The 113,577-nt window shown below is 71.6% G+C and carries 99 protein-coding genes, 1 tRNA gene and 2 pseudogenes (1 of these 102 only partly in view); 58 read left to right on the forward strand and 44 right to left on the reverse strand.

Annotated features, from left to right (window positions below):
* Nucleotides 1–194 precede the first annotated feature (194 nt).
* Entirely contained in the window at nt 195–1,241 is a 1,047-nt protein-coding gene (gene ligD, locus AAD528_RS06580) for a non-homologous end-joining DNA ligase (RefSeq protein WP_345751269.1), read from the forward strand.
* Nucleotide 1,242: 1 nt separating this feature from the next.
* Here the strand turns inward: ligD and AAD528_RS06585 are convergent, their stop codons facing one another.
* Entirely contained in the window at nt 1,243–1,779 is a 537-nt protein-coding gene (locus AAD528_RS06585) for an ATP-dependent zinc protease family protein (protein WP_345751270.1), read from the reverse strand.
* Between the two features lie 34 nt (nt 1,780–1,813).
* On the opposite strand from AAD528_RS06585, the gene AAD528_RS06590 reads away from it, so the two are divergent.
* On the forward strand, nt 1,814–3,007 hold the full coding sequence (locus AAD528_RS06590; RefSeq protein ID WP_345751271.1) for a RimK family alpha-L-glutamate ligase: 1,194 nt from the start codon (nt 1,814–1,816) through the stop codon (nt 3,005–3,007).
* Here AAD528_RS06590 and AAD528_RS06595 read toward each other — a convergent pair whose 3' ends face one another.
* The 3 genes from AAD528_RS06595 to AAD528_RS06605 all read right to left on the reverse strand — a co-directional run bounded on the left by AAD528_RS06595 (nt 3,008) and on the right by AAD528_RS06605 (nt 6,915).
* Complete coding sequence (locus AAD528_RS06595; RefSeq protein ID WP_345751272.1) at nt 3,008–4,045, reverse strand: ATP-dependent DNA ligase; 1,038 nt, start codon at nt 4,043–4,045, stop codon at nt 3,008–3,010.
* A gap of 26 nt (nt 4,046–4,071) precedes the next feature.
* The gene (locus AAD528_RS06600) at nt 4,072–5,523 is read right to left on the reverse strand and encodes a phytoene desaturase family protein (protein WP_345751273.1); all 1,452 of its coding nucleotides are present in this window, start codon (nt 5,521–5,523) and stop codon (nt 4,072–4,074) included.
* A 147-nt stretch (nt 5,524–5,670) separates the two neighbouring features.
* Complete coding sequence (locus AAD528_RS06605) at nt 5,671–6,915, reverse strand: acyl-CoA dehydrogenase family protein (protein WP_345751274.1); 1,245 nt, start codon at nt 6,913–6,915, stop codon at nt 5,671–5,673.
* A gap of 124 nt (nt 6,916–7,039) precedes the next feature.
* Here AAD528_RS06605 and AAD528_RS06610 point away from each other — a divergent pair, with 124 nt between their 5' ends.
* From AAD528_RS06610 to sucD, 3 genes are all read left to right on the forward strand, one after another.
* On the forward strand, nt 7,040–7,198 hold the full coding sequence (locus tag AAD528_RS06610; protein ID WP_345751275.1) for a hypothetical protein: 159 nt from the start codon (nt 7,040–7,042) through the stop codon (nt 7,196–7,198).
* A 199-nt stretch (nt 7,199–7,397) separates the two neighbouring features.
* Complete coding sequence (gene sucC, locus AAD528_RS06615) at nt 7,398–8,564, forward strand: ADP-forming succinate--CoA ligase subunit beta (protein WP_345751276.1); 1,167 nt, start codon at nt 7,398–7,400, stop codon at nt 8,562–8,564.
* 31 nt (nt 8,565–8,595) lie between these two features.
* Nucleotides 8,596–9,498: a succinate--CoA ligase subunit alpha gene (gene sucD, locus AAD528_RS06620; protein WP_345751277.1), complete on the forward strand. Its 903-nt coding sequence runs from the start codon at nt 8,596–8,598 to the stop codon at nt 9,496–9,498.
* A gap of 220 nt (nt 9,499–9,718) precedes the next feature.
* On the opposite strand, the gene AAD528_RS06625 is transcribed toward sucD, so the two are convergent.
* From AAD528_RS06625 to AAD528_RS06660, 8 genes are all read right to left on the reverse strand, one after another.
* Entirely contained in the window at nt 9,719–10,213 is a 495-nt protein-coding gene (locus AAD528_RS06625) for a hypothetical protein (protein WP_345751278.1), read from the reverse strand.
* 19 nt (nt 10,214–10,232) lie between these two features.
* On the reverse strand, nt 10,233–10,892 hold the full coding sequence (locus tag AAD528_RS06630; protein WP_345751279.1) for a hypothetical protein: 660 nt from the start codon (nt 10,890–10,892) through the stop codon (nt 10,233–10,235).
* Nucleotides 10,889–11,524 carry a hypothetical protein gene (locus AAD528_RS06635; RefSeq protein WP_345751280.1) on the reverse strand — a complete coding sequence of 212 codons (636 nt, stop codon included), beginning with the start codon at nt 11,522–11,524 and terminating at the stop codon, nt 10,889–10,891. The genes AAD528_RS06630 and AAD528_RS06635 overlap by 4 nt, the downstream gene beginning before the upstream one ends.
* On the reverse strand, nt 11,524–12,099 hold the full coding sequence (locus AAD528_RS06640; protein ID WP_345751281.1) for an ABC transporter ATP-binding protein: 576 nt from the start codon (nt 12,097–12,099) through the stop codon (nt 11,524–11,526). The genes AAD528_RS06635 and AAD528_RS06640 overlap by 1 nt, the downstream gene beginning before the upstream one ends.
* Nucleotides 12,100–12,257: 158 nt before the next feature.
* On the reverse strand, nt 12,258–13,379 hold the full coding sequence (locus AAD528_RS06645; protein WP_345751282.1) for a FecCD family ABC transporter permease: 1,122 nt from the start codon (nt 13,377–13,379) through the stop codon (nt 12,258–12,260).
* A complete protein-coding gene (locus tag AAD528_RS06650) occupies nt 13,363–14,481 on the reverse strand; it encodes an ABC transporter substrate-binding protein (RefSeq protein ID WP_345751283.1) in 1,119 nt (372 codons plus the stop codon). The genes AAD528_RS06645 and AAD528_RS06650 overlap by 17 nt, the downstream gene beginning before the upstream one ends.
* Before the next feature lie 127 nt (nt 14,482–14,608).
* The gene (locus AAD528_RS06655; protein WP_345751284.1) at nt 14,609–16,060 is read right to left on the reverse strand and encodes an NCS2 family permease; all 1,452 of its coding nucleotides are present in this window, start codon (nt 16,058–16,060) and stop codon (nt 14,609–14,611) included.
* 70 nt (nt 16,061–16,130) lie between these two features.
* Entirely contained in the window at nt 16,131–17,498 is a 1,368-nt protein-coding gene (locus tag AAD528_RS06660) for an aminotransferase-like domain-containing protein (RefSeq protein WP_345751285.1), read from the reverse strand.
* Between the two features lie 101 nt (nt 17,499–17,599).
* Here AAD528_RS06660 and AAD528_RS06665 point away from each other — a divergent pair, with 101 nt between their 5' ends.
* The 9 genes from AAD528_RS06665 (at nt 17,600) to AAD528_RS06705 (ending at nt 26,993) form a co-directional block, all read left to right on the forward strand.
* Nucleotides 17,600–18,448: a nitrilase-related carbon-nitrogen hydrolase gene (locus AAD528_RS06665; protein WP_345751286.1), complete on the forward strand. Its 849-nt coding sequence runs from the start codon at nt 17,600–17,602 to the stop codon at nt 18,446–18,448.
* Between the two features lie 58 nt (nt 18,449–18,506).
* Entirely contained in the window at nt 18,507–19,943 is a 1,437-nt protein-coding gene (gene hydA / locus AAD528_RS06670; protein ID WP_345751287.1) for a dihydropyrimidinase, read from the forward strand.
* A gap of 99 nt (nt 19,944–20,042) precedes the next feature.
* Entirely contained in the window at nt 20,043–21,059 is a 1,017-nt protein-coding gene (locus tag AAD528_RS06675) for a TIGR03842 family LLM class F420-dependent oxidoreductase (protein ID WP_345751288.1), read from the forward strand.
* Nucleotides 21,056–21,952 carry an ABC transporter permease gene (locus AAD528_RS06680; RefSeq protein WP_345751289.1) on the forward strand — a complete coding sequence of 299 codons (897 nt, stop codon included), beginning with the start codon at nt 21,056–21,058 and terminating at the stop codon, nt 21,950–21,952. Before AAD528_RS06675 ends, AAD528_RS06680 begins: the two co-directional genes overlap by 4 nt.
* A complete protein-coding gene (locus tag AAD528_RS06685; RefSeq protein WP_345751290.1) occupies nt 21,952–22,776 on the forward strand; it encodes an ABC transporter ATP-binding protein in 825 nt (274 codons plus the stop codon). Before AAD528_RS06680 ends, AAD528_RS06685 begins: the two co-directional genes overlap by 1 nt.
* Entirely contained in the window at nt 22,776–23,597 is an 822-nt protein-coding gene (locus tag AAD528_RS06690) for an ABC transporter permease (RefSeq protein ID WP_345751291.1), read from the forward strand. The genes AAD528_RS06685 and AAD528_RS06690 overlap by 1 nt, the downstream gene beginning before the upstream one ends.
* Nucleotides 23,598–23,671: 74 nt before the next feature.
* Nucleotides 23,672–24,835 carry an ABC transporter substrate-binding protein gene (locus tag AAD528_RS06695; RefSeq protein ID WP_345751292.1) on the forward strand — a complete coding sequence of 388 codons (1,164 nt, stop codon included), beginning with the start codon at nt 23,672–23,674 and terminating at the stop codon, nt 24,833–24,835.
* Between the two features lie 71 nt (nt 24,836–24,906).
* Nucleotides 24,907–26,220: an aspartate aminotransferase family protein gene (locus tag AAD528_RS06700; protein ID WP_345751628.1), complete on the forward strand. Its 1,314-nt coding sequence runs from the start codon at nt 24,907–24,909 to the stop codon at nt 26,218–26,220.
* Nucleotides 26,221–26,237: 17 nt separating this feature from the next.
* A complete protein-coding gene (locus AAD528_RS06705; protein WP_345751293.1) occupies nt 26,238–26,993 on the forward strand; it encodes an SDR family oxidoreductase in 756 nt (251 codons plus the stop codon).
* Between the two features lie 8 nt (nt 26,994–27,001).
* On the opposite strand, the gene AAD528_RS06710 is transcribed toward AAD528_RS06705, so the two are convergent.
* A complete protein-coding gene (locus AAD528_RS06710) occupies nt 27,002–27,442 on the reverse strand; it encodes a nitroreductase family deazaflavin-dependent oxidoreductase (RefSeq protein WP_345751294.1) in 441 nt (146 codons plus the stop codon).
* A gap of 47 nt (nt 27,443–27,489) precedes the next feature.
* On the opposite strand from AAD528_RS06710, the gene AAD528_RS06715 reads away from it, so the two are divergent.
* The 15 genes from AAD528_RS06715 to AAD528_RS06785 all read left to right on the forward strand — a co-directional run bounded on the left by AAD528_RS06715 (nt 27,490) and on the right by AAD528_RS06785 (nt 46,135).
* Nucleotides 27,490–27,930 (forward strand): nitroreductase family deazaflavin-dependent oxidoreductase, encoded by a 441-nt coding sequence (locus AAD528_RS06715; RefSeq protein WP_345751295.1) that lies wholly within the window; start codon nt 27,490–27,492, stop codon nt 27,928–27,930.
* Between the two features lie 146 nt (nt 27,931–28,076).
* Entirely contained in the window at nt 28,077–29,378 is a 1,302-nt protein-coding gene (locus AAD528_RS06720) for a cell division protein PerM (RefSeq protein WP_345751296.1), read from the forward strand.
* Between the two features lie 4 nt (nt 29,379–29,382).
* Entirely contained in the window at nt 29,383–29,970 is a 588-nt protein-coding gene (gene purN, locus AAD528_RS06725; RefSeq protein ID WP_345751297.1) for a phosphoribosylglycinamide formyltransferase, read from the forward strand.
* 57 nt (nt 29,971–30,027) lie between these two features.
* Nucleotides 30,028–31,638 carry a bifunctional phosphoribosylaminoimidazolecarboxamide formyltransferase/IMP cyclohydrolase gene (purH, locus tag AAD528_RS06730; protein ID WP_345751298.1) on the forward strand — a complete coding sequence of 537 codons (1,611 nt, stop codon included), beginning with the start codon at nt 30,028–30,030 and terminating at the stop codon, nt 31,636–31,638.
* 365 nt (nt 31,639–32,003) lie between these two features.
* Nucleotides 32,004–33,041, forward strand: a complete 1,038-nt coding sequence (locus AAD528_RS06735) for a LacI family DNA-binding transcriptional regulator (protein ID WP_345751299.1) — start codon at nt 32,004–32,006, stop codon at nt 33,039–33,041.
* A 28-nt stretch (nt 33,042–33,069) separates the two neighbouring features.
* Nucleotides 33,070–34,365, forward strand: coding sequence for an extracellular solute-binding protein (locus AAD528_RS06740; RefSeq protein WP_345751300.1), 1,296 nt, complete (start codon nt 33,070–33,072; stop codon nt 34,363–34,365).
* A 1-nt stretch (nt 34,366) separates the two neighbouring features.
* Nucleotides 34,367–35,323: a carbohydrate ABC transporter permease gene (locus AAD528_RS06745; protein ID WP_345751301.1), complete on the forward strand. Its 957-nt coding sequence runs from the start codon at nt 34,367–34,369 to the stop codon at nt 35,321–35,323.
* Complete coding sequence (locus AAD528_RS06750; protein ID WP_345751302.1) at nt 35,320–36,159, forward strand: carbohydrate ABC transporter permease; 840 nt, start codon at nt 35,320–35,322, stop codon at nt 36,157–36,159. Before AAD528_RS06745 ends, AAD528_RS06750 begins: the two co-directional genes overlap by 4 nt.
* Nucleotides 36,160–36,161: 2 nt before the next feature.
* Nucleotides 36,162–37,220, forward strand: a complete 1,059-nt coding sequence (locus AAD528_RS06755) for a glycoside hydrolase family 130 protein (protein ID WP_345751303.1) — start codon at nt 36,162–36,164, stop codon at nt 37,218–37,220.
* A 50-nt stretch (nt 37,221–37,270) separates the two neighbouring features.
* Nucleotides 37,271–39,256, forward strand: coding sequence for a hypothetical protein (locus tag AAD528_RS06760; RefSeq protein ID WP_345751304.1), 1,986 nt, complete (start codon nt 37,271–37,273; stop codon nt 39,254–39,256).
* Between the two features lie 51 nt (nt 39,257–39,307).
* A complete protein-coding gene (locus tag AAD528_RS06765) occupies nt 39,308–40,084 on the forward strand; it encodes an endonuclease/exonuclease/phosphatase family protein (RefSeq protein WP_345751305.1) in 777 nt (258 codons plus the stop codon).
* Between the two features lie 232 nt (nt 40,085–40,316).
* Nucleotides 40,317–41,867: an AlkA N-terminal domain-containing protein gene (locus AAD528_RS06770; protein WP_345751306.1), complete on the forward strand. Its 1,551-nt coding sequence runs from the start codon at nt 40,317–40,319 to the stop codon at nt 41,865–41,867.
* A complete protein-coding gene (locus tag AAD528_RS06775) occupies nt 41,864–42,364 on the forward strand; it encodes a methylated-DNA--[protein]-cysteine S-methyltransferase (protein WP_345751307.1) in 501 nt (166 codons plus the stop codon). The genes AAD528_RS06770 and AAD528_RS06775 overlap by 4 nt, the downstream gene beginning before the upstream one ends.
* Nucleotides 42,365–42,458: 94 nt before the next feature.
* Complete coding sequence (locus AAD528_RS06780; RefSeq protein ID WP_345751308.1) at nt 42,459–44,324, forward strand: ABC transporter ATP-binding protein; 1,866 nt, start codon at nt 42,459–42,461, stop codon at nt 44,322–44,324.
* Nucleotides 44,321–46,135: an ABC transporter ATP-binding protein gene (locus AAD528_RS06785; RefSeq protein ID WP_345751309.1), complete on the forward strand. Its 1,815-nt coding sequence runs from the start codon at nt 44,321–44,323 to the stop codon at nt 46,133–46,135. Before AAD528_RS06780 ends, AAD528_RS06785 begins: the two co-directional genes overlap by 4 nt.
* A gap of 139 nt (nt 46,136–46,274) precedes the next feature.
* Here AAD528_RS06785 and AAD528_RS06790 read toward each other — a convergent pair whose 3' ends face one another.
* From AAD528_RS06790 to AAD528_RS06800, 3 genes are all read right to left on the reverse strand, one after another.
* Nucleotides 46,275–46,724 carry a GNAT family N-acetyltransferase gene (locus tag AAD528_RS06790; protein WP_345751310.1) on the reverse strand — a complete coding sequence of 150 codons (450 nt, stop codon included), beginning with the start codon at nt 46,722–46,724 and terminating at the stop codon, nt 46,275–46,277.
* Nucleotides 46,725–46,825: 101 nt separating this feature from the next.
* A complete protein-coding gene (locus tag AAD528_RS06795) occupies nt 46,826–48,343 on the reverse strand; it encodes a L,D-transpeptidase family protein (RefSeq protein WP_345751311.1) in 1,518 nt (505 codons plus the stop codon).
* A 161-nt stretch (nt 48,344–48,504) separates the two neighbouring features.
* Nucleotides 48,505–49,881, reverse strand: a complete 1,377-nt coding sequence (locus tag AAD528_RS06800; protein WP_345751312.1) for a beta-N-acetylhexosaminidase — start codon at nt 49,879–49,881, stop codon at nt 48,505–48,507.
* Nucleotides 49,882–49,981: 100 nt separating this feature from the next.
* Here AAD528_RS06800 and AAD528_RS06805 point away from each other — a divergent pair, with 100 nt between their 5' ends.
* From AAD528_RS06805 to nagB, 6 genes are all read left to right on the forward strand, one after another.
* Complete coding sequence (locus AAD528_RS06805; protein WP_345751313.1) at nt 49,982–51,124, forward strand: ROK family transcriptional regulator; 1,143 nt, start codon at nt 49,982–49,984, stop codon at nt 51,122–51,124.
* 61 nt (nt 51,125–51,185) lie between these two features.
* Complete coding sequence (locus AAD528_RS06810) at nt 51,186–52,463, forward strand: extracellular solute-binding protein (protein WP_345751314.1); 1,278 nt, start codon at nt 51,186–51,188, stop codon at nt 52,461–52,463.
* Between the two features lie 4 nt (nt 52,464–52,467).
* Nucleotides 52,468–53,427, forward strand: a complete 960-nt coding sequence (locus AAD528_RS06815) for a carbohydrate ABC transporter permease (RefSeq protein WP_345751315.1) — start codon at nt 52,468–52,470, stop codon at nt 53,425–53,427.
* A gap of 113 nt (nt 53,428–53,540) precedes the next feature.
* Nucleotides 53,541–54,371 carry a carbohydrate ABC transporter permease gene (locus AAD528_RS06820; protein WP_375339595.1) on the forward strand — a complete coding sequence of 277 codons (831 nt, stop codon included), beginning with the start codon at nt 53,541–53,543 and terminating at the stop codon, nt 54,369–54,371.
* Nucleotides 54,368–55,324 carry an ROK family protein gene (locus AAD528_RS06825; protein WP_345751317.1) on the forward strand — a complete coding sequence of 319 codons (957 nt, stop codon included), beginning with the start codon at nt 54,368–54,370 and terminating at the stop codon, nt 55,322–55,324. Before AAD528_RS06820 ends, AAD528_RS06825 begins: the two co-directional genes overlap by 4 nt.
* Nucleotides 55,317–56,096, forward strand: a complete 780-nt coding sequence (gene nagB / locus AAD528_RS06830) for a glucosamine-6-phosphate deaminase (RefSeq protein WP_345751318.1) — start codon at nt 55,317–55,319, stop codon at nt 56,094–56,096. The genes AAD528_RS06825 and nagB overlap by 8 nt, the downstream gene beginning before the upstream one ends.
* Before the next feature lie 4 nt (nt 56,097–56,100).
* On the opposite strand, the gene AAD528_RS06835 is transcribed toward nagB, so the two are convergent.
* The 3 genes from AAD528_RS06835 to AAD528_RS06845 all read right to left on the reverse strand — a co-directional run bounded on the left by AAD528_RS06835 (nt 56,101) and on the right by AAD528_RS06845 (nt 59,004).
* Nucleotides 56,101–57,459: an FAD-binding oxidoreductase gene (locus AAD528_RS06835; RefSeq protein WP_345751319.1), complete on the reverse strand. Its 1,359-nt coding sequence runs from the start codon at nt 57,457–57,459 to the stop codon at nt 56,101–56,103.
* Nucleotides 57,460–57,462: 3 nt separating this feature from the next.
* Nucleotides 57,463–57,825 carry a YrdB family protein gene (locus AAD528_RS06840; protein ID WP_345751320.1) on the reverse strand — a complete coding sequence of 121 codons (363 nt, stop codon included), beginning with the start codon at nt 57,823–57,825 and terminating at the stop codon, nt 57,463–57,465.
* A gap of 78 nt (nt 57,826–57,903) precedes the next feature.
* Nucleotides 57,904–59,004: a hypothetical protein gene (locus tag AAD528_RS06845; RefSeq protein ID WP_345751321.1), complete on the reverse strand. Its 1,101-nt coding sequence runs from the start codon at nt 59,002–59,004 to the stop codon at nt 57,904–57,906.
* 256 nt (nt 59,005–59,260) lie between these two features.
* On the opposite strand from AAD528_RS06845, the gene AAD528_RS06850 reads away from it, so the two are divergent.
* The gene (locus AAD528_RS06850) at nt 59,261–59,581 is read left to right on the forward strand and encodes a hypothetical protein (protein ID WP_345751322.1); all 321 of its coding nucleotides are present in this window, start codon (nt 59,261–59,263) and stop codon (nt 59,579–59,581) included.
* Entirely contained in the window at nt 59,578–61,038 is a 1,461-nt protein-coding gene (locus AAD528_RS06855; protein WP_345751323.1) for an FAD-dependent oxidoreductase, read from the forward strand. The genes AAD528_RS06850 and AAD528_RS06855 overlap by 4 nt, the downstream gene beginning before the upstream one ends.
* A gap of 161 nt (nt 61,039–61,199) precedes the next feature.
* Here the strand turns inward: AAD528_RS06855 and AAD528_RS06860 are convergent, their stop codons facing one another.
* From AAD528_RS06860 to AAD528_RS06905, 10 genes are all read right to left on the reverse strand, one after another.
* Nucleotides 61,200–62,147, reverse strand: a complete 948-nt coding sequence (locus AAD528_RS06860) for a hypothetical protein (RefSeq protein WP_345751324.1) — start codon at nt 62,145–62,147, stop codon at nt 61,200–61,202.
* A 4-nt stretch (nt 62,148–62,151) separates the two neighbouring features.
* Nucleotides 62,152–63,252 (reverse strand): PD-(D/E)XK nuclease family protein, encoded by a 1,101-nt coding sequence (locus AAD528_RS06865; protein WP_345751325.1) that lies wholly within the window; start codon nt 63,250–63,252, stop codon nt 62,152–62,154.
* A gap of 179 nt (nt 63,253–63,431) precedes the next feature.
* On the reverse strand, nt 63,432–64,508 hold the full coding sequence (locus AAD528_RS06870; RefSeq protein ID WP_345751326.1) for an endonuclease NucS domain-containing protein: 1,077 nt from the start codon (nt 64,506–64,508) through the stop codon (nt 63,432–63,434).
* 79 nt (nt 64,509–64,587) lie between these two features.
* Entirely contained in the window at nt 64,588–64,761 is a 174-nt protein-coding gene (locus AAD528_RS06875; RefSeq protein ID WP_345751327.1) for a hypothetical protein, read from the reverse strand.
* A gap of 206 nt (nt 64,762–64,967) precedes the next feature.
* Nucleotides 64,968–65,642, reverse strand: coding sequence for a response regulator (locus tag AAD528_RS06880; RefSeq protein WP_345751328.1), 675 nt, complete (start codon nt 65,640–65,642; stop codon nt 64,968–64,970).
* Entirely contained in the window at nt 65,639–68,176 is a 2,538-nt protein-coding gene (locus AAD528_RS06885; RefSeq protein WP_345751329.1) for a DUF4118 domain-containing protein, read from the reverse strand. Before AAD528_RS06885 ends, AAD528_RS06880 begins: the two co-directional genes overlap by 4 nt.
* Nucleotides 68,177–68,235: 59 nt before the next feature.
* Nucleotides 68,236–68,853, reverse strand: coding sequence for a potassium-transporting ATPase subunit KdpC (gene kdpC, locus AAD528_RS06890; protein ID WP_345751330.1), 618 nt, complete (start codon nt 68,851–68,853; stop codon nt 68,236–68,238).
* A gap of 17 nt (nt 68,854–68,870) precedes the next feature.
* Nucleotides 68,871–71,039 (reverse strand): potassium-transporting ATPase subunit KdpB, encoded by a 2,169-nt coding sequence (gene kdpB, locus AAD528_RS06895; RefSeq protein WP_345751331.1) that lies wholly within the window; start codon nt 71,037–71,039, stop codon nt 68,871–68,873.
* Between the two features lie 3 nt (nt 71,040–71,042).
* Complete coding sequence (kdpA, locus tag AAD528_RS06900; RefSeq protein WP_345751332.1) at nt 71,043–72,725, reverse strand: potassium-transporting ATPase subunit KdpA; 1,683 nt, start codon at nt 72,723–72,725, stop codon at nt 71,043–71,045.
* Nucleotides 72,725–72,811, reverse strand: coding sequence for a potassium-transporting ATPase subunit F (locus AAD528_RS06905; RefSeq protein WP_375339596.1), 87 nt, complete (start codon nt 72,809–72,811; stop codon nt 72,725–72,727). The genes kdpA and AAD528_RS06905 overlap by 1 nt, the downstream gene beginning before the upstream one ends.
* A gap of 380 nt (nt 72,812–73,191) precedes the next feature.
* Between AAD528_RS06905 and AAD528_RS06910 the strand changes: the two genes are divergently transcribed.
* Together AAD528_RS06910 and AAD528_RS06915 are read left to right on the forward strand one after the other, a co-directional pair.
* On the forward strand, nt 73,192–74,655 hold the full coding sequence (locus AAD528_RS06910; protein WP_345751334.1) for a 4-hydroxyphenylacetate 3-hydroxylase N-terminal domain-containing protein: 1,464 nt from the start codon (nt 73,192–73,194) through the stop codon (nt 74,653–74,655).
* Nucleotides 74,656–74,658: 3 nt separating this feature from the next.
* Nucleotides 74,659–76,044, forward strand: a complete 1,386-nt coding sequence (locus AAD528_RS06915) for an MmgE/PrpD family protein (protein WP_345751335.1) — start codon at nt 74,659–74,661, stop codon at nt 76,042–76,044.
* A 101-nt stretch (nt 76,045–76,145) separates the two neighbouring features.
* Here AAD528_RS06915 and AAD528_RS06920 read toward each other — a convergent pair whose 3' ends face one another.
* Entirely contained in the window at nt 76,146–77,390 is a 1,245-nt protein-coding gene (locus tag AAD528_RS06920; protein WP_345751336.1) for a flavin reductase, read from the reverse strand.
* Nucleotides 77,391–77,645: 255 nt separating this feature from the next.
* Between AAD528_RS06920 and AAD528_RS06925 the strand changes: the two genes are divergently transcribed.
* The 6 genes from AAD528_RS06925 to AAD528_RS06950 all read left to right on the forward strand — a co-directional run bounded on the left by AAD528_RS06925 (nt 77,646) and on the right by AAD528_RS06950 (nt 84,437).
* On the forward strand, nt 77,646–78,965 hold the full coding sequence (locus AAD528_RS06925) for an NtaA/DmoA family FMN-dependent monooxygenase (protein ID WP_345751337.1): 1,320 nt from the start codon (nt 77,646–77,648) through the stop codon (nt 78,963–78,965).
* Between the two features lie 207 nt (nt 78,966–79,172).
* Nucleotides 79,173–80,201: an ABC transporter substrate-binding protein gene (locus AAD528_RS06930; RefSeq protein ID WP_345751338.1), complete on the forward strand. Its 1,029-nt coding sequence runs from the start codon at nt 79,173–79,175 to the stop codon at nt 80,199–80,201.
* 99 nt (nt 80,202–80,300) lie between these two features.
* The gene (locus AAD528_RS06935; protein ID WP_345751339.1) at nt 80,301–81,092 is read left to right on the forward strand and encodes an ABC transporter permease; all 792 of its coding nucleotides are present in this window, start codon (nt 80,301–80,303) and stop codon (nt 81,090–81,092) included.
* A complete protein-coding gene (locus AAD528_RS06940; RefSeq protein ID WP_345751340.1) occupies nt 81,085–81,960 on the forward strand; it encodes an ABC transporter permease in 876 nt (291 codons plus the stop codon). Before AAD528_RS06935 ends, AAD528_RS06940 begins: the two co-directional genes overlap by 8 nt.
* A 44-nt stretch (nt 81,961–82,004) precedes the next feature.
* On the forward strand, nt 82,005–82,817 hold the full coding sequence (locus AAD528_RS06945; protein WP_345751341.1) for an ABC transporter ATP-binding protein: 813 nt from the start codon (nt 82,005–82,007) through the stop codon (nt 82,815–82,817).
* Nucleotides 82,818–83,018: 201 nt separating this feature from the next.
* Complete coding sequence (locus AAD528_RS06950) at nt 83,019–84,437, forward strand: MFS transporter (RefSeq protein WP_345751342.1); 1,419 nt, start codon at nt 83,019–83,021, stop codon at nt 84,435–84,437.
* A 3-nt stretch (nt 84,438–84,440) separates the two neighbouring features.
* Here AAD528_RS06950 and AAD528_RS06955 read toward each other — a convergent pair whose 3' ends face one another.
* Both AAD528_RS06955 and AAD528_RS06960 read right to left on the reverse strand, forming a co-directional pair.
* Complete coding sequence (locus AAD528_RS06955; RefSeq protein WP_345751343.1) at nt 84,441–85,331, reverse strand: VOC family protein; 891 nt, start codon at nt 85,329–85,331, stop codon at nt 84,441–84,443.
* Between the two features lie 113 nt (nt 85,332–85,444).
* Nucleotides 85,445–86,131, reverse strand: a complete 687-nt coding sequence (locus tag AAD528_RS06960) for a GntR family transcriptional regulator (protein WP_345751344.1) — start codon at nt 86,129–86,131, stop codon at nt 85,445–85,447.
* 184 nt (nt 86,132–86,315) lie between these two features.
* Here AAD528_RS06960 and AAD528_RS06965 point away from each other — a divergent pair, with 184 nt between their 5' ends.
* The 5 genes and pseudogenes from AAD528_RS06965 to AAD528_RS06980 all read left to right on the forward strand — a co-directional run bounded on the left by AAD528_RS06965 (nt 86,316) and on the right by AAD528_RS06980 (nt 92,176).
* Entirely contained in the window at nt 86,316–87,161 is an 846-nt protein-coding gene (locus AAD528_RS06965) for a fumarylacetoacetate hydrolase family protein (protein ID WP_345751345.1), read from the forward strand.
* Nucleotides 87,162–87,171: 10 nt separating this feature from the next.
* A pseudogene (locus tag AAD528_RS15535) lies at nt 87,172–88,176 on the forward strand (FAD-dependent monooxygenase); the annotation flags it as partial.
* A gap of 225 nt (nt 88,177–88,401) precedes the next feature.
* Nucleotides 88,402–88,773: pseudogene (locus tag AAD528_RS15540) on the forward strand (hypothetical protein); the annotation flags it as partial.
* Nucleotides 88,770–90,761: a flavin-containing monooxygenase gene (locus AAD528_RS06975; protein ID WP_345751347.1), complete on the forward strand. Its 1,992-nt coding sequence runs from the start codon at nt 88,770–88,772 to the stop codon at nt 90,759–90,761. The pseudogene AAD528_RS15540 and the gene AAD528_RS06975, both read left to right, overlap by 4 nt.
* 44 nt (nt 90,762–90,805) lie before the next feature.
* Entirely contained in the window at nt 90,806–92,176 is a 1,371-nt protein-coding gene (locus AAD528_RS06980) for a carboxylesterase family protein (RefSeq protein WP_345751348.1), read from the forward strand.
* A gap of 17 nt (nt 92,177–92,193) precedes the next feature.
* On the opposite strand, the gene AAD528_RS06985 is transcribed toward AAD528_RS06980, so the two are convergent.
* On the reverse strand, nt 92,194–93,711 hold the full coding sequence (locus tag AAD528_RS06985) for a GMC family oxidoreductase (protein WP_345751349.1): 1,518 nt from the start codon (nt 93,709–93,711) through the stop codon (nt 92,194–92,196).
* A gap of 107 nt (nt 93,712–93,818) precedes the next feature.
* Here AAD528_RS06985 and AAD528_RS06990 point away from each other — a divergent pair, with 107 nt between their 5' ends.
* Together AAD528_RS06990 and AAD528_RS06995 are read left to right on the forward strand one after the other, a co-directional pair.
* Nucleotides 93,819–94,406: a TetR/AcrR family transcriptional regulator gene (locus AAD528_RS06990; protein ID WP_345751350.1), complete on the forward strand. Its 588-nt coding sequence runs from the start codon at nt 93,819–93,821 to the stop codon at nt 94,404–94,406.
* A gap of 47 nt (nt 94,407–94,453) precedes the next feature.
* Nucleotides 94,454–95,944, forward strand: a complete 1,491-nt coding sequence (locus tag AAD528_RS06995; protein WP_345751351.1) for an aldehyde dehydrogenase family protein — start codon at nt 94,454–94,456, stop codon at nt 95,942–95,944.
* Between the two features lie 65 nt (nt 95,945–96,009).
* Here AAD528_RS06995 and AAD528_RS07000 read toward each other — a convergent pair whose 3' ends face one another.
* A complete protein-coding gene (locus AAD528_RS07000) occupies nt 96,010–97,581 on the reverse strand; it encodes an FAD-binding oxidoreductase (protein WP_345751352.1) in 1,572 nt (523 codons plus the stop codon).
* Nucleotides 97,582–97,679: 98 nt separating this feature from the next.
* On the opposite strand from AAD528_RS07000, the gene AAD528_RS07005 reads away from it, so the two are divergent.
* Together AAD528_RS07005 and AAD528_RS07010 are read left to right on the forward strand one after the other, a co-directional pair.
* Nucleotides 97,680–98,612 (forward strand): LysR family transcriptional regulator, encoded by a 933-nt coding sequence (locus AAD528_RS07005; RefSeq protein WP_345751353.1) that lies wholly within the window; start codon nt 97,680–97,682, stop codon nt 98,610–98,612.
* Nucleotides 98,609–99,802 carry a Bcr/CflA family efflux MFS transporter gene (locus tag AAD528_RS07010; protein WP_345751354.1) on the forward strand — a complete coding sequence of 398 codons (1,194 nt, stop codon included), beginning with the start codon at nt 98,609–98,611 and terminating at the stop codon, nt 99,800–99,802. Before AAD528_RS07005 ends, AAD528_RS07010 begins: the two co-directional genes overlap by 4 nt.
* A 148-nt stretch (nt 99,803–99,950) precedes the next feature.
* Here AAD528_RS07010 and AAD528_RS07015 read toward each other — a convergent pair whose 3' ends face one another.
* The 10 genes from AAD528_RS07015 to AAD528_RS07060 form a co-directional block, all read right to left on the reverse strand.
* Complete coding sequence (locus AAD528_RS07015) at nt 99,951–100,967, reverse strand: NADPH:quinone reductase (protein ID WP_345751355.1); 1,017 nt, start codon at nt 100,965–100,967, stop codon at nt 99,951–99,953.
* 41 nt (nt 100,968–101,008) lie between these two features.
* The gene (locus AAD528_RS07020; protein ID WP_345751356.1) at nt 101,009–101,833 is read right to left on the reverse strand and encodes a nucleotidyltransferase domain-containing protein; all 825 of its coding nucleotides are present in this window, start codon (nt 101,831–101,833) and stop codon (nt 101,009–101,011) included.
* 100 nt (nt 101,834–101,933) lie between these two features.
* Complete coding sequence (locus tag AAD528_RS07025; RefSeq protein WP_345751357.1) at nt 101,934–102,734, reverse strand: HpcH/HpaI aldolase family protein; 801 nt, start codon at nt 102,732–102,734, stop codon at nt 101,934–101,936.
* Nucleotides 102,719–103,504 carry a 2-oxo-hept-4-ene-1,7-dioate hydratase gene (gene hpaH, locus AAD528_RS07030; RefSeq protein ID WP_345751358.1) on the reverse strand — a complete coding sequence of 262 codons (786 nt, stop codon included), beginning with the start codon at nt 103,502–103,504 and terminating at the stop codon, nt 102,719–102,721. Before hpaH ends, AAD528_RS07025 begins: the two co-directional genes overlap by 16 nt.
* 2 nt (nt 103,505–103,506) lie before the next feature.
* Nucleotides 103,507–104,679 (reverse strand): 3,4-dihydroxyphenylacetate 2,3-dioxygenase, encoded by a 1,173-nt coding sequence (hpaD, locus tag AAD528_RS07035; protein WP_345751359.1) that lies wholly within the window; start codon nt 104,677–104,679, stop codon nt 103,507–103,509.
* A 44-nt stretch (nt 104,680–104,723) separates the two neighbouring features.
* Nucleotides 104,724–106,250 carry a 5-carboxymethyl-2-hydroxymuconate semialdehyde dehydrogenase gene (gene hpaE / locus AAD528_RS07040; protein WP_345751360.1) on the reverse strand — a complete coding sequence of 509 codons (1,527 nt, stop codon included), beginning with the start codon at nt 106,248–106,250 and terminating at the stop codon, nt 104,724–104,726.
* A 23-nt stretch (nt 106,251–106,273) separates the two neighbouring features.
* The gene (locus tag AAD528_RS07045; RefSeq protein ID WP_345751361.1) at nt 106,274–106,924 is read right to left on the reverse strand and encodes a GntR family transcriptional regulator; all 651 of its coding nucleotides are present in this window, start codon (nt 106,922–106,924) and stop codon (nt 106,274–106,276) included.
* On the reverse strand, nt 106,921–108,399 hold the full coding sequence (locus AAD528_RS07050; protein ID WP_345751362.1) for a fumarylacetoacetate hydrolase family protein: 1,479 nt from the start codon (nt 108,397–108,399) through the stop codon (nt 106,921–106,923). The genes AAD528_RS07045 and AAD528_RS07050 overlap by 4 nt, the downstream gene beginning before the upstream one ends.
* Before the next feature lie 191 nt (nt 108,400–108,590).
* A complete protein-coding gene (locus tag AAD528_RS07055) occupies nt 108,591–108,749 on the reverse strand; it encodes a hypothetical protein (RefSeq protein ID WP_345751363.1) in 159 nt (52 codons plus the stop codon).
* Nucleotides 108,750–108,822: 73 nt separating this feature from the next.
* Nucleotides 108,823–110,655 carry a MinD/ParA family ATP-binding protein gene (locus AAD528_RS07060; RefSeq protein WP_345751364.1) on the reverse strand — a complete coding sequence of 611 codons (1,833 nt, stop codon included), beginning with the start codon at nt 110,653–110,655 and terminating at the stop codon, nt 108,823–108,825.
* Nucleotides 110,656–110,916: 261 nt separating this feature from the next.
* On the opposite strand from AAD528_RS07060, the gene AAD528_RS07065 reads away from it, so the two are divergent.
* The 4 genes from AAD528_RS07065 to AAD528_RS07080 all read left to right on the forward strand — a co-directional run.
* Nucleotides 110,917–112,458 carry a glyceraldehyde-3-phosphate dehydrogenase gene (locus AAD528_RS07065; RefSeq protein WP_345751629.1) on the forward strand — a complete coding sequence of 514 codons (1,542 nt, stop codon included), beginning with the start codon at nt 110,917–110,919 and terminating at the stop codon, nt 112,456–112,458.
* Between the two features lie 76 nt (nt 112,459–112,534).
* Nucleotides 112,535–113,119: an asparagine synthase gene (locus AAD528_RS07070; RefSeq protein ID WP_345751365.1), complete on the forward strand. Its 585-nt coding sequence runs from the start codon at nt 112,535–112,537 to the stop codon at nt 113,117–113,119.
* Between the two features lie 108 nt (nt 113,120–113,227).
* Nucleotides 113,228–113,300, forward strand: a tRNA-Arg gene (locus AAD528_RS07075).
* Nucleotides 113,301–113,417: 117 nt separating this feature from the next.
* Nucleotides 113,418–113,577 carry the 5' portion of a hypothetical protein gene (locus tag AAD528_RS07080; RefSeq protein ID WP_345751366.1) on the forward strand. The gene runs 104 nt beyond the window's last position, so the window shows 160 of its 264 coding nt (coding positions 1–160); its start codon is at nt 113,418–113,420; the stop codon falls past the right edge of the window.

Below are 113,577 nucleotides of genomic sequence, written 5' to 3' on the forward strand. Positions count from 1 at the left end.
AGTGTCACCACCAAACACACCCGAAGTGTCACCGATGTCCTGATACAGAACTGTCACCAATGTCCTGCGACATGACACGCCGAATTCGCGCGGAAAAGGCATGTCGCCGCTGAGAGGACGTGTTCTCGATGAGGGGAGGGGGCCGGATCCGCAAGCCCTGTCGTCGGATCGCGCGGCTCCGTAGGGTTGCGGCTATGGCGTCGGAACGCATCACCCTGACCATCCCCGGACCGGACGGCGACCGCGAGGTCGGCCTGTCGAGCCCCAACCGGGTGCTGTGGCCCGAGGTGGGCATCACGAAGCACGAGCTCGCGGAGTACGTCATCGCCGTCGCCGACGCGTTCCTCGCGCACAACGGGCACCGGCCCGTGTCGCTCGAGCGCTACCCCGACGCCGTCGGCGGCGAGATGTTCTTCTCGAAGAACCCGCCCAAGGGCGCGCCGGCGTTCGTCGAGTCCGAGACCGTCACGTACAACAGCGGGCGGCGGCATCCGCAGATCGTCCTCACCGAGCCCGCCGCGATCGTGTGGGCCGTGCAGATGAACACCGTGGTCTTCCACCCGTGGGCGTCGCGTGTGCCCGTCACCGACAACCCCGTCGAGCTGCGCATCGATCTGGACCCGCAGCCCGGCACGGATGTGACCGACGCGATCCCCGCGGCGCACGCGCTGCGCGAGGTGCTGCGCGAGGCGGGCCTGGAGGCCTGGATCAAGACCAGCGGCAACCGCGGTCTGCACGTGTTCGCGCCGATCGTGCCCGAGTGGGAGTTCCTCGACGCGCGGCACGCCGTGATCGCCGCGGGCCGCGAGCTGGAGCGCCGGATGCCCGACAAGGTCACCACGGCCTGGTGGAAGGAGGAGCGCGGGCAGCGCATCTTCGTCGACTTCAACCAGGCCAATCGCGACCGCACGATGGCCGGCGCCTACAGCCCGCGCGCGCTGCCGCACGCGTCCGTGGCCACGCCGCTGCACTGGGACGAGGTCGACGACGTCGATCCGAAGCGCTTCACCGTCCGGACGATCCCCGAGCGGCTCGCGCAGGGCGATCCGTGGGCCGGGATCCAGGATCGACCGGGCCGGATCGACACGCTGCTGGAGTGGTGGCGTCGCGACGTCGAGAACGGCCAGGGCGAGATGCCGTTCCCGCCCGAGTTCCCCAAGATGCCGGGTGAGCCGCCGCGCGTGCAGCCCAGCAAGAAGAATGCCGAGAACTGGGACGCCGCCGGCAACCGGATCGATTGAGTCAGTCGCGCGGGTGGCGGAACGTCCGTCGGTGCTCGCGCTCGGCCGGGCGCTTGTTGGCGCGGCGGACGGCGCGCGGCGGCTTGCCGCCGAGGTACGAGGCCTCGGAGTCGACGAGGAACGCGCCCGCCAGCAGCTCGCGGCCGACGAGCATCCGGAAGCCCATGGCGTCGCGGCGGGTCAGCGTGACCTCCGCCGGGATCACCCGGTCGAGCACGCGGACGTCCAGCATCACGACCACGCGCCGCTCGGTGTGCCCCGACGAGCTGCGGACGCGCCGGTGGTCGTGCACGGGCAGCTCGACCGTGACCGCATCGTCGGCGCTGCGCTGCCACGGGTGCACCTCGAAGCGGACCCATGACTCGCCATCGCGCGAGAACTCCTTCAGCCCGAACGCGTGCAGCGACGACGTGCGGGCGCCCGTGTCCACCTTGGCCTTGAGCCACTCCACGCCCACCCCGGGCAGCCCCACCCATTCGCGCCACCCCACGAGCGCGTGACTCGGCACGCTCTCGGACGGGGGAAGATGGGTGGGCACGTCTCTTATCCAATCAGGAACACAGGACCGCTCAGTGAAGATCGCCATCTTGTCGCGCGCGCCGCGCGCCTACAGCACCCAGCGACTCCGTGCCGCCGCGCTCGATCGCGGCCACGACGTGAAGGTGCTCAACACCCTCCGATTCGCGATCGACCTGGCCGGGGACGAACCCGATCTGCAGTTCCGGGGGCGGCGGCTGTCGGAGTACGACGCCGTCATCCCGCGCATCGGCAACTCGATCACGTACTACGGCACGGCCGTCGTGCGGCAGTTCGAGCAGATGGACGTCTACACGCCCAACACCGCCAACGGCATCGCGAACTCGCGGGACAAGCTGCGGGCGAACCAGATCCTGTCCCGGCACGGGATCGCGATGCCCGCCACCGCGTTCGTGCGCGATCGCGCGGACGTGGTGCCGGCGATCGAGCGCGTCGGCGGCGCGCCGGTCGTCCTGAAGCTCCTCGAGGGCACGCAGGGGATCGGCGTGATCCTCGCGCCCGAGATCAAGGTCGCCGAGGCGATCGTGGAGACCCTGCAGTCGGCGCGGCAGAACGTGCTGATCCAGCACTTCGTGAAGGAGTCGAAGGGCAAGGACATCCGTGCCCTGGTCGTCGGCGACCGCGTCGTCGCGGCCATGCGCCGCTCGGCGAAGGGCGACGAGTTCCGCTCGAACGTGCATCGCGGCGGGTCCGTCGAGCGGGTGGAGCTCAGCGAGGAGTACGAGCGCACCGCCGTGCGCGCCGCGCAGATCATGGGTCTGAAGGTCGCGGGCGTCGACATGCTGGAGTCGGACGAGGGGCCGCTCGTGATGGAGGTCAACTCGTCGCCGGGCCTGCAGGGCATCGAGGAGGCGACAAAGCTCGACGTCGCCGGCGCGATCGTCGACTACATCGGCAACCAGGTGGCGTTCCCGCAGATCGACGTGCGCGAGCGACTGTCGGTCTCGACCGGCTACGGCGTGGCCGAGCTGGTCGTGCACGGCGACGCCGAGCTCGTCGGCACCAGGCTCGCCGAGTCGGGCCTGCGCGAGCGCGACATCACGGTGCTCACGCTGCACCGCGGCGCGTCGGTCATCCCGAACCCGAAGGGCAGCTGGGTGCTCGAGGCCGAGGACCGCCTGCTGTGCTGGGGCAAGCTCGAGGAGATGCGCTCGATGATCCCCGAGCGCCCCAAGCGGCGCCCCCGCGTCAAGAAGCTCCCGAAGGTGCCGATCCCCGACGAGGACTGACTAGTCGATGACGTCGGCGAGGTCGTACTTCGCGGGGACGTCGAGCTGGTCGAAGCGGCAGGATGCCGTGTCGCGGTCGGGACGCCAGCGCTCGAACTGCACCGTGTGGCGGAAACGCATCCGGAACGCCGGATCGCCCTCCAGCTGGTCGTAGCGCACCTCGAGCACGCGCTCGGGGCGCAGTGCCACGAACGAGACGTCCTTCTTCGCGGAGAACCGGCTGCGCTCGCCCTCGCCCACGCCGCTCACCAGCGGCTCGAGCTCGTCGATCAGCTCGAGGCGGCGCTTGTCGCTGAACGCCGACACGCCGCCGACGTTGTGCAGCTCGCCGTGCTCGTCGTACAGGCCCACCAGGATCGAACCGACGCCGCGGCCGCTCTTGTGGATCCGGTAGCCGACCGCCACGACATCGGCCGTGCGGGCGTGCTTGATCTTGAGCATCGTGCGCTTGCCCGCGGCGTATGGCTGATCGGCGGGCTTGGCGACGACGCCGTCGAGGCCCGCCCCCTCGAACTCCTCGAGCCAGCGCTCCGCGAGCGCGTGGTCCTCGGTCGTGCGCGTCAGGTGCAGCGGGTGCGGCGCATCCCGCAGCAGGTTCTCGAGCCGCGCGCGGCGCTCGCGGAACGGCAGATCCAGGAGCGACTCGCCGCCGACCGACAGCAGGTCGAACGCGATCAGCATGGCGGGCGTCTCGGTCGACAGCTTCGCGATGCGGGAGGCGGCGGGGTGGATCCGCTGCGACAGCGTGTCCCACGACAGGCGCTGGGATCCGGGCTCGCCGGCCGCGATCACGATCTCGCCGTCGAGGACGCACGGTTCGGGCAGGATGCGCGCGAGCGCGTCGACCAGCTCGGGGAAGTACGGCGTCAGCGGCTTGGCGCCGCGCGATCCGAGCTCGACGCTCTCGCCGTCCCAGGACGCGAGCACGCGGAACCCGTCCCACTTCGGCTCGAACACGAGCCCGCCGGGGTGCTTGGCGGGATCCGGGATCCCGGCCACGGCCTTGGCGAGCATCGGGGCGGGCAGGTCATGGGGCATGCGCCCATCCTGCCCGGTTCTCGCTGTCAGAACAGGTCGCTCAGCTTCGCGGGCTCGCGGGCGTCGGCGAGGGCCGTGCGGGCCGCGTGCCAGCCGGCCATGCCGTTCACGCCCGGGCCGGGCGGGGTCGAGGCCGACGCGAGGTAGACGCCCTTCATGGGCGTGCGCCACGGCGCGGTCGACACGACCGGACGGCGGAACGCCTGCGTCATCGAGAACGCGCCGCCCAGGATGTCGCCGCCGACCTCGGCCGGGTTCAGCGCCTCCCGCCCGGAGGCGGGCACGGCGTGCGACGCGAGGATCCGGTCGCGGAAGCCGGGCGCGAAGCGCTCGACCTGGCGCGTGACGTGCTCGGTCGGGTCGAGCGGGGATCCGTTCGGCACGTGCATGTACGCCCACAGCACGGCCTTGCCCTCGGGCGCGCGCGACGGATCCAGCACGGACGGCTGCACGGCCAGCACGTACGGGCGCTCCGACACGCGCCCGCGGGACACGGCGTTCTCACTGGCCTCCACCTCGGCGCGCGTGCCGCCCAGGTGCACGGTGGGGGCGCGCGCGACGTCCGGGTTGGTCCACGGCACGGGGCCGTCGAGCGCGAAGTCGACCTTCGCCGCCGCGGCGCCGTAGCGATACGCCCGGATCGCCCGGGCATAGGAGGCGGGGACGTCCGGATGCGACAGCAGCAGGCGCGGGGACGTGTCCAGCAGCAGCAGATCGCCGGCGGCCGGATCGCCCCAGTCGAGCGTCGCGAGATCGGTGACGTGCCGGTCGGTCTCGATCAGCCCGCCGTGCGCGCGGAGGTCGTCGGCGAGCGCATCCGGCAGCGCCTGCGCGCCTCCGACCGGATACGCCCAGCCGCGCTCGGTGTGCGCCAGCGCGGCGAGCAGCACGCCGGACGCCGCCGACGCGAGCGACGGGAGCGCCGTGTTGGCGTGCGCCAGCACCCCGCCCAGCAGCGCCGTCGCCTCCGCCGTGCGGAACGTGCGGCGCCCGAGCGCGGATCCCGCCTCGAGGACGCGCAGGCCGAAGCGGACGGTCGCGAGCGGGTCGCGTGGGATCCGCAGCAGCTGGTTGCCCGTGAAGTCCAGGACGCCGTCGATGCGGTGCGCGAGGGGACGCGTCAGCGCGAGCCACGCGCGGCCGTCCGGCCCGAGCTCCGCGGCCGTCCGGTCGAGGTCGCGCCAGGCGACCGCCGCGCGCCCGCCGTCGAGCGGCTGCGCGTACGACGCGTCGGGCACGATCCATCCGATCCGCTCCTCGATGCCGAAGGCGCGGAAGAACGGTGACGTCACGGCCGCCGGATGGATCGCCGAGCACACGTCGTGCCGGAAGCCGGGCAGCGTCAGCTCCGCGGTCCGGGAGCCGCCGCCGACGGTGCCGGACGCCTCCAGCACGGTGACCGCGTACCCCGCCCGCGCGAGGCTCACCGCAGCGGCCAGGCCATTGGGCCCGCTTCCCACCACGGTGGCGCGCGTCATCTTCCCAGTATCTCGCACGCTGCGGGGCCGCGAGCGGCACCCTTGCGAGCGAGGGCGCTGTCGCTTCGCTCCATCGCCGGCAGCGCTTCGCGCTGCGGGCCCCATCCGGGGCACGCTCGCTTTGCTCGCACGAGTCGGGCTCGGCGGTCAGACGAACGCGCTCACTCCGGTGATGTCGCGGCCGATGATGAGGGCCTGGACGCTCTCCGTGCCCTCGTATGTGTGGATGGCCTCGATGTCGGCGAGGTGCTGCATCACGCGGTTCTCGAGCAGGATGCCGTTGCCGCCGAGCAGGTCGCGGGCCGTGCGGGCGACGTCGCGCGCCGTGCGGGTGTTGTGGAACTTCGCCAGCGACGCCTGCGTCGGGCGGAGGGAGCCGGCCGCCTCCAGGTCGGCGAGGCGTCGGCAGTAGAGCTGCATGGCGGTCAGCTGCGACAGCATCTGCGTCAGGCGCTCCTGCACCATCTGGAACCTCGCGAGCGGCTTGCCGAACTGGATCCGCTGGGTCGAGTACGCCAGCGCCGCCTCGTAGCAGGCGGTCGCGTGGCCGAGCGCCGACCAGGCGACGCCCGAGCGGGTCGCGAACAGCACGGTCGACGTGTCGCGGAAGGAGTGCGCGCCGGGCAGCACGGCGTCCTCGGGGAGGCGCACGTCGTCCAGTCGGATGTGGGCCTGATGGATGCCGCGCAGCGACAGCTTGCCCGTGATCACGGTGCCGACGTAGCCCGGCGTCTCCTGCTCGACGAGGAAGCACCGCACCTGGCCGTGATCCGCGTCGCCGTCGCGGTCCACGCGCGCCCACACGAACGTCACGGCGCTGTCCCAACGACTGCCCGAGGCGCCGTTGCCGATCCACTTCTTCGCGCCGCGCAGGATCCATCCGTCCCCGTCCCAGCGCGCGACCGTCTCGAGAGATGTCGAGTCGGATCCGTGATCCGGCTCCGTGAGCGCGAACGCGCCGGGCACCTCGCCGCGCGCGATCGGCCCGAGCCAGCGCGCCTGCTGCTCGGGGCTGCCGAACAGCGCGAGCGTGCGCAGGGCCAGCCCGCCCTGCACGGCGATCACGGTGCCGAGCGATCCGTCGGCGCGCGAGATCTCCATGTTCACCAGGCCGGCCGCCAGGGGCGACATCGGGGTCAGCTCCGCGTGCTCGATGCCGTCGACGTAGAGGTCGGCGTCGCCGAGGGCGGCGAGCGCCTGCAGCGGGTACTCCGCCTTGTCCCACGCCTCGGCCATGCGCGGCGCCAGCGCCTCGCCGACCTCGCGGGCGCGCGACCACTGCGCGCGGTCGGCTCCCTCCACATCGGCGAACACCGCGTAGTAGTCGGTGTCGAGGGGGGACGTCACGTCGTAGGAGAGGACCTTCTCTCCCGGAAAGAGCGGGGATGCCATGCCGCCAGGCTACGAGAGTCGCCCGCCGCGACCCGCCTCGTTTGGAGGTGTCCGCCAGCGGGAGCCGCGGAACGCGTGCCATAGACTGAGCGAGGTTTCAGGCGACGCCTTACGGAGGTCTCTCATGTTCATCATCTCGCTGCTGCTGTTCCTCGGCGGCTTCGCGCTGTTCGGCCTCGCCTTCAACATCGACGTGCTGCAGGGTCTCGTCTTCGCGGCGGGCATCATCGCGGTGTGCCTCGCGATGGCCCTGCCGATGCACTTCAGCAAGACGTCTCGCTGACGCCCACGCACCTCCCGAACGCGGCTCCGGATCATCCGGGGCCGCGTTCCTCTGTGTGCGGCGGGTGGGGAGCCGGTGACCGCTGAGCGGATCCTGAATCGGCCCGGACACCGCGGGATAGTAGGCTGGGATCTCGGTCGAGATCTCTCGACGTCGAGACAATCAGTCTCCTCCCGTGGCCCCACCGAAGGAATGCAACGTGGACCTGTACGAGTACCAGGCTCGAGACCTTTTTGAGAAGTACGAGGTGCCGGTGCTCGCCGGCATCGTCGCCGACACCCCCGAGGAGGTGAAGGCAGCGGCCGAGAAGATCGGCGGCGTCGTGGTCGTCAAGGCCCAGGTCAAGACCGGCGGGCGCGGCAAGGCCGGCGGCGTGAAGGTCGCGAAGACCCCCGACGAGGCGTACGAGGCGGCCAAGGCCATCCTCGGTCTCGACATCAAGGGCCACGTCGTCAAGCGCGTCATGGTCGCGCAGGGCGCCGACATCGCCCGCGAGTTCTACTTCTCGGTGCTGCTGGACCGCTCCAACCGCTCGTACCTGTCGCTCGCGTCCGTCGAGGGCGGCATGGAGATCGAGCAGCTCGCGGTCGAGAAGCCCGAGGCGCTCGCGCGCATCGAGGTCGACCCGCTGACCGGCATCGACGAGGCCAAGGCGCTCGAGATCGCCAAGGCCGGCGGCTGGGACGAGGAGCTCGCGCCCAAGGTGGCCGCGGTCTTCGTCAAGCTGTACAACGTCTACAAGAGCGAGGGCGCGACCCTCGTCGAGGTGAACCCGCTCGTCCTCACGGGCGCCGGCGACATCGTGGCCCTCGACGGCAAGGTGTCGCTCGACGACAACGCCAGCGAGGTGCGTCACCCCGAGCACGAGGAGCTCGAGGACAAGGACGCCGCCGACCCGCTCGAGGCGAAGGCGAAGGCCAACGGCCTCAACTACGTCAAGCTCGACGGCCAGGTCGGCATCATCGGCAACGGCGCGGGCCTCGTCATGTCCACGCTGGACGTCGTCGCCTACGCGGGCGAGAAGCACGGCGGCGTGAAGCCGGCGAACTTCCTCGACATCGGCGGCGGCGCGAACGCGCAGGTCATGGCCAACGGCCTCGACGTGATCCTCGGCGACGAGCAGGTCAAGAGCGTGTTCGTCAACGTCTTCGGCGGCATCACGTCGTGCGTCGCGGTCGCGGAGGGCATCGTGAAGGCCCTCGAGATCCTGGGCGACCACGCCACCAAGCCCCTGGTCGTGCGCCTCGACGGCAACCAGGTCGAGGAGGGCCGCGCGATCCTCGCCGCGGCGAACCACCCGCTCGTCACGCTCGCCTCGGGCATGGACGAGGGCGCCGACAAGGCCGCCGAGCTGGCGAACGCCTGAGCCGTACGGATCGGATAAGGGACTAGAAGAGATGTCGATCTACCTCAACAAGGACTCCAAGGTCATCGTCCAGGGCATCACCGGCGGCGAGGGCACCAAGCACACCGCGCTGATGCTCAAGGCCGGCACGAAGGTCGTCGGCGGCGTGAACGCGCGCAAGGCCGGCACGACCGTGACGCACGAGACGGCGCACGAGGGCGAGGTGGACCTTCCCGTGTTCGGGACGGTCGCCGAGGCCATCGAGAAGACCGGCGCCGACGTGTCGATCGCGTTCGTGCCCCCGGCCTTCACGAAGGACGCGATGATCGAGGCCATCGACGCCGAGATCCCGCTGCTCGTCGTGATCACCGAGGGCGTGCCGGTCGGCGACACCGCCGAGGCGTGGGCGTACGCGCAGTCGAAGGGCAACAAGACCCGCATCATCGGCCCGAACTGCCCCGGCATCATCACGCCGGGCGAGGCGCTCGTGGGCATCACGCCCGCGAACATCACGGGCAAGGGCCCGATCGGCCTCGTGTCGAAGTCGGGCACGCTGACGTACCAGATGATGTACGAGCTGCGCGACCTCGGCTTCTCGACCGCCATCGGCATCGGCGGCGACCCGGTCATCGGCACGACGCACATCGACGCCCTCGCGGCGTTCGAGGCCGACCCCGAGACCAAGGCGATCGTGATGATCGGCGAGATCGGCGGCGACGCCGAGGAGCGCGCGGCCGACTTCATCAAGGCCAACGTCACCAAGCCGGTCGTCGGCTACGTCGCGGGCTTCACGGCCCCCGAGGGCAAGACCATGGGTCACGCCGGCGCGATCGTGTCCGGCTCGGCCGGCACCGCTCAGGCGAAGAAGGAGGCCCTCGAGGCCGCCGGCGTCAAGGTCGGCAAGACCCCGAGCGAGACCGCTGCCCTGATGCGCGAGATCATCTCGGCGCTGTAAGCACCCGCTTCACGCGAACGCCCCGTCCGGCCGGACGGGGCGTTCGTCGTCGCGGCAGGCCGCGGCGCTGATGTCCCACTTCCGGCCGTTCTGGCACCGCAGATGGACCGCAAGTGGGAGACCAGGCGCCGGATAGGGGCCGCAGGCGGGACACGAGGGGCCGGATGGCAGACGGGGCCGGATGGCGGCCGGGCGGGGGAGGCGAGGGCGGCGGGCCGCCTCAGACCACGTCGTACGCCTCGTCGGCCGGGGCGGAGAGCAGCCGATCCGCCATCTCGCGCTTGAGCACCTCGAGGTGTGCGTGCTCGGCGTCGGTCTTGTCGGGCTTCGCGCCGAGGTCGATGAACTCGCGGACCACGAACCCCTCGCGGACGACCGCGGTCACCACGGCGCCGCGGTAGGACAGCCGGAAGACGTACCGGGCGAGGAAGTCGCGCTCGGGCAGCGCGAGGGAGGGGTCGACGGTGTAGCGGCCGTCGGTGACGCCGCGGGTCACGAGCTCGAAGGCGTCGCGCGCCCCGGGCCCGCCGAAGGCGGTGTCGATCCGGATCTCGCGGCGCTCGGGCGGCGCGCCGCCGTCGAGCAGCGGCAGCGTGCGCTCGAGCACCTTGTACGCGTGGGCGACCCCGCCGGGGAAGCCGGGGCCGTGATAGCGGTTCAGGTCGTCGATGCCGAACGCCAGCTCGGTGCCGGCTTCGCGGACGGTCAGGGTCATGGTGTCCTCCCGGGTCGGATCAGCCGCGCAGCCAGTGCAGCATGCGGTACATCAGCTGGGTCGCGCCCGGCATGAATCCCGAGCCGTGGTGGAACGACGCGTCCATCGTGCTGACGACGAGCTCGGCCGCGAAGGATTCCGCGTCGTGGTACATCAGCGTGTTCGGGTGATCCGGGATCGCCAGGTAGCCGGTGCCCCACGGATCGGTCGCCTCTGCGCGGCCCGGGAGGGGCTCGAGCCGCACGAGCGGCACCGCCGACGCCGGGTGCGAGAGCACGCCGTGGTAGTGCCAGTGCACGGCGTCGTCGGCGAGCCTGTGCCAGAACGGATGGTCGGTGTTCACGGATCGCCGGCCGACGTCCTCGCCGATCCGCCACGCCCAGAAGTTCGTGCCGCGGGGCGTGAGCTCGGTGCCCGGGATCCAGTCGACGGGGTTCTCGCCGTCCACGTACATCCTCGCGCCCGGGCGATCCAGGAAGCCCCGCAGGATCGGCCCGATGCGCGCCGCCACGCCGCGGTGCAGGCGCGCACCGACGTACACGGCATCGAACCCGTCCAGGCCGCCGGGCTCCAGTTCGGGCGCGTACACGTCGGCGACGTCCATGGCGCGGACGGCCGGATCGCGCAGATCCGCCAGGTGGTAGAAGCCGCCCGTGTGCACGAACGCGACGCGGCTCATCGGTCGGCCTTCCCCTGCTCGAGGTGCGCGAGCACGCGCTCGCCGAGATCGTGGGCCGTGGTGCCGGGCCGGGTGAACCCCATGACGTCGTTGCCGATGTGCAGGATCACCTCGCCCGCCCCGAGCGGATACGCGACGTCCACGGGCAGCGCACCGTGACCGATCCCGGTGATCGCGACGGCGCCGTCCGGGAGGTCGACGAAGTACGCATGCGCGTAGAACCCGGCGACGCCCACGCGCTCGAGGTCCTCGAACGTGTGCGGGCCGGGCACGCCCGTGTGGAACAGCAGGTCGCGCCGGTCGATCCCGTCCCAGATCGGGTGCGATCCCGTCTCGGTCAGCCAGAGGTCGCGCGTGGAGTGGAAGTCGAGCTTGCGGTGCGCCGGCAGGCCCTCCACGAAGCCCGTGAGCAGATGGCCGTTCGCGAACAGGCGCCCGCCCGCCCGCACCCACGCCGTGAGGCGCTCGGCGTGCCGGGCGAGGAGACGCTGGTCGCAGCCGGCGTCGATCGCGAGCCCGGCGTAGGCGCCGAGGTCGATCTCGCCCAGGTCGTACGCGTCGCGCACGTCGACGCGCGCGGAGCCGGCGCCCGCGGCGGGCGGCTGGGCGGCGAGGGTCAGGATGCGCGCCATCACGGCCTCCGGATCAGCAGGTCGGGGATCACGACGGTGCGCGTCGAGGCGTCGCCGAACGCGAACTCGGTCGTGTGTACCGGCGTGCGGTACACGCGGCTGAGGGTGTCGGCCGTGAGCAGGTCGCCGGTCCGCCCGACGTGCACGTCCTCGTCCATCAGCACCGTGCGCTGCGAGACATGCAGCGCGTGGGTCGGGTCGTGCGTGGTGAAGATCACGCCCACGCCGTCGGCGGCGAGGTTGTGCAGCGTCGTGAGCACCCGGCGCTGATTGCGCAGGTCGAGCGCCGAGGTCGGCTCGTCCAGGATCACGATGGTCGGCGAGCTGACGAGCGCGCGCGCCATGAGCGTGAGCTGTCGCTGGCCGCCCGACAGCGCCGCGAACGGGCGGTCGCCGATGTCGGCCAGGCCGACGCGATCCAGCGCCTGCCACGCCGCGTCGACGTCGTCGCGCGTCGGCGCCTGCCATGGGCGCAGGCGCCGGGCGCGGCCCATCACGACCATCTCGTGCACGCTGAACGGGTGGTCCACGTCGTGGTTCTGCGGCACGTAGCCGATCGCGCCGTCGTGGACCACGGCGCGGCGTCCGGACGCCGGCGAGGCACGTGAGCAGCGTGGTCTTGCCGCGCGCGTTGGGGCCGAGCACCGCGACCACGTCGCCGGGGTCGACGCGCAGGTCGAGGCCGCGGAACAGCCAGTCGCCGCCCCCGTGGTGGTGGCCGAGGCCGGTGGCGTCAAGCAAGGGCGCGCCCCTCTCGCGTGCGGCGGACGAGGACGATCACGAACACGGGCGCCCCGATGATGGCGGTGAGGATGCCGACGGGCAGCTCGGCCGTCGTGACGGTGCGCGCGAGCGTGTCGACGGCCAGGACGTAGGCACCGCCGAGCAGCGCGGACGCCGGCAGCAGCACGCGGTGATCCGGCCCGATCACGAGGCGCACCAGGTGGGGGATCACGAGACCGACCCAGCCGATCACGCCGCACACCGCGACCGTCGCGGCGGTCAGCAGCGAGACGGCGATGATCAGGATGCCGCGCAGCCGCGCGGGTCGCACGCCGAGCGCGAGCGCCTCGTCGTCGCCGAGCGCGAGCACGTTGATCCGCCACCGCAGGGCCAGCACGACGATCAGGCCGATCGCGATCGGCACGGCGGCGAGCAGCACCTTGTCCCACGTCGCCGCCACGAACGAGCCCATCAGCCAGAACGTGATGGACGGCAGCGTGGTGTACGGATCGGCCACGTACGTGACGAGCGAGACGAGCGCGTTGAAGAAGGCCGACACGACGATGCCGCCGAGCACGATCGTGAGCACGGGCGAGCTGGTGCGCAGCCGGCCGAGCAGCATCACCAGGAGCGCCGCCAGCAGGCCCGTGACGAACGCCCCGCTCATCAGGGCGACGCCGCCCGCGCCGACCGCGATCGCGAGCACGCCGCCGAACGACGCGGCGGAGGAGACGCCGATCACGTCGGGCGACACGAGCGGGTTGCGGAACAGCGCCTGCAGCACGGCGCCGGACACCGCGAGCGCGGCGCCGACGAGGATCGCGAGCAGCGCGCGCGGCGCCCGGATGAGCGAGACGGCCGCCTGCTCGCCGCGCGTCCACGACGCGGGGATGCCGGAGTCCAGCCCGAGGAGCGCCGCGGCGTCGTGCGTCAGGATCTCGACGACACGGCCGATCGGCACGGCGAGCTGCCCCGCGCCGACCGCGACCAGCGCGAGCAGCACGACGACGGCGGCCAGCGCGACCACCGTGATCCGGTCGCGTCGCGCCCGGCGGCGCACGGTGTCCGCGGATCGTGCCGAGGCGACGGCCGCGAGGGGCGCCGCCTCGATCACGTCACTCGGCGACGGCACCGTAATCGGCGCTGTCCGCGTTGAGGTCGGTGCGCAGGACGAGGTCGATGTCCTCGCGCGTGAGCTCGTAGTCGTAGAGGTGCGAGATCTGCTCGGTCATGAGCGCGGGCAGATCCACGTCGTACTCGCCGGGGTAGGCGAGCGCCGCGATCCAGTTCCAGAACAGGGGCGACTCGGCGCTCGGCACCTGCCAGCGGTACACGCCCAGCGGCGCGCGGTAGACGCGCTTGTCCTCGATCGCCGAGACGCCGGCCAGCTGCGGGTCGGCCATGACCTCCTCGGGCGTGGCCGGGTCGAAGGCCGACAGCACGATGAACTCGGGGTCCCACTCGATGATCTGCTCGGGGCTGACCACGGCGCTCTGGCCCGCGACGTCCTCCGCCACGTTCTCGACGCCCGTCAGGTCGAACACGTACTGCGCGTAGTCCGTGCCGGTCGAGGCCTTCATGCCCTCCTCGGTGTACGACAGGCTGAGGCCGCGCGGTGCCGGCGCATCGAGCGCGGCGACCTTCTCCGCGACCTCGTCGGCCGAGGCGTGCATGCCCTCGACGATCTCCGCCGCGCGGTCGGGCTTGCCGATCGCGTCGCCGAACAGCGTGAGCCAGGTCTCCAGGTCCTCCTGCGTGCCGTACTCGAGGCCGACGACCGGGAGTCCGGCCTGCTCGATCGGCGCGATCACATCCGCGCCCATGTCGCCCCACTGCACGACGAGGTCGGGGCTCAGCGACAGGATCTGCTCCATGTTCGGGACGAAGTCGCGGCCCGCGATCACCGGCGTCTCGACCGACTCGGGGAAGATCCTGCTGATGATGCCGAGCTTGTTCGCGTCGAGCAGCGACTGGTTGATGCCGGCGATGCGGTCCCAGGATCCGTCGACGGCCGCGATGATCGCGGGGGCCGGGATCACGGCCGAGGCGATGTGCTCGGCGGGGGCGTCGAGCGTCACGTCGGCGCCGCGCTGGTCGGTCACGGTGATCGCCTCGCCGGTCGCCTCCGGGGCCTCGGAGGACGCCGCCGGGGTCGCGCCGCAGCCGGCGGTCGTGAGGGCGAGCAGGGACAGGAGCGAGGCGCCGGCGATCCGGCCCGGGCGTGCTGAGGACATGCGGAAGTGGCCCTTCGGAGGCTTGCGAGTTAGGTGAGGCTTACCTCTGCAAGCATGGTCGGGCGCCCGCGAAAAGCCAAATCGCCGGACCCGCGGCCGGGCTCGACGAGGGAGGCGCGCGCGGGGCTCAGCCCCCGATGAGCGCCTGGATCGGACCGCGCGCGAAGTAGATCACGAAGCCGACGCCCACGACCCACAGCAGCGGGCTGATCCGGCGCGCGCGCCCCGAGAACGCCTGGATCACGACCCAGCTGACGAAACCCGCGCCGATGCCGTTCGCGATCGAGTAGGTGAGCGGCATGACGGTGACCGTGAGGAACACGGGCAGCAGCACGCGGAAGTCGCCGAGGTCGATGTGCGCGATCTGGGCCATCATCATCGCGCCGACGATCACGAGCGCGGCGGCCGCGATCTCGGTGGGCACGATCGACGTGAGCGGCGTCAGGAACATCGCCAGCAGGAACATCGCGCCCGTGACCACGTTCGCGAGTCCCGTGCGGGCGCCCTCGCCGATGCCGGCGCCCGACTCGATGAACACCGTGTTGGAGGACGACGACGTCGCGCCGCCGACCACGGCGCCGAGGCCCTCGACGATCAGCGCCGAGCGGATGCGCGGGAAGTCGCCCCTCTCGTCCGCGAGGTCCGCCTCCTTCGCGAGGCCCGTCATGGTGCCCATGGCGTCGAAGAAGTTCGAGAACACCAGGGTGAAGACGATCATCACGAGCGACACCGCGCTGACGCGGCCGAGGTCGAAGCCGAAGTCCACGGCGCCGATGAGGCTGAGATCGGGCAGGGCGAAGGGCGAGCCCGTGAGGGCCGGGACGGTCAGGCTCCAGCCGCCCGCGCCGCCGTCGGCGGCCGCGCCGAGGTGCCAGATCGCCTCGGCGATGACCGCGAGCACCGTGCCGGTGACGAGGCCGATCAGCAGGCCGCCCTTCACGCGCAGCGCGACCAGGATGCCCGTGAGCACGAGCGTGATGACGAAAAGCAGCGTCGGGACCGTGGCGACGGATCCGCCGATGCCCAGGCCGACCGGGGGAGACGCCTCGCCGGTCGCGGTGACGAAGCCGGAGTTCACGAAGCCGATGAACGCGACGAACAGGCCGATGCCGACCGTGATCGCGAGCTTGAGCTGCAGCGGCACGGCGTCGAAGATCATCTTCCGCAGCCCGGTCGCGGCGAGCAGCACGATCACGATGCCGTTGATCACGACGAGCGCCATGGCCTCGCGCCAGGTCACCTGGCCCACGACCGAGAACGCGAGGTACGCGTTGATGCCGAGGCCCGCCGCGAAGCCGAAGGGCAGGCGCGTGACGAGGCCGAACGCGATCGTCATGACGCCGGCGGCCAGCGCGGTCGCGGCACCCACCGCCGGGAACGGCAGCGTGTTCCCCTCGACGTCGGCGGAGCTCGACAGGATGATCGGGTTCAGGATCACGATGTAGGCCATCGTGACGAACGTCACGAGGCCGCCTCGGATCTCGGCGCCGATCGTGGAGCCTCGGGCGGTCACGGAGAAGAAGCGGTCGAGGGCGTTCTCCGGGGTGCTCGTCGTCGTGGTGCCGGGGGCAGTAGTCATGGGGAGTCCTCCTCACCGAACCTATCGCGCGCACGTGAAGAGCGGCTGGGCCGACCGCGCGCCCGGCGCCTCACGGGCGGGCGCGGGAGGCGACGGCGATCGCCGCGGCGACGGCCTCGACGTCGCCCGGGATGGCGCCGACCGTGACGCGGATCCGGTCGCGCCCGTCGACCGTGATCGTGCGGTCGTCGCGGTAGAACGCGCTGCCGGCGGCGACGCGGACGCCGTCGGTCGCGAGCTGCAGGATGGCCGCGCGCTCGTCGTCGACGGGCACCCAGGCGTTGATGCCGTCCGCGGGGAGCGGCTCGCCCGCGCCGGCCCGCCGGAGCGCCTCGGCGAAGCGCCGCTGGCGGCCGGCGTAGGTCGCCCGGGCGCGCGCGACGCTGGCCACGGCCTCGCCGTCGGTGAGCAGCTCGGCGAGCGCGTGCTGGATGAGGCGCGGCGTCCACCACGGCCCCAGCGTGCGCCGCGCCTCGACCGCCTGGATCAGCTCGGCGGGCCCGCCCAGCGCCGCGATGCGCAGATCCGGACCGTGGGACTTCGAGAACGAGCGCACGTGCACCACCTGCTCGGGCAGCAGCGCGGCGAGCGAGGTGAGCTCGCCGCGCGCGATCTCGCCCGAGTGGTCGTCCTCGATCACGATCATCCGGCGCCCCGCGGGGGAGCGGCGGATGGCGGTGGCGAGCGCCGCGATGCGCTCGGGCGACGTCGAGACGCCCGTGGGGTTGTGGGCGCGCGGCTGCATCAGCAGCGCGCGCGGCGACCGGCTCAGCGCCTGGGTCAGCGCGGCGGGCACGATGCCCTCGCGGTCCACCGGCACCGGCAGGACCTCGAGCCGCAGGTGAGCCGCGAGGTCGAGCAGGGGCGGGAACGACGGCTGCTCGACCACGACGCGGTCGCCGAAGCGCGCGACCTGCTGCAGCGTGCGATCGATCGCATCCAGCGCCCCGTCGACCACGGTGATCCGATGTCCGGTCGTGGGCCAGCGCTCCTGCAGCAGGCGCGCGAGCCGTGGCAGCACCGGCTCGTCGTGGTAGCTCGCGGTCGCGGCGTGCGGCGCGGCGTGCTCGAACGCGCGCATGAGCGGCGGCAGGAGATCCGGATCGGGCGTGCCGCGCGAGAGGTCGAGCTTCGTCGTCGGCACGTGCCCCGCCAGGCGCCGCGTGTGCGGGGCGAGCCGGGTGTCGCCGACGTCGGCGACGTAGCTGCCCGCCCGACCGCGCGTGACGATGCGGCCGGCGCCGGCGAGCGCCTGCCACGCGGCCGACACGGTCCCAGGGCTCACGCCGAGCGTCGAGGCGAGATCGCGCACGGTCGGCAGGCGCTCGCCGGGGGCGACCGTGCCCTCCGCGATCAGCCGCGACAGCGCGCCGGCGATGCCGACCGGTGTCGGATCGTCGACAGCCGAGGCCACCGTCGCGGGAGGGATCTGCAGCACGTCCGGGACCTCCCGAGGTTTTACGGCGGGGACAAGCGGAGTAATGGCCGGGAAATGTTCAAGCGGGAAAGTAACACAACACCAGACCGCAGGGAGGCCTCATGACGATCGTCCGCGCAGCCATCAGTCAGACCACGTGGACCGGCGACAAGGCGTCGATGCTCGACAAGCACGAGGGCTTCGCGCGCGATGCCGCGGCGCAGGGCGCGCAGGTCATCTGCTTCCAGGAGCTGTTCTACGGCCCCTACTTCGGCATCACCCAGGACGCGACGTACTACTCCTACGCCGAGCCCGCCGACGGCCCGATCGTGCAGCGCTTCGCGGCGCTCGCGAAGGAGCTCGGGCTCGTCGCCGTCCTGCCCATCTACGAGGAGGCGATGGCCGGGGTCTACTACAACTCGGCGGTCGTCGTCGACGCGGACGGATCCATCCTGGGCACCTACCGCAAGCACCACATCCCGCACGTCGACCGGTTCTGGGAGAAGTTCTACTTCCGCCCCGGCAACCTCGGCTACCCCGTGTTCGAGACCGCCGTCGGGAAGATCGGCGCCTACATCTGCTACGACCGTCACTTCCCGGAGGGATGGCGCGAGCTGGGCCTGAACGGCGCGGAGATCGTGTTCAACCCGAACGCCACGAAGCCCGGCCTGTCGAACCGCCTGTGGGAGATCGAGCAGCCCGCCGCGGCGGCGGCGAACGGCTACTTCGTGGCGGCTCCCAACCGCGTCGGGCGCGAGGACAACGAGTACGGCGACCTCGCGGTCGACTTCTACGGCAAGAGCCAGTTCGTCGACCCGCGCGGCAACCTCGTGGGCGACTACGGCTCGGCGACGGACGAGGAGCTCCTCCTCCGCGACCTCGATCTGGGCCTCATCCGGGAGGCCCGCGACAGCTGGCAGTTCTACCGCGACCGCCGGCCCGACTCGTACGCCGCGACCACCGCGCCCTGACGCGGCGCGATCCGATCCGATCCCCGTCCGATCCCGAAGCAGTGCAGGAAGCGAGAACATGGCCACCACCCTCATCACCGGCGGCACGGTCGTCAGCGCCACCGGCCGCGCGCCCGCCGACGTCCTGGTCGACGGCGAGAAGATCGTCGCCGTGCTCGCCCCCGGATCGGTGCTGCTGGGATCGGACCTGACGGGGACCGTCGACCGCGTGATCGACGCGACCGGAAAGTACGTGATCCCCGGCGGCATCGACGCGCACACCCACATGGAGATGCCCTTCGGCGGCACATTCGCCTCGGACACCTTCGAGACCGGCACCCGGGCCGCCGCGTGGGGAGGCACCACGTCGATCGTCGACTTCGTCGTGCAGTACCCCGACCAGAACATCCTCGAGCAGTACGGCCTGTGGCAGGAGAAGGCCGCGGGGGAGTGCGCGATCGACTACGGCTTCCACCAGATCCTGTCGGACGTGCAGGACTCCTCGCTGACGGCGATGGACGAGCTGATCAGCGAGGGCGTCACGAGCTTCAAGCTGTTCACCGCCTACAAGGGCGTGTTCCTCTCGGACGACGGCCAGATCTTCCGCGCGTTCCAGAAGGGCGCGCAGACCGGCGCGATGATGATGATGCACGCCGAGAACGGATCCATCATCGACGTCCTGCAGCAGCAGGCGCTCGAGGCGGGGCACACCGGCCCCGAGTGGCACGCGCTCACCCGGCCGTGGGAGACCGAGGAGGAGGCGACCCACCGGGTCATCATGATCTCGCGCCTCACGGGCGCGCCCCTCTACGTCGTCCACGTGAGCGCGAAGCAGGCGGTGCAGCAGATCGCGGCGGCGCGGGACGAGGGCTTCAACGTCTTCGGCGAGACCTGCCCGCAGTACCTCTACCTCTCGCTCGAGGAGCAGCTGGCCGCGCGCAGCGAGGAGTGGGGCGAGCTCGAGGGCGCCAAGTGGGTGTGCTCGACCCCGGTCCGCTCGCGCCACGAGGGCCACCAGCACGCCATGTGGCAGAGCCTGCGGACGAACGACATCCAGATGGTGTCGACGGATCACTGCCCGTTCTGCATGAAGGACCAGAAGGAGATGGGGCGCGGGAACTTCGCGAAGATCCCGAACGGCATCGGCAGCGTCGAGCACCGCATGGATCTCATGTACCAGGGCGTCGTCGACGGCTTCATCACCCTGGAGCGCTGGGTCGAGATCACCTCGACCACACCGGCGCGGATGTTCGGGATGTACGGCAGGAAGGGCGTGATCCAGCCCGGCGCCGACGCCGACATCGTCGTGTACGACCCGAACGGCCACACGTCCATCGGGCTGAACGAGACGCACCACATGAACATGGACTACTCCGCGTGGGAGGGCTACGAGATCGACGGCCACGTGGACGTCGTGATGTCGCGCGGACAGGTCGTCGTCGACGAGACCGGATACATCGGCCGCAAGGGCCACGGCCGCTACATCAAGCGCGGTCTCAGCCAGTACCTCTCCTGACCCGCGCGGCCGTCGCCTCGACTCGCGAAGACCCGCACCGAGCGAGCGAGGCGAGCCGAGGCATCGCTCAGCAACCGCCCCCATCTACCTGGAGACGACATGGAATTCGGCGCCGTCCTGCAGAACGACCCGCCCGCCTCGCGCGTGGTGCACCTCGCCAAGCTCGCCGAGCAGCACGGCTTCAGCCACGTCTGGACGTTCGACTCGCACCTGCTCTGGCAGGAGCCGTACGTGATCTTCAGCCAGATCCTCGCGGAGACGCGCAGGATCAAGGTCGGTCCGTTCGTCACCAATCCGGCGACGCGCGACTGGACCGTCACCGCGTCGATGTACGCGACCCTCAACGAGATGTACGGCAACCGCACGGTGTGCGGCATCGGCCGCGGCGACTCCGCCGTGCGCGTGCTGAACGGCCGGCCGTCGTCGCTCGCGGAGCTCCGGCAGGCGATCCACGTCATCCGGGAGCTCGGCAACTCGCGCGCGGTCGAGATCAACGGATCGATGCTGCGCTTCCCGTGGTCGCAGGGCAGCGAGCTGGAGGTGTGGGTCGCCGCCTACGGCCCCCAGGCGCTCGCCCTGACGGGCGAGGTCGCCGACGGATACATCCTGCAGCTGGCCGACGTGGACGTCGCCAAGTGGATGATCGCGAGCGTGCGCGAGGCCGCCGAGCGGGCGGGGCGCGATCCGGATGCGATCACGTTCTGCGTGGCCGCACCGTTCTACGTGGGCGACGACCTCGAGCACATGCGCGCGCAGACGCGGTGGTTCGGCGGCATGGTCGGCAACCACGTGGCCGAGATCGTCCGGCGCTATGGCGCATCCGGAGCCGTGCCGAAGGCCCTCACCGACTACATCGAGGGCCGCACGGGCTACGACTACAACTCGCACGGCCGGGCGGGAAACGATCACGTCGACTTCGTGCCGGACGAGATCGTCGACCGGTTCTGCGTGCTCGGCACGGCGTCCGACCACATCGCGAAGCTCGAGGAGCTCAAGTCGATCGGCGTCGACCAGTTCGCCGGCTACCTGCAGCACGACGCCAAGGAGGAGACCCTCCGCGTCTACGGCGAGACGGTCATCCCCGCGTTGCGCGAGAAGGTGACGGCGAAGGCATGACCGCCCTCCCCGCCCGCGGTGGACGCCGCCCCGCCACGGCCTGGCTGTGGGGCGCGCTGGGGATCGTCGCGCTCGCGGCGGCGTGGGAGCTGTACAAGGCCGCCGGCCCCGCAGACGGCCTGATGCTGGGCGACACCCGCGTGCTGCCGCGCACGAGCGATCTCGCGATGCCGCACGTGTGGGACATGGTGATCCGCTTCTTCGCCGGCGAGACGCGCGCGACGACCGCCGAGCCGCTCTGGCTGGTCGTGGTCCAGGCGTCTCTGGTCACCCTCGGGATCGCCGCAGCGGGGCTCGTCGCCGGCCTCGCCCTGGGATTCGCGCTGGCTCTCGCGATGCTGTCGCTCCGACCGGTGCGCTGGGGCCTGCTGCCGTGGATCATCCTGAGCCAGACGGTTCCGCTCATCGCGTTCGCGCCGCTGGTGCGATCGTGGGGCTCGCAGATCGAGATCGGCGCGTTCGAGTGGCAGGACTGGATGAGCGTGGCGCTGATCGCGAGCTACCTCGCGTTCTTCCCCGTCGCGGTCGGCGCGCTCGCCGGCCTCGACGCCCCCGACCGCATCCATCTCGAGCTGATGCGCACCTACGGCGCCGGATGGTGGCGCACGCTCCTCGCCCTGCGGCTGCCGGCATCCGTCCCGTATCTGCTCACGGCGCTGCGGCTCGCCGCGGCGAACGCGATCGTGGGCGCCGTGGTGGCGGAGGTCTCCACGGGCATGCAGGGCGGCATCGGCCGGATGATCATCCAGTTCGCCGGGCAGGCGTCCGGTGACCCCGCGAAGGCCTGGGCGCCGATCTTCGGCGCGATCGCGCTGGGCCTCATCGGCGCCGGATCCGTGGCGCTGCTCGGGTGGCTGCTGAAGGACTACCGACGCGTGGAGGTGACGTCGTGATGACGGAGGTGACAGGGCAGGACGCGCCGGCCGTCGCGGTGAGCGGCGTCGACAAGGCGTTCGCGACCAGGGGCGGCGAGGTGCACGCGCTGCACGCGGTGGACCTCGAGGTCGCCGCGGGCGAGTTCGTGTCGCTCATCGGGCCGTCCGGCTGCGGCAAGTCGACGCTGCTGCGTCTCATCGCCGATCTCGACCAGCCCTCGGCGGGAACGATCGAGGTGTTCGGCAAGCCGACCCGCCGGGCCAGGCTCGACCACGACTACGGCATGGCGTTCCAGCAGGCCGGGCTCCTGCCCTGGCGGACCGTTGCCGAGAACGTCGCCCTGCCGCTGCAGCTGCACGGGACGGCGGCGCCCGAGCGGCGCGCGCGGGTGGCCGAGCTGCTCGAGATGGTCGGCCTGAGCGACTTCGCCGACCGGCATCCCGACCAGCTGTCGGGTGGCATGCAGCAGCGCGTCGCGATCGCGCGGGCCCTCGCCGAGAGCCCCCGCCTGCTGCTGATGGACGAGCCGTTCGGCGCGCTCGACGAGATGACGCGCGAGCGGATGCAGACCGAGCTGCTGCGGATCAGCGCCGAGACCGGGGCGGCCGTCGTGTTCGTGACGCACTCCATCCCGGAGGCGGTCTACCTGTCCGACCGCGTCGTCGTGATGTCGCCACGCCCGGGCCGCATCAGCGAGATCGTGCCGATGCGTCTGCAGGGCACGGCCGCCCGCACCGAGGAGCTGCGCGAGGACGCCTCCTACTTCGACATGATCACCGCCGTCCGCGAGGCGCTGCACGGGCACGCGTCCGTCGTCGCGCGCGGCGTGGAGACGCGCTGATGGCGACCGCTGCCACCGTCATCACGGCCCCGCGGCGGCTCCTGGAGCCGCGGCGCGACGGGGTGTCCGGATGGGGCACGATCGCCGCCCCGCTCGCGATCGGCCTGGTCGCGCTGGGAGCGTGGCAGCTGCTCGTCGGCGTCGGCGCCGTCGACGACTACGTGCTGCCGAGTCCCGCCGCCATCGCGACCGAGACGGCGGCCTTCCTGCCGGCGATCATCGAGGGCGCGGGCGTGACCGGCCTCAACGCCCTCCTCGGGCTGATCGCGGGAACGCTGGTCGGCATCGCGCTCGCGGCGGTCGCCGCCGCCGCGAAGCCGGCCGCCGGCATGCTCGCCCCGATCGTCGCCGCGCTCGCGGTCATCCCGATCGTGGCGCTCGCCCCGGTGCTCAACACGATGTTCGGGGCCGACAGCCAGGTCGGGCGCCAGGCGATCGCCGGGATCGCCGCCTTCACGCCGGTGTTCCTGAACACGCTGCGCGGCCTGCGCCAGGCGCGCCCCGTGCACCGCGACCTGATGCGCGTGTTCGCCGCGACGCCGTGGCAGGCGTTCCGCGCCGTGACCCTGCCGACCGCGACGCCGCACGTGTTCACCGGCATCCGGATCGCGAGCTCGCTCGCGGTCATCTCCGCGCTCGTCGCGGAGTACTTCGGCGGCCCCCGCGGCGGCCTCGGCGGGCTGATCTCGACCTACGCCGCTCAGAGCGCGTACGCGCGCAGCTGGGCCTTCGTCGTCGGCGCGGTCGCGCTCGGCGTCGTGTTCTACGTCGTCGCATCCGTCGTCGAGAGGCTCGCGTCCCGGCACGCGACGTCCGTCTGACGGATCCGTCCCCCGACCGCTCCACCATCCCGTCTCACCCGACCCGCACCACCCGACATCTCCGAGGAGAACCCATGAGGCACCGTTTCGGCCGGATCGCGGCCATCTCCGCGGCGGGACTCGCCGCCGCCATCGCCCTGACGTCCTGCGCGGCATCCGCCCCGACGGACGGCGGCGGTGACGCCGCCCCCAGCGAGGGAGCGGCCGAGCTCACGCCCATCAAGCTGCAGCTGCAGTGGCTGCCCCAGGCGCAGTTCGCCGGCTACTACGCCGCGCTCTCGCAGGGGTACTTCGAGGAGGAGGGCCTCGAGGTCGAGATCATCCCGTCCGGCGGCGACATCGTGCCGCAGGACGCGCTCGCGAACGGCGACGTCGACTACGCCGTGGCATGGGTGCCCAAGGTGCTCGGCTCGATCGAGGCCGGCGCGAACCTGACGAACATCGCGCAGATCTTCCAGCGCTCCGGCACCCTCCAGGTCGCCTGGGCGGACTCGGGGATCGAGTCGGTGGACGACTTCGAGGGCAAGAAGATCGGCTCGTGGGGCTTCGGCAACGAGTGGGAGATCTTCGCCGCGATGGCGGCCGAGGGCCTCGACGCGACGAGCGTCGAGATCATCACGCAGTCGTTCGACATGAACGGCTTCCTCGCCGGCGACATCGACGCGGCGCAGGCGATGACCTACAACGAGTGGGCGCAGCTGCTCGAGACCCCGGACCCCGAGACCGGTGAGCTGTACACCGAGGACGACTTCTCGGTCATCTCGTACGAGGACACCGAGGGCGCCATGCTGCAGGACGCCCTGTGGGCCGACACCGAGCGGCTCGAGAGCGACGCGGAGTACGCCGAGACCACGGTGAAGTTCCTGCGCGCGGTCATCAAGGGCTGGGTCTTCGCCCGCGACGACGCCGAGGCGGCCGCCGCGCTGACGATCGAGAACGGCTCCAGCTGGGGTCCCAGCCACGAGCTGTGGATGGCCAACGAGACGAACAAGCTCATCTGGCCGGCCGAGAACGGCATCGGCGTGATCGACGAGGCCGCGTGGGACAAGACGGTCGCGGGCGCGCTCGCCGCCGTCAACGAGCAGGGCGCGCACCTGATCACGGAGGAGCCGCCCGCGACCGCGTACTCGAACGAGTACATCGAGGAGGCCGTCGCCTCGCTCGAGGAGGAGGGCGTCGATGTCACGGGCGCGGACTTCGCGCCGATCGACGTCGAGCTCACCGAGGGCGGTCAGTAAGAACCGGCGCCCGGCCGGGGAGCCGTTCCCCGGCCGGGCCACCGCCCTCGCACCGACCCACCGAAGGACACATCTTGAGCGACACCCAGCGCACCCTCGACCTCGACCGCGCCCACGTCTTCCACTCCTGGTCCGCACAGGCGGCGCTGAACCCCCTCGCGATCGCAGGCGGCATGGGGTCCGAGGTCTGGGACTTCGAGGGAAACCGTTACCTCGACCTGTCGAGCCAGCTCGTCAACGTCAACATCGGCTACGGGCATCCGCGTGTCGTCCGGGCGATCCAGGATCAGGCCGCGACGCTCGCGACCGTGGGCCCCGCCGCGGCGAACCTGACCCGCGGCGAGGCGGCCCGACGCATCGTCGAGAAGGCCGGGCCCGGCTTCGAGAAGGTGTTCTTCACCAACGGAGGCGCGGACGCGAACGAGAACGCGATCCGGATGGCACGGCTGTACACGGGGCGCGACAAGGTGCTCAGCCACTACCGCAGCTACCACGGCAACACCGGCTCCGCGATCGCGTCGACGGGGGACTGGCGCCGCGTGCCGAACGAGTACGCGCGCGGCCACGTCCACTTCTTCGGGCCGTTCCTGTACCGCACGGAGTTCTGGGCCGAGACCGAGGAGCAGGAGTGCGAGCGCGCCCTGCGGCACCTGCACCGCACGATCCAGGCCGAGGGGCCCGAGTCCATCGCGGCCGTGCTGCTCGAGGGCATCCCCGGCACGGCGGGCGTGCTCGTGCCGCCCGCCGGCTACCTCGCGGGGGTCCGGGAGCTCTGCGATCGGTACGGGATCCTCCTGATCCTGGACGAGGTGATGTCCGGCTTCGGCCGCACCGGCACGTGGTTCTCGTGGCAGAGCGAGCGCACCAACCCGACCGGCGTCGTCCCCGACATCGTGACCTTCGCCAAGGGCGTCAACTCCGGGTACGTGCCGGTGGGCGGCGTCCTGCCCCGGGGCGACATCGCGCGCCACTTCGACGACCGCGTGTTCCCCGGCGGCCTGACGTACTCCGGCCATCCGCTCGCCGCCGCGTCGATCGTGGCCGCGCTCGACGCCATGACCGAGGAGGGGATCGTCGAGCATGCCGCGCTCATCGGCCGGGACGACCTCGGCCCCGGACTCGCCGCCCTCGCGGCGAAGCACGACGTGATCGGCGAGGTGCGCGGGCTCGGCGTCTTCTGGGCCCTCGACCTGGTCGCCGATCGGGACACCCGCCAGCCGCTGCCCGCGGCCGACATCGCGCGGATCAAGGCCACCATGCTCGCGGAGGGCGTCCTGCCGTTTACCGCGGACAACCGGCTGCACGTCGTGCCGCCCTGCATCATCACCCCCGCCGAGGTCGTGCTCGGCCTCGCGGCGATCGACGCCGCGCTGTCGGCGCTCTGAGCGGAGGGAGCAGCCGCATGATCTCTGCCGAGCAGCCCCTGCGCGCCCTCGTCACCGGGGCATCGAGCGGCATCGGCGCCGCCACGGTGCGCCGACTGCGCGCCGAGGGCTGGGACGTGGTCGCGTCCGCGCGGCGCCGCGACCGCCTCGAGGCGCTCGCCGCCGAGACGGGGGCCCGGATCGTCGTCGCCGACCAGACCGACCCGGGGTCGATCGACGCCCTGCGCGACGCCGTGCTCGCGACGGGCCCGCTGCACGCGCTGGTGAACAACGCCGGCAACGCGTACGGCCTCGAGCCGGTCGAGACCGGAGCGCTCGAGAAGTGGCGCGCGATGTACGAGCTCAACGTGCTCGGCACCCTGCGGGTGACGCAGGCGCTCCTGCCCGCGCTGCGCGCATCCGGCCGCGGCGATCTGCTGACGGTCACCTCCACCGCGGCCCACGGAGCCTACCCGGGCGGCGCCGGCTACACGGGCGTGAAGCACGCCGAGCGCATGATGGTGAACACGCTCCGGCTCGAGCTCGCGGGCGAGCCGATCCGCGTGATCGAGATCGCTCCCGGCAACGTCGAGACCGAGTTCTCGCTCGTCCGCTTCGACGGAGACGCCGAGCGGGCCGCGGCCGTGTACGCGGGCTACGACCCCCTGGTCGCCGAGGACGTGGCCGATGCGATCGCCTGGGCGCTGTCACGTCCGCACCATGTGAACGTCGACACGATGATCATCCGGCCCCGCGCGCAGGTCTCCAACACCCGGATCGCCCGCACGAGCTGAGGCGGCGGTCAGCTCACGACGGTGATCGCGAAGACCGGATGATCGTGCGCGACGGCGGCGAAGGCCGCGAGGTCGGCGTCCGGCGGCGCGGTGGGGAAGCGCGAGCGGACGATCGGGATCTGCTGCACGTAGTGCTTGAGGACCGGCGCCGCGGCCTCCGGACCGAGCTCCTCCGCGCGGATCCGCTCGGCATCCGCTCCGCGCTGCAGCGTCGCCTCGCCGACCACGCGCAGGTTCCGCACCCAGCCGACCGGGCCGTACGGGGCCACGAGGTAGCGGCGGCCGCCGACCACGACGGGCGTCACCGGCACGGTGCGCGGCTCGCCGCTGCGGCGCCCGGCGACCGTGAGCGACGTGATCCCGCCCGGCGCGATGCCGCGGCGAGCGAGCGCCGCCATGATCCGGTCGATGCGACGCCGCACGGGTGTGCCGTTGTACGTGTCCGTCATGCGGACAGGGTAGGCCCGACCGGTCCGGATGCCCATAGCCTGGGACCATGCCATTGACCGGGGAGTACCTGCCGTCGACCGCCGAATGGGCCCGCACGCAGGCCGAGACGTACGAGGCGACGAACGGCGCCGAGGCGAATCTGCTGCGCGGCGTGCCGGTGATCGTCCTGACGACCGTCGGCGCGAAGAGCGGCGGCCTGCGCAAGACCGCACTGATGCGCGTCGAGCACGACGGCCGCTACGCCGTCGTCGCCTCGAAGGGCGGTGCGCCGCAGCCGCCGCAGTGGTACCACAACGTCCGCGCGAACCCGCACGTCGAGCTGCAGGACGGCGCGGACAGGCGCGACTACACGGCGCGGGAGCTGGACGGCGCCGAGTACGACGAGTGGTGGCAGCGCGCCGTGGCGGTCTGGCCCGACTACGCCGAGTACCAGAAGAAGACGGACCGCCGGATCGCCGTGTTCGTGCTGGAGCCGCAGGACGCCTGACCCGATGTTCCACTTCGCGCCGCTCTGCGGGCGCAAACGGGCCGGAACTGGGACACGCGCGACCGGATAAGGGCCGCACGCGGGACATGCCGGGGGCGGAGCGCCGCCCCGGCGACGCGGGCGTGCGCACGTAGAGTCGATGCGTCATGCATCGCTTCCTCGTCGCCCTGCTCGCAGCCCTGGATGCCGCCGTGTCGGCGATCGTGGGATGGGCCGCCGTCCTCGCGCCGCTGATGGTGATGTGGGTGTTCGCGTTCGGCGGGCTCGCCGACTGGTCGGCGCTGTGGCCCGCGTCCGTGCGCATCTGGCAGCTCGGCAACTTCGTGCCCCTCGTGCTCACGCTCGACGGCGACTTCCTGGTCGCGACGGGGCTGCCGGAGGAGGCCGGATCCTTCGTCCTCTCGATCGCGCCGCTCGCGTTCGCCGTGCTGATCGCGGTGTTCGCGGCGCGATCCGGACGCCGGGCGCTGCGCTCCGGGCGCTGGTTCACGGGCGTCGTCGCGGGCACGGCCACGACGGCGATCGCCGCCACGGTCGGCAATCTCACCGCCGGCAGCAACCCCGTGACGTCCGTCGAGCCGTGGCAGGCGATCCTGCTGCCGACGCTGCTGTACGCGATCCCGATGCTGCTCGGCGCCGTCACCGGCGCGTGGAGCGAGGGCGACGACGGCGTCGTCGACCGGCTGCATGACGCGGCCGATCGTCTCCCGGCGGGCTGGCGCGAGTTCCCCGCGCTGATGATGCGCGGCGGCGGGATGGCGCTCGCGGGCGTGATCGGCTTCGCGGCGCTCGCGATCGCCGTGGCGGTGCCGTTCAGCGGGGGCCGGGTGATCGCCCTGTACGAGGCGTCGCAGGTCGACCTGACCGGATCCATCCTGCTCACGATCGCGCAGTTCGCGTATCTGCCGACCCTGATCGGCTGGGCCGTGGCGTGGATCGCCGGGCCCGGCTTCATGTTCGGCGCCGGCACCGGGGTGTCGCCCGCCGCGACGCAGCTCGGCGTGCTGCCGGGCGTGCCGATGCTGGGCCTGATCCCCGAGCACGGCTCGCCCCTGCTGCTGCTCGCCGTGCTCGCGCCCGTCGTCGCCGGGGCGATCGCCGGATGGGGCGTGCGCATCGCGTTCCGCGCCGAGGCGCACGCGGAGGGATCGGACCACGAGCCGGTCGTTCCGCGCGTCATGCTCGCAGCCGGGATCGCCGTGATCGCCGGCGCCGGCGCGGCGCTGATCGCGGCGCTGACGTCCGGATCGCTGGGACCGGGCCGCCTCGCGCAGGCCGGCCCCGAGCCGGGCGCGATCGCGCTGGCGACCGGGCTCGAGGTGATGCTGGGCGCGGCCATCCTGCTGCTCGCCCCCCGCGCCTACGAGCAGCGCCTCGACCGCTGGGTGCGCGGCGAGGACGAGGACGAGCCCGCGGATCGGCGGAATACTGCCGCGCCGGTAGACTGACCGAGTGCTGTCGGTCGTCGTCCTCATCTCGGGCGCGGGCTCGAATCTCCGGGCCCTCCTCGAGGCGGCGGACGACCCCGGATACCCGGCTCGCATCGTCGCCGTGGGCGCCGACCGCGCCGCCGCCGGCCTCGCGCACGCCGAGGCGCAGGGGATCCCCGCCTTCGTGGTGCCGTTCCGCGAGTACGCGAGCCGCGAGGAGTGGGCCGAGGAGCTCGGGCGCCGCCTCGACGAGATCCAGCCCGACCTGATCGTGCTCAGCGGCCTGATGCGCCTGCTGCCGTCCGCGCTCGTCGCGCGCTGGCAGCCGCGCATCATCAACACCCACCCGGCGTACCTGCCCGAGTTCCCCGGCGCGCACGGCGTGCGCGACGCGCTCGCCGCCGCGGCCGAGCAGACCGGCGCCAGCGTGATCGTCGTGGACGACGGCGTCGACACCGGCCCGATCCTGGCGCAGGAGCGCATCCCCGTGCTGCCCGGCGACACCGAGGACACCCTGCACGAGCGCATCAAGCCCGTCGAGCGCCGCCTGCTGATCGACGTCGTGCGCCGCATCGCGACCGGCGAGCTCGCCCTCACCGCGACATCCTGACCCCGCCCGCCGATCCGCGACCGGATCGGCGATCCGCCTCACCCGAAGGAGCACCCTATGGCCGGCCCTCGTCACGACCCCTCGCTCTACCGCGACCGCGACCTGGTGCCGATCCGGCGCGCGCTCGTGTCGGTCAGCGACAAGACCGACCTGCTGCGGATCGCGGAGGCGCTCGCGGGAGCGGGCGTGGAGATCGTGTCGACCGGATCGACGGCCGCGACCATCCGCGACGCCGGTTACGAGGTCACGGACGTGGCGTCGGTCACGGGTGTCCCGGAGATGCTCGACGGCCGCGTCAAGACACTGCACCCGAACGTGCACGGCGGCCTGCTCGCCGACCTGCGCCTCGAGAGCCACGAGGCGCAGCTCGCCGACTTCGACATCGCGCCGTTCGAGCTCGTGGTCGTGAACCTGTACCCGTTCGTCGAGACCGTGAAGTCGGGCGCGCAGGGCGACGACGTCGTCGAGCAGATCGACATCGGGGGGCCCGCGATGGTGCGCGCGTCCGCGAAGAACTTCGCCAACGTCGCGATCGTCGTCTCGCCCGAGTCGTACCCCGCGATCATCCAGGCCGTGGCGGACGGCGGCACGTCGCTGTCGCAGCGCCGCGAGCTCGCCGCGCGCGCGTTCGCGCACACCGCCGCGTACGACACCGCTGTGGCGCAGTGGTTCGCCGAGGAGACCCTCGCCGGCGAGATCGACCTGCCCGACCACCTCACGATCCAGGCCGAGAAGCTGTCCAACCTGCGCTACGGCGAGAACTCGCACCAGCGCGCCGCGATCTACTCCCGCGTCGGCGGGCACGGCATCGCCCAGGCCACGCAGATCCAGGGCAAGGAGATGTCGTACAACAACTACGTCGACGCGGATGCCGCCCTGCGCGCCGCGTACGACATGGTGCTGCCCGCCGTGGCGATCATCAAGCACGCCAACCCGTGCGGCCTCGCGGTCGCCGCGCCCAACGCGCTCGACCCGATCGCGAGCGCGCACCTGCGCGCGCACGAGTGCGATCCGGTCTCCGCGTTCGGCGGCGTGATCGCGGCGAACCGCCCCGTGACGCTGAAGATGGCCGAGAATCTGCGCGACATCTTCACCGAGGTGATCGTGGCGCCCGACTTCGAGCCCGCCGCGCTGGAGGTGTTCGCCGAGAAGAAGAACCTGCGCCTGCTGAAGCTGCCGGCCGACTGGCGCCAGGAGGGCATGGACGTGCGCCTCGTCTCGGGCGGCCTGCTGCTGCAGGACGCCGACCGCTTCCCCGAGGACGACTTCGAGTCGGTCGCCGCGAACTGGCAGCTGGTGGCCGGCGAGCAGCCCGAGGACGTGTCGATCCAGGATCTCGTGTTCGCGTGGAAGTCGTGCCGCGCCGTGAAGTCGAACGCCATCGTGCTGGCGAAGAACGGCGCCACGGTCGGCGTCGGCATGGGCCAGGTGAACCGCGTCGACTCGTGCCGCCTCGCGGTCGAGCGCGCGGGCGACCGCGCGAGCGGATCCGTCGCGGCTTCGGACGCCTTCTTCCCGTTCTCGGACGGGCCCGAGGTGCTGATGAACGCGGGCGTGAAGGTCATCATCCAGCCCGGCGGATCCGTCCGCGACGAGGAGACCATCGCCCTGGCGAAGGAGCGCGGCGTCGCGATGTACTTCACGGGCGAGCGCCACTTCTTCCACTGAGTCCCTGGCCGCCCGGGCGTCGAGCGGAGCGAAACGCAGCATCGGAAACGGCGCGGTGGTCGTCCACGGCGTGGGTTCCGCGCGTGCGCTGTCCCCATCCGTGTGCTTCGGCGATCCGGAGCGCGCTCGGGGTGCAGGCTCGCAGCATCTCAGTCGTCGGGAACTCGGCTCGGTCGTCGGAGCGACGGGGCTGGTGAGGTGCGGGAGGCTCACCGGTGCACATCCGCCCCACGGATCCGACGACTGAGCGCCGGATCCGACGACTGACGCAGCTTATACGCTCGCGGATCGCGTCTGGCAACCCCCTCGGCTTCGTCGCCTGAACCGGTTCAAATGGACTGAACCGGTTCAAGCGAAGGGGCTCCATGACCGTGCAGCGACGTCCCACGATCGCGGATGTCGCGCGCCACGCGGGCGTCAGCAAGGGGCTGGTGTCCTACGCGCTGAACGACCGGCCGGGAGTCTCGAGCGACAGTCGGAAGCGGATCCTGGAGGCCGCGAGCGACCTCGGATGGACACCCAGCCTGCGCGCGCGGTCGCTCAGCACCGGGCGGTCCTTCGCGTGCGGCGTCGTCGTGGGACGCAGCCCCGACGTGATCGCGGCCGACCCCTTCTTCCACTCGCTCATCGCGGGGCTCGAGGACGTGTTCGCCGTCTCGGGCCAGGTGCTCGTGCTCGCCGTCGCGACGCCCGGGCGCAAGGAGGCCGAGACGTACCGCGGCCTCGCGGACGACCGCCGCGTCGACGGCGTCGTGCTCACCGACCTGCGCGCGGGCGACCAGCGCATCGCGCTCGTCCAGCGCCTCGGGCTGCAGGCCGTGACGCTCGGGCGCCCCGACGTCGAGAGCCCGTTCTCGTCGGTGTCGGTCGACGACGGCGCCGGCATCCGCAGCGCGGTCGCGCACCTCGCGGCGCTCGGCCACCGCCGGGTCGCGCACGTGGCGGGCCCCCCGAGCATGATGCACGGCCAGCGCCGCGCCGACGCGTTCCTGGCCGCGGCCGCCGACGCGGGCCTGGATCCGGTCGTGGTGGCCACCGACTTCAGCGCCGCCGAGGGCGCGGAGGCGACCCAGCGGCTGCTGAGCGGCGGCGACCGGCCCACCGCCATCGTCTACTCGAACGACCACATGGCCGTCGCGGGGCTGGGCGTCGCCCAGCGGCTCGGCCTGCGCGTGCCCGACGACCTGTCGATCACCGGATTCGACGACACGGATCTCGGACGCTACATCCATCCGTCGCTGACGTCGGTCGCCACCGACGCACGCGCCTGGGGCTCGGCCGCCGGCCGCGCGCTGCTCGACGCGCTCTCGGGTGCGGCGCCCACGCACGCCGACCTCGCCGAGCCCACCCTCATCATCCGCGAGTCGACCGGACCCGCACCCTCATCACCTCGACGCGGCTGACGCCGCACCACAGCAAGGAGCCGGAACAATGCAACGACGCATCATCCTCGCGGCCGCAGCGGCCGCCGGTGCCCTCACCCTCACCGCCTGCACCGGCGGGGGAGGCGGTGGTGGCGGCGGCGGTGGGGACATGGACAGCCGCGGCGAGATCACCATCTGGTACTCCAACAACGAGGCCGAGATCGCCTGGGGCGAGCAGATGGTCGAGGCCTGGAACGCCGACCACCCCGACGAGCAGGTCAAGGCGCAGGAGATCCCCGCCGGCGCCTCGAGCGAGGAGGTCATCGGCGCCGCCATCACGGCCGGCAACGCGCCGTGCCTGGTGTTCAACACCTCGCCCGCGGCCGTGCCGCAGTTCCAGAAGCAGGGCGGCCTCGTGAACCTCTCGGAGTTCGAGGACGGCGACGACTACATCACCGAGCGCAGCGGCGACCTGGCCGAGCAGTACCGCTCCGACGACGGCGGGCTCTACCAGATGCCGTGGAAGTCGAACCCCGTGATGATCTTCTACAACAAGGCCCTGTTCGAGCAGGCGGGCCTGGATCCCGAGAACCCGGAGCTGTCGACGTACGACGAGTTCCTCGACACGGCGCGGGCGCTGAAGGAGGCGGATGTCGCGCCCTACGCGATCAACCCCGCGCCCACCAGCGAGTTCTTCCAGCCGTGGTTCGACTTCTACCCGCTGTACGCCGCGCAGACCGGCGGCACGCAGCTGGTGGAGGACGGCAAGGCCACCTTCGACAGCGACGACGGCCGCGCGGTGGCCGAGTTCTGGCGCACGCTCTACGAGGAGCAGCTCGCCGGCCAGGAGCAGTACCAGGGCGACGCGTTCGCCGACGGCCACGCCGCCATGGCGATCGTCGGACCGTGGGCGATCTCGGTGTACGGCGAGGACGTCGAGTGGGGCGCCGTGCCCGTGCCGACGGCCGAGGGCACCGCGCCCGAGGAGACCTGGACGTTCAGCGATGCCAAGAACGTCGGCCTGTTCACGGCGTGCGACAACAAGGCCACCGCGTGGGACGTGCTGAAGTTCGCCACGAGCGAGGAGCAGGACGGCGTGTGGCTCGAGGAGACCGGGCAGATGCCGCTGCGCCAGAACCTGACCGAGACGTACCCGGACTACTTCGCGGACAACCCCGCCTACGAGCAGTTCGGCGACCAGGCGTCGCGCACCGTCGAGGTGCCGAACGTGCCGAACTCGGTCGAGATCTGGCAGGCGTTCCGCGACGGCTACTCGTCCGCGGTCATCTTCGGCGAGGGCAGCGTGGACGACTTCCTGACCGACACCGCGGCGGAGATCGACGGCCTGGCCGGGGGAAGCTGACATGACCGCCCTCGCCCCGGAGCGCACCGGGAGCGATCCCGGTGCACCCGGGACCTCGCCGCCGCGGCGCCGGCGCGGTCGGACGGGCCGGGGACAGCAGCCGCTCGGCATGCTGTTCTCGGCGCCGTACGTCGTGTTCATCGCGCTCGTGTTCGCGTGGCCGATCGTGTTCGCGGTGTGGATGTCGTTCCAGGACTACTTCTTCGCCGCCCCCGGCGCGGTCGTCGACCGGCCGTTCGTCGGCCTCGACAACTACGCCGCGGTCATCCAGGATCCCGCCGTGTGGCAGTCGTTCCGCAACGTCGGGGTGTTCCTGCTCATCAACGTGCCGCTGACCGTGGTGCTCTCGATCGTGCTCGCGACCGCGCTGGATCGCGTCGTGCACGCCCGCACGTTCTTCCGCGTCAGCTACTACGTGCCGTACGTCACGGCGTCCGTCGCGGTCGTCGCGGTGTGGCTGTTCCTGTTCTCGCGCGGCGGGCTCGTGAACAACGTGCTCGGCCCCCTCGCACCGGATCCGTCGTGGTTCGTCAACAGCGCGCTCGCGATGCCGGTCATCGCGCTGTTCGTGACGTGGAAGGGACTCGGGTTCTACATCCTGCTGTACCTCGCGGCGCTGCAGAACGTGCAGAAGGAGCTGTACGAGTCGGTGTCGGTCGACGGCGGCGGGCGGCTGCGGCAGTTCTTCTCCGTGACCGTGCCCGGCGTCCGCCCGGCCACCCTGCTGGTGGTGCTGCTCGCGACCATCACGGGCGCGAACCTCTTCACCGAGCCGTACCTGCTCACCGGCGGCGGCGGCCCGAACGGGGCGTCGACCTCGCCCGTGCTGCTGATCTACCAGCGCGGCATCGAGCAGGGGAATCCGGATGTCGCCGCGGCGATCGGAGTGATCCTGATCGTGTTCGTGCTGATCATCGCGGCGCTGCAGCGCCGGTTCGTGGGCGGGGAGGAGTCATGAGGCGCGCGCTCGGGAGCAGGGCCGCCCTGTACGTCATCCTCGCGGTGGGCGCGCTGGTGTTCCTCTTCCCCTTCTACTACATGGTGATCGGATCGCTGCAGACGGACGTCGACACGTCCGTGCGGGGCGCGTTCCCGGATCCGGCGAACCTGTCGTTCGACAACTACGTCGCGATCAACGAGCGCATCTCGCTGCTGCAGGGGCTCGCGAACTCGGGCATCTTCACCGGCGGTGTCCTGCTCGGCACCATCGTGTTCGGGGTGCTCGCGGGCTACGCGCTCGCGGTGCTGCAGTGGCGGGGTCGGGGGACGCTGTTCGGGATCGCACTGCTCGTGCAGGTGATCCCGTTCCAGCTGCTGATGATCCCGCTGTACGTGCTGATCGCGCGCGACTACGGGCTGTCCGACAACTACCTCGGCATGATCCTGCCGTTCTTCATCAACTCGACGGCGGTGGTCATCTTCCGGCAGTACTTCCTGCAGCTGCCGGCCGATCTGTTCTCCGCCGCGCGCATCGACGGCGCGGGGGAGTTCCGCCTGCTGTGGAGCATCGCGCTGCCGCTCGTGCGGCCCGCGCTGCTCACTGCCGTGCTGCTGACCGTGATCGGCCCGTGGAACGAGTTCCTGTGGCCGTTCCTCATCACGAAGGAGGCCTCGATGCAGCCGCTGGCGGTGTCGCTGGCCAACTTCATCTCGAACGTCGCCGCGTCCACGTCCAACCCGTTCGGGGCGATGATGGCCGGCGCCGTGGTGCTCGCGGTGCCCGCCGTGACGCTGTTCATCGTGTTCCAGCGGTACTTCACCACGAACGACCTCGGATCCGGAGTGAAAGGATGACAATGCCTCACATCCCCTATCGGCTGACCCGCGCCGGCATCGTGATGACCCCCGAGCCCGGCGATCCGCTCGAGGCGGAGGGCGTGCTCAACCCCGCCTCCGGGCGCGGGCCCGACGGCGAGCTCTACCTGCTGCCGCGCCTCGTCGCGGAGGGCAACGTCTCGCGCGTCGGCCTCGCGCGCGTCATCGTGGAGGACGGCGTGCCGGTCGGCGTCGAGCGCGAGGGCGTCGTGCTGGAGCCGGATCGCGGCTGGGAGCGCGGCGTCGGCAACGCCGGCGTCGAGGATCCGCGCACCACCTGGATCGACGCGCTCGGCCTGCACGTCATGACGTACGTCGCGTACGGGCCGCTCGGACCGCGCACCGCGCTCGCCGTGTCGGAGGACCTGCGCGCATGGCGGCGGCTCGGGCCGGCGCTGTTCCGGTACGACGAGGCGCTCGACATGGACCTCAACCTGTTCCACAACAAGGACACGGTGTTCTTCCCCGAGCCCGTCACGGCGCCCGACGGCACCAAGGCGCTCGCGGTGCTGCACCGCCCGATGTGGGACCTGGGGGAGACCAAGCCCGGCCAGGGCGTGCGGGTCCCCGCGGGGATCACCGACGAGCGGCAGTCGATCTGGATCAGCTACGTGCCGCTCGGCGCGGTCCGCGCCGACCTCGCGAACCTCGCGCTGTGGGAGCAGCACCGCTTCGTCGCGGGCCCCGAGTTCCCGTTCGAGGAGCTGAAGATCGGCGGCGGCCCGCCGCCCCTGCGCGTGCCCGAGGGCTGGCTCGTGCTGCACCACGGCGTGACGGGCGTGATCGACAGCGCGTTCTCGCAGCAGCAGAAGGTCAACTACGCCGCCGGCGCGCTGCTGCTGGACGCCGAGGATCCGAGTCGCGTGCTCGCGCGCACGCCGGAGCCCCTGCTCGCCCCCGAGACGGACGACGAGCGCAGCGGCATCGTGCCGAACGTCGTCTTCCCCACCGCGATCGAGGAGATCGACGGACGGCTGTTCGTGTTCTACGGCATGGCCGACTCCAAGATCGGCGCCGCTCTGCTCGAGCGCACCGACTGATCCGCACCACCCGGATCCGCACCACCCGGATCCGCGACGAAGGAACGAAGATGTTCACGATCGCACGACGGCGCGCACGTGCCACGGCTCTCGCCGCGGCCGCCGCGCTCGCGCTCACCCTGGGCCTCGCGCAGCCCGCGACGGCCGCGCCCGGAGAGGTCGAGGCCGCCAGGTCAGCGGCCGCTCCGCTGACGAACCTCGCCCACCTCGACTTCCTGCTCGACGAGGTGCGGCCGCCCGGGGAGGACGGTCACACGACCTATCGCTTCGCGGGGGAGCCGGCGTTCGTGCTGCCATGGACCTACGCCGATGCCCGGGATGGCGGCACGTTCGAGCGCGTCGGCGGCGGCGCGTTCGACCCCGCGACGGGGGAATGGGGCCAGGGGGCGTTCAACGCCGACGACATCTCGCGCGCCGCGGTCGTGTACCTGCGCCACTGGCGGCAGACGGGCGACGACGACAGCCGTGACACGGCCTACCAGCTGCTCCGGGGGCTGGCCTACCTGCAGACGGTCGATGGGCCGAACGCCGGCAACGTCGTGCTGTGGATGCAGCCGGACGGCACACTAAATCCCTCCGCGGATCCGGTCGAGCTGCCGGATCCGTCCGACTCCGGCGCGAGCTACTGGCTCGCGCGCACGATCTGGGCGTTCGGCGAAGGGTACGCGGCGTTCGAGCGGGAGGATCCGGCGTTCGCCGCCTTCCTGGAGGACCGGCTCGCGCTGGCCGTGGACGCCGTGCAGCGCCAGGTGCTCGTCCGCTACGGCGAATGGACCGAGAGCGACGGCAAGCGCGTGCCGGCGTGGCTGATCGCGAACGGCGCGGACGCCTCGGGTGAGGCGGTGCTCGGACTGGCGGCGCGCGTCGAGGCGCAGCCGCGCGACCGCGACGCCGCCGACGCGCTGCGCAAGCTCGCGCGGGGGATCGCGGCGATGGCGGAGGGCGACGTCGGCTCCTGGCCCTACGGCGCGATCCTGCCGTGGACCGAGTCGCGCAGCATGTGGCACGCGTGGGGCGGGCAGGCGCCGGCGGCGCTCGCCGAGGCCTCCATGACGCTGCACGACCGCTCGCTCGCGAAGCCGGCGATCCGGGACGCGGCGGTGTTCACCCCAACGCTCATCACCGCCGGCGGCCCGGACAACGGCTGGTACCCGAGCCCGACCGACCGCGTCCAGCTCGCGTACGGCGCCGACTCGCGCGTGCAGTCGCTGCTCGCCGTCGCGGACGCGACCGGATCGCGCGGGTTCGAGCAGCTGGCGGCGATCCAGGCCGCGTGGTTCTTCGGCGCGAACCGCGCGGGCGTGCAGATGTACGACCCCGCGACCGGCATCGCGTACGACGGCCTGCAGCCCGACGGCTCGGTCAATCGCAACAGCGGCGCCGAGAGCACGATCCACGGCCTGCTCACGATGCTCGCGCTGGACGCGCATCCGGATCTCGCCGCGCGCGCCGCGTCCGTCGCCACGATCGAGGAGCAGGACGGCCTGCGCCTGGTCGAGGCGGAGAGCGCGACGGAGACCGACGGCACGCTGTCGACGCCCGAGTCGTGGACGGGCGAGTCGAGCTGGTCCGGACAGGCGCTCACGCTCGAACGCGGGCAGCACGCCGTGTTCGACCTCGGAGCCGGCCGGGTCCGGGTGGAACCCGTGGTCTGGACCGAGCCGGGGGAGCGCACGACCTCCACGTGGGGCGCGCTCGGCACGCTCCGCACCGCGGGCCCGGATCAGGGAATATCGCCCACCCCGGGAGTGCTGCTGCCGTGGTCGCTGCGCTCGCCCGCGCGGGGCGACCAGGCGCGCGTCGAGGTGAGACACGGCACGCTCGCGCTCGACGGGCTGCTCGTGCGGCCGCTGGTGTCGCGCCTGACACTCACGGGCACGGGCGGCACGACCCGGCTGCTGCACTCGGCGGCGGACACCCCGCAGCCGATCCGCATCGCCCGCGGCGCGAGGGTCGACGTGTACGACGCGAACGGCGCCCCGGTGCGCAGCGCGACCGTCCTGCCCCCGGGAGGCTTCGCCATCGTGACCCGCTGAGGCTGCGGTCGCGAACGGGCACGTGGTGCGATGAGCGGACGAGCGCGGGCGATGAGCTGGAACGTCTGGTGGCGGTTCGGCGGGGACTGGAGGGCGCGGCACCGGGGTCAGCTCCGCCTGCTCGAAGAGGTCCGCCCGGACCTCGTCGGCATCCAGGAGTGCTGGGGCACCGCCGGAGGCACGCAGGCGGATGCGTTCGCCGAGGTGCTGGGCGCGCACGCCGCGTTCGTGAAGGTGGGCCTTCCGCCCGAGCCGGAACCGAGGGAGACGCCCGATCAGGAGGGCGTCGTGATGGGCCTCGGGCTCGTCAGCCGCTGGCCGATCGCCGAGGTCGTGGCCGCTCCCATGCCCTCGGCGGGGCGAGACCTCTCCGCCCTGGTCGCCACGGTCGCTCATCCGCTCGGCGCGGTTCGCGTCGTGGTGGGCGTGACGAGCTGGGAGCCCGAGCGGGAGCCGGAGACGGCCGCGCAGGTCGCCGAGCTCCAGCGCCTCGTCGTCGCGGGAGCCGACGACCGCGACCCTCCCAGCCTCCTCCTCGCCGATCTCAACTACGACCGATCCCAGGCGCCGCTTGCCGCGTTGCGGCTGGAGGACGCGTGGGATGCCGCGGACGCCGGCGCAGACGAGCGCACCCTCAGCTCGACCAACCGGTTCGCCCCGCCCGAGGCGGAGGCGCAGTACGACCGCCGCATCGACCACGTCCTCTTCCGGCAGGGGCGCGCCGGAGCGCGAGCGGCGAACGCGTTCATCGTGCGCAGCGAGCCGGGCGGTCTGCCGCCGTCGGATCACTATCCGCTCGTCGCCGACATCGGGTGGCCGGCGGGGTGACGGCCGTGGCGACGTGCGGTCGTCGGATCCTGCGCCCGGTCGTCGGATGGCGCGCTCATCTGTCGGATCGGTGGGGCCGGTGAGGCCCGTGAGGCTCAGGACGCGACATCCGCACCACCGGTCCGACGACCGAGCGCCGTCGCCGACGACCGAGCGCGCCCGCGCCGGAGAGCCCCACTGCCGTGTCCGAAAACCGCCAGCCGGGGTCATCCGGGCGTGACAGGCTGGACGCATGAGCCCGAACATGACCTTCGACCAGCGGTACGCGGCGATCAGCGCGCGCGACGTGCGATTCGACGGCCAGTTCGTGACGGCGGTGCGCTCGACGGGCATCTACTGCCGGCCGTCGTGCCCCGCGCGCACGCCCAAGGAGGCCAACGTCGCGTTCTACCCGACGAGCGCCGCGGCGCACGAGGCGGGGTACCGGGCATGCAAGCGGTGCCTGCCGGAGGCGGCTCCCGGATCGCCCGACTGGAATCTTCGCGGGGACGTCGCCGGGCGCGCGATGCGGCTGATCGCCGACGGCGTGGTCGAGCGCGAGGGCGTCTCCGGCCTGGCCGCCCGTCTGGGCTACTCGAGCCGCCACCTCACGCGCGTGCTCGCGGCGGAGCTCGGCGCGGGTCCCCTCGCCCTCGCCCGCGCGCACCGCGCCCACACCGCGCGGCTGCTGCTGGTCGGCACCGACCTCCCCGCCGCCGACGTGGCGTTCTCGGCCGGGTTCGCGAGCGTGCGGCAGTTCAACGACACCGTGCGCGAGGTCTTCGGCCTCACGCCGACCGAGCTCCGCGCGCGCCGCCGCGGCGCGGCAGTCGACCCGATCGGCCCGAATTCCGGCGGCAGCTCGGGCCGATCGGGTCAACAACTCGCCTCGCGCGTGCCGACCGGCATCGACCTCGCGCTGCCGTACCGCGAGCCGTTCGATCCCGCGGGCCTGTTCGCCTGGATGGGCGTGCGCGCGCTCGCCGGGGTCGAGGAGGGCGACGCGCTCTCCTTCTCTCGCACGCTGCGCCTGCCGCACGGACCCGCGTGGTTCCGGCTGTCGCACGAGCGCGGCCGCCTGCGGCTGCAGGCGAAGCTCGAGAGCCTCGCCGACCTGTCGACCCTCGTCGCCCGGGCCCGGCGGCTGTTCGATCTCGACGCCGATCCGCTCGCGATCGACGAGGCCCTGTCGCGGCATCCCGAGCTCGCCCGGCACGTCGCCGAGAACCCGGGCATCCGCCTCCCCGGCACCGCCGACCCGCACGAGCTGCTGATCCGCGCGATGGTCGGCCAGCAGATCTCCGTCGCCGCCGCCCGCACGCACCTCACGCGCCTCGCCGAGGCGCTCGGGGAGCGGGTCGCGCTCGCGGGCGAGGAGCGACTCCTGTTCCCGACCATGGCGGCCATCGCCGAGCGGGGGCCCGAGATCCTGCGCGGGCCCGCCGCCCGCGTCCGGGCGATCACCGGCGCCGCCGCGGCCCTCGCCTCGGGCGAGCTGTCGCTCACGACCGGCGACGCCGCCGCCGAGCAGCGCGCCGCGCTGATGGCCATGCCGGGCATCGGCGCCTGGACCGCCGACTACGTGCGGATGCGCGTGATCGGCGACCCGGACGTCGTGCTCACGGGCGACGTCGCCCTGCGCACGGGGGCCGCGCGCGCAGGGATCCCGGCCGAGCCGCGCGAGCTCGCGGCGTGGGCCGCCCGCACCGCGCCGTGGCGCTCCTACCTGTCCATGCACCTGTGGCGCCTGGCCGCCGGCCCCGCCGTTGCCGACCCCGCCCCGTCCCCGAAGGAGGCGCAATGACCGCCATCATCCAGACCCTCGACACCACCGACGGGCCGTTCACGCTCATCGCCGATGCGGATGGAGCCGTGCTCGCGTCCGGCTGGACGTCCGACGTCGAGGCGATGCGGAACCGGATCCATCCGGGCCTGCGTCCCGAGGGCGTCCGCGAGGGCGAGACCGCCGCGGCCGACGCCGTGCGCGCCTACTACGACGGCGACCTCGCCGCGATCGACGACGTGCCGGTGCGCCAGCGCGGCACCGATCTGCAGCTCGCCGGCTGGAAGGCGCTGCGCCGGATCGCACCCGGCGCGCCCCTGACGTACACGGGGTTCGCCGCGCGGCTCGGCTCGCCGCGCGCCGTGCGCGCCGCCGCGTCGATCTGCGCGCGCAACGCCCCGGCGCTGTTCGTGCCGTGCCACCGCGTGCTGCGCGGCGACGGCACCCTCGGCGGCTTCGCGTGGGGCCTCGACGTCAAGCGCGCGCTGCTCGCCCGCGAGGGCGGGACGCTGCTCTAGGCGGAACCGCCGGCGAAGCGTTGCGGCGGGGACGATTCTGGCAATAGGCTGAAAGGCTCCGCCCCTTCGGGCACAGACTCCCCCTTCGAGGATCATGACCAGTCCTTCTCCGCGCCTGTCCACGCCCCGGGCGCTGCTGCGCCTGCTCGAATTCGCCCGTCCGGTGCTGCCGCGCCTCGGCTTCGGCGCGCTCAGCGCGCTCGCCGCCGCGGTGCTGTCCCTGATGATCCCGATCGCCCTCGAGTGGGTGGTCGGCGGCCCCATCGCGTCCGGCGATACCACGGCCGTGGTGTGGGGCGCGCTCGCCGTGCTCGCGCTCGGCCTGCTCGAGGCGCTCATGGTGTACCTGCGGCGCTGGCTCGTGCTGGGCCCCGCGACGCTCGTCGAGTACGACATCCGCCGGTCGTTCTACAACCGCCTGCAGCACCTGCCCGTCGCGTTCCACGACCGGTGGCAGTCGGGCCAGCTGCTCAGCCGCATGATGCAGGACATCGGCCTGATCCGCCGCTGGATGGCCTTCGGCCTGATCCTGCTCGTGGTGAACATCCTCACCGTGGTCATCGGCGCGGTGCTGCTGTTCCAGTGGCACTGGGCGCTCGCGGCCGTGTTCGTGGCGTCGGGCCTGCCGCTGTGGATCCAGGGCTTCCTGTTCGAGAAGGAGTACGGCACCCTCACGCGCCTCAGCCAGGATCAGCAGGGCGACCTCGCGACGAGCGTCGAGGAGAGCGTGCACGGCATCCGCGTGCTGAAGGCCTTCGGCCGCGGCCCGCATGCCCTCCGCCGCTTCACGCGGCAGGCCGAGACCCTGCGCGACACCGAGATGCGCAAGGCCGGGTCCATCGCGCGCATCGACTTCTGGCTCGTGTTCATGCCCGAGCTGGCGTTCGCGGTCTCGCTCGTGCTGGGCATCTGGCTGGCCTCCACGGGCCAGATCGGCGTGCCGCAGCTCATCGCGTACTTCGCGATGGCCACCATCCTGCGCTGGCCGATCGAGTCCATCGGGTTCTTCTTCGCCTTCACGATGGACGCCCGCACCGCGACCGACCGCGTGTTCGAGGTGTTCGACGCGCACAACGCGATCACGGATCCCGAGCGGCCGGTCACGATCCCGGATCCGCGGGGCGCGCTCACCTTCGAGGACACGCACTTCCGCTACCAGGACGCGGGCGCCGCCGAGCCGGACCTGCTGAACGGCATCGACCTGGACGTGCGACCGGGCGAGACCATGGCGCTCGTCGGGCTGACCGGATCGGGCAAGACGACGCTGACCACGCTGCCTACGCGCCTGTACGACGTGACGGGCGGCCGGGTGGCGATCGACGGCGTCGACGTGCGCGACCTCAGCCTGGTCGAGCTGCGCCGGATCATCGCGACCGCGTTCGAGGACGCGACGCTGTTCTCGGCGTCCGTCCGCGACAACGTGCTGCTGGGCCGCGACGACCTCGATCCCGGCTCGGCGGAGGCCGATCGCGTGCTGCGCGAGGCGCTGGACGTCGCGCAGGCCGCGTTCGTCGAGGACCTGCCCGACGGAGTCGACACCATGATCGGCGAGGAGGGTCTGTCGCTCTCGGGCGGCCAGCGCCAGCGCCTCGCCCTCGCCCGCGCGGTCGCGGCGCGCCCCGCCGTGCTGGTGATGGACGACCCGCTGTCGGCGCTCGACGTCGACACCGAGGAGCGCGTGCAGCACGAGCTGCGCCGCGTGCTCGCCGGCACCACGGCGCTGATCGTCGCCCACCGCCCGTCCACCGTGGCGCTCGCCGATCGCGTCGCGCTGCTCGAGGGCGGCCGCATCACGGCCGTCGGCACGCACTCCGAGCTGATGGCCTCCTCCTCGCACTACCGCTCGGTGATCTCGAGCTTCGAGCGCGAGGAGGCCGAGGAGCGCGCCTGGCGCAACGACCCCAACCCCACGTCGGAGCTCGACGTCATCACGGCACAGGATGAGGAGGGCGCGCGATGAGCAGCTCGGTCCAGGGCACTGCGGGCGAGGACCGCTCCGACTACACGCGCGAGGAGAGCCGCGCGATCCGGCAGCGCTCGCTGCGGCTGCTCGTGTCGCTGCTGCGCCCGCTGAAGGCCCAGGTGACCCTGGTCGCCGTCGTGGTCGTGGCGCAGACCGCCGTGCGCGTGCTGGGACCGGCGCTGCTCGGCCTCGGGCTCAAGGAGGCGCTGCCGGCCGTGGTCGACCGCGCCGACTGGGGCCCCGCGTGGTTCGTGGGCGGCGCGTACGTGGCGACGGCCGTGGGCGGCGCGGCGCTGCTCGCCTGGTACGACATCCTGGCGGCGCGCGTCACGCAGAACGTGCTGCTCGACCTGCGCACGCGCGTCTTCCGGCACACGCAGATCCTCAGCCTCGAGTTCCACGAGAGCTACACGTCGGGCCGGATCATCTCGCGCCAGACGAGCGACCTCGACACGATCCGCGAGCTGCTGAACGGCGGCCTGACCCAGCTGGTCAGCGGCGTGCTCTACGGCGCCTTCACGTTCATCGCGCTCGTGATCATCGACTGGCAGTCGGGTCTCGTGCTCGTGATCGCGGCGATCCCGCTGACGATCCTGATGCGCTGGTTCTACCTGTCCTCGCAGCGCACCTACCGCGACTCGCGCGTGATCAGCGCGAAGGTCATCGTGAAGTTCGTCGAGACCATGACGGGCATCCGCGCGGGCAAGGCGTTCCGCACCGAGCCCCGCAACGAGGACGAGTTCGGCGGCCTGGCGATGCAGTACCGCGACGTCAACATGCGCTCGATCCGCCTGTTCGGCGTCTTCGAGCCCGGCCTGATGGCGATCTCGGCGTTCTCGATCGGCATCGTGGTGCTGTGGGGCGGCGTGCGGATCACGTGGGGCGAGTTCTCGGTCGGCCTGCTGCTGGCGGCCGTGCTGTACGTGCGCAACTTCTTCACGCCGCTGCAGGAGGTCGCGATGTTCCTGAACTCCTTCCAGGCGGCGTCCGCGGCGCTGGAGAAGGTGTCGGGCGTGCTCGAGGAGGTGCCGACGGTGCCGGATCCGACGCGTCCGGTCGCGCTTCCGGAGGCGCGCGGCGGCATCCGGTTCGAGGACGTCACGTTCGCGTACGCGACGGGCCGGACGATCCTGCCGGAGTTCGCGCTGGACATCCCCGCCGGCCAGACGGTCGCGCTGGTCGGCACGACGGGCGCCGGCAAGTCGACGCTCGCCAAGCTCGTCTCGCGCTTCTACGACCCGAGCGAGGGCCGCGTCACGCTGGACGGCGTGGACCTGCGCGACCTGCACCCGCGCGATCTGCGCCGCGCGATCGTGATGGTCACGCAGGAGGCCTACCTGTTCAGCGGCACGGTCGCCGACAACATCGCGCTGGGCCGTCCCGACGCGACGTTCGACGAGATCCAGGATGCGGCCCGCGCCGTGGGGGCGGACACGTTCATCCGGACCCTGCCCGACGGCTACCACACCGACGTCAACAAGCGCGGCGGCCGCGTCTCGGCGGGCCAGCGTCAGCTGATCTCGTTCGCGCGCGCGTTCCTGGCGAACCCGGCGGTGCTGATCCTGGACGAGGCGACGGCCTCGCTCGACATCCCCTCGGAGCGGATGATCCAGGATGCGCTGCAGACGCTGCTCGCCGACCGCACGGCGATCATCATCGCGCACCGCCTGTCGACCGTCGCGATCGCGGATCGGGTGCTCGTCATGGAGCACGGCCGCGTGATCGAGGACGACGCTCCGGACACCCTGATCGCCGGCACGGGCAGGTTCGCCCAGCTGCACCAGGCCTGGCGCGAGTCCCTCGTCTAGGACCTGAGAAGAGTGGGCGACGGGGTCTCGATGGGGGAGGGGGATTCGAGACCCCGCCGCCGGCATGGTCTCAGCGCGGACGGCGATGGCCGTGCTGACGAGTCACGTCGGGTGAGATCCCCCCTGTCGCCGCGAGACCCTAGACGCGGATCTCGGCGACCACCTCACCGTACTCCGTCTCGCCCACAGGTGTGAAGCCGACCCGGCGGAAGAAGGCCTCGGGGCCGTCCTCGCCGGCCTCGTAGATGACCGTGAGGTGGTCGAGCCCGCGCTGGCGCACCTCGGCGACGAGCGCCTCGACCGCGAAGCGGCCGATGCCGCGGCCCTGGTCGTCGGCGTCGACGTTGATGCGCAGCAGGACGGAGCGGAAGTGCTCGGACGGGGCCTCCTCGTCGAAGCTCGCGCTGACGAAGCCGACGACGTCGTCGCCGTCGAGGACGACGCGCTGCCAGGCCTTCGCCGGGTTGATGACGGTCGCCGCGATGCCGTACGAGACGGGCGCGAGGAACTGCTCCTGGCCGGGCTTCAACGACAGCGTGTTCACCGCGACGATCGTCGCGGCCGAGAGCTCCACCAGGTTCAGCGTCATACGGTCAGGCTAACCGCTCCCCGTGGAGCGGGGGCAAGCAGATCTGCCCGGGGTGGAGATGTTCACCTGGCTCCGACGACCGACCTCGCAGCGCTCTTCAGTTAATCGTGGACCCAGACCTCGGTGCCGACCTGGGCGAAGCGGTACATGTGCTCGGCGGCCGACTGGGTCATGTTCACGCAGCCGTGGCTCATGTAGGCGCCGGCGCCGAAGTTGTTGTGCCAGTAGGTGCCGTGGAAGCCCTGGTCGCCGTTGAAGTACGACACCCACGGCACGTTCGCGGTGCAGTAGTCGTACGTCTTGCTCGGCTTGTACTTGCCGTCGGGCGTGCAGGAGCCCATGTTCTGCTTGGTGAGCTGGCCGTACACGGTGAAGTGGCCCGTGCGGGTGTCGTGGCCGGGCTTGCCGAGCGCGATCGCGTAGGAGGCGACGAGCTTCTCCTGGCCGGAGGCGGGGCCCTCGTACATGTAGGTCATGCCGGCGCTCTTGTCGACCTCGACGCGGCGGAAGATGTTCTGCGTCGGGAACTTCACGACCTCGCCCTGCAGCTCGAACTGCATGTCGCCGCTCTTGAGCGAGTCGGCGATCGAGGTCGCGACGCCGTCGGTCGACGAGATGCCGAAGCCGTCCTGGCCCTCCTGGATCACGCGCAGCGGGTCGCCGGCCGAGTTGGTGACGACCTGCTCCTCGACCACGTCCTGGTTGACCTTCTCGGGCAGGTCCTTGATGGCCTCCTCGATCGCGCCCATGTCGGGGGTCACGACGAAGTCGCCCGATTCGGGGTCGGCCTGGATGTCCATCCACTTCTGCACCTCGGCGAGCGGCACGCCGTGCGCGCGCTCGTCCTGCAGGTAGAAGCCGGCGGTGTCGGCCTGGGCGTTGAGGTCCTTGGCGTACGCCTTCGCCTCGGCGGTCGTGGCGGCCGCCTCGACCTCGGTCTGCTGCGGCTCGATCGCGATGGGTCCGTCCTCGGACGGACCGGCGGCGAGGGCCTCGGTGATGCCGGTGGCGAGCGCGTCGATGTCGATGCCTCGGCCGGGCTCGGACCCCTCGACCGTGAAGCGGCGGGCGTCGTCGTCGAACACGACCTGCGCGTCGACGGAGTCGGTGTACAGGTCGGGCAGCGCGCCGCGGAGCGTCTCGGCGGCCTTCTCGGCGTCGATCGTGACGGTCCCGCTGACCTCGCCCATGCCCCAGCTGCCGAGGTTCCACGCGGGGTAGGCCTCGAACGCGTCGTCGGCGAGAGCCTGCGCGTCGATCGACAGGCCGAGCTGATCGCCCGTCAGGGTGGCGTCGCCGATCGCGAACTCGGTGTCGGCCAGGTGGTTCGCGATGGTCTCGGCCGCGGCGCCGGAGGTCGTGAAGCCCACGGGGGCGCCCGCGGCGGTGACGCCGGGCGCGATCAGCACGAGCGAGGCCACGATCGCGCCGGCGCCGACGAGTCCGGCCGGGATGCCGATGCCGAGCCACGCGCCGAGGTGCCGCTTCCTGGGGGGATCCACCTGGGCCCACTGCACGTCGGGATTCGCGGTGCCGGGCGCGCCGATGACGGCGGTCGCCTGCGCGCCCGCCCCGCTCTCGTCGCTCATGCCCTCGGGCCTGGTCGCCACGTCCGTCACGAAACCCCCCTGGATGGCTCGATCTCGCGCGACGCGCGGGGGCGTGTCGCAGAGATCCCGTGACCATAGAGTACGGCCGCAAGCGGCGCCGACGCCCGTGGAGGGGTTACGAACTGACTACGATGCGCTGGGCATCCCATGGGGGTCCCAGCGGGTGGGAATCAGCGCCAGGGCACGCCCTCCGCGCGGTGGAACCCGATGCCCGCCGCCGTCCACGCGTCCGCCAGCCCCGCGATCCGCTCCGTGAACGAGTCGCGCGCGGGCGAGCGCGACCACCCGAGCTCCGCGGCGGAGGCGATGCGGGGGAACATCAGGGCGTCGATGTCGGCGAGCGTGCGGACGGTCTCGCTCCACAGGCACGCCTCGACGCCCAGGATCGCCGACTCGGGGACATCCGGGATCACGGCGTCCGGATCCCACGCGTACGAGCGCTCGACGCTGGTGGGCCCGTCGGCCCAGACGAGGCCGAGCGGGGTCTGCGCGTCGTACTTCATATCGAGGTAGATCGCGTCGGCGGGGGACAGGATGAGCCGTCCGCCGCCCGCGACGAAGGCCCGGGCGCGCTCGTCATGACCCTCGCGCGGGGTGCGGAAGCCCCAGTACTGGCCGATGGATCCGGCGGGCAGGTCGGCGACGCCGGCCTCGTGCCACGAGATCGGGGTCTTGCCGGTCTCGGCGATGAGCCGCGCGGCGAGCGCGGCCATCCGGCGGTAGTCCTCGGGCGCGGTGCCGAGCGCCTCGTCCCCGCCGAAATGCAGGTACGGCCCGGGGGTCAGCTCGGCGAGCTCGGAGAACACGTCGCGCAGCAGCGGCTCGAGACCCTCCGCGTCGGCGCGCAGCGACGAGAACCCGACGCCGAGCGCCGTGTACGGCACGCCGCGCTCGGGCAGCGCGCCGCCGTACGACTCCGTGACCTCGCGGAGGTGGTCGCTGATGACCGGATCCGCCACGAGCTCGGGGTGGCTGAGGCCGAGCGCGTGCGTGTGGCCGGGCAGGTCGAACTCGGGGATCACGATCATGTGGTGCGCGGCGGCGTGCGCCACGATCCGCGCGTAATCGTCGCGCGTGTAGAAGCCGCCCGGGTCGCCGTCCACGGCGGATCCGGATCCGTGCTCCGTGAGCTCGGGATACGAGCGCAGCTGCAGGCGCCAGCCGTGGTCGTCGGTCAGGTGCAGGTGCAGCGCGTTGAGCTTGAGCGAGGAGGCCCGCTCGATGACGGCCTCGACGGTCTCGACGGGGTGGAAGTGGCGCGCGACGTCGAGCATCAGGCCGCGGTGCGCGAAGCGCGGCTCGTCGCTGATGTCGACCGCGGGCACCGCGCCGGTCGCGTCGGCGAGCTGCGCGAGCGTCCGCAGCGCGTAGAACCGTCCCGCCGGGGTGGACGCCTCGATCCGGATGCCGGCGGCGTCGACGCGCAGCCGGTAGCCCTCGGGCCCGCAGTCGTCCACGGGCGAGAAGACGGGCTCGGCATCGGGGCGCACGGCGGGCTGGTCCAGCGGTGTGACGGACGCGGGCCAGGGCAGCAGGGCGAGCGGCATGGGTGGCACGCTACCGGCGTTGTTACGGTTTTGTAAACATCCCTTCCAAACCGATTCACCCTCTTGCGGTCGCCGGGGTTCGTAAATACAACTTACAAACATGACCCAGCCCGGCAGCCCGATCAGCCCGGCGTCCCCGCGCGGACGCACCGGCCGGCTCAAGGTGCTGCCCGAGCACGCGCGCGGCCACAACCGGTCGCTCGTGCTCGCGACGCTGTTCCACGACGGCGCGATGAGCCGCGCGGATCTCGCCCGCGCCACCGGGCTCACGCGCGTCACGACGTCGGATCTGGTCGGCGAGCTGATCGGCGACGGCCTCGTGGTCGAGCAGGGGACCCGGCAGGGATCCCGGCCCGGCAAGCCCGCCATGCTGGTCGACCTCGACCGCGAGGGCCTGCAGGTCGTGGGCCTCGACCTCTCGGACGCGGCGGAGTATCGCGGCGCCGTGATCGACCTGAGCGGCACCGTGATCGAACGGCGCGCGCTGCCGCGCCCGGCCGACGGCGACGCCGAGGCGGCGCTGGACGCGGTGCGCGCGCTCGCGGCCGAGCTGCTCGCCGCGGCGACGCGCCGCGTCCTCGGCGTCGGCGTGGGCGCGCCGGGCGTGATCTCGCGCGACGGCGTCGTGAGGTCGTCGCCGAACCTCGGCTGGTTCGACCTGCCGCTGCAGGCGGATCTGCGCGAGCGGCTGGGGGTGCCGGTGCACGTCGCGAACGACGCGAACGTCGCCGCCCTGGCCGAGCACACGCTCGGCGGCGCGAGCGGCGACGTCCTGGTCGTGAAGGTCGGGCGCGGTGTCGGCGCCGGCGTGCTCACGCGCGGCGAGCTCGCGCGCGGCAGCCGCGACGCGGCCGGCGAGATCGGCCACGTCACGGTCGGCACGGACGGCGGGCCGCTGTGCGTGTGCGGCAAGCACGGCTGCCTCGAGTCGTGGCTGTCGATCCGCTCGCTCGAGCAGCGGATCGCGGAGGGCGCCGACCGCGACGACGTGCTGCGCGACGCCGGCGAGCGCCTCGCGATCGCGGTCGCGCCCATCGTCGGTGCGCTCGACCTGTCGGAGATCGTGCTCTCCGGCCCCGCCGACCGGCTCGACGGCATCCTGCGGGACACCGCCGTCCACACGCTTCGCGCCCGCACCTTCCTCCACGAGGACGTGCGGGTGCGGATGTCCGCCCAGGGAGACGACGTCGTGCTGCGAGGTGCGGTCGTGCTGATCCTCGACGGAGAACTCGGGGTCTCATAGGCGAGACCCGCGCCAGACGCACCACCACCCCCACCACCCCACCACCCGAAGGACGCATCACATGAACAAGAAGGCAATGGCGGGCATCGGCCTGCTCGGCGCCGGCGCGCTCGCGCTCGCCGGCTGTGCGGGCGGCGCGACGCCGGCCGGTGACGAGAGCGACGCCCCGGCGGCCGAGACCGGCGAGCTCACCGTCTGGGTCGTCGGCACCGACACCCCCGACACCGCACGCGAGTACCTCGTCGACACGTTCGAGTCGGAGAACGACGGCTGGACCCTCAACCTCGAGGAGAAGACCTGGGCCGACGTGTCGGAGACGTACGTCGCCGCGCTCCAGTCCAACGACACCCCCGACGTGGTCGAGGTCGGCAACACGCAGGCCATCGGCTTCATCGACCAGGGACTGTTCTCGGACCTCAGTGACATCCGCGGCGACCTCGGCGACCTGAACCCGGGCCTCGAGGAGGCCGGCACGTACGACGGCGCGTTCTACGCGGCGCCGTACTACGCGGGCGGCCGCGTGGTGTTCTACTCGCCCGAGATCGTCGACGCCGCGAGCCTGCCCAAGACGCTCGAGGAGTACGTCGACCAGGGCGTCGAGATGCGCACGGACGCCATGAGCGGCATCTACGCGCCCGGCCGCGACTGGTACAACATGCTCCCGTACGTCTGGGCGTACGGCGGCGAGATCGCGGTGCAGGACGGCGACACCTGGGACGCGCAGTTCTCCAGCGACGAGTCGCTGCAGGGCCTCGAGCTGCTGCAGAAGGTCTACAGCGATGCGACCAACGCCCCCGCCGACGGCGACGAGACCGACGCGCACGTGCCGTTCTGCGCCGGCGAGACGGCGTTCCTCTCGGCTCCCGCGTGGATGCAGTGGTCGATCCTGGCCGAGCCCGACGCGGAGAACCCCGGATGCCCCGACACCTTCGGCAAGGACCTCGGCGCGTTCCCGCTGCCGGGCCTGACCGAGGGCGAGACCGCCCCGATCTTCGCGGGCGGCTCGAACATCGGCGTCGCCGCGCTGTCGGAGAACCAGGCGATGGCGAAGGAGGTCGTGAAGATCATGCTGTCGAAGGGCTACCAGGACCTCATGGCCGAGGGCGGCCTGACCCCGGCGCTGCTGGAGTCGGCCGAGTCGCTGCCGGACACCCCGGTCGCGCAGGCGCAGGCCGAGGCGCTCGCCAACTCGAAGGGCGTGCCCACCTCGCCGAACTGGGCCGAGGTCGAGTCGAGCCTGGTGATCCAGGACTCGCTCGTGAAGATCGCCCAGGGCGAGGACGTGACCTCGGTCGCCGAGGCGCTCGACACCCAGATCGAGTCGATCCTCAACGGCTGACACGTTGACCGCTCTCACCTCTGCTCCTCCCACGGGAGTCCGCCTCTCGTGGGAGGAGCGCGAGCGCCGCCGCGCGCGCCGCGACGCCATCACGTCCTGGATCCTGCTCGCGCCGTCGATCATCCTGATCCTGCTGATGGTCGGGTACCCGGCGTTCCAGATGGTGTGGCAGTCGTTCACCGACTACCAGGTGCGCCACAAGATCCAGCGCACGGCGCCCGAGTTCGTCGGGCTCGACAACTACATCAAGATCATCACGCGCAGCGACTTCCCCGAGGTGGTCGCGCGCACGGTGGGGATCATGGTGGTCACGACCGTGCTGATCATGGTGCTCGGCGTGCTGGTCGCGCTGCTCATGGCCAAGATCGGCCGCGGCATGCGGGTCACGCTGTCGGTCGGGCTGCTGCTGGCGTGGGCGATCCCGCCGCTCACGGCGAGCGTGGTGTGGGGCTTCATCTTCGACACGCAGTACGGCGTCGTGAACTGGGCGCTCAACAGCATCACCGGCACGCAGGCGTGGCACAACCACTCGTGGCTGCTGAACCCGTGGACGTTCTTCCTGGTGCTCACGATCATCGTGGTGTGGGGCGCGATCCCGTTCGTCGCGTTCACGACGTACGCCGCGCTCGGGCAGGTGCCGCGCGAGACGATCGAGGCCGCCGAGATCGACGGCGCCGGCGGCTGGGCCCGCTGGTGGGGCGTGATCTTCCCCGCCCTGCGTCCCGTGCTGGGCGGGCTGCTCATCCTGCAGATCATCTGGAACATGAAGCTGTTCACGCAGGTGTACGCCCTGCAGAGCCGCGGCGGCATCGCGTCGGAGACCAACGTGCTGCCCGTCTACCTCTTCCGCCAGGGCATCGGCGAGTTCGGCGCGACCAGCGCCATCGGGATGCTCATCGTGCTGATCATGCTCGCGATCAGCTGGGTCAACCTCCGCCAGCTCCTGAAGGAGGACGAGTCGTGACGATCCTCGCGCCCAAGGCGCCGCCCGTCATCACCACCGCCGTGACGACCGCGACGCGGACGATGCGCATGCCGCGCGGCGCCGCGGCCCCGACCGGCGTCCGCAGCCGCGGCATGCGGATCCTGTTCAACGCGCTGGCCGTGATCGTGTTCCTGTGCGCGGTGTTCCCCGTGTACTGGATGCTCAACCTGTCGTTCACGCCGGGCGACCAGATCATCCGGCGCGATCAGTCGCTGATCCCGCGGGAGCCGACGTTCGTGAACTACGTCACGGCGTGGACGCGGCCGGCGGCCCCCGGGCAGACCGACTTCCCGAACGCGCTGCGGACCAGCCTGATCGTCGTGGCGATCGTCGTGGTGTGCGCGCTGCTGTTCGCGTTCCTCGCGTCGATCGCGCTCGCGCGGTTCCGGTTCGTCGGGCGGCGGACGTTCATCGTCGGGATCCTGGTCGTGCAGATGATCCCCGGCGAGGGGATGATGTTCACGGTCTACAACCTGATCGACGACCTGCACCTCATGAACACCCTGCTCGGGCTCAGCCTCGTGCACATCGCGGCGGTCATCCCGTTCACGATCTGGACGCTGCGCGGCTTCGTCGCGGGTGTGCCGGCCGAGCTGGAGGAGGCCGCGCAGATCGACGGCTGCTCGAAGCAGGGCGCGTTCTGGCGCGTGACGTTCCCGCTGCTCGCGCCGGGCCTCGTCGCCACCGGGATCTTCGCGTTCATGCAGTCGTGGAACGAGTTCACGATGGCGCTGCTGCTGATGAAGGACCAGAACCTGACGCTGCCGACCTGGCTCAACTCGTTCCAGTCCGCCACCGAGGCCACGAACTACGGCGCGGTGCTCGCCGGCTCGACGCTCATCTGCATCCCCGTGGTCATCTTCTTCCTCATCGTGCAGGGTCGGATGACCGGCGGCCTGGTGGCGGGAGCGGTCAAGGGATGACCGTGGATCGGATCCCCTCGGTCGTCGAGCGAGCCCCAGGCGAGTCGACGCCGACCGGAGGCCCCGGCACCGCGACCCGCCTCGGCGTCGACATCGGCGGCACCAAGGCCGAGGCCGTGGCCCTCGACCCCGCGGGCGCGATCGTCGCCCGCGCGCAGCGCCCCACCGTCACGGGCCCGGGCGGCGTGCTCGCGACCGCGCGCGCCGTGATCGCGGACCTCGGAGGGACGGATGCCGCCTCGATCGGCGTCGGCATCCCCGGCCAGATCACCGGCGGTCGCGTGCGCAACGCGGTCAACCTCGGCCTGACCGACCTGGACCTCGGGGGAGCGCTGGAGCTTTCGCTCGGCACGCCCGTCCACGTCGAGAACGACGTCAACGCCGCCGCCCTCGGCGCGCACGCGATGCGGGCCGCGGGCTCGATGGCCTACCTCAACCTCGGCACCGGCATCGCGGCGGGCATCGTGGTCGACGGCCGCGTCTGGGGCGGATCCGGCGGCTCCGCGGGCGAGGTCGGCCACGTCTCGATCGACCCGCGCGGCCCCGAGTGCCCGTGCGGCCAGCGCGGCTGCATCGAGACGCTCGCGGGCGGCGGATCCGTCGCCCGCCGCTGGGCGCGCGGCGGCGAGCTGCCCGTGCGCGACGTGTTCGATGCCGCCGACGCGGGGGATCCGGACGCCCTCGCGCTGCGCGCGGATCTCGCCCGCGGCGTCGCGGCGGCCGTGCGCGTGCTCGTGCTCACCGCGGATCCCGAGGTCGTCGTGATCGGCGGCGGCGTCGCGCGGCTGGGCGGCCGGCTGCTCGACGTCGTGCGGGCCGAGCTGCGCACCACCTCCGAGCGATCCGCGTTCCTGCGCTCCCTCGCCCTCGACGAGCGCATCGAGCTGCTGCCCGAGGGGGCCGCGGCCGGAGCCCTGGGCGCCGCGCTCGCCGCGGGGGTCGTGCATGGCTGAGGTGGTGATCGTCCCCGACCGCGCCGCGGCCGGGGCGCTCATCGCCGAGGAGATCGCCGCGCTGATCGCCCGTCGTCCGGACGCGGTGCTGGGCCTGGCGACCGGATCCACGCCGCTGCCGGTGTACGAGGCGCTGCGGTCGCGGCTGGCGGGCGTGGACGTGTCCCGCGTGCGCGCCTTCGCGCTGGACGAGTACGTCGGGCTCGACCCGGCGCATCCGGAGAGCTACCGGTCCGTGATCGCGCGAGAGGTCGTCGAGCCGCTGGGACTGGATCCGGATCGCATCCGCGTGCCCGACGGCACGTTGGACGGCATCGAGCACCACGGCGAGGACTACGAGGCGGCGATCGCCGCGGCCGGGGGCGTGGACCTGCAGATCCTCGGCATCGGCACCGACGGGCACATCGGGTTCAACGAGCCGGGATCGTCGTTCGCGTCGCGTACGCGCGTCAAGACCCTGACGCGGCAGACCCGCGCGGACAACGCCCGCTTCTTCCCGTCGATCGACGACGTGCCGCGGCACTGCATCACGCAGGGCCTGGGCACGATCCTCGACGCGCGGCACCTCGTGCTGCTGGCGTTCGGAGAGCGCAAGGCCGCCGCCGTCGCCGGCGCCGTGGAGGGCGCGGTGACCGCGTCGCTGCCGGGATCCGCGATCCAGCTGCACCCGCATGTCACCGTGGTGATCGACGAGCCCGCCGCCTCGCGCCTGGCCCACGCCGACTACTACCGCGAGGCCTTCGCCGGCAAGCCGGAGTGGCAGGGGCTGTAGCGGGTCATCTCTCGAAGACCTTGCCCGGGTTCAGGATGCCGGCGGGGTCGAAGACGCGGGCGATGTCGCGCTGCAGGCGCCACTGGTCGTCCCCGAGCTCGTCGGCGAGCCAGCGGCGCTTGAGCAGGCCGATGCCGTGCTCGCCCGTGAGCGTGCCGCCCAGGCGGATCGCGGCGCGGAAGAGGTCGTCCGCCGCGTCCCAGATCGCCTGCGGCACCTCCGTGCCCTCGAAGATGAAGTTCGGGTGCAGATTGCCGTCGCCCGCATGCGCGACCGTGGGGATCTCCACGCCGTGCTCGCGCTCGACCCGGGCGATCTCGTCGAACATCGCGACCATCTGCGAGCGCGGCACCGAGACGTCCTCGATCAGCGCCGTGCCGAGCGACTCCATCGCCGGATGCATCGCACGGCGGATCGCGAGCAGGCGCTCGCCCTCCTCGCGGTCGTACGTGGTCACGACGGTGCCGCCCGCCGTGCGGAGCACCTCGGCCACCGCGTCGGCCTCGGTGCGCGCGGCCGGTCCGTCGGTCTGGATCGTCAGCTGCGATGCCCCGGGCGTCGGGGCGGGGAGGGCGAGCAGGGCGTGGGCGGCGGCGAGGCTCGTCGCGTCCATCAGCTCCATGATCGCGGGCTGGATGCCGGCCGCGGTGACCGCGGACGATCCGGCCGCCGCGTCGCGCACGGTGGGGAACGTCGCCGCGATCGTGCAGACGTCGCCCGGCGTGAGGCGGCGCAGCTTCAGCGTCGCGCCGACGATCACGCCGAGCGTGCCCTCCGAGCCGATCATGAGCGAGGTCACGTCCAGGCCCGTGACGCCCTTGACGCTGCGGTGGCCCATCCGGATCAGGCGTCCGTCGGCGAGGACGACGTCCAGGCCGAGCACCGCGTCGCGCACGACGCCGTACTTCGCGCACAGCAGGCCGCCGGCGCCGGTGGCGATGTTGCCGCCGACGGTCGAGATCGCGCGGGAGGCGGGATCCGGCGCCCACCACAGTCCGTGGGGCGCGAGCTGGGCGTTGAGGTCGGCGTTCAGGATGCCCGGCTCGACGACCGCGAGCAGGTCGTCGGGGGAGACCTCGAGGATGCGCGTCATGCGGCGCACCGACAGCGCGATCTCGCCGCCGCCCGCGTTGGCCGCGCCCGCGAGACCGGTGCCCGCGCCGCGCGTGACGACCGGGGTGCCGGTCGCGCTCGCGATCCGCAGCGTCGCCTGCACGTGCTCGACGGCCTCGGCGTGCACGACCGCGAGCGGGGCGGCGGACGCCCGGTGTCCCGACTTGTCGGCGCGCGCCTCATCCAGCGCCGCGGCGCTCGTGTCGACCCGGTCGCCGAGCTCGGCGCGCAGCTGATCGAGGACCGACATGGCTCAGCGCACGCTGCGACGGGCCACGGCGACGCCGACCGCGACGCTCACGACGCCGACGGCAAGGCCCACCCAGGGCTGCCCGAGCGCCCACCACGCGAGCGTCGCGGACAGGAAGATCAGCAGCTCCACGACGATCCGGATGAACGGGTGGACCGAGAACACGGCCTTGGGCGAGACGAACAGCGCCCACAGCAGGATCGCCAGGGCCGGCGCGCCGAGCCCGAACACGAAGTTCCACGGCAGCGGCCAGGACAGGAAGCCCCACAGCGCGAGGCTGCCGATCGCGACCAGCTCGGTCAGGAATCGCAGCACATCGAGCGCGGTGATGCGTGTGGCTCGCACGCCGGGAACGTCTTCGGGCATGCCCTCCAGTCTACGGCGGGGCGCAGGTTGGCCCCCGTCCGGCCGGGGTCGGTGCCCTCCCGGCCGGACGGGGGAATCTCAGAGCCGGTCGGACGCGCCGGGCTGGGCCTCGTCGACGTCGGTCGGGGCGCTGCCCGAGACGACCTCGCGCGCGAGCTGCTCGATCTGCTCGACGTCGGCCGTGATGCCGGCGTCCGTCAGCCGCTGCTCGAGCGCATCCTGCACCTCCGCCTCCGCGAGTCGGTCGGTGCCGAGGTCGCCCTGCATCTGCACGACGATGCCCTGCACCTGCTGGGAGACCGACGTGGTGTTGAGGTCCTGGCGGGTGCCGGTCTGCTCGCCCGCGCCTCCCGGTCCGACGGCATCCGGGACGCCGGGGATGTCGCGATCCGCGGATCCGTGTCCCGTCGGCACGTCGGACGTGGTCTGGTCGTCGGCGCCGGGCTCGGCGGCCGCGTTGCCGGTGCCCGGCTCGTACGCGCCCGCGTCCGTCGGGGCGTCGCCGCCCGTGTTGATGTCGCCGGCGTCGCGGGCCGACGACGGCCCCACGCCCGCGATGTCGTTCTGGCTGGAGCGCTCGACGTCGGGGCTCGATGATCCCTCGACGCCCACGCTGTCGACCGCACCCGAGTCGGCGCCCTCGCGGCCCGGGGGCACGCTCGCGCCGCCCGCCGCGGTCGTGGCGCCGCGCGCCGCGTCGATCGGCGAGACGCCCGCGGTGCTCGAGGTGGCGTGCACGGGCTCCTGCTGCTCGACCGTGCCGGCGCCGTGCTCGGCGCGGCCGTCGGCTCCGGGCGCGATGGTCTCGATGCCGGATCCGCGCTGTCCCGTGCCGGTGGGCGTTTCGAGCGAGCCGTCGTCGTCCGCCGAGCTCAGCAGATCCGGATCGATGTCGCGGCGGAAGTCGTCGGCCGGGCGCGGCAGGGTGTCGACGTTGTCGCCGTCGTAGATCACGTCGCCGGGTCCGGGGGCGAGGCCCGCCGTGCGGTCGGACGAGGTCGTGCCCACCTCGTCGAGGTCGTCGTCGAGGTCCTCGTCCTCGAGGTGGATGGAGCCGCCCTCGTCGACGCCCGAGCGCGGCAGATCCTCGGGGGCCAGGTCCCCCTGGCCGTCGGGGCCGAGCTCCGCGTCGACCGGGCCGGCGCCCTGGGTGTCGGGGTCCTCGTAGTTGCCGCTCATGTCCGCCTCCTGTGTCGGGAATCGGTGGTCTGCCCCCATGGTGCGCTCGCCGATCCGGCACCTGAACGGGGTTGACGCGGCGGGATCGCGGGCCTAACGATGCGGGCGGATGCCCAGCGGGGGCGAGCGAACGGGATGCCCAGCGGGGCGCGCGAACGGCCTGTGTGCACGAGATACCTGGGGGTCGCGAGGGTGTCAAGCCTCTATCGATCCGCGCGGCGGGCGCGCACACTCGATCCGGAGGTGGTGACGCACCATGGATACCATTCACCAGCTCGAGCTCGTTCCCCTCGGTGAGGGGGCCTGGCGGATCTGCGACAGCAATGTGGCGTCGTCGGATGCGGCCAGCGTGATCGCCTATGTCGAGCGGATGCCGGCGGACGAGAGCAGCGAGTTGAGCTACGAGGTCGTGTGGGTGCAGTACACCCGTGGCACGACGCGGCACACGTCGATTCAGAGCGTGCTGACGATGGCGGCGGATCTGGTCGCCGCGTCGGCCTCGACCGGTCGAGCCAAGCCCAAGCCGATCGCGCACTTCCCGCCGGGCGGCCGTCCGGTGGCGCCGCTGGCCGGATGAGCACCGCGCGCTCCCTCTGGCATGAGACCTCGCCGCTGATCGAGGTCGACCAGGCCCTGCCCACGCGCGCCGACGTCGTGATCGTCGGCGCGGGTATCGCGGGTCTGGCGACCGCGACGCTGCTCGCGCGCGCGGGCCGGAGGGTCGCGGTGCTGGAGGCGCGCGAGGTCGGCGCCGTCGCGACCGGCAACACCACCGCGAAGCTCTCGCTGCTGCAGGGCTCGGTGTACTCCGGCATCCGCTCGCACGCGGGCGACGAGGCGCTGGACGCGTACGTCGCGGCGAACCGCGCGGGGGAGGAGTGGGTGCGCGGCGAGCTCGACGGCGACGAGGGGCTCGAGCGGCGCGACGCCTTCACGTACGCCACGACACCCGAGGGCGTGAAGGCCGTGGAGGAGGAGGCCGAGGCGCTCGCCGCGGCCGGCGTCGACGTCGACGTGCTGGGCGAGGGGCAGGACCTCGGCCTCCCGTACCCGGTCGCGCGTGCGATCCGGATGCGCGACCAGTGGCAGATCCATCCGATGCGCCTGCTCGCCCGCCTGACCGCGTCGGTGCGGGATCACGCCGGATCCGTCGTGACCGGATGCCGCGTGCTCGGCGCCGACGTCACGGACGAGGGCGCGCTCGTCCACACGTCTCGAGGCACCGTGCTGGCGGATCAGGTGGTCGTGACCAGCGGCTTCCCGGTGATCGACCGGGCCGGATTCTTCGCGCGGCTGAAGCCGTCGCGCTCGCTCGCGGCGGCGTATCGCGTGCCGGGCGCGGTGCCGTCGGGGATGTACCTGTCGCTCGATCCGCAGGGCCGGTCGCTGCGCACCGCTCGGGGGCTGCTGATCGTGGGCGGGCCGGCGTGGACGACCGGTCGCTCTCGGGACACCGATGCGCTGCTGCGGGAACTTGACGCCTGGACGACCGCGGCGTTCCCCGGGGCGTCACGCGTGAGCTGGTGGGCGGCGCAGGACTACCAGACCGTCACGCGGGTGCCGTTCGCCGGCGCCGTCGGCGACCGGCTCTACGTCGCGACCGGCTTCAACAAGTGGGGCATGACGAACGGCCCCGCCGCTGCGCTGACGATCGCCGGCGAGATCCTCGGGGATCCGGTGCCGTGGGATCTGTCACCGCACCTGAACCTGCGCGACGGCGCCGACTTCGTCACCGCCCAGGCGGGCGTGGCGGCTTCGGCGGTGACGGGAGTGGTGCGCGCGGTCGCCGGGTCGGGCTCGCTGGAGGAGGGCGAGGGCCGCGTCGTGCGCGACGGCCTGCACCCGGTCGCGGAAGCGCGCGTCGGGGGCGAGGTGTGCCGAGTCTCGGCCGTCTGCACCCACCTCGGCGGCATCCTCGAGTGGAACCGCGCGGAGCAGTCCTGGGACTGCCCGCTGCACGCCTCGCGCTTCGCGCCGGATGGGAGCGTGCTGGAGGGGCCTGCCGTGGAGGGGCTGCGGCATCTGGCTGGTTGAGTGAGGGAAGCGAGCCGAAGCCGCCGTGGACCGTATGACGCCCGCCCACCGGCGGCTCACTCCGGCGCGAACCTCGCTCAGCTGCGTCCCAGCGGACGGCAGGAGTCGGGAACGGTGTCGCTCGTCTCCTGATCGCGCGCTTCGCGCTACGCCCGACTCCGCTAGTTGAGCCTCGTCAACGCCTCACGGATCGCAGTTTCGAGTTCAGTCTGCTGGGAAGCGGTCAGTTTGTTCGAGGTGCGGATCACTACCGTTCCAACGACGGCGTGGGAGCCCGAGGCGAGTATGCTGCCGTCGAATGCGCCCAGGTATGCATTGCGCTTTCCCGCGTCGTCAGCAGTTGAGTAAACCTCAACGGCACCACCCGCGTCGGTGCCTTTGTCCACGATGTCGTTTCCGAGCACGCTGGCCTGGTCTACCAAGGTTGATGCGAGGTAGAGGGCCGCTGTGTACCCGCCTTGTTTATTCAGGTTGCCATTCGGATCGTGTTCCTCCGTCACCGCCTGAACTCCGGCGATAGTGGGTAGGCCCTTTATCCGACCGATGACGAACGCCTCGTCCGGGTTGGTCACTTGCGCAAGCTGCGCGATGCTTGCTTCAAGTGCAGCCTGCGACTCTTTGAGGCTGGCGATCGGTGCGCTGTAGTCTCCGAGGCGTTCAACGTCGGCCGTTAGCGCGGGCATATCGTCGGTCGCATTCTGAATGTCCTGTGTCGATTCGGGATGCTCCGGGGACGCCGGAGCATCCGCCTTGCTGCTCTGAGCCTCACCGATAGCTGCGCTGGCATTTGTCAGCAGGGTCGGGTCGAGAGGCTGAGCATCCGAGTCAATGACGGCCTGAAGCTCGGCGATCGCCGAATCCAGCTCGTGCGTGCGTGCGTTGAGGTCGTCAACAGCCGCGTCATACTGCTCGACAGCTTCGCTGAATGCCGCTGCCGCTTCGTTGTGAGGAACCTGGACCACGAAGTACCACAGAGCAACAGCCACGAGCGCAACAACAAGGAGGACACCGCCGGCCAGGAGAATGTTGTTACGGCGGAGTCGGGGAGAACGGGGAGCTTGCGCGGCGTCGCTGCCCGGAGACTGGACGTTGACGTCTTTCAGAGCCATTCGCTCAGACTATGCCTCCGCGAGTTCGTCGTAGCGCCTGACCGAGGATGTCCTTCGCACGCTCGACGAAAGCCGTGGCGACCTCGTCGTCGGTTGCGCTCCAGTCGAGCCTGAGCGGTTCGATGGTCGAGTTCTGATAGGTGCGGCCCATGTAGTCATAGACGAAGATGGCCGGTTTCGTGGGGTCCACGGAGAGCTTCAGCTCGACCGCCCAATCGGCGTCCGGGAAGTGGTAGGCGTTCCACGCTTCGGACTTCGAGCCTCCATGGGCTTCCCATCCGGGCACCAGATTCGCGGCGGCGAGGTGGTCGGCGATCAGCGGCTCGAGGCGCCTGCCGCGAGCCCTGAGCACGCGAATCACCTGACTTCGAGCCGCAAGGAACTGCTGGATCGCGTGGCCCTGCTGATCCAGCAGCTCCCGCCACTCACCCACTCGCGCGGCCTCGCTGTTCAGGTCGCTCATCGCGGCCCCTCCATTCCGTGCTTCGAAGAACTGCTGGAGCAGATCCAAGCTCCGACGCTGGTCGGCATCCGCCGGGCTCAGCAGATGATCGACCAGGTCGGGTGACCGTCGGATCGCTTCGTTCAACTCCGCATAGGTGATCGAGCGCGACAGCCAGTTCTCCTGCTCGACGGGCGCGCTGCGGTGCTCTGGAGCGAGTACGGCCACGAGCACCGAGTTGACGCCCTCGCCCCGAAGCGCATGTTCGGCGTACCGATCCAGCGGATTGTTGAGCTCGTGGCCGATCTTGTTCTCGAGCACGATCGCGAGGCCGAGATCGGTGTTGACCGCGAGTACGTCGATGTACTCGGACTGCGTGCTGATCTCCCAGGCGTCGGAACCCGCGTAATCGTCCGCCATGAGTGTCACAGCGGTCTTGCCGAACGCCCCAATTGTGTGAGCGCCATCTAGCACGCGTAGCAGCGCGTCGATGACGAGGGAGCCCAACCCATGCCGTTCGTTCGGATCGAGAAAGAACTGGAGCGTCATGTCGACTCGCGTCTCACGCCAGCCCTCGCGCAATATGTCGTAGACGTTGACTGGCCGCGATGGCGCTGGCACCTGCCCCAGCCGCACGTCGAGGAACGATAGATCGAGCGTCACGCTATACAGGTTAGTGATCTGCGAATGGTCCGTCCGCTGCGAGCGTGACCTTTGATGTCTATACCGAGCTGCTCAGGATGACCTTGATGGGGCAGTGGGGGGGCGCTCGTCTTGCAGTGTGCGGCGAACCTCCGGAGTGACAGGCCGGGCGCGTTTCGCTCGTGGCCAGGCCGCTCGGCTCAGGCGCTGTCGCTGTGGATCCCGAAGTGATTAGCGAGTCGCTCGAGGGTGAATTCTTGCCGAAGCTTGCAGGCGCTGTTTTGGTTCGCGAACAGTCCCTTCTCCCAGTAGGAGTCTTTCTGTGCGACGGTGTGGATCCACTTGACCGGCACGACCCACTCAGCGTCATCCTCCGTATCGCCGTCTCGGTGCGGATATGACCCGACGAGGGACTGCGTCGCGAGTGACATGGGCGCACCCTCCACATCGACTCGTGCATCGGTGAAACGGACGGCGGGCCCGACAACTGTGCCGACGCCGACGTAGCCGGTCTGCGGGATGTTGACCCACACGCGCGCGCCTTCCGGTAGAGCGCGGATCGTCTGTGTGTAGAACTTGCCACCACCGGCGGAGACGAAGCCGAGCCTGCGGGCATCGTCCCACGATCGCTCTCCACCGAACGATACGTACCAGTCGAGCCCGTTCCACGCCGCGCGCTTCGACGTCGACTTCGCAACGCTGCCTCCGGGGCGCTCGTCGGATGTCGCGAGCCAGGACCGCGCGAGATAGCGTCGGTCGTCGTCCTCGATGTAGGTGAAGAAGACAGCGTTGACTGGTACGCCGAAGCCGCGCAGATATGTGACGATCCGCTCCGAGCTCGCGTCCAGCGATGAGGCCACGACAGTGAGCTGCAGCTCTCCATTGAGTTCGTCGGGTGGTGCGACGCCGAACACCTCTTCGAACGAGGCCTCGAATGGTTGGCCGAGGTACTTCTCGGCGATGTCGATGACGTCGTCCCGGGACAGTGTCGATACCCAGGAACCATAATCCAGCAGCTGAGCGACGACCTCTCGAGGTGTGCGGTCACGCTTGAGCTCCAGCACATGCAGGTTCCCCTCGGCATCGACTGCGAGCAGATCCAGGCGCTTGCCGAAGGGGGTGATCACTTCGCTGCCGATGACCAGCAGCGCCGCCCCGAGCAACGACGGATCCCGCCGAAGAAACTGGTGAAGCTCACTCTCGGTGGGCAGCGCAGCAGCGGCCAGTGGCTTCGGGTCCTGACCGTCGATCCGCCACATTCTCATCTCAACCGGCATCAGTCGTATCCTCCTTGGTATCCGCGGGTTTCAAGTAGCGGCCCGGTTCGGTAACGGTGACGAGGACTCAGTGGAGGCGTCAGCGTCGGCGATTTCGCTGTGTGAGTCGCTCCACGACGAGGCGGAAGATCACTATGGCGGCGAGCACGAGCCCGGCGATCGCCCAACGGTCCGGGTACGCAGCGATCATCGCACCGAACTGTGCGGGGAGCTGCACGATTGCGTCGAGCAATAGGGATCCGAGATCAGGCACAGGCGGATCGTATCGACCGGCACACATGCCCTCGTAAGGCTTGCATCAGTGGTTGGCGGTGGGGCCCTCAGCGCTTTCAGCGTTGGACTAGACCCCCTGGCTGACTCGCCTTCGATCTCGACCTGCAGCGTCTTGGCGATGTACTCGCGATGAGGTGCGCCGCCCTCTGTCAGGTGTGACGGCCGCTCAACGACCGCGGGCCTGACTCACCCCAGCACGAGCCGGTAGCCCATGCCCTGCTCCGTGAGCAGGTGCACCGGGGTCGAAGGGTCGGGCTCGAGCTTCTTGCGCAGCTGGGAGATGTACAGGCGCAGGTAGCCGGTGTCGGCGACCTGCTCGGATCCCCACATGTCCTTCAGCAGCGTCTGCCGCGTCACGAGGGCGCCGGGGTTGCGGGCGAGGAACTCGAGCATGCGCCACTCGGTCGGCGTGAGGTGCACGGGAGCGCCGGCGCGCGTGACGGTCTTGGTGGCGAGGTCCACGCGCACGTCGCCGAACGCGACGACGGGATCCGACGCGGCCGACAGCGAGCGGCGGGCGAGGGCGCGCAGGCGGGCCAGCAGCTCGTCGATCTGGAACGGCTTCGTGACGTAGTCGTCGGCCCCGGCGTCGAGCGCGTCGACCTTGTCGCCCGATCCGGTCCGCCCCGAGACCACGACGATCGGGACGTCCGTCCAGCCGCGCAGTGCCTCGATGACCGCGACGCCGTCGAGGCGGGGCATGCCGAGGTCGAGCAGCACGACGTCGGGCTTGGCCTGCGCGGCGACCGTGATCGCCTCGGCGCCGTCGGCGGCCGAGACCACGTCGTAGCCGTGCGCGGCGAGCGTGATCCGCATCGCCCGCACCAGCTGCGGGTCGTCGTCGGCGATCAGGATCTTCATGCGTCGGCCTCCTCGGCGCGTGCGGGGGCGTCGGGCGCGGCGTCCTCCGCGATCGGCAGCTCGATCACCATTGTGAGCCCGCCGCCCGGGGTGTCCTCGGGCGAGAGCGTGCCGCCCATCCCCTCGGCGAAGCCGCGGGACAGCGCGAGCCCCAGCCCGAGCCCGGTGGTGTTGTCGGTGTCGCCCATCCGCTGGAACGGCGCGAACATCTCCTGCTGCCGGTCGATCGGCACGCCGGGGCCGTGATCGACGATCCGGATCTGCGCGGTGCGGCCGATCCGGCTGGTCGTGATCCGGACGCGCCGGTCGCGCGGCGACAGGCGGTCGGCGTTGGCGGTGACGTTGACGATCACGCGCTGCAGGAGCACCGGATCGGCGGTGACCGCCGGCAGGTCCGGATCGAGCGCCAGGTCGACGCGGTCGGGGCCGAGGCCGAGCTCGTCGACCGCGGCGAGCACGACGCCGGCGGCATCGACCGGCGCGAGCGAGATCGCGAGCACGCCGGCCTGCACGCGGCTGACGTCGAGCAGGTCGGTCACGAGCGTCGTGAGCGTCGTGAGGCTCTCGTCCGCGGTCGCGAGCAGCTCGCGGCGATCCGCATCCGAGAGCGAGTCGCCGGCCGTGCGCAGGCCGCCGACCGCCGCGACGGCGGCCGCGAGCGGGCGCCGCAGGTCGTGGCTCACGGCCGACATCAGCGCCGTGCGCACGGTGTCGGCCTCGGCGAGCGCGTCGGCCTGCCGGGCGCTGCGCGCCAGGTCCTCGTGCTCGAGCATGGCGGTGAGCTGCACCACGATCACGTCGAGCAGACGGCGCTCGGCCGCGTCCAGCTCGGTGCCGTGCAGCTCCAGGATCGCGCGGGGCGCGGCGGGGGAGCCGACCGGCACCGACACGAACCGCCCGTCGCGCACGGGCTCGCCGTCGGCGACGACCGGATCGCCCTCCGGCGTCGTGAGGCGGGCGCCGGTCGCGCGGAACGCCTCACGCGTACGGCTGACCAGCGCCTGCGCCGCGTTCTCGCCGCGCAGCACGCTGCCCGCCACGGTCGCCATCAGCTCGGCCTCCGCCGCGGCACGGTGGGCGGCGCGCGTGCGCCGGGCCGACTGATCCACGATCCAGCTCACGAGCGCGGCGCTGATGACGTACAGCAGCACGGCGACGGCGTGCTGCGGGGAGGCCATGTGGATGCTGAACACGGGTTCGACGAACAGGAAGTTCAGCGTCAGGCCCGACAGCACGGCGGCGAACAGCGCCGGCCAGATCCCGCCGATCAGCGCCACCACGACCACGAGCAGCTGGTACGCGAGCACGTGCGCGACGAGCGTGTCGTCGTGCGGGATCGCGGACAGCAGCCACGACAGCAGCGGGCCGAGCACGAGCGCGAACGCGAACCCGAAGATCCGGCGCTTCCAGCTCAGCGCGCCCGTCGTCAGGCGCGGGATCCGCAGCCCGTGGCCGGCGGCGTCGTGCGTGACCATGTGCACGTCGATGTCGCCCGACTCGCGCACGACGGTCGCGCCGATCCCGGGTCCGGTGAGCGCGGCGGCCAGGCGGCTGCGGCGGCTCGCGCCGATCACGAGCTGCGTCGCGTTGACCGAACGGGCGAACTCGACGAGCGCGCGCGGCAGATCCTCGCCCACGACCTGGTGGTACGAGCCGCCGAACGACTCGACGAGCGCGCGCTGGCGGGCCAGGGCCGCGGGGGATCCGGCGCGCAGGCCGTCCTGCGTGGAGACGTGCACCGCGAGCAGCTCGCCGCCGGCCGAGCGGGCGGCGATCCGGGCGCCGCGGCGGATCAGCGTCTCACCCTCGTCGCCACCGGTGAGAGCCACGACGACGCGCTCGCGCGTCTGCCACGTGCCCTCGATGCCGTGCTCCTCGCGGTACAGCCGCAGCGCGCTGTCGACCTCGTCCGCGAGCCACAGCAGCGTCAGCTCGCGCAGCGCGGTGAGGTTGCCGAGGCGGAAGTAGTTCGACAGCGCGGCGTCGATGCGCTCGGCGGGATACACCTCGCCCGCCGACAGTCGGTCGCGCAGCGACTGCGGCGCGAGGTCGACGATCTCGACCTCGTCCGCGCTGCGCACGATCGCGTCCGGCACGGTCTCGCGCTGCGTGACGCCCGTGATCCGCTCCACGACGTCGCCGAGCGAGGCGATGTGCTGCACGTTCACGGTCGTGATGACGTCGATGCCGGCGGCGAGGAGCTCCTTGACGTCCTCCCAGCGCTTCGCGTTGCGGGACCCCGGCGCGTTGGTGTGCGCGAGCTCGTCGATCAGCGCGACGTCGGGATCGCGCGCCAGCACGGCGTCGACGTCGAGCTCGGTCAGCGCGACGTCGCGGTGCCGGACGGTGCGCCGCGGCACGACCGGCAGCCCCACGGCCTGTGCGGCCGTGGCCGCGCGGCCGTGGGTCTCCATGATGCCGATCACGACGTCGCGGCCGAGGTTGCGCAGCCGCCGCCCCTCCTCGAGCATCTCGTACGTCTTGCCGACGCCCGGCGCGGCGCCGAGGAGCACCCGGAGCCGACCCTTCTTCATGCGCGTCCCTCTTCCGCCGTGTGCCGCGCTCGCCGCGATGGCCTGACCGATCGCGTGCATCAGCCGGCGAGGGCATCCAGCGCCAGGTTGAGCTCCAGCACGTTCACGCGGGGCTCGCCCAGGAAGCCGAGATCCCTCGACTGGATCCTAGACTCCACGAGCTCGCGCACCTCGGCCTCGTCGAGCCCGCGCGCGGCCGCGACGCGCGGCACCTGCAGGCGCGCGTAGGCGGGGCTGATGTGCGGATCGAGCCCGGATCCGGATGCCGTGACCGCATCGGCGGGGATCTCCGAGACCGCGACGCCCTCGAGCTCGGCGATCGCGACCTGGCGGCCCTCGATCTCGGCCAGCAGGTCCGCGTTCTCAGGCCCGTAGTTCGATCCGGAGGACACGAGGTGGCCGTGGTCGTCGACGAACGCGGCGGACGGGCGCGACTGGAAGTACTGCGGCAGCGCGGCGCCGTCGGAATCGGTGAACGGCTGCCCGATCAGCGCGCTGCCGACGACGGATCCGCGCGCGTCGCGCACGAGCGATCCGTCCGCCTGCGCGGGGAAGGCGAGCCGGCCGATCGCCGTGACGACGGCGGGGTACGCGACGCCGAGCAGCGCGGTCAGGATCAGGATCGCCAGCACCGCGGTGCGGGTGGTGCGCAGCAGGGTGCGCGAGGTGGTGGACATGGTGGCTGCCTCCTGGTTCAGAAGCCGGGGATGAGGCTCACGACGAGGTCGATGAGCTTGATGCCGATGAAGGGCGCGATCACGCCGCCGAGCCCGTAGACGAGCAGGTTGCGGCTGAGGATCTGCGAGGCGCTGCGGGGCCGGTGCTCCACGCCGCGCAGCGCGAGCGGGATCAGGAACACGATCACCACGGCGTTGAACACGATGGCGCTGAGCACGGCGGACGCCGGCGAGTGCAGCTGCATCACGTTCAGGGCTGCGAGTCCGGGGAACAGCCCCATGAACATGGCGGGGATGATCGCGAAGTACTTCGCGATGTCGTTCGCGAGCGAGAACGTCGTGAGCGCGCCGCGCGTGATCAGCAGCTGCTTGCCGATCCGGACGATGTCGATCAGCTTGGTCGGATCCGAGTCGAGGTCGACCATGTTGCCGGCCTCCTTCGCGGCCGACGTGCCCGTGTTCATCGCGACGCCGACGTCTGCCTGCGCCAGCGCCGGGGCGTCGTTCGTGCCGTCGCCCGTCATCGCGACTAGGCGGCCGCCCTCCTGCTCCCTGCGGATCAGCGCGAGCTTGTCCTCGGGCGTGGCCTCGGCGAGGAAGTCGTCGACGCCCGCCTCCTTCGCGATCGCGCGGGCCGTGAGCGGGTTGTCGCCCGTGATCATGACGGTCCGGATGCCCATGGCGCGCAGCTCCGAGAAGCGCTGCCTCAGCCCGTCCTTGACGATGTCCTTGAGGTGGATGACGCCGAGGATGCGGCCGCGGCCGTCCGCGCGCTCGGCGACCACCAGCGGGGTGCCGCCGGACGCGGCGATCCGGTCGGTGATGGCGGTCACCTGCTCGCGGACCTGCGGGGTCGCGTCGTCCCCGAGCCAGGCGAGCACGGCCGATCCGGCGCCCTTGCGGATCTCGGGCCCATCGGGCAGGTCGAGGCCGCTCATGCGGGTCTGGGCCGTGAAGGGGACCGCGATGCCCTTCTCATCCGACGCCGTGACGCCCTGCAGCGTCGCGAGCTCGACGACCGAGACGCCCTCCGGCGTCGGGTCGGCCAGGGACGACAGGGCGGCGGCGCGCGCGAGCTCGGCCTGCGTCTGCCCGGGGAGCGGCACGAACTCGCTCGCGCGGCGGTTGCCGTGCGTGATGGTGCCGGTCTTGTCGAGCAGCAGGGTGGTGACGTCGCCCGCGGCCTCGACCGCGCGGCCCGACATCGCCAGCACGTTGCGCTGCACGAGGCGGTCCATGCCCGCGATGCCGATCGCGGACAGCAGCGCGCCGATCGTGGTCGGGATCAGCGTGACCAGCAGCGCGATCAGCACGGGCAGGCTCACGGCGCCGTCGACCGCCATCGCGATCGGGTTGAGCGTCGCGACGACCACCACGAACACGATCGACAGGCTCGCGAGCAGGATGCCCAGGGCGATCTCGTTGGGCGTGCGCTGCCGCGATGCGCCCTCGACGAGCGCGATCATCCGGTCCACGAACGTCTCTCCGGGCTTCGACGTGATCCTCACGACGATGCGGTCGGACAGGACGCGCGTGCCCCCGGTCACGGCGCTGCGGTCGCCGCCCGACTCGCGCACGACCGGCGCGGACTCGCCCGTGATGGCCGACTCGTCGACGGTCGCGATGCCCGCGACGATGTCGCCGTCGCCGGGGATCAGCTCGCCCGCCGAGACGACCACCACGTCGCCGAGCCTCAGGTCGGACGAGGCGACATCCGTCGTCTCCAGCGCCGGGGCGTCCGCGCGCTCGTCGTATCGGGCGACGCGGTGCGCGGTCGTGGTGCTGCGGGTCTGGCGGAGCGTCGCGGCCTGCGCCTTGCCGCGGCCCTCGGCGACGGACTCGGCGAGGTTCGCGAACAGCACCGTGAGCCACAGCCAGATCGCGATGCCCCACGAGAAGCCGGCCGGCAGTTCCCCTGTGGCGCTGGCGGCGCCAGGGGTGCCGCCCGACGCCTCGGGCCCGCCGAGGAACGGCTCGGCGATCGCGACGGCGGTCGTGAGCGCGGCGCCCGCCCACACGATCAGCATGACGGGGTTGCGCCACTGATCCTTGGGGTGGAGCTTGCGCAGCGCGCCGGGCAGCGCCTGGGCCACCTGCGCCCAGCTGAACGCTCGGGCCCGCGCGGGCTTCGGTGCGATGCGCCCCGCGACGGGGGACGGGGGGATGGGGACCTGGGTGGTGGTCATGGGTTACGACAGCCCTTCCGCCAGCGGAGCCAGCGCGAGAACGGGGAAGTAGGTCAGAGCGGTGATGACGACCGTGACGACCGATAGGAGCCCGACGAACTGCGGGCGGTGCGTGGGCAGCGTGCCCGCGGTCGACGGGACCGGCTTCTGCGCCGCGACCGAGCCGGCCAGGGCCAGGACGAGCACGATCGGCACGAAGCGGCCGAGCAGCATCGCCACCCCGAGCGCGGCCGTGAGCCACGGAGTCGCGGACGTGATGCCGGCGAACGCGGATCCGTTGTTGTTGGCGGCGGAGGTGAAGGCGTAGAGCACCTCGCCGAGCCCATGCGGCCCGTCGTTCCACAGGGACGTGCCCTCGATGTCCGAGCGGATCCCGGGTACCCCGAAGCTCAGCGCCGTGCCGAGCAGGGCGAGCGTGGGCGTGACGAGGATGTACAGGCTCGCGAGCTTCATCTCTCGCGGCCCGATCTTCTTGCCCACGTACTCCGGGGTGCGTCCGACCAGCAGGCCGCCGATGAACACCGTGATGACGGCGAGCACGAGCATGCCGTACAGGCCGGATCCGACGCCGCCCGGGGCGACCTCGCCCAGCATCATGTTGATCATCGGGATCATGCCGCCGAGAGCCGAGTAGGAGTCGTGCATCGAGTTCACCGCGCCCGTCGAGGTGAGCGTGGTCACCGCGGCGTACAGGGCGGATCCGTAGATCCCGAAGCGTTGGTCTTTGCCCTCCATGGCGCCGCCGGCGAGTTCGGGCGCGCTGCCTCGGGCCGCCGCCTCGAGCGCCGTGACGGCGGCGATCGAGGCGAGGGCGATCGCCCCCATGGTCGCGACGATCGCGTAGCCCTGGCGGTGATCGCCGACCATCCGGCCGAAGGTGCGCGGCAGCGACGCCGGGATGATCAGGATCAGCAGCAGCTGGAGCAGGTTCGAGAGGGGGGAGGGGTTCTCGAACGGGTGCGCCGAGTTCGCATTGAAGAATCCGCCGCCGTTGGTGCCGAGCTGCTTGATGGCCTCCTGCGAGGCCACCGGACCGCCCGGCAGCGACTGGGTCGCGCCCGACAGCGTCGTCGCCCCGGTGAACCCGTCGAGGTTCTGGACGACGCCCGTGGCGATGAACGCGACGGCCGCGACGACCGAGATCGGCAGGAGCAGGCGGAGCACGCCGCGCGTCAGGTCCACCCAGAAGCTGCCGATCGTGGCGGAACCCCGACGGGCGAATCCGCGGATCAGCGCGACCGCGATCGCCATGCCGACCGACGCCGACACGAAGTTCTGCACGGTGAGCCCGACCGCCTGAACCGCGTAGCCGAGGGTCGACTCGGGGTAGTACGTCTGCCAGTTCGTGTTCGTCACGAAGGAGACCGCCGTGTTGAAGGCGACGCCCTCGGGCACGGCGGGCAGGCCGAGTGACCAGGGTTCCAGCTCCTGGAGGCGCTGCAGTCCGTACAGCGCGACGACGCCGACCAGCGAGAACAGCAGGACCGAGCGGGCGTACGCCTGCCACGTCTGCTCGCCGCGCGGGTCCACCCCGATGACGCGGTAGATGCCCCGCTCGATGCGCCAGTCGCGATCGGTCGTGTAGATGCGCGCCATGAGGTCGCCGAGCGGGCGGTGCACGAGCGCGAGGACGAGGACGAGCGCGGCGACCTGCGCGATCCCGGCCCAGAGGGCGGCCGCGCTCATCAGAACCGCTCCGGGCGGACGAGGGCGATCACGAGGTAGACGATCGCGGCGGCGGCGAGCACGCCGGCGGCGACGGCGAAGACCATCACAGCCTCTCGGCTCCCTTCACCACGAGCGCGACGAGCGCGAACAGCGCGAGCGTCGAGGCCAGATAGACCAGATCGAGCACGGGAGTCTCCGTTTCGAGGGACCGCGGCGCCCTGCTGGACGTCGCGCGCCGGCGGGGCGCAGAACCCGATTGAAGCCCCGGGCGGGACGCCATCGCGCGGTCCCTCACGGATCCCATGCGCCCAACGGCGGGAGCCTGACGAAGTCCTCGCGGCGCTCCGGCGAGACACGGCCGAACGGATGACTCAGAACATCCTTGGAGAGATATTGCATTATCTGGCGCTGAATGTAATATGGACGCCATCGGTGCCCGATGACGACGCCGGTGCACAGCGTGGTGGAGACAAGGGAGAGTGCAGTGGGCGCACGACGCGGACACGAGTATCTGGCCGGTCTGAAGGACGACCGCGAGGTCTGGCTCGGTGCCGAGCGCATCGACGTGACCGAGCACCCGGTGTTCGCCGGGTCCATCGCGGGCATGGCCGCCTACTTCGACTATCAGTGGGAGCACGAGGCCGACTGCCTGTTCTCGAGCCCCGACTCCGGCGACCTGATCAGCGTCGCGCACCTGCGTCCCCGCTCGCAGGAGGACATCCAGAAGCGTCACGTCGCGTTCGAGCGGTTCGCGAAGTACTCGGTCGGCATGCTCGGCCGCACGCCCGACTACGTGAACGTCGTGCTCGCGGGCCACGTGTCGCGCACCGACCTGTGGGAGAAGGCTTCCAGCCCGGTCTACTACGAGCGCATCTCGAACTACCAGGAGATGGTGGCCGAGAAGGATCTCGCGCTCACGCACACGATCGTGCACGCCAACATCGACAAGTCGATCGGCGAGCTCGACGGCGCCAACGCCGACCTCACGCTGCAGGTCGTCGACCGCACCGACGAGGGCATCGTCGTCCGCGGCGCCAAGCTGCTCGCGACGCTCGGGCCGATCGCCGACGAGTGCTACGTGTACCCGGCCACGCCGATCAAGCCCGGCTACGAGAAGTACGCCATCTCCTTCGCGATCCCGATGAGCGCGCCCGGCGTCGTCGTGGTGTGCCGCGACCACTACGGCGTCGACGAGTCCGTCGAGGACCGCCCGTTCTCGTCGCGCTTCGACGAGCAGGACGGCGTCGTGATCTTCGACGACGTGCTCATCCCGCACGACCGCGTCTTCATCGACGGCGAGCTCGACCTCTACAACGCCGTCAACCAGGGCACCGCGACCGGCTGCACGCAGCAGCAGACGTCGATCCGCTCGGCCGTCAAGCTCGAGTTCGCGTACGACCTGCTCGTGGAGGTCGCCAAGACCACGGGCCAGGACACGCGCCCCGACGTCATCCAGCTGCTCGGCGAGGTGCACGCCTATCTCGGCATCACCCGCGCGCTGATCCACTCGGCCGAGGTCCGCGCGAGCGACTGGGGCGGCGGAGCGTACTTCGTGCACGACGACATCGGGCTGCTGCGCAACATCATGTCCGAGTGGATGATCCGCGTGAACGAGATCATCAAGACCATCGGATCGCACAACCTGCTGGCCACCCCCACGCAGGCCGCGTTCGACGACGAGCGGCTCGGCCCCCTGCTGGAGAAGTACCTCCCGGGCGCCAAGGACATCTCGGCCCGCGACCGCGCGAAGATCATGCGCACGGCCTGGGACTTCGCCGGATCCGCCCTCGGCTCGCGCATCGAGCTGTACGAGCGCTTCTACCTGGGCTCGATCGGCCGCGCGCGCATGCTCGAGCACATGAAGGCGCAGCGCAGCGGCGACTCGGGTGCGCTGAAGGCGTTCTTCGAGCAGACGGCCCGCTCGACGGGCGTGCCCGCCGAGGCCTGATCCATGCGCTCTGAGAACCTCACCCGCGTTCTCACCGACCATCTGGCGGCCGCGACCTTCGAGTCGCTGCCGCCAGAGGCGGTTTCACGCGCGAAGACGCGCCTCCTCGACGCCCTCGGCCTGATCGCCGCGGGCCTCCGCGCGCAGGGCAGCGCCGACGTGGTGCGCCTCGTGGAGGCATGGGGCGGACGGCCGGATGCGACCGCGCTCACGACCCGTACGAAGGTCCCGGCGATGCACGCGGCCCTGGCGAACGCGGTGCTGATGCGCTCGTACGACTTCGAGCCGGTCGGCGCCGATCGCGCCGACGGCGCGCAGATCCCCTCGCACATCACGGGCACCACGACCTCGGTCGCGCTCGCGGTGGCCGAGGCGCGCGGCGCCAGCGGGCGCGACCTGCTGACCGCGATGGTCTACGGCGACGACCTGGCAGCCCGGCTCGGGCACGCCACGGGCTTCGACGTGTACGGCGGCGGCGACAACACGGGCACGATCAACGCCCTCGGCGGCTCCGCGACGGCCGGGCTGCTGATGGGACTCGACGCCGACGGGCTGCGGCGCGCGCTGGGCCTCGCGATCAACCAGGTCGGCGGCACCATCGACAACATCAACGACAAGACGATGGCGTTCAAGCTGCCGATCGCGTTCTCGGCGCGCAACGCGGTGTTCTCGGCCGAGCTCGCCGAGGCCGGCTTCGGCGGCCCGGACGACCCGATCGGCGGCCGCTTCGGCTTCCTGTCGCAGTGGGCCGCGGGCGATCCGGATCTGGAGGTGCTGCGGGCGGATCTCGGATCGGCGTTCTACGCCGACGCCGTCATCAAGCCGTGGCCCACGTGCCGCGCATCGCAGCCGTCCCTGACCGCCGCCGTCCAGCTCGTCGAGGAGCACGGGATCCGGGCGGACGACGTCGAGCGCGCCGTGGTGCACCTCACGCCGCGCGTGAAGAACGGGTTCGTCGGCCAGGAGTTCCGGATGGGGGAGTCGCCCGAGGTGTCGGGGGCGTTCTCGATCCGGTTCGCCGTCGCGACCGCGCTGCTCGACGGCACGGTGCGCGTGGATCACCAGACCCGCGCGCACATGGAGTCGGATCGCCTCGCGCGCATGCTCGACCGCGTCGACCTCGAGCCGTCGCTCGACCCGTCGGCCGGCAGCGCCGCCGAGATCGAGGTGACGCTCCGCTCCGGCGCTCTCCACCGGGTCCGCGTCGAGCGGGCGCTCGGAGACATCCGCTTCACGCCGATCCCCGAGGAGCGGATCCTGCGGAAGTTCCGCGACAACGTCGCGTGGGGTGGGCTGTCCCCGGAGGCGGGGGAGCGGCTGCGTGCCCTCGCCGGGGGGATCGAGGACCTGGCCGACGTATCGGAGATCGCGGAGACGCTGGCGGGCTGATCCGGCTTCTCCTCCGGCGCGGTCGCGCGGTCGCGGCCATCCGCACACGCGAAAGCGGGGCGCCCCTCCCCCGGGAGTGCGCGCCCCGCTTCCCCAGCGGATCAGCTGTTGCGCAGATCCGAAGCCGTGTAGCGCGCGTAGTCGCGCTGGGCGGTGGTGCGCAGGGTCTCCGTGACCTCGGCGGCGGCCTCCTGCAGGGCCGTGACCCAGGCGCGCGCCTCCGTGCCTGACACGCCCTGCGGCAGGTTGCCCAGGCGCAGCACGACGCCCGAGTTCGCCTTCTCATCGGCGGTGGGATCGAAGACCGGGACCACCACGCTCGCGAGGTCGGCCGTCGTCTCGTCCCCGCCGATCGAGCCGCCGAAGCAGGCCTTGGCGGCGGCGATCGTGCCCCGGACGGCGCGGTCGCGTGCGGGCGTCAGCTCGCTGCCGGCGTACTCCGCGAGGGCCTCGCTCAGGGCGTCGTACGCCGCGGGGTCGCCGTCGACACGCGAGACGGCGTAGCCCTGCCGGCGCACCTTCTCGGCCGCCGCGCGGTAGCCGTCGATGACATCCTGGTCGGGCGGGTAGATGCGCGTGACCCACTGGTCCACCTGCGCCGTGTCCCACGCGACCGCGGCCTCGCCGAGCGGCGGGATGAGCGGGATGCGCACGCCGATGCGCTCGTCGACCTCGGTGTCGCCGCCGTAGGAGGTCGCGCCGATGGTCTGGTCGAGCGACGATACCTGCACGAGCGCGGCCGCCGTGCAGCCGAAGCGCTTCGCGAGGCGGTCCAGCTGCGGCCGTGCCGCCTCGGCGACGCGCACGGCCGAGATCAGCGTCTCGTCGACGTGCGCCGCGAGTCCGGTCGTGGAGAACCCGCCGTAGCCGCCCTGGAAGAACAGCAGCGGCGTGGTGGGACGGACGACCGCGAGGTCGTCGACCGCGACGATCGTGATGAAGTGGTCGCCGGCCTCGATCTCCTGCGAGATCCTGCCGTGGATGTGCGCGACGGCCCCGGAGATCTGCGGGGCGCCGAACGGCGACGTCTCCCACTCGACCTTGTGGAACTTGTCCGGGTCCTTCGAAGCCAGGGTGCGGCACGCCGTGATCTGGTCGTGCGCGAAGACGCTGATCGTGACGGACTCGGCCGTGCGCAGCTGGGCGTACGACGCCGACGTGGTCATCGGCATGAAGGAGACGAGCGGAGGCTCGAGCGACACCGAGCTGAAGGTGCCGACCACCATGCCGACCGGCGCGCCGTCGATCATGGCCGTGACGACCACGACGCCGGTCGGGTAATGGCCCATCACGTCGCGGAAGGCGCGCGGGTCGATGGCAGGTGCGATCGCGGTGCTGTCGCTCATCCTGTGCTCCATGTTGCTGCTCCTTGTGTCTGCGGCCTCGTCGCCGCGTGAGGTGGACCCGGGCAAGCCCGGGAACTTTGCACTACAGGACTGAGAATATATTCTTTGACGCGGAAAGACCATACTCAGTTCTTCTGAAGGATCTGCCCGAATCTTTCGTCTGGCGTGAACTGTGTGCCCCGGACGACAATGGCAGCACGGCGATCATCCGGTCCTGTCCGGTCATCGACGACCGCCCGGAAGAAAGGTGCATCCATGGCCGCTGCCCAGCCCACCCGACGCATGGCGCTGACGACCTTCGTCATCCCCGCGGGACACCACAAGGACTCGTGGCGCAGGGAGGGGAGTCGGATCGAGGACGTGCCGGGCCTCGACTACGTCACCGAGCTGACCCGCATGGCCGAGGACGCCAAGATCGACGCCGTCTTCTTCGGGGACATCGCGCACGCCGAGCCGACGCTGCGCGGGGACATCAAGACCAACGGCTACTACGAGCCGATCTCGACCCTGTCCGCGCTGGCCGGCCGCACGACGCACATCGGCCTGATCGGCACGATGTCGACGTCGTTCGAGAGCCCCTACACGGTCGCGCGCCAGATCGCCGGCCTGGATCACATGTCGGGCGGCCGCGCGGGCTGGAATCTGGTGACCTCGTTCGACGGCTTCCAGAACTACGGCTTCGACGGCATCCCCTCGCCGGAGGACCGCTACCGCCGCGCCACCGAGTTCGCCGCCGTCGTCAAGGCGCTGTGGGACTCCTGGGGCGACGACGCCGTGATCGCGGACCGCGCGTCGGGTGACTACATCGACGCCGCGAAGGTGCGCAAGATCAATCACAAGGGCGAGTACTTCCAGGTCGAGGGGCCGATGCCCGGCCCACGCTCGCCGCAGGGGCACCCCGTGATCGTGCAGGCCGGATCGTCGGGCCCCGGTCTCGACCTCGGCAGCTCGGTCGGCGACGCGATCTACACGGCGCAGCCCGTCAAGCAGCGGGCCGTGGAGTTCTACGCCGACTTCAAGAAGATGCTCGAGGCCAAGGGGCGCAACCCGCAGCACACCAAGGTGCTGCCGGGCATCCTGCCGATCATCGGCGAGACGATCAAGGAGGCCGAGGAGCTGGCGGCCGAGCTCGGCTCGTACGTGAACCTCGACCATGGCCGGCGCCAGGTCTCCGCGGGCCTCGCGGGCCTCGACCTGTCGAGCCTCGACTACGACGACCGCATCCCCGCCGAGTGGCTGAGCGAGGACCCGAGCCTGGGCAGCCGCTACCACGTGTTCCGCCGCAAGATCGTCGATCAGGGGATGACGCTGCGCGACATGATCATCGACATGGCCCGCTCCGCCGGGCACCAGTGGATCATCGGCACGCCGCAGACGATCGCCGACAACATGGTCGACTGGTTCGAGGCGGGCGCGTGCGACGGCTTCAACCTCAACTCGCCGTACAACCCCGGCGGGATGAAGCAGATGTGCGAGCTGCTGGTGCCCGAGCTGCAGAACCGCGGCTACGCGCGCACGGAGTACGAGGGCACCACGCTGCGCGAGCACTTCGGCCTGCCGCGGCCCGCGGCCTGAAGCTCGACGTCGGGGACGAGCGACCGCCGTCCGGCCTGCGGGCCGGGCGGCGGTTCGCCGTCATGCTGAAATATTTCTCATGAAACAGGTTCCACAATCCTGCGGTAATGCGTTATCGTCACCGTAATGCATTCTCCGACGCGGGGGAGGCAGCCCGCCGGACCCGCCGGCGGACAGAGGTTCCGTCTCGATGAGGAGAGCAGACCCATGAAGCACAGCACCCTTCAGCGCACGGCACGCTGGGCCGGCGTCGCCGCCATCGCCGCCATCGCGCTCTTCGCGACGGCCTGCAGCGGCGGCACCCCCGCTCCCGCAGCGGGCGGCGGCGACGCGGACTCCGGCGAGCGGCCCGGCAAGACCGACATCACGGTGATCCACGCGCCGATCAACTACGAGCCCGTCTACATCGCCGAGCAGGAGGGCTACTTCGACGAGGTCGGCCTGAACGTCACGATCAAGCCGGGCGGCACGCCGCAGGACAACCTCGCGCAGGTCTCGGGTGGGTCCGCCGACCTCGCGATCATCTCGTGGGACGTCGCGGTCACCGCCACCTCCGAGAACCTGCCGGTCAAGGTCGTGTCGGCCAACGCGGTCGTCAGCACCGAGTTCGACACCTCGGGCATCGTCGTCCGCGCCGACAGCGGCATCGAGTCGCTCAAGGACCTCGAGGGCAAGACCGTCGCCTTCAACGACCTCGGCTCGGGCGGCAACGTCGCCGTGAAGCAGTCGTTCGAGGCCGCCGGCGTGGATCCCTCGAAGGTCGAGGATGTGCTGATCCCGTTCGCGGGCATGCAGGCCGCTCTCGAGGGCGCGCAGGTCGACGCGGCCTTCCCGTCGGACGCCTTCTACGCGCAGCTGTCGAACGACCCGACGTACAAGGTGATCGACAACCCGTCCCGCGAGTTCCGCGGCGGCCTGCCCATCACGCTGTGGGCGGCGACGGACCCCTGGCTGCAGCAGAACCCCGGCACGGCGGACAAGTTCAACGAGGCCATGCAGAAGGCGGCCGACTTCTACAACGACGAGGCCAACCTCGACGCCGTCCTCGCGATCCGCTCCGAGATCACCGGCAAGCCGGTCGACGAGGTCCCCAAGACCCTGACCCCCGCGGCGCTCGAGACGCCGGCCGGCATCGCCGAGGAGACGACGCAGGCGCTCAAGGAGTTCGGCTTCATCGACAACGAGCCCAAGTCGGTCGACGAGATCCTCTGGGAAGACGCGCCGCGCAGCGAGTGACGTCCGCCGGGTGCCCCGGGTCTTGCGCACGGGCCCGGGCACCCGGACCATCTGATCCATCCGCGCTGTGAGCCCTCATCGGAGAGGAACCCGCACATCATGACAACCGCAGCAATCGGCACCGAGAGGCGCGCGGCCTGGTCGCTCGCCGGGTGGCGCCTGATCGCGCTGATCGTGATCCTGGGGCTCTGGCAGCTCGGGACCGCGATCGGCCTGGGACCGTCCATGGTGCCCTCGCCCGTCGAGGTGGTCGGCGCGATCGGACAGGTCCTCGTCGCCCCGATGTTCTGGGAGGGCCTCGGCCAGACCGTCCTCTCCGCCCTGGTCGGCTGGTTCATCGCCACCGTGATCGGCGTGGTCCTGGGCCTGCTGTTCGGGTCCAGCCGCTTCGTCGACGCGTCGACGTCGCTGATCGTCGACTTCGGCCGGGCCTTCCCGATCATGGCGCTGATGCCGGTCGTGATCCTGCTGCTGGGCCAGTCGCTCAACATGAAGGTCACCATGATCGTGCTCGGCGCGGTCTGGCCGGTCCTGGTCCAGTCGATCCTGGGATCGCGCCGCCTCGACGTCGGCATCGCCGACACGGTGAAGATCTACCGCATCCCCCGCGTGCTCTGGTTCCGCAGGGTGCTGCTGCCCTCCGCGCTGCCGTTCATCGCGACCGGCGTCCGGATCGCCGCCTCGATCTCGATCCTCACCGCGGTCGGCGTCGAGGTGCTCACCCAGGTGCCCGGTCTCGGGCGCCTGATCACCCTCGCCCAGGAGGCGGGACGCTGGGATCAGACGTTCGCCTATCTCTTCTTCGCCGGCATGTTCGGGTGGGGCGTCGCAGCGGTCCTGCAGTACGGAGAGAAGCACCTCCTCGCATGGAACAGGCAGAGCGATGACTGACGCACCCACCTCCACCATCCGCACGCGGAACCGCGAGCCGCGTGTCGGCGTCTTCCGCAACGTCTGGCGGCCGCTCGCGACCGGCGGCGACGGACTGCCTCCCGCGCTCGGGGTGGTGCGCTCTCTCGTCATCCGGTTCTGGCTGCCGGTCCTGCTCGTCGTGCTGTGGTGGATCTTCTCCGCCTCGAGCACGAACCTGTTCATCCCGCCGCTGTCCGCGATCGTGCAGAGCACGATCGACGACTTCGTGAGCGGCGAGCTGCTCGCCGCGATGGGCACGAGCCTCGTGAACCTGCTCGTCGGCTTCCTCATCGCCGCGATCCTGGGCATCGCCCTCGGTCTCGTCATCGGCGAGGTCCGCTGGCTGCGCGAGGTGCTGGATCCGTTCATCCACTTCCTGCGCTCCGTGCCGCAGACCGCGCTCGTGCCCCTCATCATCGGCGCGCTCGGCATCGGCCGCGAGCCCAAGATCCACGCCGTCGCCTTCGCGTGCGTCTGGCCGATCCTGCTGAACACGATCGACGGCGTGCGGGGCGTGGATCCGTCCGTGCGCCGCGTCGCGAAGGTGTTCGGGGTGCCCCGATCGCTGTACTACCGCCGCGTCGTGCTGCCGGGCTCGATGCCGCAGATCGTCGCCGGGCTGCGCGTCGCGCTGCCGATCGGCATCGTCGTCATGGTCGTGAGCGAGTTCTTCGCCGCGAACATCGGACTCGGGTTCTACATCCTCGAGTCGTCGAGCACGTTCAAGATCCCCGCGACGTGGGGCGGAGCCCTGCTCGTGGGCGTGATCGGCTACATCCTGGTGCTGCTGTTCGGGCTGTTCGAACGGCGCGTCCTGTCCTGGTACTTCCGCTCGGGCGCGCAGTGATGCGCGCCGGCGACAACAACGACAACGAAGAGGAAGGTCTGGACATGACCACTCCCGGAGCCATCCACACCGGAACGCTCAGCGCCACGTCGGGCCAGGCGCTGCTCAAGATCGACGCCATCTCCATGGGCTACGGCTCGGGCGCGAACGAGAAGCGCATCCTCGAGGACCTGAGCCTCGAGGTCGCGCGGGGCGAGTTCGTCTCGATCGTCGGCCCGTCCGGCGTCGGCAAGACGACGCTGCTCAAGGGCCTGTCGGGCCTGCTCGCGCCGAAGGCCGGCACGGTCTCGGTCGACGGATCCGTCATCAACGGGCCGCACCCGGACATCGCGGTCGTCTTCCAGGACTACTCGCGCTCGCTCATGCCGTGGATGACGACGCGCGAGAACATCGCGTTCCCGCTGCAGGGCAAGGGCGAGCCGAAGGGCGCCCGCAATCGGGCCGCCGAGGAGGCGCTCGAGGCCGTCGGCCTCGCCGGCCAGGGCGACAAGTTCCCGTGGGAGATGTCGGGCGGCATGCAGCAGCGCGTCGCGATCGCGCGCGCCCTCGCATACAACGCGAAGGTGCTGCTGATGGACGAGCCGTTCGCATCGGTCGACGCGCAGACCCGCTTCGACCTCGAGGACCTCGTGATCGACCTCCGCGAGAAGCTCGGCGTGACGATCATGCTCGTCACGCACGACGTGGACGAGGCGATCTACCTCGCCGACAAGGTCATCGTCATCGCGAACAAGCCGGCCACGGTCGTCGACGTGATCGAGACGGGGTTCGGCACCCACCGCGACCAGGTCGCCACCAAGGCCGACCCCCGCTTCCAGGACGCGCGCGGGCGCATCCTGACCCGCCTGCGCAAGTAGGCACTCCCGCTCGGCCGGCCCCCGACGGCTCGCCAGGCGAAGGTCCGTCCCGGGCGCGACTCTGTCCCCGGGGCGGGCCTTCCTGCGCGTCGACCGAATCGGCCCGAATCCCGGCCGGAATTCGGGCCGATCGGGTCAACGGCGGGCATGCATCCCGGCATCACGGCCCGCGCGCCATCGGCGGGGTGGCACGATGAGCGGGTGACCGCCCCCGCCGCCGTGGGTCTTCGCAGCGAGCGGGGACCCATCCTCCTGTCCGTGATGGTCTCGACCGGGCTGGTCGCGATCGATGCGACCGTCGTCGCGACCGCCGTGCCGTCGATCGTGGGCGATCTGGGCGGCTACGAGGCCTTCCCCTGGCTGTTCTCGATCTATCTGCTCACCCAGTCGGTGCTGACGCCGGTGTACTCCAAGCTCGCCGATCAGCTGGGTCGCAAGCCGGTGCTGCTGTTCGGCATCGCCGTCTTCCTGCTCGGCTCGATCCTGTGCGGGGCGGCGTGGGACATGTCCTCGCTCATCGTGTTCCGCGCGGTGCAGGGTCTCGGTGCTGGCGCGATCATGCCGATGACGGTCGTGATCGTGGGCGACATCTACACGGTCGAGGAGCGGGCACGCGCCCAGGGCTACATCGCGAGCGTGTGGGGCGCGTCGTCGGTCATCGGCCCGACGCTCGGCGGGCTGTTCGCGCAGCTCGACGCGTGGCGGTGGATCTTCTTCATCAACGTGCCGCTGTGCCTGCTCGCCTGCTGGCTGCTGTCCCGGAACTACCACGAGACGCTCGAGCGTCGCCGGCATCGGATCGACTGGGCCGGCGCCGCGCTGCTGACCGGCGCGCTGACGCTGCTGCTGCTCGGCGTTCTCGAGGGCGGCGTCGCGTGGGAGTGGAGCTCGCCGACGTCGATCGGCGTGTTCGCCGGGGGAGCGGTGCTGCTGGCGCTGTTCGTCCTCGTGGAGCGCCGCGCGCGCGAGCCGGTGCTGCCGCTGTGGATCTTCACCCGCCCGGTGGTGGCCTCGACCGCCGCGCTCAACCTCATCCTCGGCGGCGTGCTGATCGGCTACACCGCCTACATCCCGACCTACCTCGAGGGGAGCGCGGGGGCGACGCCGCTGCTCGCCGGCCTCGCGCTCGCGACGCTGACGCTCGGCTGGCCCGTGGCCGCCGCGCTCGCGGGACGGTTGTACCTGCGCTTCGGATTCCGGCGGGTGATCATCGCCGGCACCGCGCTCGTGTGCGCGACGGCGGCCGGCATCGCCGTGCTGTCGCGCTGGCCGAGCATCTGGATGATCGCGCTGATCCTGTTCGCCACGGGGCTCGGCTTCGGCTTCGCCGCCGTGCCGTCGCTCGTGGCGGTGCAGTCGACCGTCGCGTGGGAGGAGCGGGGCGTCGCCTCCGGCACCGTGATGTTCGCGCGGTCGATCGGGCAGGCCGTCGTCGCGGCCGTGCTCGGCGCGATCTCGAACGGCATCGTCGCCCGCCTCGGTGGCGACGAGCACGCCCCTGCGACGGCGGTCGCCGCCTCCGGCGCGGTGTTCGCCGCGTCGGCCGTGCTGGCGGCCGTGATGTGCGGTCTCGCGTTCCTCATCCCGCGCGGCGTGCCCACCTCGGAGCCCGGAAGCTGAGGCCTACTGCGCGGTGATCGCCTCGCGGGCAGGGAAGAGTCCGTGCGAGCGGAACTCGCTGAAGTCGTAGATCGACCACTTGGTGGCCCAGGCGCGGTCGTCCTGCGGCCACAGGATCGGCGGACGGTCGTCGTCGAGGATCCACTCCATGTCGGTGTACAGCTCGACGACGGCTCCCGTGGGCTCGACGTAGTACGCGGCCATGTTGTGGCCGGCGCCGTGGCGGACCGGTCCCATCAGCAGGCGCAGGCCGTGCTCGTGGAGGCGGTCGCCGACCTTGCCGAGATCCGCGATGGACTGCACCTGCCAGGCGTGGTGGTGCATCCAGCCCTTGCCCTTCATCAGGGCGACGCCGTGGTGCTCGGCGTTGCAGCGCAGGAAGTACGCGAAGTCGTCGCCGATGACGTCCGAGATCCGGAAGTCCAGCACGTCGGTGAAGAACGTCAGCATGGCCTGCAGGTTCCGCGGGTGCAGGTTCACGTGCCCGAACCGGTCGGGGGTGTGCCCGCCCACGGTGATGTCCGCGCGCGCGGGACCGAGATAGATCTCGAACACGAAGTCCTCCGGGCCGACGAACGCGAACCCGTCCGCCACGCCCGGGTGCAGCGCCGTCTCCGAGAAGATCGGGTACCCGGCCTCGCGGACCCGCGTGCGGGCGGTGTCGAGACCCGCCTTGCCCGCGGCGATCAGACCGATGTGTCCGACGCCGTGCTCGGGAGCATCCAGGTACACCATCTCGTGATGCAGCTTCGCCCGGCTCGACAGATACACCGCGTTGCCGGATCGACCGGTCTCGACCAGGCCCAGGATGTCCTTCGCATGCGCCACCGACGCCTCGATATCGCTGGTCTGGAGCGAGACGTAGCCGATCTCGCTGATGACGCCGAATGCCATGAGGTGCTCCTGTCGCCGCTGACGTGGGCCCGGGCCGACGCCCGATAGTGCACAACGGTATCAGGAATGCATAATCACTGCCAGGGTCGCAGCGACCGTGCGACCGCTTCCGATCAGGAGGAGACCGCTTCCGGCAGCAGGCCCGACTCGAGGATGAGCTCCATGGTCAGCGTGTAGTGCTGCCGCAGCAGCGCGCCCGCGCGGTCGGCATCGCGATCGATCACGGCCTGCAGGATGTCGCGGTGCTCCTGCTCGATGTCGCGTTCGAGCTGGGGCGTGGTGGGGGCGGCCCAGCGGCGATAGAGCGAGGTCTCGTCCGACAGCGTCGCGGCGAGGTCGATCAGCACGGGCAGGCCGCACGACGAGAGCAGCTTGGCGTGGAAGGCGGCGTGGGCGGTGACCCACCCGGGGTTGAGGGAGGCGTCCTCGGCGTGACGCGGCGTCCGCTCGAGCGTGTGGTGCGCCGCGAACACCTCCGATTCCCACTGCAGATCGCCGCGCGCGATCGCCAGCTTGATCCCGAACTCCTCGGACAGGCAGCGCAGCTCGTTGAAGTCGCGGAGCTCCTCGAGCGACAGGCGCGGCACGAAGAATCCGCGGTTCGGCTTGAGCTCCACGAGCCGCTCGCCCGTCAGCCGCGTGAGCGCCTCGCGCACGACGGTGCTGCTGGTGCCGTAATGGGACGAGAGCGCCACGAGCTGCAGCTTCTCGCCCGGCACCCACTGCCCGGCCAGGATGTCGTGCCGGAGTCGCTCACGCACCTCGGTGCTCAGGGTCTCGGATTCGCCGCGTCGCGCCATGTATGCAATATAGGTCGCGGCTCGAGGTTTTGTACGTTGTGCTCCCCCTGCAAATAATGCATTTCCACTTGACGGATGCACAATCCCGGATACCCTGGGAAGCGGACCTCTCCGTCGAGGTCCCCAGACGTTCACACCCGGCGCCGTTGCCGCGGCCACGGCCGGACGTGTCAGAGAGGACAACATGCGATACGCCAGCTACGAGACCGTCGACGGCCGCCACACCTGGGGTGTCGAGGACCAGGGCGCGCTGTACGACCTGGGTCCGACCGGCCTGGACGTCGCGCCCACGCTGCGCGACGCGATCCTCTCCGGGGCGCTGGCGGATGTCCCCGCCCACGCGGACGCCCCCGCGCAGCCTGTCGAAGGCACGACGTTCGACGTCGTCGTCGGCGACGTGAACAAGGTCATCTGCATCGGCGTGAACTACCGCACGCACAAGGAGGAGACCGGCCGCGCGGACGTGCCGCACCCCACGGTGTTCTCCCGCTTCTCCGACACGCTCTGGCCCCACGGCGTCGATGCGACGATCCCGGCCGAGAGCACGTCCTACGACTACGAGGGCGAGGTCGCCCTGGTGATCGGCAAGCCCGCGTACAAGGTCTCGCGCGAGGACGCGTTCGACCACGTCGCCGGCTATGCGGCCTTCAACGACTTCTCGGCGCGCGACTGGCAGCGCCACACCGGCCAGTGGATCCCCGGCAAGAACTTCCCCGAGTCGGGCACGTTCGGCCCGTACTACGTGCCGGCCGCGGACATCGAGGACATCGACAAGCTCGAGATCACCACGCGTGTCAACGGCGAGGTGCGCCAGCACGCGGCGCTCGCCGACCTGATCTTCGACATCCCCGCGCAGATCGAGTACGTCACGACGTTCACCAGGCTCGAGCCCGGCGACATCATCGTCACGGGCACGCCCGGCGGCGTGGGCCTGTTTATGGATCCGCCGACCTTCCTGGAGGACGGCGACGTCGTCGAGGTCGAGGTGACCGAGCTCGGCACGCTGGTCAACAAGATGGTGCGTCGCTGAGGTGAGCCGGATGTCCACGCAGGCGGAACGCGACGTGATCGTCGTGGGGGCGGGCCCGATCGGGCTCGTCGCCGCGCTGCTGCTGGCCGACGCCGGGGTGCGCACCACCGTGGTCGAGAAGGCGACCGAGCCCGGCGACCTGCCGCGCGCGATCAGCCTGCAGGACGAGTCGCTGCGCACGTTCGCGCAGCTCGGCATCGCCGACGCGCTCAAGGCGGAGTCGCTGCTCGACACCGGCAGCCGCTACTTCGGCCTGGGGGAGCGGCTGCTGCTCGAGGCGAAGCCCGTCGCCTCGCGCCTGGGACACCCCGCCAAGACGCAGTTCGACCAGCCGATCCTGGAGCGGCTGCTGTGGGATCGCGCGGTGGCGCACGAGACCCTCGAGTTCCTCAGGGGCGCGGAGGCGACCGCGGTCGTGCGCGACACCGACGGTGTGGCGGTCACGCTGGCCGACGGGCGCACCGTGACGGGAAGCTGGCTGATCGGCGCCGACGGCGGTCGCAGCTTCACGCGCTCCGCGCTCGGGATCGATCTGGTCGGAACGACGCAGCCGCAGCGCTGGATCGTGGTGGACCTGCTGAACGAGACGCGCGCGCTGGATCCGTTCGCCGAGTTCCACTGCGACGGCGAGCGGCCGTACGTGCTCGTGCCCGGCATCAAGGGGCGCCTGCGGATCGAGTTCATGCTGTTCGACGGCGAGGACGCGGACGCGATGACGACCCCGGAGAAGATCCGCGAGCTGGTCGTGCCCCGCTTCCGGGCCGACCTGGATCCGGATGACGTGCGCCGCGCGGTCGTGTACGTCGCGCACCAGCGCATCGCGCGCACGTACCGCTCCGGCCGGGCGTTCCTGATCGGCGACGCGGCGCACCTCATGCCGCCGTTCGCCGGCCAGGGGCTGAACGCCGGCGTGCGCGACGCCACCAACCTCGCGTGGAAGCTGATCGCGGCGATCGCCGGCGGCGCGTCCGAGCGGCTGCTGGACTCGTACGAGATCGAGCGCCGCGCGCACGGCGCCAGGATGGTCGGCGTCTCGCGCCGCATCGGCGCCGTGGTGATGGCGACCAACCCCGTCCTCACGCGCGTGCGCGACGCGGTCGTGCGGGCGCTCAGCCTGATCCCGAGCGTGCGCGACTTCCTCGCCAACATGCGCTTCATCACGCCGGCCGACTACGCCGAGGGTGTGGCGGCCGCGCCGCTGGGGGAGGGCCTGCCGTCGGTGACGGTCGGCCGCGCGCTCAGCCAGCCGGTGGTGCGCGACGCCGCGGGAGCCGAAGCCGGGCTGGACGCCCACCTCGGCCGCGGCTGGGCGCTGCTGCAGGTCGGCGGGGCGGCCCCGGCGGACGTCGACCCGTACTGGGCGGCGATCGGCGCGACGCGCCTGCGCGTGCTCGCCCCGGGCTCGGCGCCCGCGGCCGGCGAGGTCGCGGAGACCGCGCCCGTGCTCACGGCGGGCGCGCGCAGCGCCCCGTCCCTCGTCGCGGTCCGCCCCGACCGCTACGTCGCCGCGGTGTTCGCACCCGGCGACGAGCAGCGCGTGGTCGGCGAGCTGCGCGCATTCATCGACGACCGCGCCCGCGCGGTCCGCACGGCCCGCAAGGAGGCGGCATGAGCACCATCGACGCACCGGTCACCACGCCCAGGCACGGCGACCTCTTCTGGATCGAGGAGTACCCGGCGATCACGGAGAGCGACGACCAGCTGCGCGAGTACGTCGCGAAGTCCGAGCTGCCGGTGCTGCTGGCCTCGCTCGCCGCGGCGCTGCGCGACACGTCCATCCTCGAGACGGCGGTGCGCCCGCCGATCCCGCCGATGGGTCCCTATCTCGACCCGCACGGCGGCATGACGCTCGAGCAGCAGGCGCGCGCCCGGGAGATCGGCTTCGAGGCGCTCAAGCGAGTGCGCGACGAGAGGATCCGATCCGTCGACACGCTGCCGCAGGAGATCGCCGACGAGATCCTGGACTGGTTCACGGACGGCCGCACGCAGGACCCGGCGTACGCCGGCCAGCTGAAGCACGAGCTCGACATCGCGCCCGACAAGAACGGGATCGCGGACTGGCGCTTCGAGGACGTCGCGAAGGGGCGCGCGTTCGAGGTGCTCATCGTCGGCGCCGGCGTCTCCGGCATCGCCGCGGCGTGGCGCCTGCAGGAGGCGGGCATCCCCTTCACGTGGATCGAGGGCGCGCACACGCTCGGCGGCACGTGGTGGAAGAACCACTACCCGGGCGTGCGCCTGGACACCCCGACTTACGGCTACAGCTTCTCCTTCGCCCAGCGCACCGACTGGCCGCACCAGTTCGCGCAGGGCCACGAGGTGCTCGAGTACCTGAAGGACACGTTCGCGAAGGCGGGCTGGACCGAGGACACGGTCGAGCTGAACACCAAGCTCACCAAGGCCGAGTTCCACCAGGAGACCGGCACGTGGACCGCGACGACCCGCACGGGCGACGGCCGGGAGCGCACCCGCACGTTCCACGCGATCATGACGGGCGTCGGTCAGCTCGACCACCCGTTCATCCCGGAGTTCCCCGGCCAGGAGACCTTCGCGGGCGCCCAGATGCACTCGCAGGAGTGGGACCACTCGGTCGACCTGAAGGGCAAGAAGGTCGCCGTGATCGGCACGGGCGCGAGCGCGTACCAGATCGTCCCCGCGATCGCGGACGACGTGGAGCAGCTGTACGTGTTCCAGCGCAGCGCCCCGTGGATGCTGCCCGCGCCGACCTACCACGAGCTGATGAGCGAGGCGGCCCAGTGGCTGCACGCCAAGGTGCCGCACTACGGACACTGGTTCCGCCTCTGGGTGACCGCCGGCGGCATCGACGGCCGGCTGCACATCGCCCGCGCCGAGGACGGCTGGGAGGGCGTGCCCCACAGCGTCTCGCGCGCGAACGAGGAGTTCCGCCAGGCCGTCGTCAAGCGCTACGAGGAGCAGTACGAGGGTCGTCCCGACCTGCTCGAGGTTGCGATCCCGACGTATCCCCCGTCCGCCAAGCGCATGCTGCGCGACAACGGCGTGTGGGCGCGCGCGCTGAAGTCGCCGCAGACGCGCGTGATCACGAGCGGCCTCGTGGGCTTCGACGAGCATGCCCTGATCACGGGAGACGGCGAGAAGCTCGACGCCGACGTCGTGATCTACGCGACGGGGTTCCGGCCGTCCGACTACCTCGACCCGATCGAGATCCGCGGCCGTGGCGGCCTCGAGATCCACGACTACTGGGGCGGCGACGCCAAGGGCTTCGCGGGGATCACCGTGCCGGGCTTCCCGAACCTGTTCATGCTGCTCGGCCCGAACACCGGCGGCGTGGTGGGCGGCGCGCTGCACTTCATGATCGAGCGCGCCGCGGAGTACGCCGTCAAGGCCATCCGGGAGCTGCTGGAACGCGATGCCAAGGCGCTCGACCTGAGGCAGGAGGCGCTCGACCGCCACATCGCGTGGGTCGACGAGGAGAACTACCGGATGACGTGGGGCCAGCCGTACGTCAACACCTGGTACAAGAACCGGTTCAACCGCGTGTCCCAGGTGTGGCCGTACCGCACGAGCGAGTACTGGCGGATCACCGAGACCGTCGAGCCCGGCGACTACGAGTTCCTGAAGTAACCGGACCCTGGGGGCGGGAACGTGATCGAGGACGGGGGATCGTGATGATCGACATCGTCGTCCGCTACGGCGAGCGGACGGATCCGTCCGATCGCTTCTCGGAGCTGTCGGATCGGATCCCGGAGGTCGCGGCCGAGCGGCCGCTGGCGTTCCCGCAGCGACCCGGATCGCTGAACCCCCTGCTGGGCGGCGCAAACGGCGAGCTGCCCCAGAGCGACGACGCGTTCCAGCTGCGCGTGCAGGCGCCGGAGGGCGCGACGCGCGCGCCCGTGATGCTGTTCGTCCCCGGCGGCGGCTTCATGACGGGCACGGGGAACGCGCGCTGGTTCACGTCGCCGGACCTCGTGGAGCGGGCCGGCATCGTGCTCGTGACCGTCAACTACCGCATCGGCGCGCTCGGGCACCTCGGATCGAGCGGCGACCCCGCCGAGTCGCAGCGCGGGCTGCACGACGTCCTGCACGCGCTCGACTGGGTGGTCGCGCACATCGCGGACTTCGGCGGGGATCCCGCGAACATCACCCTCGCGGGCGACTCCGCCGGTGCCTGGTACGCATACGCCCTGTCGACCATGCCCGACGCCGAGGGTCTCGTCGCGCGCACGGCGCTGATCAGCCTGCCGCGCGAGGCGCCGCTCACGGTCGAGGCGTACGCCGACCGCCGCGACGTCCTGCTCGGCGCGCTGGGCACCGAGGCCCTCGCGCACGCCCCCGCCGACGCCCTGCTCGACGCGCAGACGGTGCTCGCACGCACGTATGCGGGCAAGGGCATGGCGCTCATGCCGGCCGTCTCCGGCGCGCTGTCGGGCGACCTGCACGACTTCGCCGCATCCGCGCCGCGCCTGCACGTGCGCGAGCTGCTGCTGCTGTCGACCTCCGAGGAGGCCGCGGCCTTCCTCTTCCCGGTGCCGGAGGCCGCGTTCCCGCCGGCGGCCGTCGAGGGGTTCCTCGGCGCGCGGTTCGCCGATCCGGCCGCCGCGGCGGCGTGGATCGACGCCAAGCGGCCGGGCGCCGCGCCCAAGCAGCGCATGGTCGAGGCCATGACGCTGCACCAGTTCCGGCTGGCTCACCTCGAGCTCGCCGGGGCGGCGCGGCTCCCGGTCTTCGTGGCGGGGTTCTCGGTGCAGAGCCCGCTTCCCGGTGCGTACAGCCCGCACTGCTTCCCGCTGCCGTTCCTGTTCGGCGACCGCGCGCAGTGGCACGACGCACCGATGCTCGAGGGCATCGACGAGGCCGTGTTCTCCGCGACGTCTGCGGCGCTGCAGGAGTGGTTCACGGCGTTCGTCCGCACGGGCGTGCCCGCCGTCGACGGCGAGCCCGTCGCGGCGTTCGACCCGGCCGCCCCGAAGCGCCTGGAGTTCGATGGCGGAGCGCCCCGCCTCGAGGCCCCCAGCGAGGCGGGCCTCACGGCGCTGTAGCCCGCCGCGCCTCGCACTCAGCCGATGAGCTCGGCCGCGCGCTCGGCGACGGCGATCGTCGCGAGGTTGATGTTGGCCGACACGACGTCCGGGAAGATCGACGCGTCGACCACGCGCAGGCCCGTCACGCCCTTGACGCGGCAGAGCGGATCCACGACCGCCGCCGGGTCCGTCTCGGCGCCCATGCGGGCGGTCGAGCAGAGGTGCATCACGTCCTTCACCTGGCCGAGCACCTCGCTCCGGGTGCGCGGCGCGATCAGCTCGCCCTGCCGCAGCCCGCGGAACTCCGGGCGCTCCATCAGATCCTCCGCCCGGGCCAGTCCGTCGAGCAGGCGCGCGTAGTCGGTCGGGTCGGTCAGCAGGCGCTGCTCGATGACGGGCTGCACGGCCGGATCCGCCGACGGCAGCCACAGCGTGCCGCGCGACAGCGACTGGTTCAGCTGCACCGCGAGACCGGCGGTGTCGTTGCCGAACCAGTAGTTGTGATTGGTCGCCAGGATCACCAGGTCGTTGCGCTGGGTGCCGGGCAGCTCGCTCGAGAACCGGATGGACATGTGCGTCGGTCGCATGCCCTCGGGCACGGTCCGGCCCTCGCGCGGAGTGAACTGCGCGAACACGATCGCGTGATCCTGCGCGCCCTGGCCCACCGGCAGATCCGCCCGCACCGGGATCCCGAGTCGCGCGAGCTCGTGCGCGGGGCCGATGCCGCTGCGCAGCAGCAGCGCCGGCGTGAGCGCGGCTCCCGCGGACAGGATCACCTCGCCGCCGGGCGCCACGCGCTCGGTCGACCCGTCGAGCATCCGGACGCCGCGCGCCGCGCGCCCCTCGAAGGTCACGTCCACGACGTGCGCGTCGCCGCGGATCACCAGGTTCTCGCGGCCGCGCGCCGGGTCGAGGTAGCCGTGGTTGGTGGACACTCGGCGCAGGTCGCGCGTGTGGCTCGCGGGGTAGCGGCTGCGGCCCGTGGTGTGCGGCGCGTTGTAGTCGTCGTGGAAGGCGTAGCCGAGCGCCTCGCCGGCCGCGTCGAGCGCCGCATCGACGTCGCCCCAGCCCTCGCGCTCCTCGCGATGCACGGGGATCGGTCCGTCGCCGCCGTGGAACGGGGCGTCGGGGTAGTCGAGGTCGGTCTCGAGGCGGTTGAGCGCCCGGCGCATCTCGTCGGCGCCCCAGCCGGCGGCGCCGAGATCGCGCTCCCACCGAGTCCAGTCGCTCTCCTCGGGCCGCACGGCGATCAGGCCGTTGACGCTCGAGGAGCCGCCCATGCCGCGTCCGCGGGCGTAGAGCATCGCCTCGCGCCCGGGCCGGCGCCGCGCGGTGATGTCGGTCCAGTAGTGACCGGGCTCCATCTCGTGCGACGGCTTCATCGTCATGCCGGTGCGCAGCGTGCGGTGCCGCAGGAACTCGGGGATCTCCGCGCCGCGGTAGTCGAGCCCCGACTCGAGCAGCAGCACCCGGCGCGTGGGGTCCGCGCTCAGGCGGTTCGCGAGCACGGCCCCCGCCGATCCGGCGCCGACGATGATGACATCCCACTCCATGGCGACTCTCCCTCGAGTGCGTTCCGGATCCGATCCGGTTGCTTACAGCTGTCAGGTACTGTACCTTACAGGCGTAAGCGAATGTCAATGGTCTCGAGAGGAGCCGCATGGACCCCCGCGTCGCCCGCACCCGCGCCGCCCTCGTGGACGCCGCGCTCGAGACGCTCGAGAGCGCACCCGTCGCCGATCTGACCGTCGCGGCGCTGTGCGCGAAGGCGGGCGTCAGCCGCGTGGCGTTCTACGACCGCTTCGGCAGCATCGACGCGCTGCTCGTGGCCGCGATGGAGGCCGAGCTCGACCGGGTGCGCGAGGCGGCCGCGGCGATCGACCCGGGCGGCGACCGTGCGGAGGACGAGCCGCCGGCCGACCTCGTCGAGGTGTTCCGCATCATCGGGCAGCACGCCGGGCTCTACCGCGCGATGCTCGCCGAGACCGGCAGCATGGCCTTCCTGCACCGCATGCGCGACGCGCTGCGCGTCGCCGTGCGTGCGTCCATGCACCGCCTGCCGGGTTCCGCGGAGTGGCCCGTGGCGCACGAGACCTACTACGACTACATCGCGGGCGCCGTGGTGTCGGTCGTCATCGGGTGGCTCTCCGCCGACGACCGCCGTCGCGGCGACGACATCGCGCGCGAGCTGTGGTGGCTCATCGCACACCGGCCCGATGCCCTCCTGGCCGCGGGCGCCCGCCCCTGAGCCGCGCCCGACCTCATCCCGACCCACCACGACCAGAGGAGACGACGATGTCCCAGACCCTCACGACCCGCACGACACCCGAGCTCCTGACGCGACCGCTGCGCCTGCTGATCGGCGGCGAGTGGACGGATGGATCCGGCGAGACGCTCGAGATCCTGGATCCGTCCACGGGCGAGCGGATCGGATCCTTCGCGTCCGCCTCAGAGGACGACGTCGACCGCGCGGCGCGGGCCGCGCGGGCGGCCCTGGACGGGCCGTGGGGACGCATCGCGCCCGCCGCGCGGGCGAAGCTGCTGTGGCGCCTCGCGGACGCGCTCGAGGAGCACCTCGAGGAGTTCGCGCTGCTCGAGACGCTGAACACCGGCAAGCCGCTGTTCCTCACGCGGCAGTACGAGCTGCCGCAGGCCGTCGACATCCTGCGCTACAACGCGGGCTGGGCCACGAAGCTCAACGGCGAGACGCGCGACGTGTCCCTTCCGGGGGAGTGGCACACCTTCACGCAGCGCCGCCCGGTGGGCGTCGCGGGCCTGATCGTGCCGTGGAACAACCCGATCGTGATGGCCGCCGCGAAGCTCGGCCCCGCGCTGGCCGCGGGCTGCACGACCGTGCTGAAGCCCGCCGAGCTCACTCCCGTCACGGCCGCGCGCCTGGGCGAGCTGGTCGGCGAGGTCGGCTTCCCCGACGCCGTCGTCAACATCGTGCCGGGGCTCGGGACGGTCGCGGGCGAGGCCATCGCCGTGCATCCGCTGGTCGACAAGATCTCCTTCACCGGATCGACCGTGGTCGGGCAGCACCTGCAGCGGACGACGGCGGCGACGCTGAAGCGCCTCTCGCTCGAGCTGGGCGGCAAGTCGCCCGTGCTGATCTTCGGCGACGCCGATCTCGACCGCGCGATCGACAGCGCGGCGATCAGCATCTACAACAACTCGGGCCAGGTGTGCGCGGCGGGATCCCGCCTGTACGTCGAGGCGTCCGTCGCCGATCGCGTGATCGCCGGGATCGTCGAGCGCGCGTCCGCGCTGCGCGTCGGCGGGGGCCTGGAGGAGGGCGTCACGACCGGGCCGCTGATCTCGGCGCGGCAGCGCGACCGGGTGCTGGGCTACATCGAGCAGGGGCGCGAGGCCGGCGCCGGCGTCGCGGTCGGCGGCTTCGCGCCGGCCCGGCCGGGCTTCTTCGTGCAGCCGACCGTGCTGACCGGCACGAGCGCCGAGATGTCGGTGGTGCGCGAGGAGATCTTCGGGCCCGTCCTCGTGACGCAGACCTTCGACGATCCGGACGACCTCGACGGCATCCTCGGCCGCGCCAACGCATCGGAGTACGGCCTGTCGTCGTACGTCTGGACGCGGGACCTCTCCCGCGCGCACCGGATCGCCCGCCGCCTCGCGGCCGGCAACGTGCGCGTCAACTCCCACACCGGGATGGACCCGAACATGCCGTTCGGCGGATTCAAGGCCTCCGGCTACGGCAAGGAGAACGGCCGCGAGGGCGTCGAGGCCTACACCGAGCTCACATCGGTCGCCATCCGCCTCGGGGACTGACCCGCGGGGGCCTGCGGCGCGGGCGTCGCCCGCCCGGCCCGCGCGTCTCCCGGAACCCGAGGACGTCAGCGCAGCCGCGCCGGCCAGACGCCCTGCTTGCCCGGCGACAGGATGCCGTTCGGGTCGATCGCGTCCTTGAGCCTCTCCTGGAAGCGCAGCGCGGCGCCGTCGTTCCAGGAGAAGCCCGCGGCGATGTCGTCCATGTTGTCGATGTGCCCGCGGTACGGGGTGTAGCCCCGGCGCAGCGCGGCCTCGGACACGGCCCGGTACAGCGCCCGCGCGCGCTCGAGCTGCTCGGCGTTGCCGTTCTCGAAGAAGATCATCGTGACGTGCACGAGGTGGCGCGCGTAGACGTGGTACCCGATGTACAGGTCGAAGCCGTACTCGGCGTAGAGCGCCTTGACCTCCTTGTAGAAGTCGTAGACCAGCTCGCCGCGCGCGGGCATGAGCGGAGCGAGGTCCGTGTGACCGCCGTCCTCGGCGTACCAGCCGACCGTCTTCAGGCCCGCGAGCGTGGGCACGCCCGCCATCGTGGTCTGATCCTTCTGATCGATCTCGTCGTACGTGACGGGCTCCCCGTCGGCGCCCTCGTACAAGCGCACGTCCACCTCGAAGCCCGGCAGGTCGAAGGTCTCCTTGATGATCCGGATCCGCTCCCGGATCATCCCGGGGTCGCCGTAGAGCGCGAAGCGCGCGTTCCAGTGGCCGATGCCCATGGCGGTCTTCATCTCCTCGACGACGTCGTCGGGGATGGACCCCTCGCCCGTGTACCAGCGCGAGCGGGGGCCGTTCATGGTGCCGGCGCGCACGACGTTGCCGACGAGGCAGTTGTTCTGGAGGATCTCGCGCCGGCGCAGGTCGGCGATCCGGTCGATCAGCTCGGTCACGTCGTCGACGTTCTGGACGCGGATGTCGCCGGAGGCGAACGCCTCGGGCCAGGGCATCAGCCAGATGCCGGCGCGCACGACGATGCCGAGGCCCGACTGCGTGAACAGCTGGTCGATGTTCGGTCCGAAGCCGCCCTTGAACACGTTGGCGAGCGGGCTGTCCTCGAGGCCCCACATGCCCGTGCGCAGCAGCGAGCCGTCGGGCAGCACGACCTCCAGGCCGCACAGCTGCTGGACGTGGTCGCCGTAGGGCGACATGCCGTAGCCGCGGTCGAGCGCGTTGCCGAGCACCGATCCCCAGCCCAGGGCGGGAACGGAGACGAACAGCGGATGCCCGTTCCGCTGGATGTCCTCGAACAGGTCGAAGAAGGTCACACCGGGCTGGATGACCGCGTAGCCGAGCTCGGGATCGACCGTCTCGATCTCGTTCATCCGGCTGAGATCGAGCACGACCTGGTCGGGCGTGCGCGGCGCGGCGCCGCCGTAGCCGAGGTTCTTGCCGCGTGAGACGGTCCACAGCGCCGTGCCGGTCTCGTTCGCGAGGCGGACGATCGCCTGGACCTCCTCGGTGGAGCCCGGGCGCACCCCCGCCGAGGACGGCGCGTCGGGGTGCATCGGGTACGGATCGGCGTAGCCCTTGTCGAGGTAGGCGTGCGCGTCGCCCGGGCGGAGGACGTTCTCGGCGCCCAGGATCTCGGCGGCGCGGGACAGGAACTCCTGATGGCCCAGGGCGGCATCGTCGGCGGACATGCTCCCATGCTCCTCCGCGGCTAAGCTCACGTAAACAGGCGAAACCCGCGATCAGTCTTCAATCGCGCTGAATGATCGGATCGGTCCGAGGAGGCACCATGGACATCCGCGGAAACCCCAGCATCACGCTGCGTCAGCTGTGGCACTTCGTCACCGCCGCCGAGGCCGGCACGATCAGCGAGGCCGCCCGGCGCCTGCACATGGCGCCCTCGGCGATCTCGATGTCGCTGGCCGAGCTCGAGCGGCTCACAGGCACGCAGCTGTGCGTCAAGCGCAAGGCGCACGGGCTGACGCTGACCTCCGCAGGCCAGGCGGCGTTCGCGCAGGCGCGGCAGATCCTGGACCTCACGGACGAGCTCGTGCACCTCTCGGGCGACGACCGCTCGCGCGTCCGCGGCCCGCTCACGGTCGGGTGCTACATGCCGCTCGCGCCCGCCGTGATCCCGCACATGCTGCGCGCCTTCGCCGAGGCGTGCCCCGAGGTCGACGTGAACTTCGTCGAGGGGTATCACGACGACCTGCAGGATCAGCTGCTCGCGGGATCCCTGGATGTCGCGTTCCTCTACGACGCGGGTCTCGGGCCCGACATCCGCACGGTCTCGCTGCTGTCCGTGCGCCCGTACCTGCTGCTCGCGGACGATCATCCGCTCGCCGACAGGGACGAGCTGACGCTGCAGGATGTCGCGGACGACCCGGTGATCCTGTTCAACGCGCCGCCGATCTCGACGCGCGTGCTCGACCTGTTCCGCGACGCCGGCGTCACGCCGGACGTGCGGCACCGCTCCCGCAGCTACGCCACGGTGCGCTCGCTGGTCGGCGCCGGGATGGGCGTCTCGGTGCTGTTCCAGCGCCCGAAGCTCGACCTGTCCTACGCGGGGCTGCGCGTCGTGTCCAAGCCGCTCGCGGCGGCGGTCGATCCGGTGCCGTACGTGGCGCTCGCGTGGTCGCGCGAGATGCGCCCCAACGCGCGCACGCGCGCGTGGCTCGACGTGGCGGTCGACAGCTTCCGCGACGAGGACGACGAGTGGTGAGCCGGGGCGCCTCGCGCGGGCTGCTGATCGCGCTCGGCGTCCTGAGCGCCTTCGGGCCGCTCTCGATGGACCTCTACCTGCCGTCGCTGCCCTCGCTCATCCGCGACTTCGGCACGTCCGACTCGCTCGGGCAGGCGACCATGAGCGCGAGCATGATCGGCCTCGCGGGCGGTCAGCTGCTGCTCGGGCCGCTGAGCGACCGCTTCGGTCGCCGCAGGCCGATGCTGATCGGCGTCGGCGCGTTCGCGCTGCTGTCGCTCGCGTGCGCGGCCGCGCCGAGCATCGAGATCCTGCTGGTCGCGCGCGTCCTGCAGGGCGTCGCGGGGGCCGCGGGCATCGTGATCGGCCGCGCGATCGTGCGGGACCTGTACGACGGCGAGGGCGCCGCGAAGGCGTTCGCGCTGCTGGCCGCGATCGTGGCGATCATGCCCGTGATCGCGCCGCTGCTGGGCGGCGCGCTGCTGCTCGTCACCGACTGGCGCGGGCTGTTCGTCGTGCTCGCGGCCATCGGCGCGCTGCTGTCCGCGCTCGCGTGGCGGGTGGTGCCCGACACGCTCGCGGCCGAGAACCGGCACGCCGACGGCGTCCTCGACCAGCTGCGCGCGATGGGCCGGATCGCGCGCGACGGACGCTTCGCGCTGACCGCACTGGCCCTGGCATCTGGCGGCCTCGGCATCTTCAGCTACATCTCGATGGGGCCGATCGCGCTGCAGGAGCAGCACGGGCTGTCGCCGCAGGCGTTCGCGCTCGTCATGGGAGTGAACGCCCTCGGCATCATGACGGGCGCCCAGATCAGCCGCCGCCTCGTCGGCCGGATCCCGCTGCGCGCGCTGGCGATCGGGTGCGTCGCGATCGGGGCGGCCGGGGCGGGCATCCTGACCTTGCTGGCGGCGCTCGACCTGCCGCTGCCGGCGCTGCTCGTGCCGCTCTTCGCCGCGATCTTCATCCACGGCGCGATGCTCGCGAACGTGACGGCCCTGGCGCTCGCGCCGTTCTCGCGCGGCGCGGGCGCCGCCTCCGCGCTGCTCGGCACGCTGCAGTTCGCCACGGGAGCGATCGTGCCGCCGCTCGTCTCGCTCGGCGGCGTCAGCACCGTCCTGATGGGCGCGTCCATGACGACCGGCTTCGTGCTGTCGCTGGTGCTGCTGGTCGCGGCCGCGCGCCGCTCGGCCGGCCCCGCGGCCGCCTGAGCCGCGAGACAGCACTGCCCCGCCGAGACAGCACCGCCCCGCCGAGACAGCACTGCCCCGCCGAGACAGCATCGCCCTGCCGACACAGCACGTGTCGCACGCGGTCTCGGCGGGGCGCTGCAGTGTCGCCGTCGCGCGGGGCCGGCGCTCAGCCCGCCGCCACGTCGATCAGCACCTTGCCGATCGCGCCGCCCTCGACCGCGTCGTGCGCCGCGGCGGTGTCCTCGAGCGGGAAGCGGTGCAGCGGCAGGCCGCGCTCGTCGCCCACGCGGAAGCCACCGTCCGCGATCGCCGCCGTGAGGTCCTCGGCCGCCGCGGCGAGCAGCCCGGGGGCGACGGTGTAGAGCAGGACGAACTGGTACCGCAGGTTCTTCGAGAACGTCGCGCGCACCGAGAGCGTCATCTCGTCGCCGCTGTTGTTGGCGTAGACGCCGATGGTCGCGCCGAGCGCGGCGACCTCGCGATCCAGCTCGGTGTTGCGGGCCGGGGCGACCTCGACGATCTGATCGACGCCGTCGGGCGCGAGCGCGAGGATGTCAGCCCTGGGGTCGCCCGTCGTGTAGTCCACCGTGTGCGCGGCGCCCGCGGCGCGCGCGAGCTCGGCCTTCTCGGGGCTGCTGATCGTGGCGATCACGGTCGCGCCCGCCCACGTCGCGAGCTGGATGGCCGCGTTGCCGACCGCGCCCGCGCCGCCGTGCACGAGGATCGGGCGGCCCTCGAGCGCGCCGGGGGAGAGGCGCGCGACCGGGCCCGAGGTGAGCAGCCGGTGCGCCGTGACGGCCGGCACGCCGAGCGAGGCGCCGAGGTCGAAGGACGCGCCCTCCGGCAGCGGCACGGCCAGCCGCGCGGGCACGACCGTGTACTCGGTCGCGGATCCGTAGCGCCGGCCGTACTGCGTCAGGTACGTCCAGACGCGGTCGCCGACCGCGAGCCCCGTGACCCCGGCGCCGACGGCGTCGACGACGCCGGCGGCATCCTGTCCCGGCGAGACCTCGTCGAACGCGAGCGGCCCCATGCCGCCGGCGCGGAACTTCCAGTCGGTCGGGTTCACGCCCGCCCGCACGACGCGCACGCGCACCTCGCCCTCGCCCGGCTCGGGCACGGGGCGGTCGACGACGCGGAGGACGGAGGACGGACCGGTCTCGGAGTAGATGACAGCGCGCATGCCCTCACGCTACCGAGCGGGGCGGCGGGCGAGGGCCGGGATCAGGCGGACGGACGCGGGGCGGCGCGCAGCGCGTCGATCGTGACGGCGAGCTCCTCTGGCGTCACGCCCGGATGCGCCAGGGCGGCGGTCGCGACGTCGACGAAGCGCCGGGCGCCGGAGCCGGAGACGGAACCGCCGAGGCGGACGGTGCCCGGCACGAGGCCCTTCTCGTTGAGCACCCACGCGCCCGCCGCGGCGTGCCACGCGTGCGCCACGAGCAGCGCCGCGTGCGCGAGGCACAGCGCCACGTACGTCGTGTCGGCGCGGCGCGCGCCCTTGTGCGCGGCGTCGAGCAGGAAGTCGACCTGCCACAGCCCGTCGATCATCGCCTTCCGCAGCGGCTCCGGATACGGCGTCACGCGCGCGGCGAGGTCGGCGAGCACGCCCGCCGAGTCGCTCAGGGCGAAGGACGTGGCGACCTCGCCGGCATACGACACGTCCAGGAACCCGAGCGGATGCCCCGGCTGCGGATGGAAGGCGAACTCCCCGCGCGCGGCGCGCGCGCACTGCTCCTCGACGCGCGCGACGTCGCGCAGGATCCAGTCGATCCGGGTGCCGTCGACCTCCAGCCACGCGCCGCCGTCCACCCAGGCGCCCCAGCCTCCGGGGCCGGCGACCGGGATGGCGTGCCCCGTCCAGCGGGCGGCCAGCGCGCCGAGCGCGGCGAGGTCCAGCTCGCCCGGACGGTAGTACACGCCGAGGTCGAAGTCGGAGTCGGGCCGGTGCGTCCCGCGCGCGCGGCTGCCGCCGAGCGACACGGCGACGATGCCGGGGATCGCGGCCAGCGCCCGGGCCATCTGCTCGAGTCCGCGCTGATCGATCATCCATCGAGGGTATCCGGGGCTCGCGCACCCGGCACTTGCCCCGGAAGTTGCCCGATCGGCCGAATTCTGCGCGGAATCCGGGCCGATCGGGTCAACGGCGTCAGTAGGACGGGCGCTGCGTCCCGTCCGCCGCCGCCGGGATGAAGGTCGCGGCCAGGTGCTCTGCGCCGCGGGCGGCCAGGCTCACGTCGGCGCCGACCAGCAGGAACCGCGCGCCGGCCTCGACGTAGCCGCGCGCCGCGGACTCGACGAAGGCGTTCACGCCCACGGGCTTTCCCGCCGCCTTCACGCCCGCGAAGGCCCGCTCCACCGCCGCGATCACGTCCGGATGCGTCTGCTGCCCGATCAGGCCCATCGAGGCGGCGAGGTCGCTCGGGCCGACGAACACGCCGTCGACCCCGTCCACGGACGCGATCGCCTCGGCGTTCTCGACGCCCTCCGCGGTCTCGATCTGCACGATCACCGACGTGTGCGCCGCGGCGTTCGCGAGGTAGTCGCCGATCCGGTTCCAGCGGCCGGATCGCGCGAGCGCGTTCCCGACGCCGCGGTGCCCGCGGGGCGGGTACGACGCGTGCGCGACGGCGGCCTCCGCCTCGGCGGCGGTCGACACCATCGGCACCATGATCGTCTGCGCGCCGAGGTCGAGCACCTGCTTGATCCACACGGCGTCGTTCGCGGGCACGCGCACGATCGTCGTGACCGGATACCCGGCCGCGGCCTGCAGCATCGCCTGCGTCTCGCTCAGGCCGATCGGTCCGTGCTCCATGTCGATCATGAGCCAGTCCAGGCCCGCGCCCGCCATGATCTCGGCCATGACGGGCGATCCCGAGCAGATCCATCCGCCGTACAGCGCGCGATCCGATCCGGCCATCCGCTCACGGAGGGTCACCGGAAGCTGCATGCGATGGTCCCCATCCGTCCGTAGTCGGCCAGGATGCTGTCGCCCGCCTTCGCCCACACGGGGCGCGTGAACGAGCCGGCCAGGATGATCTCGCCCGCCTCGAGGCGGTCGCCGTGCTGGTGCATCTTGTTCGCGAGCCACGCGACGCCGTGGCCGGGGTGCCCGAGCACACCGCCCGAGACGCCGGTCTCCTCGATCGTCTCGTTGCGGTAGAGCATGGCGCCGACCCAGCGCAGGTCCAGGTCGTCCGGCCGCATCGGCCGTCCGCCCAGCACCATGCCGCCGTACGCGGCGTTGTCGCTGATGGTGTCGACGATGGTCCGGCCCTCCATCTCGATGTGCGAGTTGAGCACCTCGAGCGCGGGCGTGACGTACTCGGTGGCGCGCAGCACGTCGAACAGCGTGCAGGCCGGGCCCTCGAGCGCGTCCTTCAGCACGAAGGCGAGCTCGACCTCGATCCGGATGTTCGAGAACCCCTCGGCGGGGATCACCGCACCCGACTCGTACACGGTGTCGTCGAACATGACGCCGTAGTCGGGTTCCGTGATCCCCGTCGCCTGCTGCATCGCCTTCGACGTCAGGCCGATCTTGCGCCCGACGAGCCGGCGCCCGGCGGCCACCTGGGAGTCGCGCCAGATGCCCTGGATCGCGTAGGAGTCCTCGATGGTCGCGTCCGGGAAGCGCGCCGTGATGCGCGGGATCACGCCGTGCGTGCGATCCGCCTCCGCGAGCTCCGCGGCGATCCGGGCGATCTCATCCTGGCTCAGCATGATCAGAGCTGGTGGCCGAGCTTGTACTCGCCCTGCTTCCACGACGGCATCTCCTGCGCGTCGTCGGCGCGCGTGTACGAGAACCCGTCGGCGCCGATCGTCACGGCCATCTCGCTCTTGTCCTCGCGCGAGATCACGGGCTGCGGGTTGCCGTCGAGGTCGAGCACGAGCGACGCCTCGGTGTACCAGCTGGGCACGACCGGGTTGCCCCAGAAGTCGCGGCGCTGGTTGTCGTGCACGTCCCACGTCACGACCGGGTTGTCGGGATCGCCCGTGTAGTAGTCCTGCGTGTAGATCTCGACGCGGTGGCCGTCGGGATCGCGCAGGTACAGGTAGAACGCGTTCGAGACGCCGTGGCGGCCGGGACCGCGCTCGATCGCGTCCGAGCGGCGCAGAGCGCCGAGCTTGTCGCAGATCGCGAGGATGTTGTGCTTCTCGTGCGTCGCGAACGCGACGTGGTGCATGCGCGGGCCGTCGCCGCCGGTCGCGGCGGTGTCGTGCACGGTCGGCTTGCGGCGCATCCACGCGGCGTACACCGTGCCGTCGGCGTCCTGGATGTCCTCCGTGACGCGGAAGCCGAGGTCCTGGTAGTGCCGCACGGCGCGGGGCACATCCGGGGTCACCTGGTTGAAGTGGTCCAGGCGGACGAGCTCGCCGGGGATCTGCAGGTCGTATCGCCACGAGAGGCGCTCGGTGTGCTCGCTCTGGTGGAAGAACTCGTACGGGAAGCCCAGCGGGTCCTCCACGCGCACCGAGTCGCCGATGCCCTTCGTGAAGCCCTCCGGCTTGCGGATGACGCGGCAGCCGAGCTCCTCGTAGAACGCCACGGCCTTGTCGAGGTCCTCGGGCGTGCGCACGCGGTACGAGAACGCCGCGACGCCCGCGACGGGGCCCTTGCGCAGCACGAGGTTGTGATGGATGAACTCCTCCGTCGAGCGGAGGTAGATCGCCTCGTCGTCCTCCTCGGTCACGTGCAGGCCCAGGATGTCGACGTAGAACTCGCGCGAGGCCGCGAGGTCGGTCACGACGAGGTCCATGTACGCGCAGCGCAGGATGTCCGGAGCGGGCGCCTGCGGCGTCGCGACGGCGTTCGCCGCCTCGATCGGGGCCTCCTGCGAGACGAAGAAGCCCGACGAGGTCTTCGTGCCGCGGCGGTCGGTGGATTCGGTGGTCATGTCAGCGTCCTTGCTTTCTTGTTCTCTGGATCCGGGGCGGGCGCTCAGTGAGCCGATCCGCCCTCCTTGCCGAAGGTCGGGTTGTGGACCTTGCCGAGCGTGATGTGCACGGCCTGCTGGTCGGTGTAGAAGTCGATCGAGCGGTAGCCGCCCTCGTGGCCGAGGCCCGAGGCCTTCACACCGCCGAACGGGGTGCGGAGGTCCCGCACGTTGTTCGAGTTGAGCCACACCATGCCGGCCTCGACGGCCTGCGAGAAGTTGTGCGCGCGCTTCAGGTCGTTGGTCCATATGTACGCCGCCAGGCCGTACCTGGTGTTGTTGGCCAGCTCGAGCGCCTCCTCGTCCGTGTCGAACGGCGTGATGGCGACGACCGGGCCGAAGATCTCCTCCTGGAAGATGCGGGCATCCGGCTTCACGTCGGCGAACACGGTCGGGGCGACGAAGTTGCCCTCGTCGAAGCCCTCGGGGCGTCCGCCGCCGGCGACCAGGCGCGCCTCGGTCTTGCCGATCTCGACGTACGACATGACCTTGTCGTAGTGCTCCGGGTGCACGAGCGCGCCGACCTCCGTGGCCGGGTCGTGCGGGTAGCCGACCCTCACGCGCTTGGCCTGCGCGGCGTACCGCTCGACGAACTCGTCGTAGATCTCGCGCTGGACCAGGATCCGGGATCCGGCCGTGCAGCGCTCGCCGTTCAGCGAGAACACGCCGAAGATGGTCGCGTCCACGGCGGCCTCGAGGTCGGCGTCGGCGAACACCACGGCGGGCGACTTGCCGCCGAGCTCCATCGACAGGCCCTTCAGGTAGGGGGCCGCGTTGCCGAAGATGATCTGGCCCGTGCGGCTCTCGCCCGTGAAGGAGATCAGCGGCACATCGGGGTGCTTCACGAGCGCGTCGCCGGCGTCCTCGCCGAAGCCGTGCACGAGGTTGAACACGCCCTCGGGCAGGCCCGCCTCCTCGAAGATGCCGGCCCACAGCGACGCCGACAGCGGCGTGAACTCGGCGGGCTTCAGCACGACCGTGTTGCCGGTCGCGAGCGCGGGGCCGAGCTTCCACGACTCGAGCATGAACGGGGTGTTCCAGGGCGTGATGAGGCCCGCGACGCCGATGGGCTTGCGGTTGACGTAGTTGATCTGGCGGCCCGGCACCTTGAAGGTGTCGTCGGCCTGCGCCACGATCAGGTCCGCGAAGAAGCGGAAGTTCTCGGCCGCGCGACGGGCCTGGCCGAGCGCCTGCGTGATCGGCAGGCCCGAGTCGAAGGACTCGAGCTCGGCCAGGCGGGCGTCGCGCGACTCGACGATGTCGGCGATCCGGTGCAGGATGCGCGAGCGCTCGCGCGGCAGCATCCTCGGCCACGGGCCGTCGAGGAACGCGGTGCGGGCGGCGGCGACGGCGGCGTCGACGTCGGCCTTCTTGCCCGCCGCGGCCTGCAGGTACGGCTCGTTCGAGACCGGGTCGATCACGTCGAACGTGTCGCCGTCCTGCGAGTCGACGTGCGTGCCGCCGATGTAGTGCTGGATCCTGGCGGGCAGGTCCGCGGGGACGTGCCGCTGGGTGTAGTCGGGGGTGGTCATGCGTTCCTCCTGCGTCGTTCGGTCTAGTGGTCGGCGAGATAGGCGTTCATGGTGCGCCAGCGATGCTGGCGGGCCGCCATCTCGATCTCGAGCGGATCGGCGCCCGCGCGGATGAGATCCAGGATCTCGACGTGCTCCTGCACCGACTCGCGCGCGCGGCCGGGCACGTACGCGAACGTCGAGTCGATCACGCCGTGAAGGCGCGACCAGCCGCGGTGCACGAGGTCGACGAGGTGCGGGTTCGGGCACGGCTCGTACAGCACCGAGTGGAACTCGCGGTTCAGGCGTGTGAACGCGATCGGGTCGAAGTCGTCGAGGAGCGCGATCAGCCGGGCGTTCACGGCTTCCGCGCGATCGAGATCCGCCGCCGTCAGCAGCGGGGCGGACAGCGCCGTTGCGGCGCCCTCGACCACGCCCAGCGTCTGCATCGAGTGCGCGTACTCGTCGCGGTCGACGAGCGCCACGCGCGCGCCGACGTTGCGCTCGAACTCGACGAGGCCCTCGGCCTCGAGCCGCCGGATGGCCTCGCGCACCGGCACGACGCTCATGTCCAGCGACTGCGCGATGGATCCGAGCACCAGGCGGTACCCGGGGCCGTACTCGCGCCCGGAGATCCGCTGCCGGATCCACTCGTACGCGAGCTGCGACTTGCTCGCGCTGAGGGCGGTGGTCATCCGTGCCGCCGCTCGGCCTCGTAGCGGGCGCGCCACTCGGCGTTCATCGGGAACAGGCCGTCGACCGGATGCCCCGCCTCGACCTGGGTCGCGATCCACGCGTCCTCGGCCTCCTGCGCGAGCGTCGCGTCGGCGACCTCCTCCGCGAGGGCCGGGGGGATCACGATCACGCCGTCGTCGTCGCCCACGATGATGTCGCCTGGCTGCACCGTGGCGCCGCCGCACGCGATCGTGACGTCGTGCTCCCACGGCACGTGGTACCGGCCGAGCACGGCGGGATGGCCGCCCTGCGAGAACACGGGGATGTCGAACGACGCCACCTGCGCGAAGTCGCGCACGCCGCCGTCGGTCACGATGCCGGCGGCGCCGCGGGCCTGCGCGCGCAGGGCCAGGATGTCGCCGAGCGTGCCGGATCCGGCGTTGCCGCGCGCCTCGATCACGATGACCTCGCCCGGCTGCACGGCGTCGAACGCGCGCTTCTGGGCGTTGTAGCCGCCGCCGTGCGCCTGGAACAGGTCCTCGCGCAGCGGCACGAACCGCAGCGTCCGGGCCGTGCCGACGAGCTTGGCGCCGGGAGTGTCGGTCTTCGGGCCGTCGAGGAAGATCGAGCGGATGCCGCGCTTGCGCAGCTCCTGCGACAGGCCCGCGACGGGGGCCTCGAGCAGCTTGGCGCGCAGCTGGTCGGTCAGGACCGGGCCCGGCTCGGGCGGGAGCCCGGCGGCCTCTCGCGTGCCCCAGGCCTCCTCGCGCTGCAGGTCGTCGACGGACGGCAGCGAGCCGAGCGCCGCGTCGAAGTCGCCACGACCCTCGACCACGCGCGTGACGAGGCGTCCGCTCGTGGGCGAGCCGGGGGCATCCGGCGCGTCCACCTCGACCTCGATCACGTCACCGGGCACGGCGACGGACGAGCCGGCGGGCGTGCCGGTCAGGATGATGTCGCCCACCTCGAGCGTGAGGTGCTGCGCCAGGTCCGCGACGATCTGCGCCAGCGGGAAGATCAGGCGGTCGTCGGCGGTGGTGTCGTCCTGCACGAGGTCGCCGTTGCGCCACGTGCGCACGCGCAGGGCGTCCGGGTCGACCGCGCGCGCGTCGATCAGCTGCGGTCCGAGCGGCGTGTAGCCGTCGCGGCCCTTGTTGCGCACGTTCGAGCCCTTGTCGTTGCCGCGCAGGTCGTACAGGCCCCAGTCGTTCGCCGCCGTGACCCAGCCCACGTGATCCCACGCGCGCTCGAGCGGGACGTCGCGCGCCGGCGTGCCGATGATCAGTGCGACCTCGCCCTCGAACGCCAGCAGCTCGGTGCCCGCGGGCCGCTCGATCTCGAAGCCGGTCGCGGCGACCGAGCTGGAGGGCTTGAAGAAGTAGGACGGGGCGGCGGGGCGGCGTCCGCGCTGGGCGGCGCGAGACTCGTACGCGAGGTGCACCGCGATGATCTTGCCGGGCACCGCGGGCAACGCCGCGAAACGGGGATCGGTCACACCGAGCTCCTTTGCTCATCCTGGGTCGTATCTGAAAAGATATACGATCTGCGGGCCCAGGGGAAGGCCCGGCACCAGGGTCCCGGAGATCGCCACGATTCCGGATGGATCCGGCCGGCCTGATCCGGGATCCGGGCGGACTCCGCGATTCCGGTGGCCTGCGCGGGCGGGCGGGCGGGTGGCCGCGAGGCTCAGACGAGGTGGAGGCCCTGGCCGATGGCCGTGAGGATGAGCTCCTGCACCGTGGCCCAGTCATCCAGGATCTGCCGGTGCCCGATCCGGATCACGGTGCAGCCCATGAGGCGCAGGCGCGCGTCGTGCTCGTTGTCGACGAGGCGCTGGGCGTTCACGTGGTGCCCGCCGTCGATGGTGGCGCGTCCGGGCCTCGGGCGCCCGGGTATCGGGCCTGGGCGTCGGCCGGCGTCAGGCCTGCTGCGGGCCGAGGCCCCGGGCGATCGCGGCGGTGGCGGCGAGCCAGGCGCGGCGGGTCGCGGGGCGGAGGGCGTTGAAGTGCAGGAAGCCGCCCGCCATGGCCGGGTCGTAGGGGATCGCGGCGGCCTCGCGCGAGAGCTCGCGGTAGCCGTCGATGACGCCGCGGACGTCGGCGGGGTCCGCGTGCGGATCGGCCTGGCTGACGATCGCGACCGAGTTGTGCACGAGCTGCGCCGAGCGCTCGTCGCGGTCGGCGAGGGCCTCGAGCAGGAGCGCTCCGGCCTCGGCGGTCTCGGCGCGCGTGGTCGTGGCGAGCACGATCTGGTCGGCGAGGTCGATCATCCGGCGCCACATCGGGTCGGACTCGTCGTTGCCCGAGTCCATGATGATCAGCCGGTAGTACTTGGCCGCGACGGAGTGGATCCGGTCGATGTCCTCCTTCTCGAGGCGCTGCTCGTCGGCCAGCAGCATGGGGCGCGAGCGGAGCACGTCGTAGCGGTCGCGCGTCTGGTGGTGCACGAAGCGCGCGAGATCCGCGGACTGCGCCTGCGTCCCCAGCAGCCGGTCGGTCTCGGGCAGCAGGTCGTGCAGGCTCGCGTCATGCGGGCCCTGCTCGGTGCGCCAGCCGAGCGTGCCGCGCGTCTGGTTGTTGTCCCACGCCAGCACGCCCGCGCCGCCGTAGCGGGCGAACACGGCCGAGGTCAGGATCGTGGTCGGCGTCTTGCCGCTGCCGCCCTTCGCGTTCACGATCGCGATCGTGCGCGGGCCCGGCCAGTGCTGCGAGACCGTGGACATGTCGGCGCGCTCGCTGCGCTCCTCGGCGCTCGGGGGCACGCGCATGCCGGCCTTGGTGAGGAAGCCGCGCCAGCCGCGCTCGGCCGGCTCCTCCGCGTGCTCAGGCGTGAGGAAGGAGCGGCGCGTGTCCGGCGTCGCCGTCTCGCGGCGCCGGGGGCCGGCGTCGCCGTTCGCCGCGCGCCGCGAGGTCGGCTTCCGCTCGCCGCGCGACCGAGCCCCCTCGCGCGGCGCGGCGGCATCGGTCGCGGGCGCCTGCGGTGACGGGCTCTGCAGAGACGCGAACACGTCCATCGCGTCGGCGCCCGACGTGCCCGGCGTGGTCGGCATCGGCGCCGGGGGCGCCCCGACCTCGCCGCGCCGTGGCGTCGGCGGGAGGATGGCGTCGGGCCCGGGCGCCGGCGCGGGCGCGGGAGCGGGGATCGCCCTCGAGACGGTGGGCTGCGGCGCCATCACCGGGTCGACCGCGGCGGTCGCCTTGGGCGTCGCCGAGGCGGACATCGGCTGCGGCGCGGGCTCGTCGGCCGGGCGCGCATCCGGCGCCTCGCGCTGCTGGCGCCGCGTGGGCGGCTCGGGGCTCGGGTCGTCGACCACGTCGCTGTCGTCGTCATCGTCGTCGTACGCGATGTCCAGCAGTGGCAGCCGGGTCGTGGGGTGCCCGGACTCGAGCGGATCGGAGGAGTCGGGCGACTCCGTCGGCGCCGCCTCCGAGGGGGTCTCGTCCCCCTCGTGCTGCGGGTCCGACGGGGCCTCCGCGTGATCGGGCTCGTCCGCAGCGGGGGCATCCTCGTCCGGCTCGACGTTGCCGTCGGCGTGCACGATGAGCGGCCACGCGCCGTCGGGCTCGGTGACGTGCAGGCGGATCGCGGACTCGCGATCCTGCGCGGCGGCGATCGCGTGCATCATGATCGCCTGGCGGCCGTCCTCGACGGACGTGGTGCCGAACTCGGTGCGGACGTCGCCGGCCACGACGGCGGCGGATCCGTCCGGGTGCACGGTCGCGATCAGCGTCGCGGTCTCGGAAGCGGGCATCGTCACTCCTCCCCGCGGGATCCCCTGGTCAGGGTGGAATCCCGTGCTCCCACAGTAGCGATCGCGCCCTGTGTCGTCCCAGGGAAGACCTGCCCGCTTTCTGCGGCCCGGACCCGCCGATCCTGACGATCCCGAAAATTCGGCGATTCTTGCACCCTCCGCGCGGGGAAATCGCGCCGTTCTGCTTCGTAGGCTCGAGGGGCAAGCGCCGGCGCGATCCGCCGGGCATCGACGAAGGAGTGATGAGCGAGCGTGAGCGAGATGGCCGAGGCGCCCCGTACCGAGAAGACCGGATTCGAGCGGCACCGCGCCGAGTGGACGGCGCGCGAGGAGCTGGCCGAGCGGATGATCCCGCTGATCGGGCGCCTCTACCGCACCCACGGGATCGTGCCCTCGATCCACGGTCGTCGCCTCATCAACCGCTCGCCGATCGAGATCATCAAGGCGCACCGCTTCGCGCGTCTGCACGGCGACGACGTGCTGAACCCGAACAAGACGCTCGCGGTGCTCGAGTCGATCGGCCGGATCGGCCCCGGCGCCTCGTCGATCGACGTCGCCCGGCTGGTCTCGCGCTACGACGAGCAGCTCGGCACGTACGAGGACGACCACATCGACGCGTTCCTGCGCGCCGAGCTCGCCGAGGTGATCGACGCCGCGACGCCGCAGCCCACCGACGTCGTGCTGTACGGGTTCGGCCGCATCGGACGGCTGCTGGCGCGCATCCTGCTCGCCCACGCGGGCGACGGATCCGGGCTGCGCCTGCGCGCGATCGTCGTGCGCAAGGGCGGCGACACGGACCTGAAGAAGCGCGCCAGCCTGCTGCGCCGCGACTCCGTGCACGGCCCCTTCGCCGGATCCATCGAGATCGACGAGGACAACGACACGATCCTCGCGAACGGCACGCTGATCCAGGTCATCTACTCGGATGATCCCGCGACGGTCGACTACGAGAGCTACGGGATCCGGGATGCGATCGTCGTCGACAACACCGGCCGGTGGCGCGACGAGGCCGGCCTGTCGCAGCATCTGCGGGCGAACGGCGTCGCGCGCGTGCTGCTGACCGCGCCCGGCAAGGGCGACCTGAAGAACGTCGTGTACGGGGTCAACAGCGAGGACATCACCGCGGACGACGCGATCGTCTCGGCGGCGTCGTGCACGACGAACGCGATCACGCCCGTGCTCGGCGTGATCGACGAGTCGTACGGCGTCGTGCGCGGGCACGTCGAGACCGTGCACTCGTTCACGAACGACCAGAACCTGATCGACAACTTCCACAAGGGCGACCGCCGCGGCCGCTCGGCCGTGTTGAACATGGTCATCACCGAGACCGGCGCCGCGAAGGCCGTGGCCAAGGCGCTGCCCCAGCTCGCGGGGAAGCTCTCGGGCAGCGCGATCCGCGTGCCCACGCCCGACGTGTCCCTCGCGATCCTGAACCTGCAGCTCGGCCGGCCGACGACCAAGGACGAGCTGAACGGGTTCCTGCGGCAGGTGTCGCTGACCTCGCCGCTGCGGCAGCAGATCGACTACATCGAGTCGCCCGAGGTGGTCTCGACCGACTTCGTCGGCAGCAACAAGGCCGGCATCGTGGACGGGCTCGCGACCATCGTCGACGGCGAGAACGTCGTGCTGTACGTCTGGTACGACAACGAGTACGGCTACTCGTGCCAGGTCGTGCGGGTGCTGGAGAAGATGGCCGGCGCGCATCCCCTCGTGCTGCCCGAGCGCGAGCCCGTCGTCGCGCTGCCCGCGTCGCGGGAGCGGGTCGCCGCCGCTGCCGCCGAGGCGGTGCCCGCCGCGGTCTGACCACGCGCGGCCGACTACCCTGGAGGGGTGGGCGCGCACGCCCACGCGCAGGGGATCGAGCTGCCGGAGGGATGCCGTGGGACGCAACGCCGAAGCCACCGAGGAGGGCGTGGCCATCGCGCTCGCCGCCGCGCGGCTGTCGGTGAAGAACGCGATCCTGGTGGGCACGATCTCGCTGGGGGAGTCGTTCGATCCGCAGCATTTCGTCGGCACGGCGCGTGCCACCCTGATCGCGCTCGCGGATGAGCAGGATGCCGCCGCCGACGCCATGTCGCGCGCCCGCAAGGCCGCCTGGGGCCGCCACACGCAGCCGCACGGCACGCACGACTACCGCGACCGGGACGTGCGCAACCTCCGCCGCCGCGCGAAGCTCTACGCCGGCGTCGCGAAGGCGCTGCGCGCCAAGGCCGAGGACGGCAATCAGCTGCGCGATCTCGTCGAGCACGCGCGCGAGGCCGCGTGGCACGACGTCGAGGGCAACCTGCAGGGCCGGCTGCGCGTCGAGGCGATGCGCCCGGATCAGGATCCGGACTACGAGTCGATGCGCGAGGCGCGGATGCAGGCGCTGCGCCTGGTCGATCTGCAGAAGCTCTCGGCGCAGGCGCGCCGCAAGCGCAAGGTCGGCGCCGCGGCCGACGAGACGGCCGGTGCGGCGTCCTGAGCGACGCGCCCGGGCGGTCGTCCGGGGCCGCCGCGATTCGCGGACATCCCCCGGGATGATGTACAGTAGACGGGTTGCCAAGGCAACGGTCGGGAAGGAATTCCCGATGCGCCCGTAGCTCAATGGATAGAGCATCTGACTACGGATCAGAAGGTTGGGGGTTCGAGTCCCTCCGGGCGCACGACTGTGTTGAGACAGTTACCTCGATCGAACGGCCTACCCCTTCGGGTGGGCCGTTCGTGCTATCCGATGATGCCACGTTCTGGGCGATCGTCGCTCCGCTCGAGGCGGCGCTCTGATGCCGCGCCGCGAGGTCGAGACGAGCGACTACCTCTCTGCTGCCCGGCGCTTCATCCGCGCCGCTGGCAAGCGCGTCGCCGAGGCTGACGAGCCCGAGCTTGCCGAGCTGCTCGCGCTGCGCGACGTGCTCGACGACGCGATTGCCGAGGCGGTGAAGG

Origin of the sequence: Microbacterium rhizophilum, from assembly GCF_039605615.1 — a bacterium.
In the GTDB taxonomy this organism is placed as follows: Bacteria; Actinomycetota; Actinomycetes; order Actinomycetales; family Microbacteriaceae; genus Microbacterium; species Microbacterium rhizophilus.

Bases quoted from the DNA above. Each gene is read 5' to 3' on its own strand.
- ligD (WP_345751269.1), top strand. From the start codon at position 195: ATGGCGTCGGAACGCATCACCCTGACCATCCCCGGACCGGACGGCGAC.
- AAD528_RS06595 (WP_345751272.1), bottom strand. From the start codon at position 4,045: ATGCCCCATGACCTGCCCGCCCCGATGCTCGCCAAGGCCGTGGCCGGG.
- AAD528_RS06600 (WP_345751273.1), bottom strand. From the start codon at position 5,523: ATGACGCGCGCCACCGTGGTGGGAAGCGGGCCCAATGGCCTGGCCGCT.
- AAD528_RS06605 (WP_345751274.1), bottom strand. From the start codon at position 6,915: ATGGCATCCCCGCTCTTTCCGGGAGAGAAGGTCCTCTCCTACGACGTG.
- AAD528_RS06610 (WP_345751275.1), top strand. From the start codon at position 7,040: ATGTTCATCATCTCGCTGCTGCTGTTCCTCGGCGGCTTCGCGCTGTTC.
- sucD (WP_345751277.1), top strand. From the start codon at position 8,596: ATGTCGATCTACCTCAACAAGGACTCCAAGGTCATCGTCCAGGGCATC.
- AAD528_RS06625 (WP_345751278.1), bottom strand. From the start codon at position 10,213: ATGACCCTGACCGTCCGCGAAGCCGGCACCGAGCTGGCGTTCGGCATC.
- AAD528_RS06630 (WP_345751279.1), bottom strand. From the start codon at position 10,892: ATGAGCCGCGTCGCGTTCGTGCACACGGGCGGCTTCTACCACCTGGCG.
- AAD528_RS06635 (WP_345751280.1), bottom strand. From the start codon at position 11,524: ATGGCGCGCATCCTGACCCTCGCCGCCCAGCCGCCCGCCGCGGGCGCC.
- AAD528_RS06650 (WP_345751283.1), bottom strand. From the start codon at position 14,481: ATGTCCTCAGCACGCCCGGGCCGGATCGCCGGCGCCTCGCTCCTGTCC.
- AAD528_RS06655 (WP_345751284.1), bottom strand. From the start codon at position 16,060: ATGACTACTGCCCCCGGCACCACGACGACGAGCACCCCGGAGAACGCC.
- AAD528_RS06665 (WP_345751286.1), top strand. From the start codon at position 17,600: ATGACGATCGTCCGCGCAGCCATCAGTCAGACCACGTGGACCGGCGAC.
- hydA (WP_345751287.1), top strand. From the start codon at position 18,507: ATGGCCACCACCCTCATCACCGGCGGCACGGTCGTCAGCGCCACCGGC.
- AAD528_RS06675 (WP_345751288.1), top strand. From the start codon at position 20,043: ATGGAATTCGGCGCCGTCCTGCAGAACGACCCGCCCGCCTCGCGCGTG.
- AAD528_RS06680 (WP_345751289.1), top strand. From the start codon at position 21,056: ATGACCGCCCTCCCCGCCCGCGGTGGACGCCGCCCCGCCACGGCCTGG.
- AAD528_RS06685 (WP_345751290.1), top strand. From the start codon at position 21,952: ATGACGGAGGTGACAGGGCAGGACGCGCCGGCCGTCGCGGTGAGCGGC.
- AAD528_RS06690 (WP_345751291.1), top strand. From the start codon at position 22,776: ATGGCGACCGCTGCCACCGTCATCACGGCCCCGCGGCGGCTCCTGGAG.
- AAD528_RS06695 (WP_345751292.1), top strand. From the start codon at position 23,672: ATGAGGCACCGTTTCGGCCGGATCGCGGCCATCTCCGCGGCGGGACTC.
- AAD528_RS06705 (WP_345751293.1), top strand. From the start codon at position 26,238: ATGATCTCTGCCGAGCAGCCCCTGCGCGCCCTCGTCACCGGGGCATCG.
- AAD528_RS06710 (WP_345751294.1), bottom strand. From the start codon at position 27,442: ATGACGGACACGTACAACGGCACACCCGTGCGGCGTCGCATCGACCGG.
- AAD528_RS06715 (WP_345751295.1), top strand. From the start codon at position 27,490: ATGCCATTGACCGGGGAGTACCTGCCGTCGACCGCCGAATGGGCCCGC.
- AAD528_RS06720 (WP_345751296.1), top strand. From the start codon at position 28,077: ATGCATCGCTTCCTCGTCGCCCTGCTCGCAGCCCTGGATGCCGCCGTG.
- purH (WP_345751298.1), top strand. From the start codon at position 30,028: ATGGCCGGCCCTCGTCACGACCCCTCGCTCTACCGCGACCGCGACCTG.
- AAD528_RS06735 (WP_345751299.1), top strand. From the start codon at position 32,004: ATGACCGTGCAGCGACGTCCCACGATCGCGGATGTCGCGCGCCACGCG.
- AAD528_RS06740 (WP_345751300.1), top strand. From the start codon at position 33,070: ATGCAACGACGCATCATCCTCGCGGCCGCAGCGGCCGCCGGTGCCCTC.
- AAD528_RS06745 (WP_345751301.1), top strand. From the start codon at position 34,367: ATGACCGCCCTCGCCCCGGAGCGCACCGGGAGCGATCCCGGTGCACCC.
- AAD528_RS06750 (WP_345751302.1), top strand. From the start codon at position 35,320: ATGAGGCGCGCGCTCGGGAGCAGGGCCGCCCTGTACGTCATCCTCGCG.
- AAD528_RS06755 (WP_345751303.1), top strand. From the start codon at position 36,162: ATGCCTCACATCCCCTATCGGCTGACCCGCGCCGGCATCGTGATGACC.
- AAD528_RS06760 (WP_345751304.1), top strand. From the start codon at position 37,271: ATGTTCACGATCGCACGACGGCGCGCACGTGCCACGGCTCTCGCCGCG.
- AAD528_RS06765 (WP_345751305.1), top strand. From the start codon at position 39,308: ATGAGCTGGAACGTCTGGTGGCGGTTCGGCGGGGACTGGAGGGCGCGG.
- AAD528_RS06770 (WP_345751306.1), top strand. From the start codon at position 40,317: ATGAGCCCGAACATGACCTTCGACCAGCGGTACGCGGCGATCAGCGCG.
- AAD528_RS06775 (WP_345751307.1), top strand. From the start codon at position 41,864: ATGACCGCCATCATCCAGACCCTCGACACCACCGACGGGCCGTTCACG.
- AAD528_RS06780 (WP_345751308.1), top strand. From the start codon at position 42,459: ATGACCAGTCCTTCTCCGCGCCTGTCCACGCCCCGGGCGCTGCTGCGC.
- AAD528_RS06785 (WP_345751309.1), top strand. From the start codon at position 44,321: ATGAGCAGCTCGGTCCAGGGCACTGCGGGCGAGGACCGCTCCGACTAC.
- AAD528_RS06790 (WP_345751310.1), bottom strand. From the start codon at position 46,724: ATGACGCTGAACCTGGTGGAGCTCTCGGCCGCGACGATCGTCGCGGTG.
- AAD528_RS06800 (WP_345751312.1), bottom strand. From the start codon at position 49,881: ATGCCGCTCGCCCTGCTGCCCTGGCCCGCGTCCGTCACACCGCTGGAC.
- AAD528_RS06805 (WP_345751313.1), top strand. From the start codon at position 49,982: ATGACCCAGCCCGGCAGCCCGATCAGCCCGGCGTCCCCGCGCGGACGC.
- AAD528_RS06810 (WP_345751314.1), top strand. From the start codon at position 51,186: ATGAACAAGAAGGCAATGGCGGGCATCGGCCTGCTCGGCGCCGGCGCG.
- AAD528_RS06820 (WP_375339595.1), top strand. From the start codon at position 53,541: ATGCGGATCCTGTTCAACGCGCTGGCCGTGATCGTGTTCCTGTGCGCG.
- AAD528_RS06825 (WP_345751317.1), top strand. From the start codon at position 54,368: ATGACCGTGGATCGGATCCCCTCGGTCGTCGAGCGAGCCCCAGGCGAG.
- nagB (WP_345751318.1), top strand. From the start codon at position 55,317: ATGGCTGAGGTGGTGATCGTCCCCGACCGCGCCGCGGCCGGGGCGCTC.
- AAD528_RS06835 (WP_345751319.1), bottom strand. From the start codon at position 57,459: ATGTCGGTCCTCGATCAGCTGCGCGCCGAGCTCGGCGACCGGGTCGAC.
- AAD528_RS06840 (WP_345751320.1), bottom strand. From the start codon at position 57,825: ATGCCCGAAGACGTTCCCGGCGTGCGAGCCACACGCATCACCGCGCTC.
- AAD528_RS06845 (WP_345751321.1), bottom strand. From the start codon at position 59,004: ATGAGCGGCAACTACGAGGACCCCGACACCCAGGGCGCCGGCCCGGTC.
- AAD528_RS06850 (WP_345751322.1), top strand. From the start codon at position 59,261: ATGGATACCATTCACCAGCTCGAGCTCGTTCCCCTCGGTGAGGGGGCC.
- AAD528_RS06855 (WP_345751323.1), top strand. From the start codon at position 59,578: ATGAGCACCGCGCGCTCCCTCTGGCATGAGACCTCGCCGCTGATCGAG.
- AAD528_RS06860 (WP_345751324.1), bottom strand. From the start codon at position 62,147: ATGGCTCTGAAAGACGTCAACGTCCAGTCTCCGGGCAGCGACGCCGCG.
- AAD528_RS06870 (WP_345751326.1), bottom strand. From the start codon at position 64,508: ATGCCGGTTGAGATGAGAATGTGGCGGATCGACGGTCAGGACCCGAAG.
- AAD528_RS06880 (WP_345751328.1), bottom strand. From the start codon at position 65,642: ATGAAGATCCTGATCGCCGACGACGACCCGCAGCTGGTGCGGGCGATG.
- AAD528_RS06885 (WP_345751329.1), bottom strand. From the start codon at position 68,176: ATGAAGAAGGGTCGGCTCCGGGTGCTCCTCGGCGCCGCGCCGGGCGTC.
- kdpC (WP_345751330.1), bottom strand. From the start codon at position 68,853: ATGTCCACCACCTCGCGCACCCTGCTGCGCACCACCCGCACCGCGGTG.
- kdpB (WP_345751331.1), bottom strand. From the start codon at position 71,039: ATGACCACCACCCAGGTCCCCATCCCCCCGTCCCCCGTCGCGGGGCGC.
- kdpA (WP_345751332.1), bottom strand. From the start codon at position 72,725: ATGAGCGCGGCCGCCCTCTGGGCCGGGATCGCGCAGGTCGCCGCGCTC.
- AAD528_RS06905 (WP_375339596.1), bottom strand. From the start codon at position 72,811: ATGGTCTTCGCCGTCGCCGCCGGCGTGCTCGCCGCCGCCGCGATCGTC.
- AAD528_RS06915 (WP_345751335.1), top strand. From the start codon at position 74,659: ATGCGCTCTGAGAACCTCACCCGCGTTCTCACCGACCATCTGGCGGCC.
- AAD528_RS06920 (WP_345751336.1), bottom strand. From the start codon at position 77,390: ATGAGCGACAGCACCGCGATCGCACCTGCCATCGACCCGCGCGCCTTC.
- AAD528_RS06925 (WP_345751337.1), top strand. From the start codon at position 77,646: ATGGCCGCTGCCCAGCCCACCCGACGCATGGCGCTGACGACCTTCGTC.
- AAD528_RS06930 (WP_345751338.1), top strand. From the start codon at position 79,173: ATGAAGCACAGCACCCTTCAGCGCACGGCACGCTGGGCCGGCGTCGCC.
- AAD528_RS06935 (WP_345751339.1), top strand. From the start codon at position 80,301: ATGACAACCGCAGCAATCGGCACCGAGAGGCGCGCGGCCTGGTCGCTC.
- AAD528_RS06940 (WP_345751340.1), top strand. From the start codon at position 81,085: ATGACTGACGCACCCACCTCCACCATCCGCACGCGGAACCGCGAGCCG.
- AAD528_RS06945 (WP_345751341.1), top strand. From the start codon at position 82,005: ATGACCACTCCCGGAGCCATCCACACCGGAACGCTCAGCGCCACGTCG.
- AAD528_RS06955 (WP_345751343.1), bottom strand. From the start codon at position 85,331: ATGGCATTCGGCGTCATCAGCGAGATCGGCTACGTCTCGCTCCAGACC.
- AAD528_RS06960 (WP_345751344.1), bottom strand. From the start codon at position 86,131: ATGGCGCGACGCGGCGAATCCGAGACCCTGAGCACCGAGGTGCGTGAG.
- AAD528_RS06965 (WP_345751345.1), top strand. From the start codon at position 86,316: ATGCGATACGCCAGCTACGAGACCGTCGACGGCCGCCACACCTGGGGT.
- AAD528_RS06975 (WP_345751347.1), top strand. From the start codon at position 88,770: ATGAGCACCATCGACGCACCGGTCACCACGCCCAGGCACGGCGACCTC.
- AAD528_RS06980 (WP_345751348.1), top strand. From the start codon at position 90,806: ATGATCGACATCGTCGTCCGCTACGGCGAGCGGACGGATCCGTCCGAT.
- AAD528_RS06985 (WP_345751349.1), bottom strand. From the start codon at position 93,711: ATGGAGTGGGATGTCATCATCGTCGGCGCCGGATCGGCGGGGGCCGTG.
- AAD528_RS06990 (WP_345751350.1), top strand. From the start codon at position 93,819: ATGGACCCCCGCGTCGCCCGCACCCGCGCCGCCCTCGTGGACGCCGCG.
- AAD528_RS06995 (WP_345751351.1), top strand. From the start codon at position 94,454: ATGTCCCAGACCCTCACGACCCGCACGACACCCGAGCTCCTGACGCGA.
- AAD528_RS07000 (WP_345751352.1), bottom strand. From the start codon at position 97,581: ATGTCCGCCGACGATGCCGCCCTGGGCCATCAGGAGTTCCTGTCCCGC.
- AAD528_RS07005 (WP_345751353.1), top strand. From the start codon at position 97,680: ATGGACATCCGCGGAAACCCCAGCATCACGCTGCGTCAGCTGTGGCAC.
- AAD528_RS07015 (WP_345751355.1), bottom strand. From the start codon at position 100,967: ATGCGCGCTGTCATCTACTCCGAGACCGGTCCGTCCTCCGTCCTCCGC.
- AAD528_RS07020 (WP_345751356.1), bottom strand. From the start codon at position 101,833: ATGATCGATCAGCGCGGACTCGAGCAGATGGCCCGGGCGCTGGCCGCG.
- AAD528_RS07025 (WP_345751357.1), bottom strand. From the start codon at position 102,734: ATGCAGCTTCCGGTGACCCTCCGTGAGCGGATGGCCGGATCGGATCGC.
- hpaH (WP_345751358.1), bottom strand. From the start codon at position 103,504: ATGCTGAGCCAGGATGAGATCGCCCGGATCGCCGCGGAGCTCGCGGAG.
- hpaD (WP_345751359.1), bottom strand. From the start codon at position 104,679: ATGACCACCGAATCCACCGACCGCCGCGGCACGAAGACCTCGTCGGGC.
- hpaE (WP_345751360.1), bottom strand. From the start codon at position 106,250: ATGACCACCCCCGACTACACCCAGCGGCACGTCCCCGCGGACCTGCCC.
- AAD528_RS07045 (WP_345751361.1), bottom strand. From the start codon at position 106,924: ATGACCACCGCCCTCAGCGCGAGCAAGTCGCAGCTCGCGTACGAGTGG.
- AAD528_RS07060 (WP_345751364.1), bottom strand. From the start codon at position 110,655: ATGCCCGCTTCCGAGACCGCGACGCTGATCGCGACCGTGCACCCGGAC.
- AAD528_RS07065 (WP_345751629.1), top strand. From the start codon at position 110,917: ATGGCCGAGGCGCCCCGTACCGAGAAGACCGGATTCGAGCGGCACCGC.